Raw genomic sequence first — 115,343 nt, 5'->3', positions numbered from 1 at the left:
GGTGTTATCGAACATAACTTTGGCCGTTTGGGTAAAACTCTGCGCACCGACGGCGAAGACGGTGATCCGATTTCGCTGTATGCCGGTTTTAATGAGCAAGACGAAGCGCGGTTTATTGTTGAGCAGATCAAGCGTTGGGTTGATCAAGGTAATCCTCGCGACAGCGTAGCAATCTTGTATCGCTCCAATGCGCAATCGCGAGTGCTTGAAGAAGTCTTGCTGCGTGAGTCTGTGCCCTACCGCATTTATGGCGGCCAACGGTTCTACGATCGCCTCGAAATTAAAAACGCTCTCGCCTATTTGCGCTTGTTGCTGAATCGTCACGATGATGCGGCATTTGAGCGCGTTATCAATACGCCTACACGCGGTATTGGTGGTAAAACCATCGACGACATCCGCGAGTTTGCTCGCAGCGAAGGTTCATCGCTGTGGCAGGCGGCCGCCAAGATGCTATCGAATAGCGTGTTTACCAACCGTGCCGGAACCTCGGTTAAGAACTTCATGCATTTAATCGACACGCTGGCAGGCTTCGCCGATGACCTGGATTTGGCCGATTTGGCTGAAAAAGTCATCGATATTTCGGGCTTAGTGGCGTTTCACGCCAAAGAAAAAGGCGAGAAGGGTCAGGCACGAAAAGAAAACTTGGAAGAATTTATCAGTGCTTGTCGAGGCTACGAGCCAACCGGTGTTGCCGAAGGCGAAGAAGAGGTCAGTATTTTGGCCGACTTTTTAGCGTCTGCGGCGTTGGATGCCGGTGAAGAACAGGCCGACGAATTCGAAGAAGCCGTGCAGCTGATGACCTTGCACTCGGCCAAGGGTTTAGAATTCCCGCTGGTGTTTATGGCCGGTGTTGAAGAAAACCTCTTCCCGCACAAGATGTCGGTGGAAGATCCAACGCGTTTGGAAGAAGAGCGCCGTCTTGCCTACGTTGGCATCACTCGCGCCATGACCAAGTTGTTTCTCACCTACGCCGAATCGCGGCGCATTCACGGTAAAGAAAGCTTTAACTCGGTGTCGCGCTTTGTAAAAGAAATCCCCAGCGAATGCATTCAAGAGGTTCGTGTTAAATCGAGTGTGCAGCGTCCGGTGCAGTTTGACCGACAACCGGTGGGTCGCAGACGTTACAGTGACTCGCCGGAAGAAATGGGGTTTCATTTGGGGCAGCGCGTAACCCATCCTATTTTTGGCGATGGCGTTATCTTGCATGTAGAAGGCAGTGGGCCGAACAGCCGAGTGCAAATCAACTTTGATGACGCTGGTAACAAGTGGCTGGTGATGCAGTATGCCAAGCTTACGCCGCTGTAGATTGTTATCTCCCTTGAGGAAAAAGAATGTCTAAACCCAGAACGGTGCTGCCCATTGCGGTACTGGTTTTGACTCTGCTATTGGTGCTAGTAAGCACGGCGTTGGTTGCGCAGTACGTAAAACGCGGGTCAACCAAGGTCTACGCCAAATCTGAAACCGCAACCGGTGATCAGTTGGTGTATCACTGGAGCATGGTAACCACTTGGCCCAAGAATTTTCCCGGATTGGGAACTGCCGCTAACGAGTTTGCCGAATCCATTACTGAAATGAGTGGCGGGCGATTACAAATCAAAGTGTATGGTGCTGGCGAGCTTGTACCTGCATTGGGCGTGTTTGATGCGGTCTCTAATGGCACTGCGCAAATGGGCCACGGCGCGTCTTATTATTGGAAAGGCAAAATGCCAGCGTCGGTATTTTTTACGACCGTGCCCTTTGGCATGAATGCTCAAGAGATGAACGCGTGGATTACCGAAGGCGGTGGCTGGGAATTGTGGCGCGAGCTTTATGAACCGTTCAATCTGTTGCCTTTTCCGGCCGGAAATACCGGCGTGCAAATGGCGGGATGGTACAACAAAGAAATCAACACCATCGACGACATTAAAGGTTTGAAGATGCGTATTCCGGGCCTTGGTGGCGAGGTTTGGAATCGCGCCGGTGGTGTTGCGGTGACCATTCCCGGCGGTGAACTGTATACCTCGCTACAAACCGGCGTGATCGACGCGACCGAATGGGTTGGCCCTTACAACGATTTGGTGATGGGTTTTTATCAGGTCGCGAAATATTATTATTATCCGGGTTGGCACGAGCCGGGGCCAACGCTTGAGTTACTTGTCAATCGCGACGCTTACGAGTCTTTGCCCGAAGATCTGCAAAAGATGGTTTATCGAGCAGCCATTGTTTCCAATCAGCTAACCCTTGATCAGTACACCAGTCGCAACAATGCGGCATTAAAAGAATTGGTTGAAAAACACGGCGTGCAACTGCGCGAGCTGCCCAAAGATGTGCTCTTAGCGCTGCGCAAATCGGCGTTTGAGGTGTACGATGAGTTAGCGGCAAAAGATCCGCAGTTTGCCCGAGTGTACAAGGCTTACGAGGAGTTTCGACATCAAGCAGAGGCCTACCACGAAATCTCTGAGCAGGCGTGGTACAAAGCCCGAGAAAGTTTTCCAAAGGCGCAGTAGTCGCCTATTTATTGACGAGGATTAGCATGGAGCACGAAGAACAAGCCATCCAAAATATTTTGCAAGAATGGGCCACCTGTACGCGTTTGAGTATGGATGATCAGATTCTTAGGCATCATCGTGATGACTTGGTTATGTTCGATGTATTACCGCCGCTCAAGTACGAAGGCGTAGAGGCTTACCGTCAAAGTTGGGATGATTGGCATCTCGACAATCCGCAGTCGATGGTGTTTGATTTTATCGAGTTGAGCATCAAGGCGCGTGAACACATAGCCTATGCCTTTGGTATTATTCGTTGCGGTGGCGTTTTAGAAAACGGCCAAAGCTTTGAGAACCTGGTGCGAGCCACTTTCGCGTTGGAGAAAACCGACAACCGCTGGCAGATCGTGCATCAGCACATGTCTATGCCGCTGGTTGGGCAGGGTTAGCTCAGCTCAGCCCTCTAAATCTGCGGTTATAACCAATTACTCAGACACTATTCAGCTGCTACTCTTTAAACTAACAGCAGCAAGTAAAAATCCAAAGAATTAAGATGATCGCCCAAAAGGTTAGTACTCATTTTATGAACGACAGTATACACATGCCGGATGCGAACCTGCCGGTAAAAGTTGAAGACAAGAAAGGTCGCGCGCGCAGTCTCGCCGAAGAGCTGGTCAACGCCATCAGTCATGGCGTTGGTGCCGTGGTAAGTGTATCGGCGGTGACGCTCTTGATTGTAATGGCAAGCATCGAAGCCGACGCTTGGACGATTGTGGCTGTATCTATCTACGGCGCGAGCCTGTTTTTGATGTTTTTGGCGTCCACCATGTACCACAGCATTCCCTTTGCCGGCCCGAAAAAGGTCCTGCGGCTGTTTGATCATAGCGCTATTTATCTGCTGATTGCCGGAACCTACACGCCGTTTTTGGTGGTTAGTCTTGGCGGCGTATTGGGTTGGTCGTTTTTCATCGTGGTTTGGTCATTGGCCATTACTGGCATTACCTTAAAACTGGTGCGCCGTGGTCAGTACCACAAGATTCACGTCATCAATTACGTAGTAATGGGCTGGATTGGTATTATTGCCGCTCCGGTACTAATGGATAAACTTTCGCCAATGACCATTGATCTGGTTTTGGCTGGGGGCATTGTTTATACCGTAGGTGTGATCTTTTATGCGCTCGATAGACTTCCCTTTGCGCATTCCATTTGGCATTTATTTGTGCTGGGCGGCAGTTGCTGCCATTACATAGCCATCTACAACGATATGATTTAAAAAAACGCCCTTCGGGGCGTTTTTTGTGTCTGGCTTATATTTCTCGATTTTCTCGATTTTCTCGATAGGGCGATTTATTTGTCGATGGGACGAGTGCGACCGTTGGCATCTATGGCAACGAAGACAAACTCACCTTCGGTGACTTTCATCAGCTCCAGAGATTGCGGCGCCTTTAACCAGACCTCTACCAATGCCTTAATGGAAGAGCGCCCTACTTCTAAGGTTTCTACGTAGCAGCGAATCTGCGATCCCACCGGTACCGGCCGCAAGAAGGCCATACTGCCTACGGCGACGGTGGTAACTCTTCCGCCAGCAATTTCTTGGGCAACCATGGAGCCGCCAATATCCATTTGCGACAGCAACCAACCAGCGTAGACATCGCCACTGGCGTTGGTGGAACCGGGCATGGCGACGGTTTGTAAAGCTAGCTCACCGTTAGGTAACGGTGTTTCGTCGAGTTCATTATAAGAATGGCTCATGGGTATCTCTAATTATTGTTTATTGATTATTGAAGACGAAACAAGTGTCAGCATAAATACTGCCACATTATCGCCGACTTCCTTGTTGTGATGTTCACTCCTTTGAATACTCAGTGGCTAAGGCTCAATTGCGGTAGAGCCTGTATGGGCCAGGTGACAATGTTAGGCCAAATACTAAGCACCAAAAGCAACAACAATTGGATCACAATGAAGGGTACCACTCCAGAATAGATGTCGGAGGTATTTACAGAATTGGGTGCTACGCCACGTAAATAAAACAGTGCGAAACCAAACGGTGGCGTTAAAAACGAAGTCTGTAAATTGATAGCGATCATAATGCCAAGCCACACTGGATCTGCGCCAAGGGTAATCAACACCGGCGCTACCAGTGGCACCACCACAAAGGTGATCTCAATAAAGTCTAAGATAAAGCCCAATAAGAAAATCACCAGCATTACGATCAAAGTGGCAGCAAATAACCCACCGGGTAGTTGACTAAAGCCGTGATTGATCAGCTCTTCGCCGCCAAATCCACGAAACACCAGTGAGAAAATTGACGCGCCCAGCAAAATCGTAAAAACCATGGTAGTTACGCGCGTGGTCGCAAGGCCGATCTCTTTTACGGTCGCAAGATTCAGTTGGCGCTTGGCAAGGGCCAATATCACCGAGCCCAACGCGCCTATTCCGGCGGCTTCGGTGGGAGTGGCTGCACCAAAAATGATCGAACCAAGCACAATGCTGATTAATAAAATTGGTGGGATTAACGCGAACCACAAACTGATGTCTGGCTCGTCTTCTGAGTTTTTTATTGCCGGTTGCTTAGTTTTGCGGCCAGCCCAAAGTACGTAAATACCGTAGGCGAAAACCAACATAAGTCCGGGGATAACGGCGCCGATAAACAAATCGCCTACCGATACAGGGGTTGGGTTAAATACGCCATTATTAATTTGCGCTTGCTGATTGGCGGTAGAGAGAATATCGCCAAGTAATACTAAGGCAATGGACGGTGGAATGATTTGCCCCAAAGTACCGGTCGCACAGATGGTGCCGGTTGCCAAGCTCTTGCTGTAACCCTGCTTGAGCATCGTCGGTAACGACATCAAACCCATGGTCACTACGGTGGCACCAACGATACCCGTGGATGCCGCCAATAGCGCACCAACGGCGACAACCGATAAACCCAGTCCCGCCGGTAGAAAACCCAATAATCGCGCCATGCTTTTTAGCAAGTCTTCGGCGATGCGGCTTTTTTCAAGCACGATGCCCATAAAGATGAACAGCGGTACCGCGACGAGGGTTGAATTACTCATGGTGCCAAAAAAACGATCGGGAATAGCGGCCAAGAGACTTGGCTCAAAAACGCCGAAAACAATACCAAAACCGGCGAAAATCAGCGAAGCGCCCGCTAAGGTAAAGGCAACAGGATAGCCAAGCATCAGTGCCAAGCAGACGCAAACAAATAGCAAAATGGGAATAAATTCAATCAACGGCGAGCTAACCTAAAATTGCGCAAATGGAAGTTGTGTAAGATTCGTTGTGCTTTGGGCGGCTATTTTCCACGGATGCGCTCGATTGGACGATCAATAATTGTCAGCGCGTTTGCTAAGACCTCGGCCAGGCATTGCAATAACAACAGTGATGCCGACAACACAATCAAGCTCTTTAATAAGAATAAAGCCGGTATTCCGTCGGGTTCGATAGAGGTCTCTTTGATGGCCCAGCTGCGTGCGGCGTAGTCCCAACCGTAAATAATCATCACCAAAACTAATGGCAGTAAAAAGACCAGAGCGCCCAGTGCGTTGATCCAGGCTTGCGTGTTTGGACTAAAGCGGCGGTAAAAGATATCTACTCGAACGTGAGAGTCGGTTTTTAGCGCATAGGCGATAGCCAGCATAAAAAGACTGGCGTGTAGATAAGTTACCGATTCTTGCCAGGCCACCGAGCCGACTCCAAATCCATAGCGCATGACAACGATAGCCACGGTAATAATCACCATAAATGGAATGGCGAAAGAACAAATCAGGCCAGTGAGTTTTGCAATCTGATCAAGCCAGTGGATGGCGTATTTCATGAGTTCTCAAATCTTTTGCGTACGGAGAATAATCGTGGAGAAAGTTCGTTAATTTATTGTAATTATTCTAAGCATTTAATAAGAAAAAGCCGTTGTTCTTAAACCTGAAAAACCGGTTCTGACAAAAAATATACGAATAAACAGATTAATTGCTAGACACCAGTCTTATATTCATTTTTCCCTATACGTGCAAAAATTTTTATAAATAAAATGAAAATATGTCGTCGTTTAAACAAAATTGTCGCATACAGTCGTTAGACTGTGGCGCTAGCTCTATCTTATCAGCAACAAATACTCGAATTTGGTCTAAATTTAGTTTTTTTACACGAAAAATCGACCTAATTTGCCCGCTGTAATATTTCTTACACATTTTTGAAATAAATTTGCCACGGAATTTTATGCGCTGCTGAACTTTCAAAGCGGCTGCTGTGAAGTGTTATCTCTAGGAGTTACCTGTGAAAAAAGTACTGCTTTCAACCCTACTGCTAGCGACATGCTCTGGCGTGGCAAATACTGCGCTAGCAGCGCGTGATTATATTGAGATTGTTGGTTCGTCGACTGTTTATCCGTTTTCGACCGTAGTTGCCGAGCGATTCGGTCGTGCAACCAGCTTTAAAACCCCAAAAATTGAAGCTACTGGTTCCGGCGGCGGCTTAAAATTGTTCTGTCAGGGCGTGGGTGTTAACTACCCAGACATCGCCAATGCTTCGCGCAAAATAAAAGACAGCGAATTCAAGCAATGCCAAGCTAATGGTGTTAAAGACATCGTTGAAGTCTTGATTGGTTATGATGGCATTGTGCTTGGCAATTCTGCCGAAGCCGAGCCGCTAAACATCACTCGCAAGCAATTGTTCTTGGCGTTGGCGAAAAAAACCCCCGACGAAGCCAATCCTGGTAAGTTAATCGATAACCCCTACGTGAACTGGAGCGATATCGACGCTAAGTTGCCTGAGTCTAAAATTGAAGTTTTAGGCCCACCGCCAACTTCGGGTACTCGCGACGCGTTTGTTGAGTTGGTTATGGAAGCCGGTTGTTCAAGCTACAGCTGGATTAAAGATCTTGAGAAAACTCATAAGGATCAATTCAAAGCAATTTGTCACACAGTGCGTGAAGACGGTTCATACATTGAAGCCGGTGAAAACGACAACTTAATTGTTCAAAAATTGGATGCCAACAAAAATGCGTTCGGTATTTTTGGTTTTAGCTTCCTAGATCAAAACGCCGACATTATTCACGGTGCGTTTATCGACGGTTCACAACCCACTTTTGATGCTATTGCTGAAGGTACCTACCCAGTTTCGCGTCCGCTTTATTTCTACGTGAAAAAAGAGCACATCAACTTTATTCCAGGTATTGCTGAGTATTTAAGTGAGTTCACCAGCAGCAAGGCATGGGGTGAAGAAGGTTATTTAGCCGAAAAAGGCATGATTCCTCTCAGCGAAGAAGAGCGTAAATCCATTAAGGCTCGGGTAGAAAATCTAGAAAGCTTGGCGATGTAATCTAAGCTTGGGTATCGGCTAGATAATAGCCGACACTGGTTTAGAACAGATAAAGCCCAGCGCTAAGGCCTGGGCTTTATTTTTGTTTTGCGCCATTTTTCTTTATAGTCGCGCCTGGTTTTTACGGTGCGCCTTTAAACAAGAGTAATTGGCTGAGAAAATCGGTGAAATAAAGCAATTATTTCGCAAAATTAAGCCACTATCGAACACGTTGTTCAGTTTATATCTCAAGGAAGAATGCAACCAATAACACAAGTTGCATCCTAAATTGCCGCTGAATTTTAGGTGATACCGCCACATTTGTGACGATAAGAAAGACGTTGTCTAGTTGAGGACGCATGAGTTTATCCACGCTTATTTTGGTTCTAGCGATTTTGTGCTTTGGGGTGTTTGTAGTATCCCGGCAAAGATCACTGAGCTTAGCCCGAGCTATTGGCGGTCAGGCCCAGCTGAATTCTCTACCGATGTACTACGGAATGATGGCAGCAATTTGGTGTTTATTTCCGGCGTTATTGGTGATTTTTGTTTGGACGATTTTCGACGGTTACTTGATCGAAACCATGGTGATTCAATCACTGCCAGAGTCTGAGCGACAAATTTCAGCGGCCGAACTCGGCCTTTTGATCAACTCCGTTGAGAATCTGGCTTCCAACCCATCGGCCCTTACGGGCAATGAAACACCGGTGATGATTGACGCGGCGAATCGTTTAGCGGATTTAAACCGCATCAGCGATTGGTCAAAGGCCGTTGTGGTGTTGTTGGTTGCCATGATTTTTGGCGCCGGTGCTTGGTTGAAGGTCCACCCCGAGCTGCGCGCCCGTAATTTCGTTGAAAAGATTTTCCGCAGCCTCTTATTGGCGTCTTCAAGTCTCGCAATTTTAGTGACCGTAGGCATTGTGCTGTCGGTGTTATTCGAGAGTTTACGCTTCTTCCAAGTTATTCCTGTCACCGACTTTGTCTTTGGCCTGCACTGGAGCCCACAAACGGCGATCCACGCCGACCAAGTGGGTGGCTCTGGTTCTTTTGGTGCTGTGCCTTTATTTGCCGGTACCTTGTTAATTTCCGCCATTGCTATGTTGGTTGCGGTGCCATCGGGTTTGATGGCAGCAATTTATTTATCGGAATACGCCGACCGCCGCGTGCGCGCCATTATCAAACCCGTTCTTGAGGTTTTAGCCGGTATTCCAACGGTTGTGTACGGCTTTTTTGCCGCCTTAACCGTAGCGCCTGCGCTGCGTGATTTTTTAGAAAGTATCGGTATTGCTGGTGCTTCATCCGAAAGTGCGTTGGCTGCGGGTGCAGTCATGGGGGTGATGATCATTCCGATGGTGTCTTCGTTATCGGACGATGTGATCAACGCGGTACCCAATTCGCTGCGCGATGGTTCCTATGGTCTTGGCGCAACCAAGTCTGAAACCATCAAGAAGGTCGTTATTCCCGCAGCATTGCCCGGCATTGTTGGCGGCATCTTACTGGCGGTGAGCCGCGCCATCGGTGAAACCATGATCGTGGTGATGGCGGCGGGACTTGCGGCAAATCTGACCGCTAACCCGCTAGAGTCGGTTACCACTGTTACCGTGCAAATCGTAACCTTGTTAGTGGGCGATCAAGAGTTTGATAGCCCTAAAACCTTGGCTGCGTTTGCACTGGGTTTGGTGTTGTTCTTGGTGACCTTAACTCTGAACTTTATCGCCTTACACGTTGTGAAAAAATATCGAGAGCAATATGAGTAAGTCTACTTCCAGCACCATCGAGCTGGTCAATAAGAACCTCAAAAAACGTTATCGCGCAGAAAAACGCTTTCGAGCCTACGGCATATTGTCTATTGGCTTTGGTTTGTTGTGCTTAGTGGTTTTGTTTACCGACATCATTGGTAAAGGTCATGGGGCTTTTACCGCGCACTACGTGCAAATTGAAGTAACTCTAAATGCGAGTACTCTCGACATTCGCGATGCTACCGACCCAGAGCAGCTGGCTCTTGCCGATTATCAAGGTGTGGTCAAAGAGGCCTTGAGAACACGTTTCCCTGAGGTTACCGGTCGTTCCGATCGCCGCTCTTTGTACGCTTTGGTTAGTAACAGTGCTGGATTTGCCGTACAAGATATTCTCAAAGCCGATCCGACCAAGCTCGGCAGTACCGTTAGTTTGTGGGTGCTGGTGGATGACGACGTCGATACCTACGCGAAAAGCCGTGATGATGCTGAGCCATTTATTGGTCGCTTGAGTGAGAAACAAATTGAGTGGGTTGAGACCCTTATAGCCTCTGGCGAAATCAAATCGCGCTTCAACCGCATACTGTTTACCAACGGTGATTCACGCGAGCCAGAAATGGCCGGCATTCGCGGTGCTCTGTTGGGTTCACTGTATACCTTATTGGTAACTCTAGTGCTGTCATTCCCCATTGGTGTTGCCGCAGCCATGTATCTTGAAGAGTATGCGCCTAAAAATCGCTTTACCGACTTTATCGAAGTGAACATCAACAACCTGGCGGCTGTACCATCGATTATTTTCGGCTTGCTGGGTTTGGCGATTTTCATCAATTTCTTTGAGATGCCGCGCTCCTTGCCCTTGGTGGGTGGTTTGGTGTTAACGCTGATGACCTTGCCGACCATTATTATTTCCAGCCGAGCTGCCATTAAGTCGGTACCGCCCTCGATTCGCCAAGCGGCCTACGGTCTTGGCGCGTCAAAAATGCAGGTGATTTTGCATCACGTATTGCCCTTGGCTATGCCCGGCATGCTTACCGGCGCCATCATTGGTATGGCGCAAGCCTTGGGTGAAACCGCACCGCTGTTAATGATTGGTATGGTCGCATTTATCGTCGATTTACCAGGCTCAATTACCGATCCGGCAACGGTACTGCCGGTACAAATTTATCTTTGGTCAGACAGCCCAGAGCGCGCCTTTACGGAGCGAACTTCCGGCGCCATTATGGTGTTGTTAGGCTTTTTGATTTTAATGAACACCGTAGCGGTGTTGTTACGACGCAAGCTTGAGCGTCGTTGGTAATACATTCGTCTAAAACCGAGCGCAGCATTGCAGTCTCGGCAATAAGATTTAAAAAGGTTAACGGAACATGACAACAACCTCTGGAATTCAAGACGTACCGGTTAATGGTACCGTGGGTGAACCTTTTGTAGACTCGGCGAAGCTGAGCATGCGCAACGTCAATGTGTTTTACGGCGAAAAACAAGCGATTTTTGACGTCAGCCTCGATATTGGCTCCAACGAAGTTATCGCCATGATTGGTCCCTCGGGTTGTGGCAAGTCGACATTTTTAAGATGTTTAAACCGCATGAACGACACAATCGAAGGTTGTCGAGTTGTAGGCAGTCTAAACTTAGAGGGTGAGGATATTTACGGTGCGAAATTGGATGTGGTACCGTTAAGAGCGCGCGTCGGTATTGTGTTCCAAAAACCCAACCCATTTCCAAAGTCGATCTACGAAAACGTCGCTTACGGAGCTAAGATTCACGGCTTAGTGTCTAAGCGCACCGAGCTCGATGAAATTGTTGAAACCAGTTTACAAAAAGCTGGCCTTTGGAACGAAGTAAAAGATCGACTCGATGCTCCAGGAACAGGACTTTCTGGTGGTCAGCAACAGCGTTTGTGTATCGCGCGAACAATCGCGGTGAGTCCCGAAGTTATTCTTATGGACGAACCCTGCTCTGCGCTTGATCCAATCGCTACGGCAAAAATTGAAGAACTCATTGCGGAACTGAGCGAAAACTACACCATTGCCATCGTAACCCACTCCATGCAGCAAGCGGCGCGGGTTTCGAATCGAACGGCGTACTTTCACCTTGGTAAGCTTATTGAAGTGAATGAGACAGAAAAAGTATTTACTAACCCAGACCATCAGCTGACCGAAGCTTACATTACCGGTCGTTTTGGTTAACTTACGGAGCTACCTCCATGGATAAGCTACATCTCGACCAGCATATTTCTCGTCAGTACAACTCAGATCTTGAGGACCTGCGTACCGAGTTATTGGAAATGGGCGGGATAGTACAAGAGCAGGTTCGCGATGGTATTTCTTCCATCAGCAATGCCGATTCGGATTTGGCGCGTAAGGTTATTACCGTTGAAGACGAAGTTGACGCCCGCGAAATGGCTCTCGACGAACATTGCACACTCGTATTGGCGCGACGTCAGCCCGCCGCTTCTGATTTACGCATGGTTTTGGCGGTTTCCAAAATCACTCGTGACCTTGAACGTATGGGCGATGAAGCCGAAAAAGTTGCCCAAATGGCACTTGCTTTGGTTGAAGAAGGCCAACGTTCTCAAGGTTATGTTGAACTGCGCCATATTGCTCATGGCGTATTGCACATGGTTGATGAAATGCTTAACGCATTTGCGCGTTTTGACGTTGATGCAGCTCTTGCGGTTGTGCGCGAAGACAACGATGTTGATCGCGAGTACAAGTCAGCAATGCGTGAGCTAATGACCTGCATGATGGAAGATCCGCATTCTATCAATCGTATTTTAAACGTTATGTGGGCGTTGCGTTCACTTGAGCGCATTGGCGATCACGCCAGAAATATCGCCGAGCACATTATTTATTTAGTGAAAGGTTTGGATGTTCGACACACCAGCGTTTCTGAGATGGAACGTCAGGTCAGCAGTCGCTCTAAATAAATTCTCAAATCGAGCGCAAAAGCTCTTCTTTGATACCGGCGGGCATTCCCCACGAATACTTGCCGGTAAGCTCTTCACAAAAAAGCTTCCATTGGTCTTTTTGATTCAATTTACCTTTGTACTGCTCTAGCAGACGGTAAATTTCGTCTACATTGTGGTATTGCGGCCACAGTTTGCGCGCTTTATCGAAAGCAGTAATGGCGGAATCTATATCTCTATTTAGTAGGGCGTCAAAGCCACGTTTTTCTTCAATTTGGGCTTGGTTGTGTTGATCGATCTTATCGAATTTCTCAGGCTCGGTAGTCTGGCTGCGCATGGCGGTAAGGTCAGAATTCACATTAACACTGATCTTATCGAGCTCTTGGGTCAGCCAATCGATGTTAGCTTCTTGAAGCTTGGGTTGGCGAACCAACAACTCGCGTTTTAAATCGGAGATTTGTTGTTCGTGCACGTGTGAAAAGTTATTGATCTGCTGGCCAATTTGCACACCAAACACATCAATTTCTCGCGACGACAAGATGCTTAAAACCCTCTCGCCGTACACCAGAAAGAACACCAGCGTCACAATCGGCCAAATTGAGGCTTTCAGAAAATCCAAGATCAGTCGGGCGACTTCCACGCAGCTATTCTCCTCGGTGATTGATTGCATTAATCTGGTCTAGCGGCATTCGATTTATTCTTGATCAGCTGATGGATAAAGTCGAGTTTTTTAAAGACCGATTGGTTTAGTACAAAGGGGTAAACATCCGACTGCCCAAGACTGCGGTTCAAAGAATTTACCGCAAGAGTAATGGGAATGTAGTTGTCATAGAGCTCTTGGAAATTTTCACTGCTATAGGCATCGGCAGAGACGCCGTCACGCAAAGAATAGGTAGTCTTTGGCAATTCTGCATTATTAGGTCGTATCTGTATGCCAAAATGCATAGCCGTGTCTACCGTATCAATCAAATGAAAATAATGGGCCCAGGTTTCTGCCCAATCTTCCCACGGATGCGAAGACGCGTACTCAGAAATAAAATCCAAACGCCAATTTGGATTGGGGTTTTGATAGTGGCTTGTCAAAGCTTGTTGATAGTCTTGTCTGTCATCGCCGAAAAGCTTGCGAAATTCCTGCAACCAATAAGCGTCGTTTGCGACCAAATGATCCCAATAATAGTGACCGATTTCATGGCGAAAGTGGCCCAGCAGCGTACGATACTTTTCACCCAAGTCGATACGAGTTTGCTCTCTCTCACTGGGGTTTGCCTCGTCGGTTGTAATCGTAATTTGGCCTTGGGAGTGGCCGATGGTATTGGTCGCATTTTGGGGAATATTTTGTTGCTGGTTTATAAAGTCAAAGCGTAAGCCCTGTTGTTGGCCGTCTTTTTTAGCCACCACCGGCAGACCAAAGCGAATCAAACTGTACATCAACCGTTTTTTGGCTTGTTCCAATTCGGCCCACTGGATACTGGCGTCAGCGTCACCGGTGTTTGGAACGTATCGATTTAACACGCAGGCCCGGCAATACAAATCTGTGTCTAAACTGGCTTTGGGTAAAAGCCAGTTGCAAACGTGTAACGCGCGGTTTGCACAAGCGCGGTATGGGTTGGATTTTTTATCCAGCAGCGTTTGTGTTTTGTGAACTTGGGTCAGGCTAATCATCTGTAATTGGTCACTGTCAAAACCCAATGCCGCACCACAAGATTCGCATTGGCTATTATCAAAGAAGACGGCTTGGCTACAGTGTTGGCAAATAAACGTATTCATAAAGAAATGAGGTAGTTGATTGTGAGCTGTTTACCTGATGAAGAAATTCTGTGCCCCTATTGCGGCGAGTCACAGACGGTTACCGTCGACTTCAGTGAGGGCAACTGCGATTACATTGAAGATTGTCAGATTTGCTGCCGTCCAATCGATTTTCATTTAATGGTCGACGATGACGGTGGTTATCAGCTGCAAATTAAATCTGAAAATGAAAGCGGTTTCTAAATTAGACAGGCATAAAACCATAAATAATATACTGCTATGATGAATGTGAATATTCATTAATGAAACATTTTTTAACATAAAAATAACTAAAAACACCTAAAAAAAAGATTGTGATTTCCACTAATTAATTTATTATTCGCGCTCTTCTTGATGATAGCCAATCCAAGTACAGCGCTCCTAGAAATAGGACTGATAGCGACAAGGCAGAAGAGCAACTATCCAAGAGTGAATTAATTGTTGTCGGCGTTGCTGATGACACTTTTTTTGCCTTTTTATTTGCTTTTTGCCCTTGCACTTGGTTTGCGCACATCCATATTCTGGTTCCTACCTTAATATTGCGACGTCCTGCCGATAGCATTTCTATTGCAAAAAGCGCTAATGCATTTTGAGGATGGCCATGTCACTTTGTTCTGTTGATTCAAACGTTGAGTATTCAAAAATTCCTGCATTCGCCCAAACTCAAAAAGGCGAAATCAAGGGTTTGTCTGACGCTGATATTCCACAATTAGTTGCCGAGCACGGTTCGCCTTTGTTGGTTTTAGACTGTGACTCAGTTCGTACGCAATACGAAGCATTAAGCAAAGCATTACCAAATGTAACCTTGCACTATGCATTAAAACCATTACCTCACCCAGCAGTTGTTGCGACGCTTCGCGACATCGGTGCTAGCTTTGATTTAGCGACCAACGGTGAAGTTGAATTGGTTGAAGGTTTAGGCATTGATCCAGAAAAATGCATCCACACTCACCCAATTAAACGTGATGGCGACATCCGGCGGGCCTTAGAATATGGCTGCTACGTGTTTGTGGTCGATAATCTAAACGAGCTTGAAAAATTTATCGCTTACCGCGATCAAGCAGAAATTTTAATTCGTTTGAGTTTCAGAAATCCAAATGCTTACTCAGATTTATCGAAAAAATTTGGTTGTTCTCCAACACAAGCGATCGATTTATTAGTAAAAGCGCAAGAGTTTGGTATTCGTGTGAAAGGTTTGTCTTTCCACGTTGGTTCACAAACTCTAGATTCGCAAAAATACGTTGATGCAATTTTAGAAAGCGCGCGCGTAATTCGCAAAGCGGCAAAAATGGGTTTACCAGCGCTTTCTACTTTGGATATTGGCGGAGGTTTCCCAGTACCTTACAACGAATCTGTGCCAGCAATTGATGACTTCTGTGCACCTATTCGCGAAGCTTTAGATGTATTGCCAGACACCGTTCAAGTCATTGCAGAGCCGGGACGTTTTATTGTTGCTGGTGCAATGACTGGTGTTGCCTCTGTAATGGGTAAAGCATTACGCGATGGCAAAATGTGGTACTACTTGGACGATGGTCTTTACGGCTCATTCAGTGGTATTACCTTCGATCACGGTGACTACCCAATTTCAGCACCTTTTAACCAAGGTCAAGAAGAAGTATGTGTATTGGCAGGCCCAACTTGCGACAGCATTGATGTTATTTCTGAAAACATCAGCTTGCCAGAATTGAACAACGGTGACTTTATTGTTAGTCGCATGATGGGTGCTTACACCTCAGCTACGGCAACAGAATTTAACTTCTTCCCGAAAGCAAAAATTCACGTTATGAATGAATTTGCGGTTGCTGAAGAATCTGTAAAAATGACAAAAAGACACCGCGCTTAAGATTTACCGCTAAATAGCAGTTATTAATTTCCAGTCATATAAGTGACGGCTTTTGGGGCTCCTAAATAGGAGCCCTTTTTTATACGCCCTGAAAAGTTAAACTGCCAACCGTTTAGCTCACCTTGTTTAAAAACACCCCTTGTTTAAAAACACCTTCGCAAACCATTTTATTATTGAAAGAGTTTTACGAGAAAATTCCGATGTATTTGAAATATTCGATAAGGCTTAATACGGCTGTCTCTATCGATGATGCACGCTAGAGAAATGGTTAAACAATTCAAAATGGTATTTTTTATAGAAAACTCTGATTAACCTGGAGTTTCTCGCGACACAAGGATGTGTCGCCAATTTCAAGAACGGTAAGTGATTGAAATTGTGAAGAAATTGGAAATCGCATTTTCAATTTCTGTCTTCTGATTAAATCATAGATGAGTTAATCAGAGGTTCCTATATTGTATTCATCGGTGAATTGCAGAGAGCTGTGCAATGGTTCTGAAAGATAATTTTGTACAAATAATTCATTAAACAAATTATTCGATATCGAAAAAAATTAAACATGCGAATGCAGGGTGGAAAATGTTTACGGTTTTTATTGAGAAATATTAACGTGGGAAGTGTTAAAGCCGTAAAACAGACTATTAAGAACTGTTTTACGGTTGATGTTTCATACAAATTGCATGAAGTTACAGGCGGGTGTACTTACCGATGATATTTACCGGCCTAGGCAAATACCTTGCGAATTTCATTCACTAATAATTGGCCAACATTTTGTAAATGAGAAGTGTGGTGATCAACTTCTTCTAAATACATTTCTAGGTGATCAATCGCCTCGTGTTGTTCTTGCTGTTCTAACTGCTCCAGCTTTTGGTTTAATTCCTTTAACGTTGCTTCAAGGTTTTGAATTCTTTCTTGCAGCTCTTGCTTTTGCGATTGTATAGAGTCCATTGCATCGACCTTTATTTTGTTTATCCGCCAACAAGTTTGCTGCCAATAATTAAAATTGCCGGAATAACTATAAATACTGTCAAAATATAAACAGCGATATACAGTCTATTTTTTACGGCCAAGGCAGCAAGCCAGTTAGCACAGTTTAACGGTACTTCGCGCAGCATAGGTATGCCGTAGATCAGAACTACGCCGATTAAATTGTAAAACAAGTGCACAAGCGCGATTTCCATCGCAAAAACAGCATTAGCACCGGTCACGGCGGTAGCCGCTAATAAACCGGTAATACAGGTTCCAATATTTGCCCCAAGAGTAAAAGGATAAATCTGACGTAAAGAAAACACGCCAGAACCGGCCAGAGGGACGATAAGGCTGGTGGTTGTAGATGAAGACTGAACCAACACAGTCATTAATGTGCCCGAAAAAATTCCGGTCACTGGGCCGCGACCAACGGCGGAATGCAACACTTCTTTAGCGCGACCAACCATCAATACTTTCAGTAATTTTCCAATGTAGGTAATTGACGCAAAAATCAAGACCACACCAAGAATAATCGTGATCACACCGGCAAAAGTTGATGATAGAGGTGAAAGAATATCTTTAAGCAGATGAACCGGTGGCCCGACCAGCATTTTCATAAAATTAAGGCCGCTCATTGATACCGATTCGCTACCCACTAACATTTTGGCAAAAAAAGCACCTATGTGATCTAAAAGACCAAACATGATTTCAAGCGGTAAAAAAATCAGTACGCACAAAACATTAAAGAAGTCGTGCACGGTTGCAGCTGCAAAGGCGCGTCGGAACTCTTCACCTTGTTTGATGTGGCCAAGGCTGACAATAGTATTGGTGATAGTTGTGCCGATGTTGGCGCCCATTACCATAGGAATGGCGACGCTGACGGGCATGCCACCGGCAACCAAACCCACAATAATGGATGTTACGGTACTGGACGACTGAATTAACGCGGTGGTGATTGTGCCGATAACCAAGCCAGTGATTGGGTTGCTGGCGAATTCAAATAATTCTTTTGCACTGGTACCGGCTGCTTGCTTAAAACCGCCACCAATTAATGAAACTGCGACTAACAATAAGTAAACGAGAGCTGCCACCAACAACCAGTTTTGCCAGTTACGTTGGGTATACTCAGTTTGGGGTAATGACGTGGCGGAGGTATTGATTGTCATAAAATGAGATCTTTTTGAGAGATTTACGAAGTAAAACGCCTACCTCCGCTATTTTGTGTCGTTTTTGTGACAGATTTATGACGAGACTCAAAAGAAACGGGAGAATCTGTAAATTTTTCTCCAATATCGATCTTTTATTGTTTATGAGTACCAAAGTGGTGCGTTTTCTTTCAAAGTTGAGTTTTCCAGTAAACTTTATTTTACAGAATGAACGGTAAAAACAGCCGTAAAAGTACGGCAGGGTTAGTTTTTGGTTTGCTAAATAACATAAATGATATGTTTTACTGCCCGAAGATTTCAGACCGTAAAAAAAGATTTTGGCGAGGAGTCATCGAATTTCTGTGTTGTACTTTGGTGCAAAAAATCTCGAACTGAGCTGTGCTACCCAGTGCTCGCAATTGTGTTCTTGAGCTCTGAATATATACCGAGGGCGCAACCGAGGTTTAAAAAAGTAACTCCGCCCAAGGTGAGCAGAGTTACCGGTGATCATTAAAAATGAACGTAGAAATTTGCCGAAAAGTAAGACTAATTTCCGAGTTGTTCTAGCTGACGAGTGGCTGCTTGTCCTAACTCTCCGCCAACTTGCTGAACCGCAGTAAAGTTTTGGCGAGCTTCGACAATGTTACCTAAATTGGCGTTGCTCAGACCTAAGTAATAGGTCGCGTAAGCCGTTGGCAACCATTGATTACTTTGTAGCAGGTCAGACCGGGCAGCGGCGTATTCTTTTTGATTAACAGAAATAATGCCTCGGTACAGATAGGGCGCAAAGTATTCGTTGTTTAAGCTAATCGCTTTATTAAACGACGTTTTCGCGGCGGCTTCGTTTTTCAATTCGGTTTGTAACTGGCCTTTGGTCGTCCAGAACAAAGCTTCTTTAGGTTGTTTCGCAATGGCTTGTTCAACTTTTGCTAAAGCGCCTTGATAATCTTTAGCGCCCGCGAGTTTTAATGCCTCGGTGTGCAAATCGTAGGCGGGTTTATCTTTACGAATCTGGGACATAGCGCGATCAAAGGCTGCTTTGTTGCGGGTACCGTCAGACATGCTACGTGCTTTTTCTAGGTTGGCGGCAACGCGTTTTTGTGAAGGTGGATGGCTTTGAAAGAAAGCCTGTAAGGCACTGGTGTTTTGACCTTCTGAGAGCTTCACAAAGGTCTGTTGCAATTCAACCGCACCCATTGGCTCGTATCCAACACGACCCATGTAATCCATGCCATAGCGGTCGGCTTCGAGCTCTTGGCCTTGGCCATATTGGGCCGTAAAAGCCGATGCACCCAAAGCCACGCCTTGCTGAGTTAAGGCGCCATAACCATAGCTCTCACCTACGGCCTGAATTAAAGAACCTAAACCACCGAGAATGGTTGATTGGCTTTGCTGAGTGGCACCGTGTCTGGCTGCGGCGTGAACAATTTCGTGGCCCAAAACTGCTGCGAGTTGCGATTCATCTTCTAATTCGTAAAGCAGGCCCCGGTTGATGGCAATCTTGCCACCCGGCAACGCCCAAGCGTTTGGCACATCGTTATTTAAGACTACGAATTCGTAAGGCAAGTCTGGTCGATCACTAACGCGCGCCAGTTTTTGACCCACCGAAGAAATATACGCGTTGAGATTTGGGTCAACGGTGTATTCGCCACCCTGGCTTTGTTGGCTGGGAACATACTGTTGCTCGCCGATGGCAATCTCATCAGCACGAGACAACAAACTAAATTGGCTTTGTCCTGTGACAGGGTTCGTGGTACAGCCATGCAGTGCTGGCAACACCGCTATCATACCAATAGCAATACGTTTGGATAATTTCACAAGAACTTCCTCTTACTATGAATTTACGCACTGAATAATATATTGAGTAATAAAATCGGCTTAAGCTGCCGTTTAATCCATTCGGGTTGCACCTATCGACTGCAAAATAGGTCGTTTGTGCCCTGCACCCGGAGTGCCGTTATAATAACGCCAAACACCGTCTATAACCCAAGATAACGAAACATTGGCCAAATAAAATGCAAGCTCTGCAAGTAATAGAAATGTACGCCGGAACACGTCCCGACGGCGAAACCGTGGTTGAAAAGCTGCGTGTAACCATTAACGATGACGACAGCTGCCAACTAGTGACATCGCCTGCGTTTGTGCAAGGGCTGGCTAGAGGCGACACCATCAAACGCGATGGCGACTCTTTTGAGCTGGTCAAGCGCTCGGGCAATTTATGCATTCGTGTTTATGCTGAAAATGCCGAACGATTCGCCGAAGAATTAACCTCTGGTATCGAGAAGCTCGGTGGTGAACTGGATATCGAGTCACCACGACTGTTGGTGTACAGCATTCACGTGTCTTGTGGCTTTAATGCCATAGAAGACATACTGAATAAATACATTGGCGAGCATTCCGGTAGTGTTTGGCGTTACGGCAATGTCTACAGTCCAGAAGATGGCACAACGCCACTCAATTGGTGGAATGAAATTTTAAAGCCGGAATAAATCCGCTTTATTTTGCAACAAACAAGACAATGGCTTTGATATGTTAATGGTAATTTCGCCAGCAAAAACGCTGGACTATGAAACCGCACCGGTCACCAAAACCGCAACCCAACCGAGTTTTCTTGATGACAGCGAAGTGTTAATCGAAGACCTCCGTAAACTTGCGCCCCAAGATATTTCAAACCTAATGAGCATTAGCGACAAGTTAGGCGTTTTAAACTTTGATCGCTTTCAAGCGTGGTCGCAACCTTTCGATAAAATCAACGCCAAACAGGCCGTGCTGGCGTTTAAAGGCGATGTATACACAGGCTTAGAAGCCGAAACCTTTGGCAAAGAAGAATTTAGTTTTGCGCAAAAACATCTGCGAATCTTATCGGGCTTATACGGTGTATTGCGCCCACTCGATTTAATGCAAGCCTACCGACTTGAAATGGGCACCAAATTCGAAAACCAACGCGGCAAAAACCTCTACGAATTTTGGGGCGATAAAGTCACCGAGGCGCTTAATGAGCAGCTCAAGACCCTTAAAAGCCAAACGCTGGTTAACCTCGCCTCCAACGAATACTTTAAAGTGGTCAATAAAAAAGTGCTGAATGCCGACATTATTACCCCAACCTTTAAAGACTTAAAAAATGGCGAGTATAAAATTATCAGCTTTTACGCCAAAAAAGCTCGTGGCCTAATGAGCGCCTGGGCCATACGCCACGGCATTACCCAAGCACAAGATCTAAAAGGGTTTGATAGCAATGGCTACGTTTACAACGAAGGCCTAAGCAAAGGCAACACCTGGGTATTTACGCGAGATGTTGCGCAATAACAGGTCTTATTTATTTGATTATAGGAAACTCTAGATTAATCAGAGTTTCCTATAAAAATATGTATATTAATTTTGGGTAAACATCAAAAACCCAATTAAGCGAGGTAATTTGTGTCAACAGAAAAACCAATTTCTAACGCCAGCATTAATAACCGTGAACCGATTTTTAATCATCTTCAACGATTATTAACCGAAACGAAAAACCTCTTAGAAATTGGCTCTGGCACCGGCCAGCACGCGGTTTATTTTGCTGGAGAATTACCGCATCTGCGTTGGCACACCTCAGACCTTGCCGTAAATCACCCCGGCATTAACTTATGGCTGGATGAATACACCGGTAACAATATCGAACGCCCTTTCGAGCTAGACGTAAACGGCGGTTGGCCGGAATTAACAGTAGATGCCATCTACACCGCCAACACCCTTCACATAATGAGCTTTGACTCGGTAAAACAATTCTTTGCAGGCCTGCCCAACGTACTTGGCGACAACGCCCAATTAATCATCTACGGCCCGTTTAAATACAACGGCGAATTCACCACACCCAGTAACGCCAAATTTGATTTATGGCTCAAAGACCAAAACCCCGTTAGCGGCATCCGCGATATAGAAGCTATACAAGAACTCGCTGCAAAAATTGGCCTCACGTTCAAAGAAGATAACGCCATGCCTGCGAATAATCAGTTGCTGGTTTTTACTAAATAATAAATTAACAAAGGAGCCTCTGATTAACTCTGCTATGATTTAATCAGAGGGAAAAAACTGGATTCCAATCACTTCAAGATTTTAATTACATACCGTTCCTAAAATTGGTCACGTATCAATGAATCACAGGAAATTTTAGGTTAATCGGAGTCTTCTGGATTAAAAATAATTCGATGATATTAATTTATTTGTTCATTAATTTGTATTTTTCGTTTTTAATTTTTTATGATCTTGCCGAATTTTTTACAGAACCACTTTACAGCTTCGGGTGAAATATCTATTGCGTTTTCGTTATATTCGCCTGTTTCCTCGTCGTACCAAGTTATGTTATATCTACCCACGGCTTGCATAAATAAATTTTTGTTAAGTAGTCTATTAAAAACTTCTCCTGCATCTGGCGATGAAATTATTGGCAGAAAATCCAGATTGTAAATCGATACGTTTAAGTCTTCCTCAAACCAAATTTGAAGGATGTACCCATCGATATATTCAACTTTCAGTATGCCTTTTTCAATAATTACGTTGTTGGAGCTAAGGTAAGCTTCTAATTCATTCCACATATATTTTCCTCATCCTACTATCCGCACTGGAATTCGTCTCTGAGCATTATTCCATTGAATAAATAGATCAGATTCGTGCACCTCAACCCATGCTTCAATCAATCTTTTCAGTTTGTTAGGGAGTTGCTTTCCCGGTTGAAGCCATTGTCTTGTCTTGATGTCTATTCTGTAACTACTAACATCTTGCTGGTATTTTACATGAATATGCGGCGGGGCGTGATCTACATAATTGATATAGCAAACAAGTCTACCATTCATAAATGGATGAGATACTGGTGGCATAAAAGTGTCTCTAGTTTTTAATTTTTTATTAAAAAATAAATAGCGTGGGGGTCTGGATATTTGGCTTTATGCAAGATATAAGTTTTCAGATCAATCTGCGTGGGTGGGAAATGTGATCACGCAGGAGATTTACTGAAAGTTGTATCAGTAAACTTAAGAATGGATATTTTTGATTGGAATAACACGTTTTCTGGTTAAAATTATTTAACCAGAAAATAGACGGAGGTTATCTTAAGGCTTTTTATCTATATCGGCCGAATTACATTTGTTTTAGAAAGAGTTAATTTGACCATTCTTGGTTAATGTGGCCGTTCTTATAGATTCCCATTTTTTCTAAGAAAAGAATCGCTGGCTGATATTCATGTATTATTGCGGCGCTAGCAAGTGATCTAAATTTTTTTACATTAGTGATTTTTTTTGTGCGTTTATCGACGCCTTGCATACCGTAAAGAAACATGCCATGTGGGTTTCCTGACTCGGCGGAAAGCTTGAACCATTTTTCTGACGCTAATTCAGCTTTGCGACTATTTTCTAATGGATCAGGCGAATCTTGAGCTAAAATAGAGGATAAAATTGCGTAGACTATAGGGGCTTCACCTTTGCCAGTTTCTGCTTCTGGTAATGTCAGTTCAGCAATTTTTTGCATTATTTTAAGATCATCTTCATCAGCCTTATAAACGCCGAATACGTAATAAGCATCGAATTTATATCTAGGTAAGTAGTGCTCTCTAAGTGCTCTGGCGTAAATAAACTTCTCTAAAGAAGTGTTTAATTTACTTTCATCGCATAGCTCTAAAATGGCTTTGGTGTCTATACGGTCAATTGAATCTTTGCAGGTTAGTTCATCTGCTACAGTAATTGCAGATAGCAGCGAAGTAAGTGATGCCAAAACAAATGATTTCATAATATTCTTTGAATGCTTAAATTTCTTAGTGATAGATTATACGAGCTTATGGCTAACTCAACCATGATTTAATCAGTGGTTAGGTATTAAAAATTTGACTTTCAATTTCTTCTAGACTTTATCAATTGCTGCCCCTGATATTGGCGGCACATTATTTTGTCGCTGAAATCTTTAGATTAATAGACATTAATGGAAGCCACGGTTTCTTAGTTAACTTTTTGAGTCAATTGGTTCTTTTATTAAGATAATATTATCAGGGCCATGAATATCACCGATTACACACATTAAATCAGCTCCGCAATAGTCGCATGTAGTTGGCCCCTCTTCAAACTCAACTCTTGACTCACACCATGGGCATATATCGTTCATTTTCGAATTTCCTGTAATTTCTCATAAAAGGATTAGTGACCTTAATCGAAGAGTGCCTAGTGGCTGAGGATTTTTTATTGTTTTTTAATTTCTCTATTGGGTTTTTGTCTTTTCAAGTAGTTCTTTATATTGTTTGTTGTTCATGGATACTTAAAAAATTAGAATTTTAGGGAGGTCACTTTAGCCTGATATAAGAGTTATTGTGATTTGATAAGGTCTTTTGTGGAATCAACAGATGGTTCGATGTAGACAATATCTCGAACAAATAGCCACTGGTGCGAAGCTTCATTGCAAACTCTATAGCCTTTTTTTGACAAATAAACGTCTACAGAAAAATGTGAAAGATGAGGAATTATAAGAGCCAAAACAACTCCTGAAATTGCTGATCTTGATATAAGTTTCCCTTGTTTATCAGAGGCTGGTTTTCCACCCCAAAACTCTATAGCAATACCAACTCCAAGTGATAGCAAACCAATACCGACTCCAAGCATATAATATGAGCCCTTATCGAATACAATTATTGGGCCTGTTATATGCAGAAAAAGAAAAAATATCCGATAAAAAAACCACACTGTCGCGGATATTCCGCCTATTAAAAACAGTGGGGGTCCAATTGTTTTATTAAGTATTGAATATGGTTCTCTATTTTCCATTGTTGTATGGTTTTTACGTATAACATGAAATATTTATATGGATTTTTAATTATTGATATAATGCTTAAAGGGTATGTCTTAGAGTTGGTTTGGATATCTTTTGAAAAATTTTGTAATTTTCTTTAACGCAAGAATATATAAAATAACAATCACGACTACATAAATTGCTATGAAAAAAAACAATTCTATACTGCTTCCGGTGTTTCGTGTGATGAGGAATAAACCATAAAGGGCTGCGGCCCAATATATGAAACCGAGAATTTCATCAAACAAAGTGAATTTTGAAAAATAATAAAGCCATTTTTTAAAAATCATAAAATATTAGTCAGAATTTAGATCAATTCAGCGAGTGTGTTTGTGCATAGTGTTAAGAAATAAAGCTGCTGTATTATTAGCCGATTGTTTGAATGAGCTTCCAGTCAAGGTATCAACACTATAATCTTCAGAAAATATTTCTGTATCTAATAGGGTGAAAATATCTAAACATTCGTTCTTATCGAAGATAAGTTTATTGTGCTTTAACTATGTCTTTCGTGCAATCAACTGAAGGTTCGAGATAGACAATATCTCGAACAAATAGCCACTGGTGTGAAGCTTCATCACAAACTGTGTATCCTTTTCTTGCTAGATATTTATTTGCACAATAATGCATTAGCTGGGGTGTTAGGAAAATTAATACAACGCTTAATATAGCCACTTTAGTCAAAAAAGAAGACTGTTTTTTTGATAGCTTTTTATTTAACCATCCTTCCTGAACGGTAACTATTGCAAGAATTAATAAACCAATACCTACGCCAAGCATGTAAAAAGATCCTTTATCGAATACCTCTACAGGCGATAAAGGGTTAATAAATATCTCAAATGTGCGAAAGAAAAACCAATATAAAGCAGCTAATGAACTCAGTATAAAAAATATAGGTGTAAATATACGAATTCCTAATGGCGGTTTTTCTCTATCTTGCATTGACTAAAAACTCCTATATGGTGACAGGTATTTTTTTATCTTATCTCGTGACCAATTAATAACTATGGCTCGTGCGGAACCTATCGCGTAATCGATAACATTATTTATGGTGTTTGCAGCTGCGTCAGTAGCTTGTTGCTTTTTTCTATTTAGAAAGTCTGTCGCACTTTCTCCAAGTTCATCTAAACCAGCAATTACGCGATTGGTAATTCCTAACTTAGCATCTGTGTATTCTAAAAGCATCGACACACCTATTCCAACAGCAATTACAGACAATATCGGCCCAACTGCAAATGTAAAGAAACCCATTGCAGTAGCAGCACCTATGGATGCAGCGGTAGCTATGCCTACTTTCACAACGTCTGTGGCCAAAGTTCCTACTAGCTGACTTAGGGTTGTTTGGTCGGTCAGTAAATAGTCTATAACTCTGTATGCTGAAAGCAGAACGATGGTAATGATTCCACCTTGTTTGGCGGCGGCGACTGCCCCTGCTTTACCCAGCCCCATGGAAATCACTTTGGGATTCTTGATTCCGTATTTGGTCGCTGTCAATGTTGCTCTAAGTCCAGCATGTCCTTTAAGGATTATATGAGGCTTGCCGCCGTAATTTTTGATATAGACTTTTGCCCCTATACCTCCGAGATCCCCGACAAGCTTAGTCGCAGTTACTACATCATCTGCGGATGCATAATAACTAGCTCCAACACCTGCCGCGTCTTTTACTTTTGCCCAAGCTTCTTTTACTGAGGGTTTATTCCCTTTGTGCGAGGATCTTATAATGGCGTCCATTTCGTCAAATGAAATTACATAGATTTCGTGTTGATTGGACAAAATTTCGCGTTGAAGTACAGTCTTTTCTTTCTCGGTAAGCATGTGGTTGCTCTCCATTTACTGGATTACGATAAGAGTTATAAGCTTCATTTAACTTTAAATACACAAACCTAAGCATACTGAAATTGGTATGTTTATTGTGATTAAGTAGTAAATATTTTAATAAACCTGTAGCCCTAAATTTAGGTTGGTGAGGTTATGCAAAAAAATAAATTGTAAGAAAAGCCATACTAATAAGAAGTGTGATTTCAAAAGGTATTTACTGAGAGTTCTATCAGTAAACTTAAGAATGGATATTTTTTTAAGGAATAAAAAGATATTTAGATGTGTTGGTTTAACCGAATAATTTTTTAATTTTATTTTTTAGAAGTTTTTTAACGAATTGTTTGTGTAAGATTTAAGAGTAAAAACAGTATTTAACCAACATGGTCACGCACATAATAACGATTAATATTCGAATATAGAGTGGGTTTATTTTGAGTAAGGTGTGTGAGCCTATGGATGCGCCAATAATTTGTCCGATAAGCATGGTGATGCCTGCAAGCCACGCGACTTGGCCGAGGCTAATGAATATAATTAATGCGGCTATGTTGGTGACGCAGTTGAGTGGTTTGGCTAATGCGGTTGCGCTGATAAGGTTTTTGCCATTAAGTACGACTGACGATAAGGCAAAAAAAGAGCCTGTCCCAGGGCCAAAAAATCCGTCGTAAAATCCAATGACGGGTATTACGCCATTTTTATATTGGTTTTCGGTAACGCGTTTTTTATTGCTGTCGGTACTGGGTGTTGGTGCAATTAAAAAATACGTGGCGATAATAATTAATACGATAGGTATCACTACCGCAAGCGCATCGCTATTAATAAATTGCACGCCTATGCAACCAAGGCTGGATCCTATAAACGCAGTAATTAATAAGGGTTTTATTTCGGCAATGGTAACGCGACCTTTTTTAATCATTAAATAGGTTGAGGTTGCTGTTCCAATACAGCCTTGCAGTTTATTGGTGCCCAGTGCTTGCAGTGGCGGAATTCCGGCAAGAATAAGTGCAGGAAGTGCAATTAAGCCACCACCGCCTGCGAGTGTATCAATAAATCCCGCTGTGACGGCGGTAATAAATAGTAATACAAGAATATCTAGAGCAAGTGGTAGTGTTTCCAAAAAAATAAACCTTTGGTGAGTGTTGTATAAAACGAGACGATTAAAGAATTGGTTTAAATTTGTGTGGCGGAGAATACAGATTTTAAGTTTGAAAGATTATGGTTCGTCGGTAAATCTAGGTAAAAGAAACTCTAGAGTATAACGCAAGCCAAGCGCTTTTTTAGGAACATCATAAGTTGCCTTATGCCCAGTTTCATATTTGCCGTGGTTTATATTCAGGTTCTTGGTTAGTATTTCACTTAAATCATCTGCGTTAGTTAATAAATCCTCTGCGTTAGTTAATAAATCCTCATATCGCACAGCATCGTAGAACCAGTCATCTTTCATATCCTGTCGAAGATGCTTTAGCGTTTGCTTTATGTTTATTGGAAATGCTATTAGATCGTCACTCATCCTTGTGCATTTCCTGTATCGGCGTGATAACAACGATTATTATTTATCATTAGAAGATGCTTAAACACGGCATCTGTTTTCTCTTCAACCTCTTCCGGCGCAAAACTTTCAGGCAATCCAGTTTTATCATCCCAGAGAAAATCTTTGATTTTTACCTTTATCTCATCACGCGTGCTTTGCTTGGCCGCAAAGTTCTGGATGCGCTTTAATTCAGCATTAATTGCCCTGTAAAGGCCTTCTGCTACCTTCTTAATTCGATTAATTTCCATTTTGGAAAGATCTGGCTTTAACAGCAGGTCAAACAGAGCTAAAGATTCTTCGCTTAGTCCTTCTTTAACTGCTCGTTGCTCTTCTTCGCTCAGCTCATCTACCAGTTTGAGCAAGGCTTCAAACGTAGCTTCTATGGTTACGCGATCCTTCTCGTTGTTGTAGTCATTAACGATTTCTTCGTAGTGCTTTTGAAAATCCGTTCTTGTCGGATTTTGCATGAGCATTTTGAGAAGCTTTTTCTCGATGATTTCTTTTAGGCTTTGTACGGTTGTGTTTTTGGCAGGTGAGCGTTCAAATTCTTTCCTTAGCCGCTCAAAATCGATCTTGCTGATATCGTAAAGCTTGCTTGGCTCTTTTACGCCACTTGTTGGCTCGATGCTCTCTTCAATAACGGCGTGAAGCTCGCGCATGATGTCAGAGATATCTGCTTTCTCAACATCCTCTTGCAGGCTCTTGTAGATGATATTGATTGCATCGTAGGCTGATCGGTAATTGTTTATGGCTTTGATGGTTAAGCAAGCCTTGAACTTTTTGAAGACCTCGCGGCAGATAATCTCAAAGCGCTTGCGGGTTTCGTCATTCTGGTTAACGACTTCTTTTGCATCAATGATGGCTTTATTGCGCTCAAAGCCCGTTTTCTCCAGTACATCTTCCAGTCTGAATTCTTTTGCTGCCAGGAAGGCTCTTATAGCCTCGATTGTCTCCTCAAGGTCTGCCAGTAATTCCTCTTCCGGTCTCACTGGATCAAGCTCAGGAGGTGGTTGCCCATCTCCACCTTCACTGCCAGTATGACCAGCAAAGGTTGCGAGGGCTTTGCGGAGATTTTTCAAAATACCGCAATAATCAACAATAAGTCCGTTATTCTTGCCTTCGGCTACGCGGTTAGCGCGAGCAATGGCCTGCATCAAGGTATGCGCTTTCAGAGGCTTATCGAGATAGAGCGTAGACATGGTTGGCACATCAAAGCCAGTTAGCCACATGGCGCATACGATTGCGACGCGGAATGGGTGCTTTTCTTTCTTGAACGCACTCTCCATATCAATGCGCTTGCCATCCGGCGTTTCAAAGCCTTCCTTGATCAGCTTACGGTGCGGTGTAATATCCAGCTCCCACTTGCGGAACTTATCAACCTCGCCTTGCTCTTCACTGACCACCACAGCCATGATGGTTTCGCGCATCCAGGCAAGTTTGCGCTCCATATCCGTTCTTTGTTCATGGGGAAGGGGTTCATGAGACAGTGCTTGCTCATCTGCAAGCTTGCCCAGTTCTTTTTCAAGCTCTGCTATTTTAGCCTGCCACTTCTCAAGGATAATCTGCTGCATTCGAACGCAAGCAATCTTGTCGATGCAAACTAGCATCGCCTTACCGTTTTGACCGCCTACGCTGTAATGATCAACAAAGTCTTCGGCAATCTGTTCCAAGCGGCTTTGCGCAGTCATGATGTGGTAATCGCGTTTTAGCTCCCGCTCCAGTCTCTCGGACACATCCTGATCTTCAATTTCGATCTCTTCCAGCTTGGCTGCAATCTTTTCATTGAGGTCGTTGGTAGCAATACCAAGCTTTTCGCCCCTCGCATCGTAGTACAAAGGAACGGTGGCTTTATCTTCAACAGCGCGTTGGAAGTCATAGGTGGAGATATAATCCCCGAAGACGCGGCGAGTGATTTCATCATCTTTGAAAAGCGGGGTTCCGGTAAAACCGATATAGCTCGCATTTGGCAGCGCATTTCTGAGGTTCAATGACAAGCGGCCATATTGGGTGCGGTGCGCCTCATCTGTAATAACAATAATGTCGTTTCGGTCAGAATAAGGATCATTAGGATCAACATCCTTATTGAATTTCTGTACCAACGTGAAGACATAGGCTTTATGCTGGTTTAAGAGTTGCTGCAAATGATCACCGGATGCGGCGCGGCATGGGTCTTGATCATTATCGACAAGGCCGCACCCTGCGAAGGTGTTATAGATTTGCCCATCTAAGTCTTCACGGTCGGTACAAATCAGGAAAGTAAAATTACCACCGAGCTTGCGATGAATCTTACGGGCAAAGAAAACGATAGAATAGGATTTACCCGAACCTTGGGTATGCCAGAATACCCCAAGCTTACCTTTACGCTCCTCTCGGTTTTTCACTGCTTCTATAGCGCGGTTGACGCCCAAGAACTGGTGGTTACGAGCAACAATCTTGACCAGTTTCCCTTTGCTCTCGTCAAAGAGAGTGTAGTTCTCAAAGAGATCAATAAAATCGCGCTTGTTACAGATACCTTTGAGCAAGGTCTCCATATCCACCACACCAGGATCATCTTCAGCCAAGCGCTTCCAGTCATTAAAATGTTCGAATTTGCTGGAGATCGAACCAATCTTGGCATCCACACCATTTCCCAATATCACAAAGGCGTTATGGTGGAAGAGATGAGGTACGGTGTCTTTGTAATCAGAAAGATTTTGCTCGTAAGCATGACGGATGTCTTTGTGAATGGTCTTGCACTCGATAAACATCAGAGGAAGGCCATTTACAAAACCAACGATGTCAGCGCGGCGGCGGTAAATATCACCGCGCACCCATAACTCTCGAACGCAAAGGAAGTGATTGTTTTCAGGATTATCAAAGTCGAATACTTTCAGGCGCTTTTTCTCAAGCTCGCCTTTGGCGTTGCGGTATTGCACCTGAACACCACTTTTAATCAGCTCATATTGCTCAAAATTGATTTGCAGAGTGTTTTCGGTAACAGGTGCTTCGGTGATCTGGCGCAGCGCATCTTGATAGGCGGCATCCGGCAAGCCGGGATTAAGCTTAACCAGTGCCTCACCCAAATAGCGGATTAGTACAACCTCTTTATCGGACTCCCTGCCAAGCGTGCCTTCTTTGCCAAAGGTCTCGTTGTTATAGGCGTAGATACTTTCCCAGCCTAACTGCTCCTCCAGATAGTCGGCAGTCGTCGCTTGAACCAGCGTATCTTCATTAAGCGGAGCCATCATACGGCAATCTCTCCGCCAATGAGTTTAGGAAGGAGGAGATTACGGGCTTTTTGTAAATACACAATTTGTCTTTGTAAGTTCTCTATCTGGGAATATATTGCTTCAGTCACCTCTCCAAATTCATCTAAAATCAATTTCGAAGGTACTATGACCTTTTCTTTTCCGAGAGCCTTTGCAGATAGAAAGGGAACTGCGGCTCCACCTGAGATGCTCCCAAAATCAAGGGATTTAAGTTTCATATAAAGATAGAAGCTATTGGCTTTATCTTTATTAGGGATAGCTCCCATCATATTATTATCGATAAGGGTATTCTGAGAAATTAATCTAACTCGATTCTTCTTGAGCGCCTCTCCAATTTTGGCAAAAACAATAGCGCCAGCAGCAAAAGCTTTTCCGCGAAAAGAAGAGCATTCATCTTCCGTTACCCAGTTATCTGCCTCAATAATATATATTTTATTTCCAGGGCTATTCATATCTCTCACCTTGATAAAGGGAATTTCTCCTTCATCACGGCCCTGATACTCAAGTTTAAAAGTTCCTCCGGCTCGAAAATGGCATAATTCACTAAGCTCCTCCAATTTCCATCCCTCCGGTATGCCATCAATGACTTTGATATGTTCATGACCAGGGAAGCGGAAACGCACAAACCATTCCTTGTAAAGCTGTCGCGCAGAATCCTCTAGCAACTCAATCCGCCGCTTGTTGTTTTCGATGAGGTCATCGTAATTATTTAAATGCTTAACTATTTCTTCTTGTGTTGATTCCGGTGGCAATGAAATTTCATATGCTTTTATTTGTTTCCCGCTTATATGCGGTACATTTGTACCGCCCATAATGTTTTTGATGTAGTCCGAAAAATGCTTGGAACTGACTATGTATCGCAGGTAATCAGTTAAAAGCCCATTTTGTCCTCTCATTCTTGCGACTCGCTGTACTAACAAAGCCCTTGGATCATTCGGTTTGATCCAAGAATATTTGAGGCCAGCGGTAACCCAGGGGCGGTCCATCGCTAAAATAACATCCCCTTCTTCAAGCCAGTATTGTGAGTATTTTTCAACATCATTTTGGGGCCAATATTTGGATTTATTCCAATCAATATATCCTTGCGAAATGTTATCCCCTTTAACCAACGGAATATCTACTTCATTTTCAGTGAAATTCGCGCTCTTAAAGGCAGGGCCGCTTATCAAATCGAGATGTTTTTCTAGCGCAACTTTCGCCCAGCTCATATGCCCAACTCCTCAAAGCTCTTCTGGATTTGGGCAGCAAGCAAGGATGCTTCTTCATTCAATCCTTTTAGCTCAATGTGAATATCGCGCAGTGTTTCTTCAAAATCGAAATCTTCATCATCTTCTTCAGGCGCAACTCCAACATATCGCCCTGGTGTTAGACTCCAGTCATTGGCTTTTATTTCTTCGATGTCCACCAGCTTCACCAAGCCCTCAACATCAGCAAGCTCCGCATCAGGAAAACGCTCCTGTAGCCAATGTGCTTGCTTGAAGAAGTAGCGGATCAGCTTTAACTGCTCGACCGCTTCTTTACGCTGTTCATCTAACTCTTTAAGCAGTTTATTCAGGCCTTTTTCACCGCTTTCCTTGGCTTGCTTTTCAACGAATTTATAAAGCTGGTCAATCTGCTTAATCAGGTCTCGGCCGGTTTCTGCCAGTGGTTCAATAAGATCAGAAGCTTTATGAAGCCCTGTATTATCACTCGGCAATCCTTCCCATTTACCGGTGATTTTCTCGTTCTTGGTGGTAAAGTTTTTAACGTCATCACACAGCGTTTCAAACGCGCTCCTGATCGTAGTTATAGCCACGTCATCGACTTCTTTAAACTTGCCAATCACACCATCGACATCACCAATAAACTTTTCAAGCACAGAAACTGAGTTGTCGGTTTCATCGAGCGAACGACGTTGATAGCTCTCGACCAGCTCCAAGAAGCGCTCACTCTGGCCACGATAGAGCCAGACAATAGAGGTCAGATTGGCTAGTTGCTCAGGCGAGAAGTCGTAAATCTTTCGTGTTACTTTGCGGAAGACATAGCGAGCATCAAGCATCAACACCTTGTCTTTCATCCGCTCTGCCTTGTTCTTGTTGAAGAACCAAAGCTCGCAAGGCACCGAGCGGGTATAGAAGAAGTTAGAGCGGATGGAGACCATTGCACCGACATGACCACTCTCAACCAGCTTTCGGCGCACTTCTGCTTCCTGCCCTCCGGCACTGGAAGCCTGCGAAGACATAACAAAACCTGCGCGGCCTTTCTTGCTTAGGTAGCTATAAAAGTAAGAAATCCAGAGGTAGTTACCATTGGAAACCGCGCCTTTCTTATTTACCCCTGGCAGACCAAACGGCAAGCGCGGGTCGTTTTTGATCTTCTCCGCATCCACGTCATCGACGTTGAACGGGGGATTGGCCATGACGAAGTTGGCTTTGCCGAGAAAGTCATGCGGGTCTTCATAGTAGGAAATGGCTTTCTGGATTTTCCCTTCCAGCCCATGCACGGCCAAGTTCATCTTGGCAAGGCGGATGGTGGTCGGATTTTTCTCTGCGCCATAAAAGGTAGCCACATCTTGCGGATTCTTGTGCATCTTCTCGATGAAGTGGGCACTTTGCACGAACATACCACCAGAACCGCAAGCGGGGTCGATAACCGAACCATGATCAGGTTCGATAAAGTTCACAATCATCTGAACAAGCGAAACTGGCGTGAAGAATTCACCGCCATCATGGGCGCTTTGGTTGGCAAACTGCGTTAGGAAATATTCGTAGATACGGCCAAAAATATCGCCAGTTGCCTTTTTAAGGGCAGGATCGTTAAAGGTGCGCAGCAGATTACCAAGCACGTCATTGTCCAGCTCTTGGTATTCGCTCTTGGGCAACACGCCTTTGAGGGTTTCGTAGTCTTCTTCAATGGCCTCCATCGCGTCAATGATGGCCTGGGCGCGATCATCGCCCTCAGTCAGATTGACCAGATGATCGAATTGGGCTTTTTCCTGAAGGAATATAGCGCCCTTACTGGAAAAGTCTTCCTTGGTGAGAGGTCGGGTTACACCGCCTCGGGATGGCAATGAAGCTTCAATTTCCGGCTTTACCACCAGAAAACGGCTATAGGCATGGCGAAGGAAGATTAGCCCCATCACGGGCATGAAGTATTCGTTGCTGGCGTAGTTGCTGTTGGCGCGAAGGTTGTCGGCGCTGCCCCACAGTCGTTTCTCTATTGCTTCTATATTCTCTAGCTGAGCCATTCGGCTGTTACTCCGTTTCTTTCTTCTTCTGTTCTTCAATCCAGCGATCAATATCTTCCCGCTTGAATCGCCAGCTACCACCCACCTTGAAACCAGGCAATTTGCCCTCAGCGGTCAATTTGTAGGCTGTCTTTTCAGCGAGCTTTAAGTACGCCGCGACCTCTTTTAAGGTCAAAATTTGATCATTCATAGCATCTTTCGTCTCCATGCTACAGGAGAGAATGTGGGAAAATCGGGGAATTGTAACCGGAGATATGAACACCAGCGATCTTTTCACCATAGCACCCAAGGGCTTCCCTCGGTCGTCATCCACTGGCGAAACAGGGGTCGGGATTGGCAGATATTTGCTTCTGTAATATCTGCATTCACACCGCTCCTGGGCAAATCGTCTTGCTTGATACTCGTCCTGAGAATTGATCCGTCTGCTCGCCGCTTTCCAGGAAGTCAATCGCGCTTTATGTGCAGGCGGCTTATGTCGTAGAGAGCGGAAGTAAGTCTCTGCTTGGCACGGCTACCCAAATAAGATTCGTGTCGATAATGGTCCCCAATTTACGTCAACAGAATTTATGGAGTGGGCGAACCGCCATCACATAAAAATTGTTTACATAAAGCCAGGCTGTCCCTATCAAAACGCATACATTGAACGTTTTAATCTCACCTATCGTTCTGAAATTCTTGATCTGTATCCGTTTAACAATTTAAACGAAGTGATTGGTGTGACAGAAGACTGGATCAAGCTCTACAACACAGAACGACCTCATGATTCTTTAAACAATATGACGCCAACGGAATACAGATTGTCTGCATAACAATCTACGAATGAGTTGTGTTAGAAGGGGGTATTTACAGTCTCTCGGTAAATGTAGGTAAAAGAAACTCTGGGTTAATCAGAGTTTCTTATGCGCAGAGTTTCCTTTAGTTTTTATAAACCTCACCGCCTTTCATGACGAACTCAACGTGTGCTAGCAGAGATACATCATCCAAAGGGTTGCCGCTAACGGCAATAATGTCGGCGAATTTACCGTTTTCTAGGCTACCCAATTGCGACTCTTTACCCAACAACTTCGCGCCATTAATGGTGGCGGCTTGCAGAGCTTGTAAGGGTGTCATACCAAATTGCACCATGCGCGACAGTTGTTTGGGATTATCACCGTGCGGATAGATAGACGCGTCTGTACCCATAACCATGGGAATGCCCGCTTTTACCGCCTGGGTAAAACTGTCGCGTTGACGTTTGCCAACCACGCGTTCTTTATCAAGACTTTCTTGCAGAATTCCTGCTTTCTCGCCTTCCGATAAAATAAATTCGGTGACGTAAATATCCATACTAAAAACGGTGTGGTGTTTTTTGGCGAGTTTAATGGCTTCGTCATCTAAAAAGCTGGCGTGTTCGACGGAATCCACCCCGGCTTTAATGGCCGATTTAATGCCGTCGGTACCGTGGGCATGAGCTGCGACCGTTAATCCGCGACGATGCGCTTCATCGACAATGGCTTGCATTTCTTCTAGGGTGTATTGCTGAACGCCGACTTTGGTGCCTTTAGAAAGTACACCACCGGTTGCACAAAACTTTATAAGATCCGCGCCGTATTTGATGTTTTCACGAACCTTCTCGCGCACACTCCAAGGGCCATCGGCAACGCCTTCGGCTTTTTGATGGTACTGCTGCGGTAATAAATTGTTGTCGCAGTGGCCGCCGGTAATGCCTAGCGGTGGGCCGGATACAAACAAGCGCGGGCCGGGAATTAATCCCTCGTTAATGGCATTGCGCAGGTCAACATCAATAAAACCTGCTGCACCCACGTTGCGAATGGTGGTAATACCTGCCATCAATGTCGTTTCGGCGTTTTTTACGCCTAAGATTGCCGATTTACCGGGTGTAACCAACAAGCGATTGTAACCGTGGATTTCATGGCTACCGGTGATGTGGGTGTGCATATCCATCAAACCCGGCAAGAGTGTTTTACCGGCTAGGTTAATGTGAGTTGCGTCGGCGGGAATGGCTTGCTGAGCCGTGGTGGTAACGTCGGTAATGGTTTCACCATCGACGATGATCAGTGGCGATTGAATAATTTTGCCGCCGATAACATCAATCATGGCATCGGCTGTGATTGCTGTTTTGGCTAAAGTACTGTGGCTTAATGCTGCAAGAACTGCTGCGCCAGCGAGGTAAAGGCTTTGGCGTAATACCTTAAAGGATTGTCGACATTGAACAGCTAGTTGCATTCGTTCACTCCAAATTCTTTCTATTTTTTAAGATGCATTAACAACGCGGAACGGTTATTAACGTGATTGCTTAAAGAGACGAACAATTTAGCGAACTACACCGAGGATTACTTTGATTAAATCAGCAGTGAGTTAACTAGAGATTTAAAAGCTTAAATAACCTTGGCTAACGGCGTAGCGAATTAACATGGCGGTGCACATAAAAACAATTAAAGCCCGAATATAAACGGCTTTAATGCTGACTAAAAAATGCGAACCCAACCAAGAGCCAATAACTTGCCCAACAATCATTAATGCTCCAATTATCCAAACGACTTTTCCTAAACTGATAAAAATAATTAACGAGGCAAAGTTGCTGGCAAAATTTAAAGGCTTAGCCATCATGCTGGCTTTCACTAAATCTTTTCCGGCACCAAGCACATTGGCAAGCGCAAAAAAAGAACCCGTACCCGGGCCAAAAAATCCGTCGTAAAAACCAATGCTGGGAATAACGCCGTTTTTATAGGATTTTAGAGAAATTTTAGGTTCTGTTGTTTGTTGCGGTGTGGGCGAAATTAAAAAATAAATGGCAATTAAAAATAAAACGATGGGAATAATAAACGAGAGCGATTTTGCATTGATGAATTGAATGGCAATGGCACCAATAAGGGCGCCTAAAAAAGCAGTAATAATAAGTGGTTTTGTCTCGCGCCAATCGAGCTTGCCTTTACGAATTAACAACCACGTTGATGTCGCTAGGCCAACAGTGCCTTGAAGCTTGTTGGTGCCCATGGCAACCAACGGTGGTAAACCAAATAAAAATAACGCCGGTAAGCTGATTAGGCCACCGCCACCTGCAAGAGTGTTGATAAATCCCGAGACTAACGCCGAAACAAACAGCAGTAATACGCCATCAAGAGGAAGGGCCAGTACATCCACGTAAATACATCCAATCAAAAAGTTTGTGGATTATACCGTGGTATAAATGGATTTGATGCCTGAGAGTTTAACGTATTTATTCTCGATTGTTGGCGAGGCGTTAGAGGGTTCCTGAATAACAATTTCCTATAGGAACTTCTGATTAACTCATCCATGATTTAATCAGAAGACAGAAATTGAAAATGCGATTTCCAATTTCTTCACAATTTCAATCACTTACCGTTCTTGAAATTGGCGACACATCCTTGTGTCGCGAGAAACCCTGGTTAATCAGAGTTTCCTATAGAAAATTGCCTGTTAGTAGATTGGTAAATGTAAGCACTTTTTAAAAGCTGGTTTTAAAAGACTCGCATAAAAAATATCAGCAATAAAACATATCAGCAATAAAACATCGCACTATTCTTGTGGAGATACTGTTAGGGAAAAAGTCATGTTGGATAGTGATCAACAATACGCGTTTCGCCAAATTGCGTTTGCAGCGCTTTTGCGCGAGCCGCCTGAGCATCGCCTTCTTTCACGTTCTGTGTTCTTTCAAAGCAGCGTTTAATTAATGCTGCGTCGCGTTGCGTTACTGCGCCGTCGTATTGTTCTAAAAGCACTTGCACAAGGTTGAGGTTTAAGCCCGGATGGTTGGGAAATATCGCCAGCGCCTCTTGGAAGACGCGCGTGGCTTGGCGATAGTCTTTATTTTGATAAGCGCTGATCCCCAATTTGGTCAGCGAGGCAACTTTTTCTTTGGAGCCTTGGGTAACCGGTGTGGCTGCGGCGCGCTCTATTTTTGCCAACACTTTAGACTCACCGGCAAACTCCGCGGCCATGGCATGAAGATGATCTTCGGCCTCTTCGGTTTCACCGGCGTCTTGCAAGGCTTGCACGTAATCAAGATGACAATCGGCGTCGTCGGATGCGTTGTGGCGAAACAGTTGTCGGGCTTCGTGATTGCTTTTCTCAGCCGTTGGTTTGTTCATTGCCTGCTCTAAACTCGATAAAATCAGGCCGCCTTTGAGCTGTACATCAAGATCATCGGGATTGTCTTTGAGTTTACGAGTGAGAATTTTGCGCGCCTTTTCGGCTTGTTCGTAAGACTCCTTTGTGGATGAGTCGCGGGCCCAATGGGCGGCTTTGCGAGCAAAGTTATACACGTCCGATTCGTCTTCGTGAATACTGTTCATGCCCCACTTAATGGCGTGCTGAAAACTTCGTGTGCTGGTTTTGACGTCGCCGTTGGCTTCGGCGATTTCGGCCAATTTACGATGTCGCAACACCGATTTTGGCGACAACTTACAAGCATGTTCGATTTCTTCTTGGGCTTTATCGATATCCGAGCGCGACAAATGTACCCGAGCTAACAGGTCTCGGGCCTCAACGTAGCGTTGATCGTGGGCGAGCACTTTTTGCAGAATAATTTCCGCTTGATCCATGGCGCCAAGCTCAACCAAGGTTTCGGCTAAACCCAGCATGGCCCAAGGCAGCGGTCGCTGTTCAACAATGCTTTCGTAGTGCTCGCGGGATTTATGCAGTTCACCCAGTAAGAATAAAATCCGGCCTTTGATGCGCTCTATTTCAAACGCAAACTTAGCACCGCTGGCGAGCATTTTTTCGCAGACTTCAATGGCTTCGCGGTAGTTTTTTTCGGCGAAGAGTTTTTTGATCGGCAGTAAGGCTTCGTGTTTGATCAAGACTCGATCGAGCCTCAGGCAAAATTGCTTGGGCGTAAAGGGTTTGGCAACGTAGTCATCCGGCTGGCTTTCTATGGCGCCGAGCACCATTTCGCGAGAGGTTTCTGCGGTGATCATGACAAACAGGCCCACGGGAGTGAGCAGCTTTTTAGCGCGCAGCGCTTCAAGCAATTGCTGGCCATCTTGGCTGCGGCCCAGATTGTAGTCGCAGATGATCAAGCTATATGGACGGGATCTACACATCGACATCGCCTCCTGCGCGTTAGCGGCGGTATCGATTCTGGCGATGCCTTGAGTACTGATCATGCGCTTCATGGCGCCGCGCATTTCGGGCATGTCGTCAACAATTAAGCAGTTGTGACGCTCATAGAGCTTAATCAGTTCGAGTTTGGTTATTAGGGTCAAAGCGGTCTCTGGGTCAATTGCGTCTAACTAAAGAAGATTCCCATTAATTAAGAATCTTCTAGAAGTTTAGATGAAATTGATCGCTTAGCTTTTATTCCTGTTTGAAAGGTAGCATTTCTGTGGTTTCTGCCATGTATTGCTCAATGCCTGGCTTTTCGCGTCGTAAAAAATCGCGAATGGCTTCGTCGAATCGACTGTCTGCCAACCAGTGATTTGACCAGGTGGCGGTTGGTGTAAAGCCGCGCTGGATCTTGTGTTCGCCCTGTGCACCGGGATCAAAACATTGAATGCCCTGCTCTATGGCGTATTCGATACCTTGGTAGTAGCAGGCTTCAAAGTGCAGCGAATCGTACTCATCGCGACACCCCCAATAGCGACCAAAAAGATGCGTGCTACTTTTAAAACACAAAGCCGCCGCGACCAGTTTGTCGTTGGTGTAGGCTTGAACCATCATCAGGTTTTCGGGCATGGTTCTACCCAGAGTTTGAAAGAAATCTCCGGTTAGATAGCCATCATGGCCGCTGCGTTTTAGATAGGTAAGGCGGTAGAACTCGTAGAATTTGCGCCATTGCGCTTCGGTAATGTCTCTGCCTTCACAGCGTATCAAGGTGACGTTTTGAGACTCAACCTTCTGGCGCTCTTTTTTAAGGTTTTTACGCTTACGGCTGGCAAATGTCGCTAAAAAGTCGTCAAAATCTCTGAAATCTTGATTATACCAATGAAACTGGCAGCCTTGGCGCAAGGCAAATCCCGACTGCTCTAAATGGCTTGCCGCCTTGATATCACTGAACAAACAATGCCACGACGACGCGCCTATTTTTGCAGCCTGGTCGGTGATCACTTCTGCCATTTGAGTCATTAACGTTTGTTGCTGTTGTTCGTCGAGATGATTGGCAAAGCAAAAACGTGGGCCGGTAGCCGGTGTAAAAGGAATAGCACTTAACAGCTTTGGATAGTAATGCAGGCCGTTGCGGTGGTAGGCGTCGGCCCATGCCCAATCAAATACGTATTCGCCATAGGAATGGCCTTTAACAAACAGTGGCAGCAAAGCGATCAGTTGATCTCCTTGGTAAACCGTTAGGTGAAAAGGTTGCCAGCCGGATTCGGCGGTGGTTGCGCCACTGCTTTCTAAGGCGTGTAAGAATTCATGTCTTAAAAATGGATAATCACCACCGGCGACGCGATTCCAGTCGTTGGCGTCAACATCGGTAACACTGGTTACAAACTTAAAATCCATACAAATTATCCAAGCGCAGGTTCGATGTGATACTGGGTTTAACGCTGCGAGCGTTAATGCCATTTTCGCGAGTTGCGAAAGCTATGCCGTAGGGCTTATCAAACTAGAACTGGGACGAGAGTTCAACCGATAGTTGCAAAACACTGTTTTCGAAATTGTGTTTTCGAAATTGTGTTTTCAAAACTGTGCTTTCTGAAATCCAGAGTCGGTACGACTTCTGAAATTAACGATGTTATTCGCTATCGTTTAACGATGACGGGCGGTGTTCTTGAACGACGCGATCCAGACGGAAGCTACAGGTAAATGTGCTGCCGTGGTTGATTCGACTGGTAATTTCAAGAAGGGCTTGGTGACGTGATAATACGTGCTTAACAATGGCCAGCCCTAAACCGGTGCCGCCGGTGTCTAGGCTGCGGCTGGCGTCAACGCGATAAAAGCGTTCGGTAAGTCTGGGAATGTGGCGCGCTTCAATACCTATGCCGTGGTCTTCAATGGCGATATGACCGCCGCCTTCATCAACGTAAGCGTGCAGAATGATTTGGCTTTTGGCCGGTGAATAACGCACGGCGTTGTACACCAAGTTAGAAATACAACTGCGTAGCTCTTCGATAACGCCAATCAACAAAAAGTCTTCGTCGGCGTCGATTTCAAACTGATGAGCCTTGTCGCCACTGAGGTCTTGGGCGTCGTGGACGATGCTTTGCAGCAAATCGGCGACGTTAATTTTTGTCTCTCGCAGGCTGCTGTCGTCGGTTTCAAGGCGTGTCAAAGTCAGCAGATCTTCAATGATCAAGGTCATGCGTTTCGATTGCTGTTCCATTTGGCTGATGGCTTTTTGCCAAACACCGGGCAGCGAATCGGCATTATCGGCCATGGTTTCTAAGTAACCCCGCACCACTGTCAGCGGTGTACGCAGTTCGTGAGAAACGTTACCGATAAAGTCTTTGCGCATTTGTTCAAGCTTTTGCAGCCGTGAAATATCGCGCACCACCATCAGGTAGTCGCCTTGGCCGTAGCGGTTGATTTGAAAACTTAAGAATTGATCGCTATCGGTGGCCGACGGCATGGTTAGCGGTTCTGAGTAATCTTCGGCTTCGAGGTAGCGCACAAAGCGCGGCGAGCGCAGGTAGTTAACGATGGGTTTGCCGTGATCGCCCGGTTGTAGGCCGATCAGTCGCCGGGCACTTTGGTTCCACCATTGAATGGACGCTTGGTCGTCTAAAATAATCACCGCGTCCTTGAGTGCGGCGGTAGTTTCTTGCACCCGAAGAATCAGTGATTGTAAGCGGTGCTTTTCTTTGTTGTGCCTTTCGCGATTGTTGGAGACCTGGTAATAAACCTCCTCCCAAAAGCCGGTGGCATTGGGCACCTGGCCGATACTGCGAGTGGTTAGCCAACGCTCAAGCTTGCGCATGTTGTACAGCGTCCAAGCGCCGTACAACACATTGGCCAGCAATAAGGTATACAGTGGATAACCAATGACGAGACCAAGTACAGCCGCAACTGCGATAGCGACTAAAAATTGCCGAAATTCAGATACAAAGCCACGATGCACGAGTGATCTCGAGTGATAGGTTTACGACATTAAAGCTCAAGTATAAGCGATTTATCTTAAGCTTTTTCGGTGACTTTGATGGAAAAACGGTAACCGGTGCCACGCACGGTTTGAATAAAGCGGTCGTGGTCGTCTTGAGTTAAGGCTTTACGCAGGCGACGAATGTGAACGTCAACGGTGCGTTCTTCCACATAGACGTTGCCGCCCCAAACGTGGTCAAGCAGTTGGCCGCGAGTGTACACACGTTCTTGGTGGGTTAAGAAGAACTCCAGCAAGCGGTATTCGGTTGGACCCATATCGATGGGTTTCTCGTTGATGGTAACGCGGTGGCTTACCGGGTCGAGTACTAGGCCTTCGACCGAAATTGGGCCACTGGTAGAGGCAGAGTCGGTGCGACGTAAAACTGCTTTTAAGCGAGCGACCAGCTCTCTGGGTGAGAAGGGCTTGGTGATGTAGTCATCAGCGCCGACTTCTAAACCTTGTACCTTGTTGTCTTCCTCGCCTTTAGCGGTAAGCATGATGATTGGAATTTGCGAAGTAACCTCATCGCGCTTGAGGCGACGAGCTAATTCGATACCGCTGGTGCCAGGTAACATCCAATCGAGCAGAATCAAATCTGGCTTTTCATCCACAATCAGGGTGTGTGCCGTCTGCGCATCCATGGCTTCAAGGCATTTATAATCCGCCATTTCAAGTGCTACACGCAGCATATCTCGAATGGAGGATTCATCGTCTACGATCAAAATTGTTTTATCGGCCATGGTTGCACACCGGAATTGTGAATTTAAGGAGGCGTTTTAAGCTGGGTGCATTTAATAAAGGTTTTGTTTCGCTTTTATGACAATCATAGCAATTGGTTGTGATAAATCTGTAATTTGTGTGAAACACACAGGTATATTGGCGAAAACTGTCTAATGAGTTAGTAATTGCCGCAGAATTCATAAGGTTTAGGGCATAAAAATCGTAATGCTTAGATGCCTAAATTTTTAAATGCCTAAATTTTTAAATGCCTAAATTTTTAAATGCTTAAAGCAAATAATCAGCCGCGATCGCCACGAATAAAACCACACCCACCCACTGATTATTCTTAAACGCCTTGAAACATTGCTCCCGCTCGCGATTGCGAATCAAATATTGCTGATACACAAACAAACCCGCGCAAATGGCCACGCCAATGGAATAAATCCAACCCAATTTGGCGTTATCACCGATCAGTATCATGCCGAATAGCGTCAGCACTTGTAGACACCCAGTAATAACCTTGTCCATATCGCCAAACAATACCGCGGTGGATTTCACGCCAATTTTTAAGTCGTCATCGCGATCGACCATGGCGTAGAAGGTATCGTAGGCAATCACCCAGAGCAGATTGGTAAAGTAAATGACCCAAGCGGTTTTTGGCAACGTGTTGGTTTCAGCCGTAAATACCATGGGAATTCCCCAAGAGAATGCAGCACCTAATACGACCTGTGGCATATGCGTGTAGCGCTTGGCAAATGGATAAGCACTGGCGAGTAGTAATGCCGCAAATGACAGCGCAATGGTTTGCCAATTGGTCAGAATCACTAACGCAAAGGCCAAAGCACACAAGGCTATAAAAAGGAACAGTGCATTGCCTTCCGATAGTCTTCCAGCCGCCAGCGGACGTTGGTTGGTACGCTTAACCTTGCCATCAAAGTTGCGGTCGGCGTAATCGTTGATAACGCATCCGGCGGAGCGCATCACAAAGACGCCGAGGGTAAAAATAATTAGGGTGCTGACGCTGGGCTCGCCTTCTGAAGCAATCCAAAGCGCCCAATAAACCGGCCAGAGCAACAATAGACTGCCCACCGGTTTATCCATTCGCATCAATTTTAGGTAGTCGTTCCAGTCGCCGGATTTTGGGGTTACGTATTTCTCAAGATTCATTAATGGCTCGACAAACTTCTTTGGCTATAACTCAAATCGTTAAAATTTGGCTTAAAAACAGGTGGTAAATCAATTTGGCTGCGATCTTACGGCCTTAGCGGCTTGATAAAGCCATAATTTCGACTAAAAAGAAAGCCAGAGGTGTTTAAAGTGCGCGACAAAGCGAGTTATTTAGTTAGGGATTTCTTAACTTGTTTTGAGCGTTGCTGTGGTTTTGAAGAAAGATTTAACAATTACAACAACAGAGAAATCATTCGCCATGCATAAAACTGAATTGGTCAACGCCGTCGCCGAAAGTGCCAACATCACCAAAGAAAAGGCACATGACATCATTTCCACCATTCTCGATGAAATCACCAACGCATTAAGTCGCAACGAGTCGGTTAATATTTTGGGTTTTGGATCGTTTAATCCCAAAACACGAGCCGCTCGCACTGGGCGCAGTCCTGCGACCGGTGAGCCAATCGAAATCACCGCCAGTAACAGCGTGTCTTTTAAGCCCGGAAAACAATTGAAAGATCTAGTCAATCAAGCATCTTCATAGCCGTTCGCGAGTTTTCTTTGCAAAGATCGACGCCACAAAAAAGCCCTCAGATGAGGGCTTTTGGTTATTTGCAAACTGCGATTAATGGCTGAGTTCGTTGGCGATGGTTTCTAGCTCTAGGGCGGATTCAATAATGTTATCGAGGGTTTCGTCTAAATCGGTTTGAGTCAAATGCACGCGGGCGAGCATTTCTGGCGACAGTGGCTGTTTGGGGCCGTCCGCTAAGCCTCTTAAGCACAAGATGCGATGGGAGATGTACAAAAGATTGGCGTAGATGGCGTGCTCACCGTCGTAATCGGGGTTGTCTTGGTGACGTAATGCGGTTACAACCTCCTGCGGCATATTCCACAAATCCATCAACCAAGAGCTTAATTGCTGGCGACTGACGCCAATTTGCTGCTTTTCTACCACCGAGTCATCTACGTGCGGATTGGCATCCCACGATTTGCATAGGCGGTCGAAATACGGTGGAAAGACGTCGGCAATAATCAAATAACCGAAGTTATGAAGTAAGCCAGAAAGATACGCTAGACCAAAACCGGGGCGATGTGGTCGGTCAATGGCCGTGACTAACCCTTCCATGGTGGCGGCCATATAAACCGCGGTGCGCCAGTAGGTTTGTGAGCCGTGTGGGCCTCTGGGAGGAATATCAAGAGTTCGACTCAGAGCAATTCCCAGAGCGAGATTGAGCACCATGTCGAAGCCTAAAACGCGCACTATAGCATCGTGAATTGAGCGAATTTTTCCGGGAGCCGAGTAATAAGGCGATGATGCCCAGCTAACGACTTGCGCGGCGAGGCTGGGGTCGGTTTCAACAATAGACGACAGGTCGCTGATGTCTGCATCCGGGTCTACCCTTAATTTGATGATGCGCTGGGCAGTTTCTGGTAGCGGCGGCATCTCAAGGGTGTCTTCAAGGCGCTGTTTGATGCGAAGTGCGGTGAATTTAGAGACTGACTGCTTAATGTCGGCCACGTCGTTATCGGTGGACATCAAGCCCTGCTCAATTTGAGCAATAGGAATGGCGATATCTAAGCTCGAAGCCTTGTGGGCCATCAACTGATCGAGAGCTTCGTTATCGATCTCAAGCAAATGTGGCGACTTACCGGCGTCCAACAAGATAGGTTCTTGAGCTTTGGTAAGGCGCTCATCAATGACCGTTTCTAAACCACTGATGTTTGGGATCGCTGGAATGCCATCGAGATTCTTCGAGCTGATGTAGTTTTCAACTTCTTTAGCGTCAACTGCGTGCAAATTGCGGCTGGTCAATTGGCAAAGACGCTGTAGATCTAGTAGGCAGTTCGCTGGCACCACCACCAACAACTTACCGCGCTCATCTTCCAATAAAATAGAGCGCGCTGCGTTACTGTCTCGCAGATGGTGGTCGCGGTAATGGTTGGCTGTTGCTGTATCGTTGCTGTATGTGGTCATGGTGTAATTTATCTGCTTGGTGTCCAAGAGTTTTTTAACATTACTTGGGAATTGCACCTCAGTTCCTCGGCTTTATTCTTATAGCTTGAATGTTTACCTATCGATCACGGCTTCAGCTGCCTGCGCAATCTGATTGAGATCAGCGGTGTCCTGCAAATCTAAGTGTAGTTCACTGCTCAGAGATGGCCTTTGAATTTGATGGATTTCTGCCAAATGCTTGTAAAATTGCGTGTGGGTAAAACTTGGCTTACCCAAGTCTTCGCAGTGCTGCAGCGGCGCTTTGCTAATTTCAATAACGGCAAGTGATAGAAATCGTGAAGAAATTGGTAATCGAATTTTCGATTTTGAAGTTCGAGTAAGTCGAAGATGGCTGACGTAAACCGTGACTTCGCTAGACGTCGGCAAACTGCTGACGATGACCCAGCCAACGCTCGATAATGGCGTGGGCCGCGCGAGGATTTTCTTTTTGCAGGGTTTCGCCAATTTCTACTGCTTTGGCGAGCAAGTCTTGGTGGGTATCGAGATTGGCGACGCGAAATTGCACATCACCGGTTTGACGTGTTCCTAACACCTCGCCGGGGCCACGAATTTTTAGGTCTTCTTCGGCGATCACAAAGCCGTCGTTGGTGCTGCGCATAATGTCTAAACGTTTGCGTGCAACCTTGGATAAAGGCTTCTGATACAGCAATACGCAGGAGCTTTCGGCCTCGCCGCGCCCAACTCGACCGCGCAATTGATGCAACTGGGCCAAGCCTAAGCGTTCGGGATTTTCAATCACCATCAGGCTAGCATTTGGCACATCCACGCCAACTTCAATGACCGTTGTCGCCACCAGTAAATCGAGTTGATGCTGCTTGAACGCCTGCATCTGCTCGTCTTTTTCGGCACTGCTTAGGCGGCCGTGAACCAGGCCAATTTTTAGATGGCTAAGCGCTTCGCAGAGCATCTCCCATGTTGCTTGCGCGGCCTGGGCTTGTAGGGTTTCTGAGTCTTCAATCAGTGTGCACACCCAATAGGCCTGACGACCGCTTTCGCAGGCCTGGCCGATTCGCTCAATGACGCTGTCGCGACGATTCTGAGCAATGACGGCGGTAGTAACGGGTTTTCGGCCTGGCGGTAATTCGTCAATGCTGGAAATATCAATATTCGTGTAAAAACTCATTGCCAAGGTTCTTGGAATGGGGGTGGCGGTGAGCGACAGTTGGTGTGCCGAGGTTTTACTTTTCTGTTGTAATGCTAAGCGTTGATGAACGCCAAAACGGTGTTGCTCATCGATGATGGTCAAGGCAAGATCGTGAAATTCCACACCCTCTTGAAACAAGGCCTGAGTGCCAACCACCACCAAAGCTTCGCCGGATGAGATCGCCTCGTTTTGCAGTCGCCTTTCTTTAACACCTTGGCGGCCGACTAACCAGGCACAACGAATACCCAAACCTTCTTCAAACCACCGCGTAAAGTTGCGAAAGTGCTGTTCGGCAAGAATTTCTGTCGGCGCCATCAGCGCGGTCTGCTTGCCTTGAGCCGCGGCTTGAATCGCGGCCATGGCCGCTACCAAGGTTTTACCACTACCTACATCACCTTGCACTAGTCGTCGCATGGGTGTGTGTGTGACGAGATCGGTACAGATTTCGTCAATCACGCGCGCTTGGGCGTTGGTGAGGGTAAAGCCCACAAAATCGAGCAATTTTCGCTCTAGCTGTTTTGCGCGTGGCAGCGCGTAGGCGTCGTGAGTATTCCCACGGAGCTTTTGTTCGCGCAGGCTTAGGTGGTGCGCCAGTAATTCTTCCAGCGCTAGGCGTTTTTGTAATGGGTGCAGACCCAGGCTCAGTTCGTAAAGATTGGCGTCTACGGGCGGTCGATGCAGATACAGGAGCGCTTGAGAGAGTGTTTGTAGCTGGTGCGTTTCTAAAAACTTTGAATCGATCAGTTCGTTGACTTGACCAGATTTTAGTCGTGATACCAGTTGATCGGTGAGTTGTAACCAACGCTTTTGTGTTAAGCCATCGGTACTTGGGTAAATTGGCGTAAGTCGATCTGGAAGCTCGTAATGTTGTTCATGCTCGGGTACTAGAACCTCAACTTCCGGATGGAAAAACTCTACACCGGTGGCGCCTCGTTTTACTTCGCCACAAACACGAACTTGAGTATCGGTTGCCAGACGCTCCTTCTGGGCGGCTGTAAAATGAAAAAATCGCAAACAAACGCTGCCGGTATCGTCTCGCACCTTGCACACAAGGCTGCGTTTTTTACCATAGGCAACATGGGCCGAAACCACGACACCTTCAATTTGTGCGTAGGTACTCGGCCTGAGCTCGGCAACATCGGTAATTTGGGTTTGGTCGATATAACGGATGGGCAGATGAAATAATAAATCTCTAAAGCAAGTAATGCCTAACTTCGCGAGCTTTTCCTCCATTTGCGGCCCGACGCCTTTCAAGTGGGTAATAGGTGTCAGTTCGAAGGTGCTTTCTAGAGGTGAAGCCTGCATGAGCGAAACTTAGTCTCTGTGCGACTTGGCGAAGTAAAACATGAAAAGTACTGTGTTTTTATCCATGAAAATGGATTAAAAACTAATTGTGAGAAAAGGTCAAAAGAGAAATGTCGCTGGCAAAAATTCGAACATAAAAAAGCCCCTTTTGCAGGGGCCAAAAACTTAAACTGTGCGATCGAGCTGGCATTGGTTAATGGCTTGACGCAGCACATCGACGGCTTTATGGCGAGGGAAGCTCGCGCGCCACGCCAGTGCTACGGTTCGCGTTGGCGCTTGGCCGGCAAAAGATCTCACCACGAGGCGGTCGTTGTTATAAAACGGACTGGTCGCGGCGGACGCTGGTAAAATGGTAATGCCAAGGCCCGACGCAACCATGTGACGCAAAGTTTCTAACGAACTGCCTTCGGCTGCGGTGCGAATTTTAGACGTGTTAGTTTCATTATCCGCCGAAGGACGAATATTGGGACATGCCTCAAAGACTTGATCTCTGAAACAGTGACCTTCACCGAGTAGTAAAATATTGTGGCCGTCGAGATCTTGAGTCTCAATGGTTTGTTTATCTTCGAGCGGATGGCCTTTATGAACTAATACGACGAAGGGCTCATCGTACAAAGGTTGGGTTACCACATCGGCTTCGGTAAAAGGTAGAGCTACAATAATGACATCCAGCTCGCCGTTTCGCAGTCTATGGCGTAAGGTCGCCGTAAAACCTTCTTCTACATACAACGGCATTTCGGGAGCGCGACGAATTAATTCGGGAATAAAGTGTGGTAATAGGTAGGGACCAATGGTGAAAATCGCGCCAACCTGTAACGGACTTTTGAGTTGGTCTTTACCAGCGGTAGCCATATCTTTAATGGCAGAAGTTTGTTCCAACACCAACTGTGCTTGGCTAACAATGGTTTCGCCTAATGGCGTTGGCTTTACGCGTGTTTTGGAACGCTCAAATAAGGCAACACCTAACTCTTCTTCTAGTTTTTTTACGGCGATACTTAAAGTCGGCTGGGATACAAAGCATTTTTCCGCTGCTCGGCCAAAATGTTGCTCCTGCGCCAGTGTTACTATGTAACGTAATTCCGTGAGGGTCATTGTTAAAGGCTCTTCGACTTGCTGAATTGATGAATATTATCTATTTAAAACTAGATTACCCCGTATTTTCAATTTTGGCTATCGATTCGGCGGGTTTAATTTATTTTATTAAGATATTGGTTAAATAAATATTTTTTATTAACTTTCTGTAAATATATGACAAGTAATTCACCACCTGAAAAAAACAAACTTTCACTGTTATGGCTGGGTTTTGGTCAAATTGGAAGGCAGTTTTCCACTCTTAGTAGCGCTTCGAGCTTTGACATAACAGCATTGACTAGAAATTGTTCACAGGTAGATTTATCTGCCAACCCAATACACGATAGTCCTAATTTATCGAAATTTAGCTCATCTGTGCACTATTTATGTTCAAGTGTGCAAGAAACCCATAACTACGAGCATTTATTCGACAACCCCAATTTATCGGTGGTTATTTCGTTAACACCAAAAACTCGCAGCGATCAAGGTTACCGCGAAGCCTACGTTGAGCCTATTGTAGAACTTTCTAATTTAATTAAACGTAAAAATATTACACCTAAACGAGTTGTCTTTGTGTCGAGTACTAGCGTTTACGCTCAAGACGACGGCAGCGTTGTGGATGAATCAAGCGCCACAACGCCAGTCGGTTTTGCTGGTGCTCGAATGCTTGAAGCCGAACAAGTCTTGCTAAACGCCTGTTCTACAGCTGTGATTGTTCGATTCTCAGGCATTTATGGGCCGGGGCGCTTCCGCTTGCTCGATTCGGTGCTTCAAGGCCAGTCATCGCCTGGGCCAGGATTTGGCGTAAACGCTTACACTAATCGAATCCATCAATACGATTGTGCACAAGTTATTGCTCATGTACTTACGCTCGAACAGCCAGAATCGATCTATATTGGTAGCGATGATGTCTCGTGCACCGGTGGCGAGATAAAACGGTATTTGGCGTCGGCCATGGGAGTTGAATACGCAGAAGAGCCTATATTGCCAAGTAACGAAAATCAGCTCAGATACACGGGTAAGCGGCTGAGTAATCAGCGTCTTAAGAATTCAGGATATGAATTTCTGTACCCGAGTTTTCGTGAGGGTTATCCAGAAATTTTAGAAGAGTATTTGAGAAGTAAAAAAGCCTAGTTTGGTGAGGCTTATCAAAAAAATAAGCCACACCAAAGTAATCTAGCTGTTAGGTAAATTTGTGACTGACCAACAAATTTTAGTAACTTGTATTTCTACTTTTTGGATAGGGGTATTCGCCTTTATAAAAGTAGGAAATATGTATAATGGCAAACCGTTTAGTGATGGACCGTCTTTAATTCCTATCATACCAATCTTTCCAGTTATAGCATTGCTGATTGGCATTTATATAAATAAGATCCTGCCATATGCGGGTGCGGTATTGTTTGTTATTACGCACTTTGGCTATATTGCATATGTGTTGTATAAAAAAGACTAAATATTCTTGAGCAAGAAATAGAATTTAATTCAGGGAATATCAACAGAGGAAGTGCCGAAGTTGTTCTTTTGCATCTATTTCTTTGCGATGATAGTCAAATCAAAACGTCAGATTATTTTGGTTAAACTAAAGTAATGATAGGTAGGTATAAAGTTTCAAATAGCTTCCCCATACCTAACCATTTCGTGCATGGGAACCATGGGCTGCGGCTTCAAGTTGCGCATGCGCTGCGCGCATTGTTGAACAACTTTCACCTCCACCCATGGTCCCATGACGCCAGGCGTTAGATAACCGCTACTGCATCGGCTTCAATAAGCGCCGCCTTGGGTAATTCACTAACGCCAATTGCCGCTCGCGCTGGGTAAGGCTGGCTAAAGTATGCTGACATAACTTCGTTAACTTGCGCGAAGTTGCTCAGATCGGTTAGGTAAATGTTCAGTTTTACGATGTCTTTAAGGTCACCGCCGGCAGCTTCAATAACCGCAGCCAGATTTTTAAAAACTTGATGAGCCTGTTCGGTAAAGTTCTCAGACACCATTTGCATGGTTTCAGGAACCAAAGGAATTTGGCCCGACATGTAAACGGTATTGTTAACCTTGATGGCTTGAGAATAGGTACCGATCGCCGCTGGCGCATTATCGGTGTGAATGGTCGCTCTGTTTGTCATAGTCGCCCCCTGAGTTGTTAAGTGTTGCGACTAGGCCAAGTTATACGTTGGTATCGCCAGTCTTTGAATCCTGATGTGGTATCAGAATGTTAGCAAAGCCTAGCGGGGCCGCCGCGAAAGAAATCCGGCAGTATATAGTGGTTTTTGGTGCTGGCAAGTCAGTTTTTGTGTCGGCTGACGCGGATTACGGTTTTTAGTAACCGAATTCTGCGCAGAATGTTCGCTAGATGTTTGCGGTTGGTTACATTCAACGTGAGTTTTACAACCATGTTGTGTGCGTCTTTCTCATCAACTTGAATCTTTTCAATGCCCGCGCCCTGCTCCGAGATTCGCGTCGCCATGGTGGCGATAATGCCGCGCTCGTTAATGACTTCGGCGCGCAAAATCACAATAAACTCGCCGCTGACTTTTTTCGCCCACGTCATGTTATTGACTAATTCGGGTTTACTTTGGCGAATTTCGACAAGATTACGACAAGATTCTTGATGCACCACCAAGCCTTTGCCCGCACTGATGTGGCCGGCAATGGTGTCGCCCGGAATTGGACAGCAACAACGTGCGAAGCTGATAACAGCAGCATCTGCGGCAGAAATAACCAACGGTTGAGCTTTAGATTTAACATCGGCGGGGTGATCGGTGGCGAGCAGTTCGGCAATGGATGATGCGGTACGGCGGCCTAAGCCAATTTCTTCAAGAAGCTGATCTTTGCTGCTGATTCCCAGCAAATCGAGTAATTTTTGCAGATGATCTTGATCGAGTTTATCGACCGACAATTGATAAACCTGCAACGCCTGCTGAAGCATTTTGCTGCCAAGTTCAATGGATTCATTGTGTTGCTGGCGTTTTAAATAGTGACGGATGGCGGCTTTTGCCTTGCCCGATACTGCGAAATTTAACCAAGATGGATTAGGGTGAGCGACTTCAGAGGTAATAATCTGAATTTTTTCGCCGCTTTGCAGCTGACGAGATAGCGGCGCCATTCGATCATTCACCCGACAAGCGATGCAGTGATCACCAATGTCGGTGTGAACGGCGTAGGCAAAATCTACCGAGGTCGCGCCAGCGGGCAATTCGACAATCTTGCCCTTAGGTGTGAAGACATAGACTTCATCGGGGAACAGGTCAATCTTGGCGTTTTCAATGAATTCTAAAGAGTCGCCCGCTTGTTGCTGAATTTCCAACAAACCTTTGATCCACTTTCTTGCTCGGGTATGACCAATGGAATCCGAATCGCTCTCATTGTCAGATTTGTAGAGCCAATGCGCCGCGATACCCTGGTTGGCCATGGCGTCCATTTCGGCGGTACGTATTTGTACTTCAATGGGAATGCCGCTTAAACCTACCAAAATGGTGTGCAGTGATTGATAGCCGTTGGCTTTAGGAATGGCGATGTAATCTTTAAATTCACCCGGAACCGGTTTATACAAATTGTGCAGCGAGCCCAAAGCGCGGTAGCAGTCTTCAACGCTGTTAACCACAACTCTGAAGGCATAGACGTCCATAATTTCTTTGAACGACTTGTTTTTGCTGCGCATCTTCAAATAGATGCTGTACAGATGCTTTTCTCTACCGGTTACTGTAGCACTGACTATGTCGCGATCGAGTCTGTTTGAAATCGCGGTTTGGATGGTATCAACGACTTCCTTGCGATTACCGCGCACGGATTTTAACGCCGCGGCAAGTCGTCGAGATCGCATGGGATGAATGGCTTGAAAACACAGGTCTTCAAGCTCAATACGGATGTCATTCATACCTAAACGTGCGGCGATTGGTGCGTAGATTTCCAGTGTTTGACGGGCAATGCGGCGTTTTTTTTCGGGCCGCAGCGCGCCCAGTGTGCGCATGTTATGAAGACGATCGGAGAGCTTAACTAATATGACGCGAATATCCTTAGCCATAGCCAAGGTCATTTTGCGAAAGTTTTCGGCTTCTTTTTCGGCTTGAGAATCGAATTCGATTTGAGTGAGTTTGCTGACGCCATCAACGAGATCGGCAACGGTTTCACCAAACTGCTGGCTAAGGGCCGCTTTGTTGATTGCAGTATCTTCTATCACGTCGTGTAACATCGCCGCCATCAGGCTTTGATGATCCATACGCATCTCAGACAAGATTGTAGCGACACTCAGCGGATGAGTAACATAGGGCTCGCCACTGCTTCTGCGCTGACCCTCGTGGGCCTGCTCGGCATAGTAATAGGAGCGCTTAACCAGATTGACCTGATAAGGCTCTAGGTAGGTGGAAAGATGTTGACTGAGTTTTTCTATGTTGCCCACGTGGGTGAATTCTGCTCGATCTAATAACCTGGTGAAATATCAGTTAATATTCCGATTTGGAAATAAACTAAAGAATGCTCCAAGAATGCGCTAACACTTGGCGATAATCAATACCACTTGATTAGTTTTAGAGCCTTAAAATTTAGCTTAGCTCAAAAGTTCGACCAATCATTCAATAGTTGCTCTTTAATAGCTGAGACTATCTCAGAAACCGAACTTCCTTTACAGATCAACGAACAAAAGCCGTGCACCATCCTATTTTTAGGAAAAAAATAGGGCAGTCGGTCAAAGTTCGGCACAAATTGCTGAGTGATCTGAGTGGTAAAACAGATGTAAATTTAAGTGGCGCAGATCAATGCTGATCTCAGTGAATACAAGGAATAACGGCTACGTAAAGAATACGTAAAAAGGCGGGTAAGTTACAAAAGGATGCGCCGAGCTCAGTGGCTCGGCGCAGAACATAGCAATCAGTCTTGCTCTGGTTCTTCTATTGGGTATTCGTCGTCGTGATCTTCTTTCTGGTTCAAGATGCTCGCATCGATTAAACCTTCTTCGATTTCACGCAAAGCGATTACGGTTGGCTTGTCGTTTTCTTCAGGAACCAATGGGTCTTTACCACCAACTGCCAGTTGGCGTGCGCGCTTGCTGCCGACAAGTACTAATTCAAAACGGTTGTCTACGTGGTTAAGGCAATCTTCTACGGTGATACGGGCCATGAATTCTTACTCGGTAATTGGATCAGCTTGGTTTAGCTGAATACTGGAAACGAAAAGGCGGCGATTGTAAAAAATTTGATCGTCTAGGACAACAGTTTCTGCAATTGCTCGCCGTGTTTCGCTTGCTGGTTATCTAAAGTGAGCCTTTGTGCGGTAATAATGGACTTAAGTTCGCTTAAAGCAAGATCAAATTGTTCATTAATGACAACATAGTCGGCTTCTATATAGTGACTCATTTCAGCAACTGCTTCGTTCATTCTTTTAGCAATGATGTCATCGCCATCCTGCCCGCGTGCACGCAGGCGAGATTCTAATTCTTCAATAGAAGGCGGAACGATAAAAATACCCACCGTATCTGGAAAAATCTGTCTGACTTGATCAGCGCCTTGCCAGTCGATTTCTAAGATAACATCCAAGCCTGCATTTAACGCATCTTCGACGGAAGCTTTTGCCGTACCGTAACAGTTGCCAAAAACTTGGGCGTGCTCTAAAAATTCGTCGCGCTCGACCATTTCTTGAAACCGTGATGCATCAACAAAATGATAATTGATACCATCGATTTCGCCGGGGCGTTTTGCTCGGGTGGTGTGTGACACACTTACAGTAACGTCGGCGGTAGATTCGATCAGGGCTTTAACCAAACTGGTCTTGCCTGCTCCAGAAGGAGCCGATACCGTGTAGAGTGTGCCTCGGGTAGTCATTAAGACCTCTTATTCGTTCGTTGCTTGTGTCGATAGTGGTTTTACGCCATGAGCATAAAAACGCAAAGATGCTATTGCAAAAAAGCCTCTGTGCGTAAAAAAAGAGCGCATCCTACCCTTGTCACCAAGAAATACAACCTTTCGATGCGGTAAGAGTCTCGGTGTCTATTTACTTACAGCTTAGAGTGGAAACCGACACTTGACGATGGTTTGCTGAAAATACCGGTTGGGATCAGGTTGTGGGTAAAAATCAACCCAATGACGGCTCACCTTCTATTGACAACGGTTTTATTAACAACGGTTTTATTAACAACGGTTTTATTAACAACGGTTTTATTAACAAAGGTTTGGATATGAAATTACTGATGCCTTTGGCGAAGAACCAAGCGCGCCAACATAAATCGCTCAATCGCCTTTGGCAAAAAGTAAAAACACAAGCGCGGTTAATCGAACACATTGAAACCACGCTGGCGGCTATTCATTCGCGTTATTTCGCAGAAATTTACGAAATCGAGTGCCAAGTGTTAATACCGGCAAGAGAAAAGCTGGTCCTTCGTCTCACCGAGTTTATGGGACGCAAGTCTTTGTCCCATTGGCATCGTCAAGAACTGGCCGATTGGATCAGCCTAGAAATTGATACCATCGCGTTACTGAGCGAACAGAAAGCGTACGAATTAACGACATCGTATAACCGAGCTGTCGCGCAGCTGTTTCCCGATTTAAAAGACGATCCCATTGATGACCCATTTGTTGAAACTGAAAGTGGTATTGATCGAAATAAAGCCTCTTTGGAAGATCTTATAGATACCTATCGAGAGTTTATTCCTGAGTCTGTGTTAGAAGAAATTCTGAATGAACTCAACGAAAAATTTTTTGATGCAGCATCGCACGACGGTAACGAACCCTTTGATGTTCTGGAACATTCATCCTCGACAGACCTAGACGACCTTTGGCTGAAAAAAATATTCCGTAGAGTTGCCAATACACTTCATCCCGATAAAGAAAAAGATCCGAAATTGCGCCAACAAAAGCAACATTTGATGGTTAAGCTAACTAATGCCCGAGATAACAACGATGTTGCCACTATCATCGATTTATTTATGGAGCACATTGGCGAGTTGGATACCGAAAAATACGGCCTTTCGGTAACCGATTTAATGCAAAAATTACAAGAACAGTTGCACGACTTAGCGCTGAAAAAAGACGCCTTAATTCATCGCAGCGCAATGCAGCATTATTTATACAGCAGTTTTTACGATAAAACCGACGCGAAGATCGATAAAAAATTCACTCTGTACAAAGACGGTATCGAAAGTATTGAATATGCGTTACATGACCTGTTGGATTATTTAAAAAACTTAGATCGCTTGAAAGAAATTTTGGCGAAAAGAGAAAAACAAAAAGCGTTGATGTTGGTCGATGATTTCTTCCCCGGATTTCATGGCAAGGATATTGATGGTATTTTCAATTAAACGCCATAAAAGAGGGTTTAATTAAAAGTACGTTTTAGAAATCTTTAATCAAAATACAAGAACATTGAGTGATAGGCGTTATTATACGATGCAAAAATTATTGACCTACGTTGTACAAGGATTAATTACGGTATTGCCGTTAGCGCTCACGCTCTACGCAATTTATTGGGTGATTGTTACTCTTGAAGTGTTAATTCGAAAACTATTAATCAACATTATGCCTGAGCAATGGTACTTTCCAGGAATTGGTGTAACCACAGGTATCGTGCTGATTTTTATTGTCGGGTTGGTAATGAATATGTACGGCGCTCGCTATTTGGTGAGTGTTGGTGACAGAGTGATACAAAAAATCCCTCTGGTAAAATCTATTTATGCGTCAATCAGTGACATTATTACGGTATTTAATATTGGTAAAAACAGCGATTTAAGTGCGGTTGTTAGTGTGGATATGGGCAATGGTTTTCATCAAATTGGCTTTGTCACCGGTGAGAATACCGGCAAGCGCTTGTATCCTAATGAAGACAGAATTGGTGTGTATCTGCCAATGAGTTATCAGATCGGCGGCTTTACCATGTATATGAGTCGAGACAAGCTGACGCCACTGAATATATCCATTGAAGAAGCAATGCGCATTACTCTAACCGGAGGCGCCCAAGCGAAAGAAATAGAAGCCTTTCATTTAACACCAGAAGCTGCTAAACCTAAATAACAGCGCTAGATGCTTTCATGAATTATTGAGTTTAATTTGATTTATTAGAAGCGTTGATTAATTACTTTATGATTGAATCAGAGGGCAAAAATTAACAATGCGAATTGCCATTGTTCACAATTATAATCATTACTGTTCATGCAATTGGCGAGACATCTTTTTTGTTGCCAGAAGCTCTAGATAAAAAACTTTAGGTAAAGAAACTCTAAGATAAACGTACGCTCGGTAAATAAGAGTTTTCAATGCATTGATAAAGAGAAACCCAGCTCACTTCTAGATAAATAAATCAGATATACAGGTCATGCGAAATTACTGATATTCATAAATATCGATTTTTATTTAAACCGTTGTAGCGTTTATTTGTAAAAATAGTTTTTAATAGCAAGACTTGCTGTTTACATCGGTTAATTGAATTAATTCTTATAAAAATAGCGTTTATTCTGCGTTAGCAAGCCATTTGCTCGCCTATACTTTTTATCGTAATCGATAAACCTTGTATCTGAGCGCATCATGGCATTTTTGCGACTAGTTTCACCTGAGGAGCTTCAGGGCACCCTATTTGTCGGGCATCACGAGTATGCATTGTGCGCAGTGGGCGTTCTTCTGGCAATTTTTGCCTCCGCAGTTTTGCTTCCCGCTACCCATAGATACCGCAATACCAGCGGTGTTTGGCGCCATTTTTGGCTGATATTTGGCGCTGTAGCCATGGGCACCGGAATCTGGGCGATGCATTTTACCTCAATGCTCGCCTACAACATGCCAATGCCGGTAACCTACGATCCAGTCATTACCGCTATCTCAGTTTTTCCAGCTATCTTTGCCAGCGGCGTGTGCATCTGGCTCTATAACCCGCGACAACTCAGTGTAGAAGTGATTAACACCTCTGCTCTGGTGCTAGCGGCGGGTATTGGAGCTATGCATTTTATTGGTATGGAAGGCCTAGTTGTAAATGCGGAGATGTACTACAAACCACTTCTGCTGGTGATGTCGATATTTTCTGCTTATCTATTGGCCTTAATTGGCTTATTAACCTACTGCGACAGCAACAACTTGAAAACCATGCACGGCAAAATACGGCTGCTTGGCAGTAGCATAATATTAGGACTTGCTGTCAGTGGCATGCACACCATTGCTATGAGCGCGACCTATTTTCGAGTCGATGCTCATATGCCATTAAATGAAATCATCAGTGCGCCCTACCCTTTAGTAATTGCTGTTGTGGGCGGCTCGTTGATTGTATTGGTTCTGTTGGTGGTGAGTATTTTAATCAATAAACGGATGGACGAACTTACGCAATCGCTTATGAAAAGTGAATTGCGATTTGCTCGGCTTGCCGAAAGTACTCAAATGGCGATTTTTATTTACAATGAAAAACAGATTTTATACGCAAATAACGCGTTAACCACTATTACAGGCCTTAGTGAAGAGAAATTAAAACACAGTTCTATTGAGTCGGTATTTGGGAAATCTTTCGCTACCTTCTCTGCCGATGTACTGAAATCACCAAAAAAAGTCGGCCGAATTTTTCGACAGCAATTTAAAATTGAACGCCAAGACGACTCCATTTGTTGGGTTTATTTCAGTATTACCCTTGAGAAAGAAGATCAAGACTGGGTTGGTTTAGCCAGTGGTTGTGATATTACCGAGCAAAAAATTGCCGAATACAATTTCCGAGATCTTGCCTATCACGATTCATTGACCCAACTTGCCAATCGCACCATGTTTATCGATCGCTTAGATCACCATCTGCAATTAATTAAGCGTGGCAATTTACAGATCAATTCCTGTGTTTTACTCATCGATCTTGATAATTTTAAAGTAATTAATGATACCTTGGGCCACGGTGTTGGCGATAAATTATTAGTTGCGGTTGCGAAGCGACTGAAAAAAGTCGTGCGTTCTAGCGATACCGTTGCCAGGCTCGGTGGTGATGAATTTGTCATGTTGTACGAAGGCATGACGCACGGATTAGACGTGCAAGTTGTGGTTGAAAAAGTGGTCGCGCAGTTTAAATCACCAATAGATTTGGGCGATCGCGCGATGGAGATCTCGTTGAGCGTCGGCGTTTTACCCATTGTGCCTGTAGCCTATCAACACTCCGACGACGTATTACGTGATGCCGATATCGCGCTCTATCGAGCAAAAAATATAACCGGATCTTACTGGGTTATTTTCGACGAAGTGCTTGATGCAACATCGCGAAGAATGCGCCAGTTACAGATAGAACTCAAAGATGCCGTTAAAAATGGTGATTTACAATTCTATTTGCAGCCTATTATCGATGCCAAATTCAGAAAAATCGCCGGTTTTGAATCCTTAGCTCGTTGGCAACGTCGCAATGGTGAATGGATTTCTCCGGCGGAATTTATTCCGCTTGCCGAGCGTTCGGCTTGTGTTTCAGGAATTAGCATTTTAGCAGTACGTCGTGCAGCAGTGCAGCTTGAACAATGGAATAAAATTCGTGGCAAAAAAGACATTTATATCAGTGTTAATATTGCTGCTATATCCATCGACGATGAAGAGTTTTTTAACGAAGTTTCTTATGTTTACAAAAAATACCATTTAGCGCGCGGTCAAATTCGATTGGAATTGACCGAGCACATGATTATGTCCAACGCCGAAAGAATGGTGTCAAAGCTGCACGAGCTTATCGAAATCGGCTGCCAAATTATGTTGGATGATTTTGGTACCGGTTATTCTTCGTTAGCCTATTTGCATCGACTGCCTATTCAAACCGTTAAAATTGATCGCAGTTTTATTGCTAACCTGAGTGAAGATAAGCACAAAATGGCCATAGTAAAATCAATTATTGCGCTGGCAGAAAATCTAAAAATGCAGGTTATTTCTGAGGGTGTAGAAACAGAATTTCAATCCAATCAATTACTTGCATTGGGCTGCCCAGTCATGCAAGGTTTTTTATACGCGCGGCCAATGCCGGCACTGGATGCGAGTAATTTTTTAACCAAAGAACATTTCAATTAAGAATAAATAAAGAAATGATTTTGGTGGTTATTTAAAGAAACCACCGATTAACTCATCCATGATTTAATTGGTGAGAAGAAACTGACAACACAATTTCCTATCTCATCACAATCACTTACCACTCTTGAAATTGCCGATACTTCTTTGTATTGCTGGACGCTCTAGTGAAATCCGGGTATCTTAAAATCTTTAATAATCGTTCTTCAATTTATTACGCAGTTTTAATGAACATATAATCGTCCCTGAAATTCTCTGTAATGGAATTGCCTCTTCCGCTGGTTTATACTGAACTCGCCTTCACAAGCTTCCCGCTTAAGATTCACGAAAATTAAGTCATTTTTATTTCTGTCTGATATAAAGAGGATAGGTTCGTGAGCGAGTTTATTGATAAATTACTGCATTCATTTCACAGTCCGCTTTCTGCCATTTTATTGGTTATTGGCATCGCGTTAATTTTTATGGGATTAACCGACGGTATTCCCGTAAATGGTGAGATAACCTTGTCGACACAAGAAAACTTTGAGTACGCCTCTTTAGCGATTGGCATTTTAGCGGTAGGTCTGTCGATAGTGGTGTATTACAAGCCGCCGATAATTATGTCGCACGGCGGTTCTCATGATCGAAATACAGCTTCTCAAGCCAGTGAAACAACTCAGCCATTATTTTCGCAAATTGACGCAATGGTACCAGAGCTAACTATGTCTTGGTTGCAAAAAAGAGACTTTATTAGTGGTTCGCAGAAAAAATTACTGAGCTTTGTTGAAACAAGAAACTCGGTAAATTATATTTCTCTAGCGCAAGAGTTTTCGGATATAGCCAACAGTGAACTGTATTATCGGCTTGAGCAATTACGACTTTTAGGCTTTATTGTTTGCCACCGTATGGGTAATGATGCTAACGACGTAGCCTCGATATTTTTCAGGCCCAGTGAAGAATATCAAAAAGAATTAAATCAATGGGTCAATGCATCCAACACTCTGTACGTTAATTCTTAAGTGCTGTTTAAAATGCGATTGAAAATTTTGATTAAATTTTAGGAGGTTTATTTAGCGTTTTTAAAGTTCTTATCAAGTTTATTTAGGTTTTATTTAAAGTAGACACACATTCTGTATTTCCGCACAACTAAATTGTTGGTGGCTTTAATAATAAATACCAATGAATCGTTTGAGATGGTGTATTCTATGGCTTGATTATAAAGATTAATAAATTGAGTTCCCGTTTTGTCAATCGATCCCACTTTTTTAAATTCAACCATTCACCATTGGTTGGCCTTGCCTTGTAAGACTTTTTCCCGCGAAGAATCTGTAACTCAAGATGCTATTCATTGCGACTGTGGCGGTTTTGTGCGGTTATTGTTTCAAGCGCTTCAGCTAAAATATCCATTCTGCGTGTTGCGTCCTAAGGCTGTGCATTATTTTTCAGTGCTGCAAGAAATCGGCAGCAATAAAATAACGCAATTAAAACCCGGACACCTTTTGGCCTGGCGGAAGCAAATGCTTCCCAAAAGTGGCGATACCGGCCATATCGTTTTAATAACTGCAGAACCGACTCTTGTGGGTAATAATCACTTTCGCGTCGAAATTGTTGATGCCACCCAAAAACAACAAGGGTTATCGCAACGATTTTTGGAATTATTCACCGACGAAGATTCTGTCATTATTGGTGTTCGCCTTCATAGCGAAGAGACAAAAATTAAACGCGCGCCTATCTATCATTGCGACCTATTACAGACCCGATACTGTTGGGGATGCGCTCTGCCCAAGAGCGTTTGCTCATGCGGCGTTATAGAGCCGCGATCACCTGCCCCAAACTTTGTGATCTTACGCCATCCCAAAGAACGCAAACGAACACTTTCGACGGTTTCACTGATTAAACAACGCTATCCAACCACCTTGGTACTTGATGGCGAACAGTTTTCGCCGCTGCGCATGAATAATTTATTGCTGTTGTTTCCAAGCCAGCAATCTTTAGAGTGGCAACCCAATAGTGAAAGTGGTGAAAGTAGTAATCATGTCGAGAAGTCATCCGAACCCACTTTGATTCTGCTCGATGCAACTTGGAAAAAAGCCAAGAAAATGCTGCATCTTAACTCTTGGCTACAAACGCTTGAACATGTTGCGTTGAGCCCAGATTTTATGTCTCGCTATCTGTTGCGCAAAATACCCAACGTTCAAGGTTTATCGACCCTTGAAGCCTACGCCGTTGCCGCAAAAGACCCCGAACTCGCTCAAACCTTGGAGCCATTTATGGCCAAGCACATTGAGCTGATGGGTGTCGAAAGGTATCAACAAAACTATCAATCGCACCTTAATTACGAAAACTCTTAACGAAACTTATTTCGTAAGCCTATATTGGTAAGTCTCTGAAATCACAGAAGAAATAAAAATTGCGTCTATTATCAAATCCGTTCAAATTGGAATCACTAACTGTGAATCGCCCCTCAAAACGTCAAATCCTGTTTTAATAGATCACATTGATCTTAAATCAAGGGTAGGTTCATTATTCTTCCGAATAATGAATTACTCTATAATCACGGGTGTGCAAGCCTGCGCTTTAAGCGCAATAACTGCTTTGGAACGATCATTTTCATCGTGGCGGTGAGTGAAATTTGAAACTTTCTTGAAGGTTTTATGTGAACCCTTGGGGTTAAGGTTCTTCCAAGTGAAAGCCTATGGGGCAACCCCAACATCTACGGACGGCGTGGATTTACTGTTTTTTCGTGAGAGTTTATGTCTGCATTTATTACCGAACACAAAACATTGTTAATGATCCTGTTGCCGATTTTTTTGGTGGGTTATTTCTTACCAACCATCATCAGCTTTGTTTTAAAAGGCGAACAAAAATCCAAAATCTTCTTCGCCAACCTAATCTCTGGAATCTCATGGTTCGCTTGGTTTAGCGTACTGTTTTGGGCGATTCGAGGATCAAAATCCGTATCGAACAACAACGACGAAAAAACCATCGCCGAATAACCGCCTTAAAAGACAAGCAGTTGCATAAACACAACTGCTTACCTCTCCCAAGTTTCTAGTTTAGTAGCTCCCGTCTTACAGAACGATCCACAGAAGCCTCCTGCAAGCCAGCCCCAAGTAAACCTGAATGTTGGAAGGTTGACCTCGATATTACAGGCAAAGTATTTTTACCACCGCTGTGGTAAATACTGTGTGAAATACAAAGGCATAACGATATTGGTTTGCTCTAACATTGATGAGCCTTGTGTGCCAGTTAGCTTAAACGTTTTATTTGGCGAACATTTCTCAATGTAGGATGCTAGCGATTTTGCTCTTGTGCGTTTACCACTTTTTACTTCAATAGGGACGATATCACCTTCATCGGTCGCCAAAATAAATTCGATTTCGGCGCGGGCGTCATTCCATGAATAACTTGGTTCAACGCCAATCGCAGTGAGCTCTTGCTGCACAAAGTTTTCTGCCACATAGCCTTTGTATTCATAGTTTTGTTGCTTAATCTCTTTATAACTGCTGCCTAGCATATGATTGAGCAGGCCCACATCAAACATAAACAACTTAACCATATTCTCTTTTTTATAGGCTGCCAGTGGAGATTTCGGCAATCCTTCAACAGGGTAGTTTGGTAAAGATAAGCGGCAGCAGTTAAGCCAATGGATCGCAGTTTCAAAGTCGCTATAACGAGATTTGCGCTCATGCACATGTTTAAATTTAAAGCGTTTAACGGATTCATCGCTCACAAGAGAGAGTTGTGCAGGAATACTATTAAAAACCGCCTCAATGAGTGTGGCATCGACCTTGCCCGCGTACTTACCAAAATCGCGGCGATAACCTTCAACTAAATCAGCATGAATTTTGGAGATTTTTTCGACGCGCTCTAAAATGCTTGAATCTTTAAACTGATACCAGGCAGAAACCGCTTCCGGCATACCACCGGTAAAAAAGTAGTCTGTTAGTTTATCCATCAATTTAGTGTGCGCTGCCGGTTTGCTGGCTTGACTATCAAACGCTTTGATCAGAGCCTGCTCATTTGATGCGTAAATAAATTCTTGGAAGGTTAATGGTCGTAAATTGTATTGCTCTACCTTGCCCACAGGAAATGTGTTGAGCAAACCAATGTTCGAACCACTAGCCGCGATGAAATAGGACGGTGCTTTTTCGGCAAAATACTTGAGTGAGGTAACGGCTCTTTCACATTCGCCAATTTCATCCAATACCAACAGGTCGGTTTTTGAGTTAAACGCCTGGTTGGTCAATAGCTCAATGTTCATGAGTAGCTCGTCAGGCGACAGTGAGCCATCGAACGCTTCTTTGTAGGCAGGATTTTCAAGAAAGTCGATACGAAGAATGTTGGCAAAAGTCTTACCGAACAGATCTTGTAGCAGATAGGTTTTACCTGTTTGCCTTGCACCATCAATCAACAATGGCTTACGCGCAGGTTGGTTTTTCCATGCAATTAGGGCATTAAGTAGGTTGCGGTGCATTACTATTTCCTGCCAATTAAGATTCCTAACAGTCTATATCTTAATCTAATACACACATTAATGCGCGTAAAAGTGTGTAAAAATACATTTTAATGCGCATAAAAATGTATTTGTGTGCTGACCGAATATAAAGCAGCCGACCACAGCACAAGGCTAGCTCGCCCCAAAACGCCCGCAGACCTGTGCGCTGTGCTCAGGGGAATAATCATAATCGTGGTAGGTTAAGTAACAGTGATAAAATCCCAAGTTTACAGTTAAAAAACAACGTGAAGAGCACGATTGGTTCTTACATAGCCTGTTCAACAGAAGAGAAAAATACGCACTAGCGACGTGATGCGAGAAACCGGCTTAAGCCGTACCGCCGTCACGCTACTGTACAAAGAAACCGCGCTTAGGGTAGACATAGAGTGGATATAGAAGCGCTCGATAGAGAGTGCGAATTATTGACTACCCTTTAAGAGATTTGCTTGAGCAGGCTCCCAATTAAAACGATTACAAGGAATGTTATGGCTTTCAGTACCAGTAAACGCGTACTAGTAAGCGATATGAACATTGCTAACATCGTCTGCTGTATTGATTGAAGTTTAGTAACATTAAATAACAAGATTGGCTCGGATGGTTTTTCGTCTTACATGATGAAATATTTCAAACAAATTTTGGTCGCCGAAATTCAGAAGGTACAACCTTCGGCTCTACAACCAAAAAATGATTTTCACTCACTAACACTGATATATCCAGCACCAGATCTATTCAAGAAGCATGATGTTGTAGTCACGAATTACAATAAAATGATCTTTGAACTAAGGCTTGAGAATAGACCGCTTGTTGGTCTTCGCGACGGGTTTTTCTATATGTTAATGGATAGACAAGTGACCGTGGGGAGACGAACTAGATGGTAAACTTTTCGTCACACCGCTTAACAAGGAGGCAACATGAAATTTAACTTTGCACACTTAGGCGGTATCGATAAAGGCACCGTTGAGCTGGGTGATTTAACCGTGATTTGCGGCCCTAACAATATGGGCAAAACCTATATCAGCTATGCCATTTATGGCTTGTTGCGTCATTTTAAACAGTGGATTGATTTATCGGTCTCCCGTGAGAGCCTAGCGCAACTGCGCGACGAAGGCACCTTGTTGATTGAGTTGACCGACTATCAAGCGAAATTAGCAGATTATCTTAAAAATGCTTCTTCAGAATTTTCTGAAAACTTGCCACGTTACTTCAATGTGCCGGAAGATTTTTTTAACGGTGCTAAAGCCGAGTTTAGCCATGACCAGCTAGTGTTTGACTTTACTAATGAGTTTAAACAAGCCGTGAATTTTGGGCAGTCAGAGCAGTTAAGCTTTTTAAAGGCCGAAAATGATTCTGTGCTATCGGTCACTTTCCAAACCAAAAGCGGCAGTCGTGTTCCCGACAGGGTGCTTGATGATGTTATCAGTGATCATATTACCGATTGTCTATTTACTAATTTGTTGCCTCGCCCCTTCGTGGTCACGTCAGAACGCACAGGCATTGCCCTGTTCTACAAAGAGCTGGATATCAGTAAAAACGCCATCATTGAACATATTGCCAGCGGCGACAAGGTTAATCCATTTGAGCTGCTAAAGAGTATGCGTTCGCGGTATGCCCAGCCAATACAAGACAATATAAATGTGGTACGTGACTACGAAAATCTGTGTAAGCGCAAGAGTTTTATCCGTGAAGAAAGCGACTGCAAACCAATTCGTGATGCACTGCAAGACTTAATGGGCGGTTCTTACAAGGCGGTCGATAAACAAGTGATGTACATGCCGAAGAAGGAGCGCGGTCGTGACAAAGTTGCGGTGCCTGTCTATGTAGCTTCTTCTTCGATTAAGTCGTTGTTTTTGATCGACCTCTACATCAACTCGCTAGCCGAGAAAAATGGCATGTTGATCATCGACGAGCCAGAGCTTAACTTGCACCCAGATAATCAGCGTAAAATGGCAGGACTGTTAGCACGTTTAGTCAATTCTGGCGTGAAAGTGCTGGTGACGACTCATAGCGATTATTTGATCCGTGAGCTCAACAACCGTGTGATGCTTAACTTGGATTTGGAAGACAAAGAGCAGATTATGAAGTCGGCCAAAGTGACCGATTTAGACTTGCTGAAACCTTCACAAATCAAAGCCTACAGCTTAAAAGATGATCACCAGATACATGCTGTGGAAGTAGATAAGTACGGTATCAATATGGAAGTGTTTGATAATTTAATCGCCGATGCCAACGAGCTGGCTGATAAAATTTACTACGGTATCAAGGAGTGATGAATGCTGGCAGTGATGAGGGAAATCATCAATCCTGACGTGGTTATCAATTACGATACCGAAAAGAAACAGTTAACACTGAAAGAAGACGGCGCTGACAGTAAGGTAGCAGAGTTGTATATCAAGCAAATGCCCGAAAATGCACTCGCCTTTACTTTGGATTATCAACCTAAAAAAGAGAAGCAGAAATATAAACAGCTTTCACTATATGTAAACTCGACTAACGATGTAGGCGTGAATAAACGCTGTGATCTGATTATTTTATGGCAAGATGCCGAACAAAAGCGGGCTTTAGTGCTTGATCTTAAATCTGATAGGCTCAAGCCTAAGGATAATCAGAAGCAACTGGATAATTCGGAGTTGTTCTTAAAATACCTACTGAGTATGGCCGAAGTCCATTACGGAATAGATGCCAACGGTATTGAAGTTGATAAAGCCATCGTGACCACCAATGCTAGAAACGTACGCAAAAGAGCCACATATCAGCCAAATAATGAGACAGCGCTGTTAGGTAATTACAAAGTTGAAAGTGTGGTGACTAATGCCTCAAGAACAGCCAGTATTTCTTTTCGCCAATTGACCAGATGAGCTGAAAATGGCTCGAGGCCTAACAACAAATCGCAAGACTGCCAAAATGTCCTCAATGACCTGCACGCCCTGCATAAGTCGATCGGTACTTAGGCGCAGGTATGGAAGAAGAATGTGTTCGGTGAGTCATTGGTTGTTTTTCCAAAAAATTTTTGTTGATAGTGTGATAACTTTCATAAAGCGGATCGTGGTCTCTCTTTAGGGTTAATGCAAGCTTGATGATTCGGAGTTGTTACCACTACTCCGGTTGACTCAATCATTCCTACGTGCTAGCGGCAAAAATAAAAAAGCCCTGTATTTATAAGCAAATAACAGGGCTTTTAAGGCATTTTTGGAGAGGTGAAAAAACTACTCAATATTCTGCACTTGTTCGCGCATTTGTTCGATTAAGACTTTAAGTTCCACCGCCGTTTGGGTGGTGTCGCTAACGGTGGCTTTTGATGAGAGTGTGTTGGCTTCGCGATTGAGTTCTTGCATTAAGAAGTCGAGTCGGCGACCAACGGGTTTTTTCTGTTTTAGGCAGTTTTGCACTTCTTTAACGTGGGTTTCTAGTCGGTCGAGTTCTTCGTCGACGTCGGATTTTTGCGCGAGATACACTAATTCTTGTTCGAGGCGATCTTGGTCGATTTCAACTTGCAGTGCTGCAAGTTTATCGAGCAATTTTTGACGCTGATTTTCTTTGATTAACGGCAATGCTTCGCGGGTTTGGGCGACTAATTCCGATATTTTTACCAAACGCTGGGAAATGTGTTTTTGTAATTCGTCGCCTTCGCGCGCACGTTGTTGAATTAAATCATCGACGGCTTTATCGAAACTTTTTAGAGCGTCGTTTTTGACTGCTTCAAAGTCGGTTTCAGATTCAATAATAACGCCCGGCCACTGCATAATTTGCATGGGATTTACGGAGGCGGTTTTACCCATTAATTGATTGATTTCTTCGCAGGCATTGATGACCTGTTGGGCAAGTTCACGGTCGATGTGAATGGATTGTTGCTGACTGATTTTTTGCAGTTGCAGGCTGACTTCTATTTTGCCGCGGGCAATTTTTTCTCTTAATACTTCGCGTAATTGTGGTTCTAAGACGCGTAGTGTGTCTGGTAACCGAAAATGCGCTTCGAGATAACGATGATTAATGCTGCGTATTTCCCAAGTTAGGCTGGCCCATTCAAAGGTATTTTGTTGGCGAGCGAAGCCGGTCATGCTGTGGGTCATTGTCAGTCCTTCTGTTGGGCTCAATGAGCGAGTGTTATCCAAAATGAATATGCCGAGGGTTTTTATAGTGCGCGATAAAATAGGCGCAAGCTTCTAGTCGGCTGGATTACGAATTAATATTTCATGGTATCACAAGGTGGGTTAGTTATAATCCGGGCCAGAAGAATTTGTGCGTACAGTTTTGATTCAATTTAAATAAAACAATTATTTAGCCGCAAATTTATACTTGTTACCGGTGCACAGGAGAGAATTTTCAATGCAGAGACCCAGTGGTCGTTTGGCCGATCAATTAAGAGATATCACATTTACACGTAATTATACCAAGCACGCAGAAGGTTCTGTGCTAGTTGAGTTTGGCGATACCAAGGTGCTTTGTACCGCGACCGTTGAAGAAGGTGTGCCTCGTTTTATGCGCGGTGAAGGCCGTGGCTGGATTACCGCAGAATACGGCATGTTGCCGCGCTCTACCGGAACGCGCATGGACCGAGAGGCCGCACGTGGTAAGCAAGGTGGTAGAACGGTGGAGATTCAGCGTTTAATTGGTCGATCACTGCGTGCAGCAGCCAATTTAGAGGCGTTGGGCGAAAACACTATTTTGGTTGATTGCGATGTTATTCAAGCCGATGGCGGTACTCGAACCGCTTCTATCACCGGCGCTTGTGTTGCAATCATGGATGCGCTTGCCGTGCTTGAGAGCCGTGGTTTATTAAAAGGTGTTGTACTCGATAAATTAGTAGCAGCGGTTTCGGTTGGTATTTACGAAGGCGAAGTGGTGCTTGATTTGGATTACCCTGAAGACAGTAACGCCCAAGCCGATATGAACATTGTTATGTGTGAAGGCGGCGGCTTAATTGAGGTTCAAGGAACCGCCGAAGAAAATCCATTCACGGGTGATGAATTTGCGCAGATGCTAGCAATCGCAAAAAGTGGTATTGAGTCCCTGCACGGATTACAGCGAGCAGCATTGGCCGAATCTATTTAGCGAAATCTATTTAAGAGTTGGTGTTGGTAATAAAAAAGCCCGAAGAGCTGAATAAGTTCTTCGGGCTTTTTTTATTCATTTATTCAGCCATTATTTTGTTTATTCAAGAATGACTTGTTAAATTTTTGAGTAATACAGCTTTTATGAAAGCATAATTTTGTTAAGAACTCAGAAATTAAAACTTGAATCAACGACCATCACGGTAATTATTTGGTTGAATACACGAAACTGAGATTTGTTTTTGAGTGTTTGTTTGAAAATTTCGATGCCTTTAAGCTGTTACAATTCGATATCGTAATCAATAATTACAGGTAGGTGTGATGAGAACGTACGGTTTTTATAAATAACGCCGTATTCAACACGTGAGCGTAGTTCGTCGGAAACCACCTGTAGGTCGGTTCTCCAGCCGTCGCCTTTACCTACTTCACCCTGCGGCCACCAGGTGTATTCATCGGGATCGCGGTTGGCGCAACGGAAGGCATCGGTATAGCCAATTTGTGTGAACAATTGGTCCATCCAAAGGCGTTCATGGTCCAAAAAGCCTGCGTTATTTTCGTTGGCTCGTGCGTTTTCAACGTCTGCTGTTTTGTGAGCCATTTGCCAATTGCCGCAAAAAATAAAAGCGCGGCGCTTACGCGTGATTTTGTGCAGATGGGCTTGCAGGTCGTCGAAGAATTTGATTTTTACTTCAAGCGATTCAAGTTCGGTGTTGGCGCTAGGAGCTAATAATGAGCCAATGGATATGTGTTCAAAATCCGCCTGCAAATAGCGACCTTCCATATCAACACCGCTGCTAAAACCTAAGCCATAAATTAAGGCTTTAGGCTGATGGCGCGAGTAGATGGCAACGCCGTTGTAGTGTTTGATTCCAGAATCAAAAAAATACGCGTTATAGCCCTTTGGGTGGAAAATGTCGTGGTCGAGTTCGTGCTCCAGCGCTCGCAAGTCTTGTAGGCATACGATATCCGCGTCTTGCTCGGACAACCACTCGTATAGACCGCGTTGGGCGGCTTGGTGAATGCCGTCCACGCTCAAACTGATTATTCGCATATTCGCCCCTTGATGATGGACTGTGTATGATAACGACGTTTAGACAATTTTGTTAGTTAGTTGCCGTTTATTCCTGATTTAATTAGGTATTCTTTACATGCTTCAGTACCAAAAAGATTTCATTGAGTTAGCCATCAAACATAAAGCCTTAAGTTTTGGGGAATTTACCCTAAAATCTGGCCGTAAAAGCCCCTACTTTTTTAATGCCGGGCAATTTAAAACCGGTTCTGCTTTGGCAAGTTTAGGGCGATTTTACGCTCAAGCGTTGGTTAACTCAGGAGTTGAAATAGATTTAGTGTTTGGCCCTGCTTACAAAGGTATTCCTTTGGCTGCGGTAACCGCGGGTGCTTTATACGATCAGCATCAACTCGATCTACCTTATAGCTTCAACCGTAAAGAAGCCAAAGATCACGGTGAAGGCGGCACTATTGTTGGTTCTGAGCTCAAAGGTCGGGTATTAATTGTCGATGATGTGATTACCGCCGGAACGGCAGTGCGCGAAGTGATGTCTATGATTTCATCAGCCGGTGCAACACCCGGTGCAGTCTTGATTGGTTTAAATCGTCAAGAACGAGGTCAAGGTACACTCAGTGCCATTGAAGAAATCGAACAGGAATATAAGATTCCGGTCATAAGTATTGTTAATTTAGATTCAATTGTTGAGTATTTAAGTCAATCATCAGAGCAAGAGTCGCAGTTACTTGAGCGAGTAAAAGCCTACAGAGCAGAATTTGGAGTGAGTTAATTTATATGGAACGCGTCATCAACACATTTGATCAAGTCTTGAAGTTTATGCTTCGAGCAGGCGGTCGAAGTCTGTGGCTGGTGACTTGGATGTCTTTTGGGCTCATTGGATTATCAGCCTCTGCACAGCAACAACAACCGTTGTTTTACCGCTATGTTAATGACGATGGTATTAAAGTATTAGAGCAATCAATACCGCCCGAATACGCACAACGCGGTTATGAAGTAGTCAACGTCAATGGCGATGTCGTTAGAATTGTCAAAGCAAGTTTAACGGAAGAAGAACTGGCGGCGCGTGATCGTCAACGTAAACTGGAAGAGTGGGATAAAGCATTGCTCACTCGCTACAGTACGGTTTCAGATGTGCGAGCGGCAAAAAAGCGTCGTTTAGGGGAAATTAATACCTATATCGCGATTTTACGAGGCAATATTCTCAACCTTGATTCACAAATCGCGCGCGAACAAAGCAAAGCCGCCGACAGCGAACGCGCAGGCTTAGATGTACCCGAAGTGATCTTGATTAACATTCAGAACTTCCGCAACGAAAAACGCTCTGCTGAAGAGCAGATTGATCTTCGACGTGAAGAATATGAGAGTGTTGCCGAGCAGTTTGATCGAGATATTGCCCGCTTTGAGGACATTTTGCAGCGTCGTGAGCAGGCACAGCGCAATTAATTTTCTGTTGCGAACTGTGCCGTCAATTTTTTACCATTACGCTGGTTGGTCGATAAATGGCTAATCGATTAGCGGCTAGTTAACACCAGCAAGCGCTTCTCTAAAAAATCCGTTCATCAGTAAGGTCCACTGCTCGTTCCAATGTTCAGTTGGGCGACGCTTGAAATTACTGCGCACATACTGGGCAATTCTGCCTTCGGCGGCTGCGACAAGCATATTCGCTGACGCGTTTAAGCCGATTTGTGGGCGTATACCTTCACGCAGTTCAGCTTCACGAATGATTTGCTTAATTTGCGTTTCGAGTCGGTCGTAGAACTGGACAACGCGCGCATGCAGCCGCTCGTTTTCTCCCGCTAAAGCATCACCGGTTAGTATCCGAGTAATACCCGGATTGCGTTCGGTAAAGGTTAATAGCAAGGTGAGAATCTTCTCGCAGCGACCCATGGCGTTAGGTTCTTCGTTTAAAATCAAATTGACCCGTGTAAACACGGTATCTTCGATAAATTCAATCAGACCTTCAAACATTTTTGACTTGCTCGGAAAGTGCCGATACAGCGCTGCCTCCGAAAAGCCCACTTGCTTGGCCAGTGCCGCGGTGGTGATGCGTGAGCCCGGTGAAATCTCAAGCATATGAGCTAAAGCTTGCAAAATTTCTTGTCGGCGAGAAAGTTTGTTTTCTGATTTTGTCATATCTACTTACATTTGATTTTTTTAATAAACGTACAGTGCGGTTAGGCCCTGAACGTAAGGCTTAGAGCATTTTGTGTTAATCACCCACAAATTCGATGATTCTTTGCATATTGCAGAAAATTTCATCAAAACGCTTAAGCAAAAGTTTTGCGCTTATTGGTAATCAAGGTGCCCACGCCGACATCAGTGAAGATTTCCAGCAATACAGCGTGATCCACACGACCATCAATAATGTGAGCAGAAGTTACGCCACCTTTAACCGCATCAAGAGCGCATTGAATTTTTGGCAGCATGCCGCCGTAGATAGTACCGTCTTCAATCAGTCCGTCTACCTGTTCGGTACTCAAGCCGGTAAGTACTTGACCCTGTTTATCTTGCAATCCGGCCACGTTCGTTAACAGCACGAGCTTCTCGGCTTTTAGAACTTCGGCGATTTTTCCGGCGACAAGATCGGCATTAATGTTGTAGGTGGAGCCATCTTTGCCGACGCCAATTGGTGCAATGACGGGAATAAAATGGCTGTTGATCAGCATGTCGATAACGCCAACGTTGATCGAGCTAACCTCACCTACATGACCGATATCGATGATTTCTGGGGCGTTCATTCCCGGCGTTTTACGTTTAACTTCCAGTTTGCGTGCATTGATTAACTGGCCATCTTTACCCGTGATACCAATCGCTTGGCCGCCGTTATTGTTGATGAGCGAGACGATTTGCTTGTTAACACTCGCGCCCAACACCATTTCCACGACGTCCATGGTAGCGCTGTCGGTTACTCGCATGCCATCGACAAATTCGCTCTTGATTTGCAGCTTTTCGAGCAGTTCGCCAATTTGAGGGCCACCACCGTGCACAACGATGGGGTTAATGCCAACAAGTTTCATCAACACAATGTCGCGAGCGAAGCTGTTTTGCAACTCTTCATCAACCATTGCGTTACCACCAAATTTTACGACGATGGTTTTGCCGGTAAATCGTTGGATGTACGGCAATGCTTCGGTAAGAACTTCGGCAATGTTCATAGCTGCGGTGCGGTCAAGTGACATGATGAGTCTGGTGCTCCTTGGTAATGTACGGGCAAGGGATATTTGCGTGATAGAAGTTTATCTTCTGTCACGCGAAAGTCGCAATTGTAAAAAGACGATCTGAGTAAAAGTCTGTGTTAAAACGACAGATCCAGTTTAGGGGCGACCTTAGAAAGCTCACGTTTGAACAGTATTTTGAGTTGCTCGATAACTTCTTCGGTCTCGCCTTCAAAGCGCAGGGTCAGTTCCGAGGCGGTGTTCGACGCTCTGACCAGTCCCCAGCCCTTACCAAAATCGATGCGCAAGCCGTCAACGGTAGTTGTCGTGCCGTTTTGGAAATTACCGACTTCGATAAGGCGTTTAATGATCTCGAATTTATCGCTTTCTGCAACAGCGATACGAATTTCGGGTGTTGCAGGCAGTACCGGGAATGCTGAGAAAATTTCGTCGAGTCCCTGCTCTCGCAGTGACATGATTTCCAGCAGGCGCGCTGCGACCAGTATGCCGTCGTCAAAGCCATACCAGCGATCTTTTAGGAAAATGTGGCCGGAGTACTCGCCGCCAAGCAAGGCTCCGGTTTCGATGATTTTTGCTTTCATATGCGCGTGGCCGGTCTTCCACATAATGGGGCGGCCGCCGTAGCTGCTGATGAGACTGCCCAGCTGACGAGTACATTTCACATCGTAAACCACGTCGGCGCCGGGGTTGCGAGATACTATGTCTTTGGCGAACAACATCAAAAGTCGGTCTGCGGAAATAATCTGACCGCTTTCGGTGACCACAAAAACACGGTCTCCGTCGCCATCAAAGGCAACCCCAAGATCGGCACCTTCTTCTTTGACTTTAGCAACCAAGTCAGCCAAGTTCTCTGGTTTGCTTGGATCTGGCTCGTGATTAGGAAAAGAGCCGTCGATATCGCAATGCAGGCTGACAACATCGCAGCCCATTTCGGAAAAGAGTCTTGGTGCTATTTCACCACAGGCTCCGTTGCCAGCATCGATCACGATTTTGGCATCGCCCATGAGTGCAACGTCGGAAAGAATTTCATCGATGTACTCAATAGAAATATCGCGGATGCTGGTTTCGCCGCTGCCGCGTTTGAAGTTTCCAAACTCCATTTCTTTATGGATTTGCGCGATCTCGTTTTTAGCCAGAGTAGCGCCACTGAGCATCATCTTAAATCCGTTATGATCAGCACCGTTATGGCTGGCGGTAACGATAACACCGTGTTTGATGGTTTCGTCGGTAGCAACGGCGTAATACAGCAACGGTGAGGGAACCAAACCGATATCAACAACGTTACAACCAGTACTCAGAATACCTTGCGTCAAAGCTTTGGTTAGTGATGGGCTTGAGATGCGGCCATCGCGGCCTACAAACATATCGTGGCCGCCACTTGCTATCACACGCGAGCCCAAAGCCTTACCTAGAGCGTTGGCGAACTCTTCGGTGATTTCTTGGTTGGCTATGCCGCGAATATCGTAGGCCCGAAATACGTGATCTGGGAATTGTTCAGTATCTGGCTCAAGAGTTTCTGTGTTATTGATCCGGCCGGTGGTTTCACCGCTCATCAGTGATTTGTCAGCCTCAGAAATTTCTACGTCCGCAAGAGCCGACATAGGGTTGGTGCCAACACTGATTCGTTGCTGTTCCATGGCGAGTTTTTTGGCTTCTTGCTGATGCTTGATCCTTATTCCTAAGAAATAAGCGCCACCGGCAGTCAGCAGTAACACTATTGAGTGAGCGATAATCAGCAGCCACGGTTGAACGCTTGCTTGATCTGCCAGTTTGGGTGAAGGATAAAATTCCAAAAGCCATAGCTCGCTCATATCGACGGTAACTTTGGGGCCGTTACCCGAGCCGACGCTGGCGATCAATTGATTGCGATTTTTAAAGATTTGCAGGAGTTTAGATGCGCCAAGAGAGATGTCCGTTTGTGCCATGGCTTCGGTTAAATTGCTCATCGGAACCCGGATCATAATGACTCCTGGAGCAATTTCAGCAGAGCTGAGTTTAGTATCTTCTTGGTCATACACGGCAGCCACGAGTGTGAAGTACCACGCGTTATCAACCAGTCCCGCTTCAGGCAGTGTTGGTACACCGCGCAGGGATTGATTGATCAAATCTAATTCAGCAAAGCGAAATTGCGTCTCTGGATACTGAATTTCAGGTGCATTGCTGGAGCCAATTAGCAGGGCTTTAGAGTCCGGTGGCAGTAGTCTTTCGATGGAGTTTTGCCACTGTTGGCGGCTTTGTGTCGATAAGGGTTGTCCCTCGGCAAGAATGTCTTCGAGTTCTGAATCTGATTGGGTTATCAAGGTTTTTCGCTGAGTTAACTTGAAGTATTCCAGTAAGCCTTGGCGTTTTGAAAACTGATCAAGGGTTGATTGCAGAGCGTTGAGCCGAAATTGAATTTGGCGAGCCACGCCTTGGGCATGCTGCTCACTGAGTTTTTCAAGTCGTTGCGCTTCCACCTTGGTGATGAAGTGGTCATAGCTAAAATAGGCCACCACTGCGTTGATGATTACTGCGACAATGATCGCCAGTACCGGCAGTGGAATTTGTTTAAGGGTGTTCGGTGTAGGGGAGCCTCGCTTGGACTTATCGTTGTTTTTTTTATCGGTGCTTTTGTTCAAGAAAGTAAACACATCGAATCCTTAACAATTGAGCGACTGTTTTAGCTTAAGAACCGCAGAGTTATCGTTAGAAAGATAATCTGAGGTTCCAACAGTAACAAAGAATTAATCGGCAAAAACCGTGAAAGCCCCGCGCGCATCAGTTAGATAAGAGGCACAAGCGTTGGTTATACGATCTAGCTTGAGTGATTTAAATATCGAGCGCCAACGAGTTGCATAAGCTCAATGGCCAGTACCGACTTGTCCAAGTTGGGCATGGGTTTTTCACCCTCCTTCCAGTAGACGGTAACCTCGTTTTGATCAGCATTAAATCCTATATCACTGCGCGATACGTCGTTGGCAATGATCATATCTAAGTTTTTACGAGCCAGCTTGCCGCGAGCGTAGTTGGCAACATCATTGGTTTCGGCGGCAAAACCCACGGTAAAGGGTTTTGGATTGCTGGCTGCAACTCCGGCAATAATGTCAGGATTTTTGACTAATTCGATGGTCATGTCGTCGCGATCTTGGGTCTTTTTGATCTTTTGCTCTGCAACACTGGCTGGGCGATAGTCTGCGACGGCGGCCGAACCGATGAAGATATCCGTTTCTGAGATCTTTGCCATCACTGCAGCCTGCATCTCTAACGCGGTACTGACTCGAATACACTCAACGCCTTGAGGCGCACTGAGACTGGTTGGGCCAGAGACCAGAATCACCTTAGCGCCAAGTTCGGCGGCAGCACTGGCGAGCGCATAACCCATTTTTCCAGAGCTGTGATTGGAAATATAACGAACGGGATCAATAGCTTCTCGGGTTGGGCCAGCGGTCAACAACACGGTTTTTCCGGCCAGTAATTGGGCGCTTTTGTTATCAGCGGTTGATTGGGAGGGTTTAAAGTGTTCCAGAACGCTTTTAACAATATCCGGTACTTCCATCAGTCGGCCTTGACCGACATCGCCACAGGCTTGGACACCATCGCCAGGCCCAAACTGCAAAATGCCGAGTTCTCTCGCCTTAATAATGTTGTTTTGCGTTGCTGGATTCGCCCACATGGCCTGATTCATCGCCGGCGCAATGGCGAGAGGAGCGCGTCTAGCTAAACATAATGTGGTAAGCAGATCATCGCCAAAGCCGTGAACAACCTTGGCAATAAAGTTAGCGCTGGCAGGCACCACCAAAAGCAAATCTGCCCAGCGAGCGAGTTCGATATGACCCATTCCCGCTTCGGCCTGTGGATCGAGCAGCTCGGTATGTACCGGATTGCCCGATAGCGCCTGAAACGTCAACGGTGTAATAAATGTCTGTGCGCCTCTGGTCATGACTACACGTACTTCTGCGCCGTGGTCTTGTAGCCGTCGAGTTAGCTCGGCAGCCTTGTAGGCTGCGATTCCGCCGGTGACGCCTAAGAGAATTTTTTTATCGGCTAACGCTTGTGTATCAGTCATATTTAAACCAGTTTTTCTTAATCTTTGCTTTGAATATTGTGTGTGAGTTGTTGAGTAAAAACTTTAGGGCGAGATTCTATTGAGTAATGGACGCAATTTCACCTGCGAGGGGTAAAAGTTTGATTTTATTGATGGTTGTGAGACTTTGATACTCATAACTTAAGTTGCAAAAGTATCCATGCCTAAGAATTGAGCGATCTCATACTTGAAAAAGTATCTATTTCTTAAAACTAAGATTATGGCGTTCGATACCAAATCTGCACGGATATGAGCATTGATTTGCCAGCCATTTGCAGATACTCAATTGGTACTTTCATCAGTTGAGTAGAAGACTTATGGCAATTTCCGATTGGCCAGCTGCGGAGCGTCCACGAGAAAAATTGCTAGCCAAGGGAGCTAGTGCATTATCGGACGCAGAGTTGTTGGCCATTTTCTTAAGAACAGGTTGTGCAGGTAAGAGTGCTGTCGATCTCGCTCGTGAGCTGTTATCCGAGTTTGGAAGTCTGAGACATTTGTTGCAGGCACCTCGAACCCAGTTTTGTAGTGCTCACGGTTTGGGTGACGCCAAATACGCGCAGTTGCAAGCCGTTTTAGAAATGGCTAAGCGCCATCTCGAAGAAACTCTGTCGCGAGAACAAGCGCTTACCAATCCAAAATCGGTAAAAGACTATCTTACCGCTCAGTTACGCCACCTCGATCACGAAGTCTTTGCCGTGCTGTACCTCGATACTCAACATCGTTTGTTAGCATTTGAGAATCTATTTAACGGCACTATCGACGGCGCAGCTGTATATAGTCGAGAAGTGGTACGCAAATGCTTGAACCAGAATGCAGCGGCGGTCATTTTTGCTCATAACCATCCCTCTGGTATCGCCGAACCCAGTCGAGCAGATCGCGACATAACCCAACGACTTGTCGATGCGCTTGGGTTGGTTGATGTTCGAGTGCTTGACCATATGGTGGTTGGCGAAGGCGAGATTGTGTCCTTTGCTGAGCGTGGTTGGCTCTAATTGGGCCGTATTTTTACTCGTTTTTAGCTTTTCAGTTGATATTGATAAGGTGTTCTGGTATAAAACGCGGCTCTTCGCGACCGGGTCGGTTAGGCTTTGAGCAACAAAGCTTCAGATCGCTCGTTGGAATGTAAGTAAATTAATCAGTTTCTTGCCGAACGCCTGTCTGTGTCAGTCAGGCACAGTTTAATGGCGCAAAACGCAAACGAGGCGACACAATGTCTAAGGTATGTATGGTTACTGGTAAGCGTCCAGTTACCGGCAACAATGTTTCTCACGCAAAGAACCACACTAAGCGTCGTTTTTTGCCAAACTTGCAAACTCACCGCTTTTGGGTTGAGTCTGAAAAGAAATTCGTTAAATTGCGCATCTCTACCAAAGGTATGCGCATTATCGATAAAAAAGGAATCGACCAAGTATTGGCCGAAGTTCGTGCACGCGGCGAAAAAATTTAATTTCGCCCAATACGCTGAATCTTAGGAGCATCCATCATGCGAGAGAAAATCCGTTTAAATTCCAGCGCTGGCACTGGTCATTTCTACACTACGACTAAAAACAAGCGCACTATGCCTGAAAAAATGGAAATCAAAAAATTTGATCCAGTAGCTCGCAAACACGTGATCTACAAAGAAGGCAAAATTAAGTAAGTTATATCGTATGTTTTTTGAGGCGTAGGTTTTAGCCTCAAATTAGATAAGTGAAACTTATTTGATTATAAAAAAAGACCTGAGTGATCAGGTCTTTTTTTATTAGTTTTGCTTCGTCTCTGAACCAGTGGTTTGCGTATCTGCTGCCTGCTAGGTTACTTCTAAGACTGGCCATTGTTTTAATTACGATCATTTTGTTTGGCAAGTCCTCTTCTTGTGCAATTCTTCTGTTGTGAATAAGTAGCTGGTTCATTAACCTGTTTTCGATAGGTTATTACCAGATTTATCCACAGGTTTCTCTTTTATTTACCGCTGCTTTATTTTTGTGAATAAGTTTCGAGTAATTCTTAGTTTCGATATAAGTTGTGTCAGTAAACTTAAAGTAGCATCGGATTTTGGTGCGTTTTTCGTTAAAAATTAACGACTTATATGTATTTGTAACAATCAGCTAAGTTTTTTCTGCCAACACAATGTCAGCCAAATAGTTCTTTAAAACTTCAATATGATGAGTTTCTCATCATAAACTTCGGTTGTTGCGCAAGTCCTTGATTTTGTTATTCACATGCAGGGTTAATGAGTTTTTCAGATTGATCGATTAATACTCATAAAAATCAATAATATTGAATAAAATCTTGGTAGACGTTCTATGCAACAGAGTAAGTAAGTGATTGCTTTAATATTGTCAGCAAGGTTACCCACTAAGTTATGCACAGATTCTGTTGATATGTTTGCATGTCTTGATTAATCGCGCCAAAGCCACGATAACCTAACGCGTTCGACGCAATTTAGCTCAGCGTTACAAAAGCCAAAATGAATCTATTCGCCAGCGTTATTTTTGGTGTGCTAGGAATTTAATACTAATAATTATTGCTAACTTATTGATTTGAAAATATTTAAATGATTTTCTATTGACTGGTTCGTAGATTTTTGATTTGAATAAGTCTTGTTATTTCTTTTGAATACAATTAGTACCTTGCTCTTATACTAGGCGAGTTCATTGGTGTAGCACCTTTGTGTTTCTTGAATAATTGCAAGTATTTTTTCGTTAAAAAACGTCTTTTTTCTCGCTTGCAATAAAAGTTATGCACAGATATTGACTGCGTCGATTTGAGCTTTTTATCTCATAAAAATATACGAACAAACATCCGTTTTTTTAACAACTGATGCTTTGGGTATTTCCCTATCGATTGCGGAGAGAATTTTCTTGAGGTTTGATTCAGAAGTCCGAATTCGCGTAACAGAGTTAGCGTAACAAGAGAGTCAATTGATCATGAGACAACTTACGCCATTGCTTTGCGCTCGATTTGTGTTGGCGTTTATGTGGATATATCAAGGCTTGGTCCCCAAATTGATACGTGTCGCACCGGTAGAACTCGAAATCACGGCCCAGCTGGGATTTAGTGTCAACACGACTTACCTGCTCATTAAATTGGTGGGGTTACTAGAGGTGCTTTTTGGTGTGTTGGTATTTTTTGCGTATCGCAATATTGTGGTGTTGATTGTAAATCTTGTCGCGCTTTTATCGTTAGTGGTGATGGCGCTAGTTCTAACACCGCATATTATGCTGGCAGCCTTTAACCCTATAATCACCAACTTGCCTTATCTGGTGCTTGGGTGTTGGTTATTACAATCCGCAAAACGTGCTTGTTAATGATGATCGTGGTTTAAGCACCGGAACATCTAAGATCTTGCTCTGCGATTAATGCCTGAGAAGTTTTGATATCCCTAAAACCGCCCTTGTTTATAGAAGGAAGTTTTCTTGCCTGAGTTACCCGAAGTAGAAACCACAAAGCGTGGTATTGCGCCGCATTTGGTTGGAAAAAAAGTACGGGAATTAACCGTTCGTAATGGCAAGTTGCGCTGGCCGGTTCCAGATATTATGCCTCGTGAGATAAAGGGCCATAAACTGCTCGATATTTCTCGTCGAGGTAAATATCTATTGTTTGAATTCGAACGCGGAGTAGCACTGTGGCATCTGGGTATGTCGGGTTCTTTGAGAATTTTATTACCGGGCGAGGTACCCGAGCCGAAAATTCACGAGCATGTTGATTTACGTATGGCCGATGGCACCACCTTAAGGTTTAACGACCCCAGGCGCTTCGGTGCACTGCTCTGGTCAGAGCATCCGGTGCAAGAGCATGAGCTTCTTGCGCATCTTGGGCCAGAGCCTCTGACGGACGAATTTAACTGGGAATATCTTTTCCAAAAATCTCGCGGCCGCAAGGTTCCAATTAAAACCTTTGTTATGGACAGCAAAGTTGTTGTCGGTGTTGGCAACATCTATGCGAACGAAGCGCTTTGGGCGAGCGGAATAAAACCGGATAAGGCTTCGGGAAAGGTTACTAAACCTCAGTATCAGCTTCTGGTGGATGAGATCAAAGCAGTTTTATCACGTGCTATTACCCAAGGTGGAACAACCTTACGCGATTTTACGGGTGGGGATGGCAAGCCAGGATATTTCGCGCAAAAACTCAATGTGTATGGGCGTGGCGATCAACCTTGTCGTCGATGTGCGAAACCATTAAAAGAAATTCGTATCGCCAATCGCTCAACGGTGTACTGCAACATCTGTCAAAAGTAGTGTTAGCTCTGATGGTTGCGCCTCAGAGCTAACGCGGAGATTTAACTCTCCGAAAATTTATCTTTTAAGCACTGAGCAATAATAGGTGGCACAAATTTGCTGACGTCGCCGCCTAATGAAGCAATTTCGCGAACCAAAGACGATGAAATATAGCTGAGATGCTCGGCGGGTGTTAAAAATAAACTCTCCATTTTGGGAGACAGAGCGCGATTCATATTGGCAAGCTGAAATTCGTATTCAAAGTCACTCACGGCGCGCAGCCCGCGCATAACCGCTTGCGCGTTTTGCTCTTCGACCATTTTCGCCAATAATACATCGAAACCGATAACCTCAACGTTATCAAGATGCGCCAGAACCAATCGCGCTTGTTCAACCCGTTCTTCCATGGTGAACAGGGGATTTTTTCTGCGGTTTGCAGCAACCGCGACTACAACATGATCAAACAGTCGGCAGGCCCGCTCAACGAGATCGATATGACCGTTGGTAATTGGGTCAAAAGTGCCCGGATAGACAACTTTTTTCATGCTGGGGCTCCTTTATTATTCACTTTTACACCCAGTTTTTCGGGGCGAGAATAGTACCAATTTAAGTAATTGGTACAAGTTCACTTTTCGTCTTAATGTGCGGCGGCACTCAGTAAGTAAAACTCAACCTGACCCGCAGACTTCTGGCGATGTATTTGCCAGTGATTGCTGAGAACTAGGTTGTGATTTTTGGGTGCTTCTAAATAAAGAAAGCCTTCTTCTTTGAGCAGCTGTTTTTGCTCAATGATTTCTAATGTACGCTGCCAGAGATCTTTCGCAAACGGGGGATCGCAAAAAATAATATCGAATGTTCCTGTTTGCGCGATATCGACAGCGTCGAGCCAAGCTAGCGTATCGGTGGCGATAATTTTCCCGTTACTGCAACCAAGCTCCTGCAAATGTGCACCGAGTTTACGACACACCTGATTATCCAGCTCTAACATGACGACTTGATTGGCGCCCCTTGAAAGCGCTTCAAATCCAAGCGCTCCAGAGCCGGAATATAAATCGAGGACATTGGCACCAGGAACTTCAAATTGCAGCCAATTGAACAGGGTCTCTCTGACTCGGTCACCAGTTGGCCGCAGCCCATTGACCTCCATGAAATCCAATTTTCGACCGCGCCACTTGCCGCCGATAATGCGCAGGCTAGAGGCGGATTGGCTCGGCGGAGAGTGTTTCGTGGGATTTTGAGTTTTGGGCTTGCCAACAGAGCGACGCGTCACGGCTTTTTTGCCCCGAAATTGTCTAAGCGTGAAAGCCACTTTATATTGCCGAGGCGGCGATTGATGTCGGTCACTTGGTAACGCGTGCCGGTTAAAGTGACAGAAATTGATTTAGCCATGAAAAATTCTGAGATTAGCCTGTTCAGTGGTAGCATATGCCCTTAGCGTGGGCGCAGAAGTTCGTATTAAAATGCCCGACATTTGCTGCAAATTTCCACTAACTATCAAGAAGGTAAACCAGTTGCGTAACCTTCATCTTGCAGAGATTATCCATAAAACTCATGTTTTTTAAACGTAAATCGAAAAAGAATACTCCTGAAGAAACCCCCGTTGATGCTCAGCTTGAATCATCGGCGGTGGTTGAATCTGTTACGGCTCCTGCGCCGGTTGAAGAAAAACCCGCGAAAAAGAGCTTTTTCCAACGCATTAAATCTGGCTTAACACGCACCAGTAACACGCTCAGCAATGGTCTTGCAAATCTGTTGCTTGGTAAAAAAGAAATCGATGACGAGCTGCTTGAAGAAATCGAAACGCTGTTATTGAGCGCCGATATCGGTATCGAGGCAACGTCAGAAATTATCGATGGTTTAACCGCAAGTATTGAACGTAAGCAGCTCACAGACGGTGATGCGGTTTATCAAGCGTTACAAGCTCACCTTACACAAGTTCTGGACGGAGCCGATAAGCCACTGGTTATCGACACCACTAAGCAGCCTTTCGTGTTGTTGGTTGTTGGCGTAAATGGCGTGGGTAAAACCACGACCATTGGCAAGTTGGCCAAACGTTTTATCAATGAAGGTAAATCGGTTGCCTTGGCCGCTGGCGATACTTTTCGTGCGGCTGCGGTTGAGCAGTTACAGGTTTGGGGTGAGCGCAATAATGTGCCAGTGATTGCACAGCACACCGGTGCCGATAGCGCCTCGGTGATCTTTGATGCGATTCAGTCGGCCAAGTCGAGAAATATCGACGTGGTTATTGCCGATACCGCCGGACGACTGCACAACAAAAGCAATTTGATGGATGAGCTATCAAAAGTGAAACGCGTGATGGCCAAGCTTGATGTCAGCGCGCCGCACGAAGTTTTGCTGGTGCTCGATGCGGGTACCGGACAGAACGCACTAAACCAAGCTCAGCAATTTCACGAAGCCGTGGGCGTTACCGGTTTTGCGTTAACCAAACTGGATGGTACAGCTAAGGGCGGGGTTATTTACGCGCTTTGTAAGCGTTTTGATATTCCTGTGCGATTTGTAGGTGTGGGTGAAGGGGTTGATGACTTGCAACCATTTTCTGCAAAAGACTTTACTGCGGCTTTGTTTTCCAGAGAACCAAGCTAGTCCATTATGATTGTATTTGACCGCGTCAGTAAAAAGTACGGTAGCCGCGATGCATTAAGTGAACTCAGTTTTGAATTAAAAACGGGGGAATTTGCCTTTCTAACCGGTCACTCTGGCGCCGGTAAAAGTACGCTTCTTAAATTGGTCATGCTGATTGAGCGAGCTACACGCGGCCAAGTTTGGGTTAAGGGACAAAACTTAACCCAGCTTGGAGACCGACAAATCCCGTATCTGCGTCGTGATATTGGCGTAGTCTTTCAGAATCACCAATTGCTCGCCGATCGCAATGTTTTCGATAACGTCGCACTACCTTTGCAGATTGCCGGTTTACGCGGTCGAGAAATTGGTCGTCGAGTACGCGCGGCCTTAGATAAGGTTGATCTGCTCGACAGAGAAAAACAATTCCCTATTTCTCTATCCGGTGGTGAACAACAGCGCGTTGGTATTGCCAGAGCTGTGGTTAATAAACCGTCTTTGGTGCTGGCGGACGAACCAACGGGTAATCTTGATCCTGAACTTTCGGCAGAAGTAATGAAACTATTTCTGCAATTTAACCAAGTTGGAGTAACGGTTCTTATCGCCAGCCATGATATTGCTTTGATTCGTGCCATGGGTCGGCGGGTACTGGGCCTATCGGAGGGTAAGCTGGTGCACGATGACATCTTGTCTGTCTCAAGACCCGCGGCCTCAAATCCGGCGGCTTTTCAAGATTAATTTGGCCATATTGTAAAGAATGGATGTGCGCACATGTTAGGGCCGAAAACTGACCGAGCTAAAAACCAAGGCTCAGCAAATTCACGATCGCAAAAGACGGAAAGTTTTTTGTCTCGCCACGCCAATAAACCGGCTTCTCGCGATTCTAAATCTACAAGAAGTCAACGCACCAATGAACCCAAAAAAGCGTCTCGTGCTAGCTCAGCGGGAGCCACTCAAAGCAGAACCCGATGGCAAGAACAGCTAAATGCTTACGGACTGCATCACGTTGATAGTGCGCGCAGTTCTCTGGAGCGTTTATTGTCGGTTCCTGCCCAGAGCCTGCTAACTTGCCTTGTCATTGCCATCGCTCTTGCCCTTCCGGCCATCTTGTACGTGGGTTTAATAAATGTGCAGAGTCAGGCTGAAAACTGGGATCGTCCCGCAAAAATGACCGTGTATCTCAATAAAAAAGCATCGGATACCGCGATCGAGCAGCTCATCAAAACACTTAGAAGCCGCGAAAATATCGATGAACTAGAGTATATCGACGCACAGCAAGGGCTTATCGAATTTCAAAAGGTGTCGGGTTTTGGCGATATCTTAAATTCGCTCGATGAAAATCCGCTACCAAGCGTCATAGTCATCAGTCCAAAAGAAACACGGGTTGATCTTTTAGAGCCGTTAAAAGACGAGCTTAGTAATAACCCCATCGTTGATTCCATTCAATTGGATTTACAATGGGTAGCGAGGCTCCAGCAGTTCGCGCTTTTGGCACAACGAATCGTGTTTGCAATGACCGCTATATTGGGCTTATCGGTCATCTTGGTGATTGGTAATATCATCCGTTTAGCGATCGCCAGTCGTAAAGACGAGATTGTGGTCGTGAAGCTCGTCGGGGCTACTAACGCTTTTGTGCGTAGACCGTTTCTTTATACCGGATTTTGGTACGGTTTAGGCGGTGGATTCCTAGCGTTGTTGATTGTTATCGCCGCGCAAATTTGGTTGGATGGCCCAATCACTCGGTTGACCGAGCTTTATGGCTCGTCTTATCAAGTGCATGGTTTGAGTGCTACCGATAGTGCCATCTTGGTATTTGGCGCATGTGTGCTAGGCTCTTTAGGTGCTTGGGTCGCGGTATCGCGCCACTTGGCGGCAATTAAGCCCAGTTGAAAGCACATATTTATAAAAAAATTGCCAAAAGACCTTGAAATTTAAAGAATCGTCCCAAGACTTGATCCAAAGCATATTTGTTAGGTATTTCAAGTTCTTAGGTGAACTACCAAAATTTTGGCGTTCTAACTAACTAGTGTTACGATTCTTCCCTCATTACTTTGGAGGTATTCATGGGAAATAACTTACAGCCTTTACACGTTCTTGCTCCAGGGCAAAATCTGAACGCGTATATTCAGGCCGTAAACAACTTCTCAATTCTCTCTGCCGAGGAAGAAAAGCAGCTGGCAGAGCAGTTATACTATGAAGAAAATTTAGAAGCGGCGCGTCGATTAGTCTTAGCGCATCTTCGCTTTGTGGTTCACATCGCCAAGTCATACAGCGGTTACGGTCTGAACCAATCTGATCTTGTGCAAGAAGGCAACGTTGGCTTAATGAAAGCCGTTAAGCGCTTCAACCCTGAAAAAGGCGTGCGCTTAGTATCGTTTGCGGTTCACTGGATCAAAGCAGAAATACACGAATACATCTTGCGCAATTGGCGCATTGTTAAAGTCGCCACTACCAAGGCTCAGCGCAAGTTGTTCTTTAACCTTCGCGGCGCCAAAAAACGCCTAGCTTGGTTAACCAATGACGAAGCTGAAGCCGTAGCAAAAGATCTGAACGTCGAAGTGAAACACGTTCGCGAGATGGAAGGCCGTCTTGCCAGTACCGATATGGGCTTTGACGCCGGTGTTGATGACGACGATGAAGTTGCATTTCAAGCTCCGTCTAATTATCTAGAAGATAACCGCTACGATCCGGCCACTCAACTAGAAGACGCAGATTGGGAAGAAAGCAGCACTAACAGCCTAGAGTCTGCCATTGAGCAACTCGACGAGCGTAGCCGCGACATTTTGCAGCAACGTTGGTTGAGTGACGAGAAGTCCACCTTGCATGATCTTGCGGCTCAATACGGTGTTTCTGCCGAGCGTATTCGACAGCTCGAAAAGAACGCTATGAAAAAGGTGCGTACCATAATCGAAGCCTAATCTTGATGTGTGGTAAATACTGAAAAAGCCGTGCTTGCACGGCTTTTTTATGTCTGTACACCGAGTAATTGCTCAATAATGACCTATTCGGTCGTAAACTAGAGTATTATCCCGCCCCAAATCGAACAGTCCATTTGCTCGAACAGTTTCGTCAGTGACAGATGTTCGTCTAGATGCATATTCACAGTGTTCTAAATAATGACTAAATTTTTCGCTTTATTTGCCGCTTTCAACGGTCTTGTCGCGGTCATTCTGGGTGCCTTTGGTGCTCACGGCTTAAAAGGCAAGATTCCTGAAGTGCTGCTTAGCGCTTATCAAACCGGTGTTCAGTACCATTTTTATCACATTCTTGCGCTGCTATTCATTGTTGCGTTGGCAGTATTGAAGCCGGTAAGTCGTTGGTCGCAATTAAGCGGATGCTTTTTTATTGCCGGAATTATTTTGTTTTCGGGAAGTTTATACGCGATTGCCTTGGGTGCGCCTCGTTGGATCGGCCCGGTTACACCACTCGGCGGTCTATCGTTTATGTTAGGTTGGGTGATGTTATTCATTCACCTAATTAAAACTGATCTTACTTTTATCGACTAATTTTTTACTGAATTACGTTTCATGTCAGATATTTCATACCCCACTAAACCGGAATTTAAAGAAAAATCCATTCGCAGTTTTGTCATTCGCGCAGGCAGAATGACAGACAGTCAAAAACGCGGCTTTGAATCCGCGTGGCCCGAGTTTGGCTTGAGCTTGTTTTCGGGTCGAATAGATTTGGAAAAAACCTTTCCCAATGTTGGCCCGTTGGTTGTAGAAATCGGATTCGGTATGGGCGACTCACTGCTTGATATGTGTATTAATGAGCCTGAGAAAAATTTTATCGGAATTGAAGTTCATCCTCCTGGTGTAGGACGATTAATTAACAGTGCGCAAAAAGCCGGTGTTAAAAATTTAAAAGTATTTATGGCTGATGCTAATGATGTGATAGAGGATTGCATTCCTGATGATAGCATCAGTCGATTACAGGTGTATTTTCCTGATCCATGGCATAAAAAGAAGCACAATAAACGACGAATTATTCAGCCCAATTTTATTAATGCAACCCTGCCGAAATTAATTACCGGTGGCTGCTATCATTTTGCAACCGACTGGCAAGAATACGCTGAGCAAATGCTTGAAGTGTTAACAGAAGAAACTCGTATCGTTAATACCAGCTTAACTCAGGATTATTGCGAGCGGCCAGAGCACCGGCCAAAAACCAAGTTTGAACAACGTGGCGAAAATTTAGGACATGGTGTTTGGGATTTAATTTTCACCAAGCGTTAAACGTATAGGAGTTTTTGATTTATCCTGAATTATTAATCGCGCGAATTCGTACATCAATCTCACTAACAATAAGTTATTGAAATTGTAGAGAAATTAAAAATTCTATTGTAAACGATTAGCTTTGATTAAATGGTAAATACGTTAATCAAAGACTCCTATAGATTACTCGCAACCTTTCGAGCAGCACCCGGTAAATACATGTGTTATTCAATCGACACATCACCGGGTGTATATCTCACCGACATACCTACACAACGTAGACCTTCAGTCGGTTCGTACGGATCTTAATATTTCGATAATTTTTTGCTAACTAATTGGCGAGAAATAAACGTGAAATCTGAATCTCTAAATGTAATCTTCTTCGTTGCGATGATTTTTACGCTGGGAATGAGATGGTGTTGGATTAAGATATTGACTAACCAAAATATAAAGTAATAGCGACCGCATTGGTAACCTCCATGGTATAAGTGATAATTAAGATGTCCTGATGAAATAATAACACACAGTGCCAGCTTGAATGAATGTATAAAAATAAATTTTCTGAAATTAAAAAATTTTAGACAAGTTACGAAGTATTAACCGGATTAATTTTCAGGGATTAATTCAATTATTTTAAAAAATGGAAAAATAGTACGTTAATCACTGATTAACTATTTCACGAATCCCTTTCAAGAATCTATTTAAACTAGCGAAGTGATGATTATATTCATCACTCTTAAATTATATTAAAAAATAATTTCCCGTAAAAAATACATCGAAATATCGTTTTCCACATTCATTCCATCAACACTTAAAATTTTGAATTTTTGTACAAGTAGGTTTGTGGTAGGCGTCGTAAATACAACGACGTATCTTGAACAAACGATAAATAAAGGAAGCTCTGATTAACCTAGAGTTTCCAGCGACACAAGGATGTGTCGCCAATTTCAAGAACCGTAAGTGATTGAAATTGTGAAGAAATTGGAAATCGTATTTTCAATTTCTGTGCTCTGATTAAATCATGGATGAGTTAATCAGAGCTTCCTAAAGGTTCCTTGGTAAAAATTCTTTAGTAAAAGCTCTTTAATAAAAGTCCTTTAATAATAGGCGCTGTTTTAGGAAGCCATTAACTAGCATTTTAATATATTAAAATTTTCTACAAGTGGTAGTTTCTATTAAGTCAAAAAAATGGCTACAGTGTTTAAAAGAACCTTCCTAAAAAAATGTTTCGTCTGAAACCCCGCCGTTTATTTTTTTAATTCTTATACCAAGCCGACCATAAGTTAAATAAAACTATATTTTTTTTTCACAAGCTGGGCTCTATTGGATCTGTGATCTATACCTAAAAGACTTCCCAAACAGTTGGGTAATTCACACCTATATCTCGAGTTATTTTGGTGCCTGTTTTGGGGCCAGGGAAATCTCGTAATTACTCTAGGAGAAAATAGATGGTTGGAATGTTGAGAAAAATAATAAATAAAAAATCGCTGTTGGCGTGTTCAATTTCGGTGGCGGCACTGACACTAGGTGCATGCAGTAGCGGTGGTGGCGGTGGCAACTCCGGCAGTTCTACACCGGTGTCTGTGTTTGGCGAAGCAGCCAAAGGCATCGTGATTAACGGTGTAGTAACCGTTTATCCCATTACCGGTGGCGATATTGATACCAACACGGTTTTAGGAACCGGTGTAACCGATAGCACGGGTAGCTACGATAGTATTGAGCTTACGAATTATTCGGGTGGTCCCGTCGCCGTTCGTATTACAGCCGCAAGTGACGGCAGCACCATGATGCGTTGCGACTTATCCGCCGGTTGCGGAACAGGTATCGCATTTGGTGATGATTTTCCTCTTGAAGATTTTGAATTAGACGCCGTATTACCAGAAGTTACCGCTAATACTGTTTCTGTTGCGGTTACACCGCTAACAACAGTGGCCAGCCAGCTTGCATTAGCTAATTTTGCCATGGGTACCGAAACCGATATTTTAGCGGCGATTAATAACGCCAACACCAGCGTCGCCAATCGCTTTGGTCTATCTGGCAGTGTTACCGAATTTGATGTGGTTGATGTCACCAACCCGGCCGATGTCGCCTCCGCCGAACAAAGTTCGTTGCAGTACAACTTGTACAACGCGGCAATTGTACAAGCGATACTGAGTGACAACAGTGGGGTTTCTATTGCGCAAGCGGTACAAGCTTTTGCTAATCAATATGTTGACAATGGCGGCCTTGCCGATACCGAAATCGACGGTGCGCCTGGTATCACGTTAGAAGACGTTTTATTGGGAGCTTCCGTTGTTATCGATAGCGTGCAAATGCTGCTTGCCGATGCTGGATTAAATGTTGATTTGGGTTCTCTTGAAACCGCAATCGATACGCAAGCAATGATCGCTGGCAACGGCAGTACAGACCCCACCGATGGTACACCGGACGACAGCGTGGATGCAACTGAATTGCAGCTTGCGAAAGACGCGGTATCGGATGTTCGTACCTTGGTAACTAGCTTTGACGTAACTAGCTTTAATACGTTTGCGGATGAGTTGAGCCTTGCCGGTGACGCAATCAGCGACGGTACTCTTCAATCTCTTGAGGCTTTATCTCTCGCGTCTCAAGCAATTGCACGTGCCGTTGAGTTTATCGAACTTCAACAATCCACTGATTCGCAATACGTTGATTTAATCACCGGTATTACGGTTGCTATCAGCGAAGATACCTACACGGTTGATGAAGACGTTGTTGTCTTGGTGGACGACTTCACCGAAGTGAGCGTACCCGTATCGCTTGAAGCTGTGGCGAGTAATATCACATTGACCGAAACCATTGGCCAAACCACTAACGACGGCGGCGCCATTGATTCAATGGATACGGTAGACCCATCTGTTAGCACATCCGACTCAATCACCACCGAAGTTGATGTGACCTTAGATGTAAGCGGCAGCGCTGGAGTCGCAGGTGTTGTTTCTGTCTCCATCACCGGCGGCACGGCAAATGTTGCGCTAACAATTACCGATACCGACGCTGGTTTGGTCTCGGAAGATTTAGGCGATGGCACAACATTGTCTGGTGCAGGCTTAGAGTCACAATATGAAGCCACCAACGTCGGTTTGTCTTTGGATGTGGAAATTGCGCAATTAACGCTTGATAATCCAGTCACCTTCGAAGGATCAATATCATTCGATAGCAACGAAATTACCGGTAGCGATAGCGAGTTTTTGGGTGCGATCGTCGATAGCTCCGACAGTACAGGACTTGCCTTTATTACCGAGTTCAGCGAAAGCCTTGCGGTAGGTCAGGTCACACTGGCTTTATCTGGAGAGTTCGCAAACGCGTCTGGCGAAAGTTTAACGGCTTCTTTAACCGTTAATGGTGATGCAACGGGCCTATTATTTAGTTGTGTAGAAACCGAAAGCGTTGATCTAGCGACAGGCGTGTTAACCTTGTCTGAAGACTGCTTAGGTGAAACCGAAGACAGCTTTGTTGATGTTACCTTTGGCCTTGGTTTTGTGCTTGATCTAGACGGCGTGTTGAGCGATGTCTCCGTATTACTTGTTGGCGAACGTACAGGGTTAGATACCGCAACAACAACCGCGGCTATTTCATACGATGAAGTGCAATTGCAATTCGGGTTAGATTTAACAACGCTCACGACTGCACCCAGCGAAATTACCATCGTTAACCAAGACGACGTCGAAATTACTTTGGCGGAAGATTTAGACGGCGTTATTTCGGGTTCGATCAGTCTCAACGGAACTGTGTACGGTTTAATTGAAGAAAACGATAATGGCTTGGTAACAATCAATTATATTGATGGCGTCTTCGAGTCACTGTAGAAATCTCTGATTAATTCATCACGATTTAATCAGAAGACAGCAATTGACAATGCAGTTTCGAATCTACTCCCAACTTCAAGAACTTACCGTTCTTGAAGTTGGCGACAGATTCTTGTGTTGCTGGAAATTCTAAGTTAATCAGTGTTTTCTATTCATTGTTCAATTAATAAATTTACTACCCCTCTAAAAAGGACGTGCAAGCGTCCTTTTTTATCTCTGCTCATTTTTATATTTAACCTATTAAATTCAAAACAGCTGCGAAGATTATTTTTTAATTTAAACGGCAGAATAAGGCACGTCGGCTAAAGTTAAAGAAAAGCCTCTGGGAACCTCTGATCGACTCATCGATGATTTATTCAGAAGACGGACATTTCAAGCTCTTACCGCTCTTGAAATTGACGGCATATCCATGCGTCGTCAGAAACGATGGGTTAATCGGCGTTTTCATTAATAATAATTAACGTAATTGTTGGTACATTTTCTATGAAGAAGAGTTGTTTCTCTTGCCAAATTTTAATGCTGGTGTTGTTGACGGTTGTTCAGCCAGTAAATGCCAAAGATCATATCGTAAAAAAAGACAGTGGAATCTTTATTGAGGTCGAAAGTTTTTCTTATAGCGAACCCGCAGCCATTAAACAATTAATCGACAGTTTTGAAGGCCCAGAGCCAGATTCTGGTGAAGTGGCTTTTACCTTTAACAAAGCAGCGATTGGTGGCCGTTTTGGCAGTTGGGAAGTAGCGGTTTTTACACGTTACGATTATTTGCTCGAATTTAATTCCGACACCGTAGAATTGGTGTATCGCGAAGAAAACGATTTACCCTTCCCTATCGATCGCACCTACCACATTAATCTTGAACCAAATCATATTCAAGCCAATGGTATTTCGTTGGCCAAAAGTTTTCAGGTTCATAAAAATGTAATCCTAACGCCAACCATAAATTATCTCGATGCTGATTCTGTTACGCGTGGTTATTTACGAGGAGAGGTGAGTGTTGATGAACAAGGTGATTACGAGGGTGAGTTATTACTGAATTACATTTACGAAGAAGATATTTTGTTGGATCGCGAACAAGAAACCATTTCTGGAAAAGGTTATAGCATTGATTTTTCAGCCTATTGGCAAATTAATGATAAATTATATGCCGCACTCGACTTTGTAGATTTATATTCCGAAATTCAATGGAACGACGTAACCTTTACGCAAGCCAGAGCCAATACTAATAACGTTATTTTTGACGATGAAGGTCGTCTGCAAGCAGTTCCACTGTTGTCTGGAATTGAGAGTTTTCGCGACTTTACGCAAACCTTGCCTTTTCGCGGCAGGTACGAGATCACTTATAATTTTTATAAAAACCTCTCGCTTACTGGCGAAGTTAAACAGGTTGAAGAATATTTATACCCACGGCTTGCATTGGGGGCCGATTGGGGGCGCTGGGGTATTGCCGGTGGCTACCAATTTGAGACAGAGGCAATCGACTTGCGTTTAATAACACCTTATCTCGATTTGTTTCTGGCGGCCGATTCCAGTGATTACGAGGATGCGCGCAGTATCACCGTTGGTTTGAGCATTCGATTACCCATTTTTTAAGAAGTACTGATTAACCTAGAGGTTCCAGCAACACAAGGATGTGCCGGCAATTTCAAAAACAGCAAGTATTTGAAATCATGAAAAATTGAAAATCGTATTTTAAATTCTGACCTTTGAATAAATTGCGGAAGAATGCATCACATTTTTTGTCACAGCAATAACCTCTATTTTAAAAACCTGCTATTAAAGGAAACTCCGATTAACCTAGAGTTTCTCGCGACACAAGGATGTGTCGCCAATTTCAAGAATGGTAAGTGATTGAAATTGTGAAGAAATTGGAAATCGCATTTTCAATTTCTGTCCTCTGATTAAATCATGGATGAGTTAATCAGAGGTTCCTAAAGTAGGAAAAAATCGAGAGTCTTCACATAAATCGCAACTCTCCGATTAACCCTCCTTAATGTGTGCAGCGAACGGTAACTGATCCGGCGATTTTTATTCGAGTTAAAGCGTCAATTACTGTTTGTGTATAACATTAACAAAACCTACTGTGCCGTCAGAAGCGTTAGGTTAAGCCGCGTTATGTATTGTAAACAAGACTGATCTTGGTCTGATACAGCGCGGCCTTCTGGGCGTAGTCACATTTACGTTTTCTAACCGTAACGATTAGATACAAGACGTGCTTGTATCCTCCATTGATGCAGTTACACTAGCGCCTGCATTGCCTCGTTTTAAATGTTGGTCTTGTTTTAATTGATGGTATTAAAACCGTAAGTGTTCAGGGTTAAAAATATGTCTCGGTGGTTTGTGTTGTTGTGCGTAGCTTGCTTAAGTGGTTGCGAGACTGGTTATATCTGGTCTTTAGAATCGCTAGGTTTTCAACGTCAAGAAATTTACATTAACAGCCTCGGCAATTACCAAGATGAGTTAACCGCAGCCGAGCGAATTGTTGTGCAGTGCAGTGATGCCTCGGCACAGGCCGATACATGCACAAAAGAGTTAAAATCCGCGGCCACAGCTTTACAAAAACAGACCGATTCCTTTAAGCGTGCCGGAAAATTATGGTTTCGATCGGAGTCGAAGTCTCAAGAGTTTGATGAAACCGGTAGCCTTAAGCAACAAATGGCTGACATTAATAACGCTGCCGACTCAGTTATTGAAAAAGCCGTGGCAATTCGCAAACAACTCAAACGCGATAAATCAGAACAAAACACAGTCACCGATACATTAAATGAAGAGTTCGGTTTATTGCACACTCAAATGATCGAATTAAATCAAAAAGTTGATGATTTAACGTTTTGGATTGAAGCCGGATCATTGCTTCAGCCAGAATAATTCCCTTTCCGTAAAAGCAAATTGCGTTACTTGTAGAAGATGTCTACAAGAACGGCGCCGCTTGCCTGCTAATAATGGGCGATAGATGTTAATAGGAAATCTATTAGAACATCTATTCTTTGAGTGCTTTTCGTCCGTTTAAGTACCTAATTATCTTTCAAATTATCGTCATTCCTGAATTTGGAGAAGCAACACATGAGTAAAAAAGTAGCGGTAGTATTGTCCGGTTGCGGAGTCTTTGACGGCGCCGAGATATACGAGTCGGTATTTACATTGCTGCGTTTAAACGAAGCTGGCGCACGTATCGAGGCTTTCGCGCCGGATATCAAGCAATTGCACGTTGTAAATCATCTCAGTGGTGAAGTTGCCAAGGGTGAAACTCGAAATGTCTTGGTTGAGGCAGCACGAATTATGCGTGGTGATATTCAGCCTTTGTCTGAGGCCAAGGTCGAAGATTTTGATGCGCTAATCGTTCCCGGTGGTTTTGGCGCGGCAAAAAATCTGTGTGATTTTGCGGTAAACGGTGTTGGTTTACAGGTCAATGAAGAGTTTTTAGCCTTCGCCAAGCGTTTTCATGAAGCTGGTAAACCCATTGGTTTGATATGCATCTCCCCGGTAATGGCCGCCGCAATTTGTGGCGCGGGCGTAAAATGTACCATTGGCCGTGATCTAGACACCGCCAAGGCAATCGCTGAATTGGGCGGTGATCACCAAGACTGTGGCGCGCGCGAGTTTACATATGATGAAAACAACAAGCTCGCGACCACACCGGCTTATATGCTGGCCGAAAACATGATTGAAGCCAAAGAAGGTATCGATAAGTTGGTCGATAAAATATTAGAGGTCGCCTAAGCACTACTGTCGGAGTTCGTGCAGGTATCCATTGGAGGCAACCGCGTAAAAAACGCCCTTTTGCTTAGCGAAGCTAACCGCTAACACCGATGCGGAGGTGGGTCGCCACGCATCGCGTTTTGGCAGTTTCCAGGTTTCCAGCAACTTGCCGGTTTCGGCCGACCATAACTGCACGATCTGGTCGGGACGACCGGTAAGCAGGAGTCGATCATCGTCACTGAAGGCGGCCGTGGTGAAGCGGCTGCCGCGTGCTAAACGCTGGGCACTCAAAGGTAAGGTCGTTAAGGTCTTGCCGTTGGCGGTGTTCCAAATCTCGGCCTTGTCGTATTGAGCAACCACAAAAGCCGTTCTACCGCTGGGACTCAAGGCAACATCAACCACGTCGTCTTCGTAGCGCTTCTCCAGGACTTTTTTTCCCGTCGACAAATCCCACAATATTGCAAAGTCATCCTCTGAGCCGGTCAATACCAATTGGCCGTCATCGCTAATATCGATAGTCAATACTGTATCTTGATGGCGCAGAGTACGCACTAAAGAGTTTTTTTTGGCCGCATAGACAACCGCGGTATTATTGTTGAGAGCCGCCGCGACTAAATCAGCCTGATTTGAGGCCGCCAAATCCATCGGTTCCGCAGGAAGTTGTAAATAAGCACTTGCTTTCCCTGAGGTGGTTGACCAGAGCACAAAGTTTGACTCTTCTGCGGTTACTGCCCAGGCACCTTCCGGGGAAAACGCCGTAGCAACAATTTCTGAATAGTTGCCCTGAGTGTGGTTCCAATTAAAAATCCGCTCACCTTTACTCTCCCACAGGCTGGCACCGTGATAGATCGAACCAACTACCGCATGAGAACCGTCACGACTCAAAGAGGCGCTATACAGGCCCTGTTTGGCAACCTCAACCGAGCGTTTAGGTGACGCTTCAAAACAGCCGCTTAAGCAAAAGCTGAGCGACGCTAGCCAAACTATGTGTGCAGAAACTCGAACAGACATCCGAACCACTCTCATAACAATAATCAGAGTTATCGGCAAAAGCACAAGATTATTCAGAGTGTCCAGTAAAAATATATCATTTAGAAAATGGGCAACAATTCAAGCGATGAGCTCGGGCGAGAAAAGAAAAACAATAGGTCGGGTAGGCAGGCAATAAGGGAGAAAATTCGAGCGCCACAATAACGCTCGATGAAATATCAAGAAGACTTTTCGGTTGATAAGGCTTCGTGCTTATGGGCATTGTGCAAGACATCAATCATTTGATCTTCGGCCTCAAAGCGATGGGCAAGCGTTTCGCCCATAATCGATAAATCTCCAACTAGAGTGCTTAAATCGTCGATTTCGGCGTATTTATCGTTAAAATCGAGCAGGCTTTCGGTGGTTTTATCGATGGTTTGATAATAATCGGCGGCCTTTTTTAGACCTTCTGTATCCTCAAAGTGACGGCCTTCTTCGATTAAGTTCTCGTAAACTTCAAAATGACCGGCCGAAACGTAATCTACCAACAGCTGACACAGCTTTAATATCTTAGGGCCGTACTCAGGATCGCTGTCTTGGAAAGATTTAACACCACTTAAGCTGCAAAACAGAACCAAAAGCTCCTGACGCTCTGCCAGCCAACGATCAATAATTTCATTTACTCCGCCCCAGCGTTCTTGTGCGGTGCGACAGCCTTCCAACATGGTAATTCCTTAGTGTTTTTGTATTGTATAAAATGAATTCAAGATGCATGAATTTCATAACCACTGTATGAAGAAGATAGAATAACTCACGCCTGTGGGCAAGTAGAATCGAAACCCATGGTGAACTGAGTGATAAATCGTTACTTATGGAAAAACATTAAGACGATAAGAAGTAAACGCTATATTGCTTTGACGTTTTAAAGACGCAAAAAAGGCATAATCAAATTCGATAGCGATAATTTTTTGGAAATTGTCAAGAATGCCGTAAATCGTAAAGTTGGCATATGTCAACAGAAAAATCGGTGGCAAGCTAATCGACGCCATCACAAGTGATTCTACCTAACTACAACTAGATCGCACAATAAAAGTAGAATTTAATAACGAAACAGTATGTATATAACCACAGTTATTGTTGACGCTTGTTTAAAATGTTAGATAGTATTTATTCACTTACTCAGATGTACTCATGAACGCACAACGTTAATAAAATCTCCTCAAAAAATAGACCGAACAAAATGCATTTACCAAATGTAAGTTATTTCAGTAATTTGGTAATGGTTTTTTTACGCAAAAGATGGCATCCGTAAAAGTATAATTTGTAAAAGATGCAGTCGTTAAAAATACAGTTTGTAAAAAGGTGCCGTCTGTAAAATGTTATGTTTATAGGAAACTCTGATTAACCTAGAGTTTCTCGCGACACAAGGATGTGTCGCCAATTTCAAGAACGGTAAGTGATTCTTGGCAAGCACTTTTTCAAGTTTTTTTCGTCGCTCTTTTTATCTTAAAAATCACTTCGAAATTTGCCAGAACCTTGTCTTTAGAAAGCTTAATTCTTAGAACTAAAACCTTCTATTTAGGAAGCTTTGAAAACCCTTTTAATAAATGGCTTTCTTTTTCTTCCTGGACAAGAGGGCGCGCATTATACGCAACCTTTTGTTCTTGGCAAGCACTTTATTCAAGTTCTTTTCGATGGGCTTTTTTACTCAAAAATCACATCGAAAACTGCCAGAACCTTGCTTGAAAAAACTCAATCTTTATAGATGAATCTTTTCTTCAAGGAGCCTTTGAAAACCCTTCTACAGCAGGCTTTCTCTGTACCCCTTGGCAAGAGGGCGCGAACTATACGGAATATATTTTTAGCTGACAACTCTTTTTTAGAATTATTTTTACCAAAAGAAATAGAGCAATATTTGAACAATTATAAGCAGCGCAACTAACGGCATGGCCCAACGGGAAATTTTGGAAACTTCCTCTGGACTGTAGCTTTTCCCGTAACGTTCAAGTACAGGAATTAAAATAAACAACGCAATAAACAATATTCCCAATATAAGCAATAGATTCACTGTGTTTTACTCCTCTCTGGTTTTTACCTTTCTACTAGTTCAGAGTGTGTTATCACACAATTTCTCCCAGCATCTTTTGCTTTATACAGCGCTTTGTCTGCGTTTTCGAATACTTCAGCTATCGTACTTTCACCTTTAAAGGCACAAATCCCGAATGATGCGGTAACGGTTATGGGTTCTTTTTTAAATCTGAAAGCGGTAGTGGCAATTTTTTGCCTTGCATTATCAATTGCTTTTTCTGCCAAAGATATTTCGATATTAACCATAATTAATACGAACTCTTCACCTCCATACCTACAAACTAACCCCAAATTTCCTAATGCTTTTTTCAAGATTGTCGCAACAACTTTTAAAACACGATCACCAGTTTGATGGCCGTACGAATCGTTAAATTTTTTAAAATGATCGATATCGCACACACATATCATTAATGGCTGTTTGGTAGATTTCCATCGCTCGTATTCTAAATATATTTTTTGATTATAACTTTCACGATTGGGTAAGCCTGTCAATGGATCGTGTAATGACCTGTACTTATGCAACTCCAACTCTTGCTTTATCTTATTATTCTCTTCTGCCAGCAACTCTAATTGTTTTAAGAGCTCTCCTTCATAATTTTCGTCCACTTGGCTTTCAACAAAGACATCGAAGGTATTAAATTGCTGCGCAAGCTCATCCAACCCTTCATTCACTGAGTTTTTTAACAACTCTAACGTATCAATTTCATTAATGTCACTTTTTAACTTGTTTAAACCGTCGTTTAAATTATTTTTGCAATGTTGCAAATCTTTTATCTGCTCAGCTTTTATCTTATTTTTTTGACTGTATAAATCCGCTAATTTTTTTAATTCTACGTCAACCCAATTTAGATATTCTTCGAATTCTTTATTCGTCGTAGCTAATGCTTGTAAAAACAAATCTCGAACATCTTCCAAAACTACCACTACTTCAAACCAATTCAACCCATGATCTAAACGTTGTTTGGTTGCAATGAATTTTTCGCGCACACAATCTTCAATTTCAACACTGGTTATCATCTCATCGAGGATTTTTACAACCTTTTGCTCAATACTGGTAAATTCTTTTGAAGCAGGAGAATTATTATCTTCAATTTTTTTTTCGATCTTACGATATTTTTCCTCTACAAAATCGTCTGTTTCTTTTCGCTTAAGATCACTGATCTCTTCATCCGTATCAACTATCTCATCATGCTGCGGGTTTATTTTAGGTTCTTCTATTACACTAAATTCACCTTCAATTATTTCCGACTCTGATTCTTTTGGCGTTTCGTTGGGTGATTTTTTATCGAGAGGAGCTTCAGTTGGTTTTTCTTGGTTGTTATTCTGAGGTGTAACTTCTTCCTTTATTTTTGCTTTTGTGCCTAGAATTTTTTGCCACCAGGTTGGCCGCGATTCAATGATATCGCTAAGTGTGTTCGAATGAAGTTCCGATATCTCGCGCAGTAATTGGGGGTAAGCGTGAATATTTTTTGCTCTTTGGTTCAGTTGCTTGCCAAACTTCTGAATCTTTTGTTTTGTAGATGACTCTGGATTCAGCGATATTAATGACGAGACAAGGTTATCGAACGCCTCTTTGGTTACCGATTCGCGAGTCGCACGCCGACTGATCACCTTTTGTGCAACCGTTGCTAGGCTGTCGGCCTTAATCGGGCCCGAACTTCGGCTGATGATTTTTTTAAAAATCTCATCAAGATCAGGATCAACGGTCTCACAGGCGCGAGCAAGTACAGAAATGTTTTCTTGAAGCTTGTTGATCTGATTTTGGTATCGTCGCTGTTGTGTTTCTTGCTCATCTAACGCCGATAGATATTTGTCACGCCAGTTGGTGCTCATCATACCTCCTAACTTGAAATTACAATTCAGTATAGATGGCACTGGACGATGTTGATTTGACAAATTGAGGGTAAAAAAAAGCCCGGTTATAAACCGGGCTTAACAACGTAAATTCTGTTAGCTGTGTATATTTTAACTTTGCTTTTCAGCTCTGATTTTATCAACCAAGAACTTGGCAACCTTTAACATACCTTCTTGACCGCCAGCCAAACCTGAAGCTACTCGATACTTACCATCAACAATAATTTCTGGAGTGCCTTGAATACCGTAGCTACGTGCACGTGAATTGGCCTGATTTACTTGGCTAACCACACCGAAAGAGTTGTAGGTCTTCTTGAAGGTTTCTGCATCTACGCCAAAGTCGGCGAAAAATTCACCAAGCGTTTTCTCGTTGGCAAGTCGTTTACGATCTATATTAAGGGCATTGAAAAGCGGTTGATGAAGCTGATCGTGAATGCCTAAAGCTTTAGAAACATAGAAAGCACGGGCATGAACTTCCATAGGTGCATTCCAGATAGCTGGAGACTGTACGAACAATACGTCTTCAGGAAGTGTTTTTTCCCATTGCTGGACCATAGGCTCAAACGCAAAGCAGTGGCCGCAGCCATACCAGAACACTTCCGTCACTTCTATTTTGTTGGGATCTTGAGTTTGAACCGGTTGCTTGATCACCTGATAATGAACACCTTCTTGGTATTCTTCTTGAGCCTGAACGCCAAAAGCCATCGCTAATAGCATCATGAAAGTGCTCAAAGTGATTCCTATCAATCGCATTATCTTGTTCTCCAGTAAAAATTTTCTTGGCCCTTAGACATAAATATAGAGATCAGTTCCAAGAATATATGTGTATTTTCTTATGAGGTTTAGGATCACGGTATTGGTTATTAGTTTCTAGCGACCTGTAAAAACTGTACAAACATCCAAAAAGCTGAACCCTATTTAGAACGAATATTTCGGCATATCTTTCAGGTATAAGTTTCAGACATAAAAAAAGCGGCCTAAGCCGCTTTTCTATTGATGCTAGATCAGTTAAGGCCAGCAATGAAGTTTGCTAATCCCACTAACTCCGCATCACTTAGGTTAGCAGCAACTTTGCGCATAATTGCTTGCTCGCCATCATTGGTTCGCTCACCAGCGCGGAAGGCACGTAGCTGTTTTTCAACATACTGTGCGTGCTGGCCACTCAAACGTGGAAAGCCTGCTGGTGAATTACCTTGCGCGGTTGGAGAATGGCAACCCATACACGCTGCAACACCGGTCTCTTTATTACCGGCGCGGAAAATTTCGCGACCAAGCTCTAGGCCATCAACCTTAACACCGGCATTGGTAAGTACTTCAACAGGTTTAGCACCGCTCAACTGCATGGTTTGGCTGTCGAAATAAGCTGCGATGTCTTTTAGGTCTTGATCGCTCATATTAGTAAGTAGGCCAGTCATCTCAAGGACTTGACGACGACCTTCTTTAATATCAGTTAATTGCTTGTACAAATATTTATCACCCAAACCTGCTAGTTTAGGAAAGTTTGGTGCTGGCGAATTACCATCGACACCATGACAGGCAGCACACACGAGAGTTTTTGCTTTACCTGCTTCAGCGTTGCCTTCGGCGAGAGCTGTTTGCGCGCCGATTAAACAAACTGCGACCATGAATACTTGCTTAACTGTCTTGTACATTGGCTAATCCGTAAGGTTTGTCAGTTCAAATTCTCTCAGGTGTTGGCGGCATTGCGCCTATTTTTTTAGATATCCAACACTACTTCAGCGGGCAGCACCGGCAAAAATACACCGTTATTGCTAACCCCTAAACTCAAAAGCCCGATATTATATACAAAGCCTTGCTTAAGGCACTAATTTTTATGAAGACCTGCCCAATTGCCGATCTATGTCAAAACTTGATTTTACCCAAGCCGCTTTCTTTCAAAGCGCACCAACTCTCGCTACTTGTCCGCCTGAACAAGGGTCTGAAGTAGCATTTGCCGGCCGCTCCAACGCCGGAAAGTCCAGTGCCATCAATTGCCTAACAGGAAACGGCAAACTCGCACGCACCAGTAAAACCCCAGGTCGCACTCAGCTGATCAACTTTTTTAACATTACGGACGAACAGCGTTTAGTGGATCTTCCCGGTTACGGCTTTGCCAAGGTTCCATTAGCAGTAAAGAAAGAGTGGGACAAAAATTTATCGCAATATTTGCGTGAAAGGAGAAGTTTAAAAGGATTAGTACTGCTAATGGATGTGCGTCAACCGATGAAAGAGTTCGACACCATGATGATCAATTGGGCGGTAGAAGTTGACATGCCTGTCCATATTTTGCTCACCAAAGCGGACAAACTCAAAAAAGGCCCCGCGAAAACAACACTATTAGATGTGCGCAAACACTTAAAAGAAGCCGATGTCGATGATTTAATCTCAGCCCAACTTTTTTCTTCTCTGAAAAAAGAAGGCGTTGAGGAATTGAAAAGTGTTTTATCGAAATGGTTGACGATACCAACCAAAGATATCGAGACCTCGCCGGATACAGAAAGCCCTGAGTAATTCAGGGCATTTTATTCTGTTGGTTTAAAGTAATTTTTTAGAGCAATTTTTTTATTCGGGCGCTGTTGCCGTAACAACGGGTTCACTGGCGAAGCGATCACGAACGCTCAACAAGGTTGGGTATTTGTCGAAGGAGTATAACTTTCTGAATTCGGCCCAGTCGATGAGTGTAATCAAACACAATGTTGCGTAGTTGAGCTCTTCAAATGCACCGGCTTTTGCTTGTGTTTCTAACCATGCCAAGCTATCTGGAATACGCTCATGCTGAAGCTTAAACATCAACACGTCTTTGCTGGTTTCCAATTTTGAGTTGTTACCCAAAAATAAAATAATCAGCGCGTCGGTTACCGAGTCGACTGCGCTTATTAAATTGTGTTGATCCAGCGTTGGTTTTGGTAAATCCAGTTTTTCTAACAAGTAATTAGCAATTACGTGCGAATCAAAAATCGTTTTATCACCATCAATTAAAATTGGCAGTTTGCGAATAGGTGTTAATTTTGCAAATTCGGCCCGCGTTTTATCGTCGTAAACATTGACAACTTCAAATTTAAAATCAGTGCCTTGCAACAGCATTCTGATACGACGCACGTATGGAGAAGGCTTCGATCCGTAAACTGTGATGCTCATAAATCTCTCCTAAATTGATCTTGTTATTTAATTAATGGGCTTCGTCCCAATTATTTCCAAATCCTGCTTCTACCAATAACGGCACGCTTAATTCAGTCGCCGACGACATAATTGCGCACACTTTTTCTTGCACGAATTCCAGTTGACTCTCGGCAACTTCTAGAACCAATTCATCGTGAACCTGCATAATAATGCGTGCATCGGTAGCGCTATCTTGCAGCCAGCCATCCACTAAAATCATGGCCTTTTTGATGATGTCGGCGGCGCTGCCTTGCATAGGCGCGTTGATCGCTGTGCGCTCGGCGGCTTGGCGACGCATACCATTGGTAGAATTAATTTCGGGTAAATACAGCCGACGTCCCATGATGGTTTCAACATAACCGCGTTCTTTGGCGCTGGCTCGAATCTCATCCATATATTCGGCAACGCCGGGATATTTTTCGAAGTAGCGATCGATATAACCTTGGGCATCGTTGCGACCAATATTCAGCTGTTTTGCCAAACCAAACGCCGACATACCATAAATTAAGCCGAAATTAATGGCTTTGGCACTGCGACGCTGATCATTAGTAACGGCATCAACTGAGGTTGAGAACACTTCCGCTGCGGTTGCCTTATGCACATCCAAATCATTTTGGAAGGCATGCAGCAAACCTTTATCGCCGGATAAATGCGCCATTATTCGCAATTCAATTTGAGAATAATCCGCTGCTAGAATTTTATAATTTTCGGGCGCAATAAACGCTTGGCGAATACGTCGGCCTTCGGCATTACGAATTGGAATGTTTTGTAAGTTTGGATCGGACGACGATAATCTACCGGTTGCGGTAACCGCTTGGTGATAAGAGGTATGCACCCGGCCGGTTTTTTCGTTGCGCATTAATGGCAATTTATCGGTGTAGGTCGATTTAAGTTTTGCCAATCCGCGATATTCCAGCAGTAATTTTGGCAACGGATAATCCAATGCTAATTCTTGTAAAACATCTTCAGCGGTAGATGGCGTTCCGGTCTTGGTTTTTTTAATAGCCGGAATGTTTAGTTTTTCAAATAAAATCGTACCCAACTGTTTGGGCGACGCCAGATTAAATTCTTCGCCTGCCATATCATAGGCGTCTTTTTCTAGGGTTTTTAACCGAACTTCTAATTCTTGGGAATGTTTTTGCAATAAATCAGTATCAATTAACGCACCGGTTCTTTCTATTTTTGATAAAACCGGTAACAGCGGCATTTCGATATTTTTCAAAACGCTCTCAAGTGATTTTTCGTCACTTAATTCTTGCGATAATTTTTGGTGCAGTTGCAGCGTAATATCGGCGTCTTCGGCAGCGTATGGGCCTGCTTTTTCGATTTCAATTTGATTAAAGGTCAGCTGCTTAGCGCCTTTGCCAGCAATATCTTCAAAATGAATGGTTTGCTTACCCAAATAAAATTCCGCAAGGCTATCCATGTCGTGACGTGTCGCGACGGAATTTAAAACGTAGGATTCGAGCATGGTATCAAACTCGATACCTTGTAAATCGATATCGTGATTCAATAATACGCTGCGATCGTATTTAAGGTTTTGCCCAACTTTTTTAAGTGCTGGGTTTTCTAACAATGGCTTAAGTTTGGTGAGCAATACGTCTCTGGAGATTTGCTCGGGCGCCCCCACATAATCGTGGCTGCACGGCACATAGACCGCTTCACCGGCATTAATGGCAAAAGAAACACCAACGATTTGTGCTTCCATATAATTTAGGCTGGTGGTTTCGGTATCAAACGCAAAGATGTCGGCCGCACTCAGTTTTTTAAGCCATTCATCCAATTCAGATTCTTCAAATACCACATGGTAATTTGCGGCGCTTGTCTCCGATTCGTTGTTGTTTTGTGTTTCAGCAAGTTGTGGATTGGCAATAATGTTCTCTTGCTCGCGAATCCAACTTTTAAATTCCAGATCGGTAAATAGCTCAAGCAGTTTTTGATGATCTTCTGGTTCGGGTTTTAAGTCACCCAAGGTGATGTCTAAATCAACATCGGTTTTGATGGTCGCTAACTGATAAGAAAGGTAGGCGTTCTCTTTATGCTCTTCGAGCTTTTGGGCCATGGTTTTGGCACCGCGGAAGGAAAGCTCTTTGATTTTTTCCAGGTTGTTGTAGATGTCATCTAAACCGCCCAAACCTTGCAGCAGAGCCAACGCGGTTTTTTCGCCAACACCGGCAACGCCCGGAATGTTATCAACTTTGTCACCCATTAATGCGAGGTAATCAATGATTAACTCCGGTGGAATACCAAACTTAGCTTCAACACCCGCGATATCCATGGTTGTATCAGTCATGGTGTTAACCAAGGTGACGTGACTGTTCACCAGTTGCGCCATGTCCTTATCACCGGTGGAAACCACCACCTCTAAACCGTGCTCAATAGCTTGGGACGTTAGGGTTCCAATGACATCGTCGGCTTCTACGCCATCAATAATAAGCAGCGGAATGCCCATGGCTCGAATAATATTGTGCAGCGGCTCTATTTGGCTGCGCAAATCATCGGGCATTGGCGGACGATGAGCTTTGTACTCGGAGTACATATCGTTACGAAAGGTTTTGCCTTTGGCATCAAACACGGCCGCGACGGGACTGTTTGGATAGTCTTTCTCCATACGCCGCAGCATATTAACCACACCCTTGATGGCGCCCGTTGGCTGGCCCTTACTGTTGGTCAGTGGTGGAAGCGCATGGAAAGCACGGAATAAATAAGATGAGCCATCAATGAGAATTAACGGTGGGGTCTTGTCTGCCATAATATTTTTTAAAACTTAAATGTAGATCGGATAAAAAAGCGTATTTGGATCGCGCTGTAAACTAGGGTTTAGCACTTAAACATTGCTGAAATTGGTGTCCCAATGTTTTTATTAAATCACTATAGCTAGTCGCGTTTTGCCCTAGGATATCAATTTCAACCATGGTTAACGCGAATTCATCGCGCAATCTTAACGCTTGGGATTGTCGGTAATAGGGTTCAACCAGCAAACACTGTGCATGAGTGAGTGTTTTACGCAGCTCTGCGAGATGCTTTGCGCCAGGTCTCTGCTCCGGTGTTTTGGTAATGACTTGGTACTGTTGCAAACCAAATCGCTGCTGAAAATGCCCGAGTGCGTCGTGAAACACCACAAAAGGCACGTCGTGAACAGGCTGTAATTGCTGGCTAAGTTCATTGTTGAGCTGATGAATGGACGCTTCGAAGCTCAGATATTGTTCGTTTAACGCTTTTTTGTCTGAGGCTGTCAGCAACTCATTGTCGTTAAGATGTTCAATCACCGCCTTGGCAATAACCAGACTGTTATCGGGGTTTAACCACAGGTGAGGGTCATAGGCGCCGTGATCGTGATCATCATGGCCTTCATGAACATGACTCTCTGCATAACCTACCGGCCATACGATACCCGTTAGCTGACTGGTATTAATGTTGTCTTTAGTGCTCAACACACCTGACAAAAACGGCTCCAAACTCGCACCGACCCAAACCACCGTATCGGCTTTGGCAACCGAGTTGCGTTGTGAAAAACTCATTTGAAAACCGTGCGGACTTACACCCAACGGCATTAGTCGAGTGACGACGGCGCGATCTTGTAAAAGCTCTTGCAGCAACAAATATAAAGGCTGGTTGCTGGCTAAAACAACGGGCTTAGCTTCCCCAGCATTTACCTTTGCACAAAATAGTGCAATTAAAGTGACGCTCAATAACACACGAAAAGCGTGGTTAAACATTTTGGATAACAAACTCAAAGGTGAATATTCCCTGTTACTTTCTTTTCGTTAATCTAATTAAACACTGGTTGTGGAAATGGTCTAAGATACGCCACCTGTCGCGGCGAAGTCACTCTCACCGCCAAGTTTTTAGGAGTTTTAATTGCAATCTTCCAATGTTGCGCTCGATCAGCCACTGATCAAGGCTAGAGACATTTGTTTCTCACGCGCCAACAAAATCATTCTCGATAAAGTCGATATCGAAATTCTTCCGGCGCAAATTCTAACTCTGATTGGCCCAAACGGTGCCGGTAAAACCACTCTTGTCAGAATTTTGCTGAACCTAGTCAATGCTGACTCAGGCAGTATTGTTACTAAACCGAATTTATCGGTGGGTTACATGCCGCAAAAACTTAGCCTTGATAGTAGTATGCCATTGAATGTACGACGCTTTTTAGCATTAACCGGCGCCAATAAAGCAGAGGTGTCTGAGGCTCTAGAGCGAGTAAAGGTTCCCGATATTGGCAAACACGTTATGGCGCAGTTATCGGGCGGTGAATTACAGCGCGTGATGCTGGCTCGCGCTATTTTAAGAAAGCCCGACCTTTTGGTTTTGGACGAGCCCGTGCAAGGCGTTGATATTGCCGGGCAATCAACACTCTATCGATTGATTGGCGATTTACGCGGCGAGCTTGGTTGCGCCGTACTGATGATCTCTCATGACTTGCATTTGGTCATGGCGCAGACCGATACCGTTGTCTGCTTAAACCATCATGTATGTTGCCAGGGTCATCCTGAAAATGTCAGTGATGATCCTGCGTTTTTAGAGTTATTTGGCCGCCAAACCGACGCCGGCGTTGCGATTTACACACATCATCACGATCACAGTCATGATAATGGTATTTGTGATCACCCCCACGAGAGCGAAACCTAATCCATGCCTGACTTTTTAATCCTGGCGATCTTAACCGGAATTTCCGTTGCCTTGGTTGCAGGCCCTTTAGGTTGCTTCATTGTTTGGCGCAAGATGGCTTACTTTGGCGATATGCTTGCTCATTCGGCGCTGTTGGGTGTGAGCTTTGGTTGGTTACTCTCGATTAATCTAAACCTTGCCGTAACCTGCGGGTGTTTGTTGCTGGCGTTAATCCTAGTCATGCTGCAACAAAAACGAGTGCTGGCTACCGACACACTTCTGGGTATTCTTTCGCATTCAACCCTTGCTCTCGGACTGGTTATCGCAAACTTGCAGTCGAGCATTCGTATCGATTTAAGTGCGTATTTGTTTGGCGATTTGTTGGCGGTAAATTTAACCGACCTACTCACCATTTCTGCGGTAAGTGCTTTTGTGATTACCGCGTTGTGCTTTTTATGGCGCAAACTATTGGCGCTCACCGTCGATGAAGATCTAGCCAAAGTTGAAGGCGTGAATGTGTTTCAGGTTCGAACGTTTTTAATGTTGTTAATGGCGCTGGTGATTGCCATAGCCATGAAGGTGGTGGGCGTTTTATTGATAACGGCCCTACTGATTATTCCCGCTGCGGCCAGTCGTCGCCTGAGTAAAACCCCTGAACAGATGGCGGTTTTGGCAAGCCTTGTAGGTATCGTGGCTGTAGCAGGCGGGCTGACTGCTTCTTACTGGTGGGACTCACCAGCTGGCCCTTCAATCGTGTTAAGTGCAGCAGTGCTTTTTGGCTTGAGCTTGTTTTTCCGTCAAAAGGTTTAACGCTTCCAAAACATGGGCGAGAAGAGTACCAACAAGGTGAACACTTCCAAACGACCCAGCAACATGGCAAAACACAGCACCCATTTCGCGGTATCGGGAATATCGCGATAATGGGTAGCCACCTCACCCAGCCCCGGCCCTAGGTTGTTAATGCTAGCGCCAACTGCCGAAAACGATGTCAGAAAATCCAAACCCGTTGCCAACAACAGCAAAAACATAAACATAAACGAAATAACGTACACCGCGAAGAATCCCCAAACCGCATCGACGATTCGATCGGGAACAGCTTTGTTGCCAAACTTTACGCTGATGACGGCATTGGGATGAATCAGTCGGTTCAGTTCACGCATTCCCTGCTTTAACACCAGCAGCACACGCACTACCTTCATGCCGCCACCGGTGGAACCTGCGCATCCGCCCATAAACGACATGTAGAACAAGAAAAACGGTAGGAATGCTGGCCAAATACTGAAATCGGCTACACCGAATCCGGTGGTTGTCAGTAATGAAACCAGCTCAAAACTGCCCTGCCAGAAAGCTACGGTGGGTGAATAGGTATTAGTGATCACCAAGTAAAACACCGTCACCGCCATGCCAAAAACAATCACTTTTAAATAGAAGCGGCATTCGGGATCACTCAAATAATGCTTAAGCTGGCGTTCACGCCAAGCAAAAAAGTGCAGCGCAAAGTTAATGCCCGACAGCACCATAAACACCATGCAAATCGCCATGATTAAATGGCTATCAAAGTAGCCGATGCTGGCGTCGTGAGTGGAGAATCCACCAATGGCCACCGTTGCATAGGCGTGGCCAATGGCATCAAACAACGTCATGCCAGCGGCCCAGTAACTCAAAGCACACAGCAGCGTCAGATTAAAATACATCACAAACAGCGCCTTAGCGGTTTCGGTGATGCGCGGTGTTAATTTTGAGTCTTTAACCGGTCCGGGCGCTTCGGTGCGATAAAGTTGCATACCTCCAACACCTAACATCGGCAAAATGGCAACGGCAATCACGATAATCCCGATACCACCCAACCATTGCAGCTGCTGGCGGTAATACAAAATAGCCCTAGGTAGATCATCCAAACCTGTAATCACCGTTGCACCGGTGGTGGTTAATCCTGATAGGGATTCGAACAATGCATCGGTAAACGACAGGTTTGGACTGTGCGAGAATAAAAAAGGTAGCGATCCGAACAACCCCAGTACAAACCAAAACAGTGCCGTGATGATAAAACCATCGCGAGTGTGGAGGTCTTGCTTGAGGTTATAAAACGGTAACCAGAATAAAAATCCGGTAAAAAAGGTGATAAGAAAGGCGAGCAAAAAAGCCGGGTAACTCTGGTCGTTAAACCATAAAGACACACCCACAGGCGGCATTAGCGTTAAGCTAAACAGCATCAAAAGCACGCCTAAAACCCGAGAAATTACGCCAAAATGCATGAGTTACTGTTTTTGCCTTTGCAGATGAACGCTAAAAGAAACTGAATCCAACCTGGAACAGTTTTTCTACGTCGCGGGTGAATTTTTTATCAACTAAGAAAACAATCACGTGATCACCGCTTTCTACCACGGTGTCGTCGTGAGCGATAATCACCTTGGGAACGCCCTCTTCTTCACGCACGATAGCGCCAATGGTCGCGCCCTGCGGTAGATCGATGGTATCCAGTGTTTTTCCAACCACTTTCGATGATTTTTCATCGCCATGAGCGATAACCTCGATGGCTTCTGCCGCGCCACGGCGAAGGGAATGCACATTAACCATATCGCCACGGCGAACATGGGTGAGCAAACTGCCGATGGTGGTAACCTGTGGAGAGAAGGCAATGTCAATTTCACCGCCCTGCACTAAATCAACATAGGCTGGATTGTTAATCAACGCCATCACCTTACGTGCCCCCAAACGTTTGGCGAGCATCGACGACATGATGTTGGCCTCGTCGTCGTTGGTGAGCGCTAAAAACACATCGGTATCTTCGATGTTTTCTTGCACCAGCAAATCTTGATCGGAAGCGCTGCCGTGTAAAACAATGGTATGGGTTAACTGTTCGGCCAAATGCTGGCTGCGCTCACGGCTGTATTCGATAATTTTTACGCCGTAGGATTTTTCTAACTGTTGCGCAAGACCAGCACCGATATTACCGCCGCCAGCAATGAGTATGCGTCGGTACGGACGTTCTAACTTGCGCAGTTCACTCATTACTGCGCGAATATCGCTGCGTGCGGCAATAAAGAACACTTCGTCGTCGGCTTCGATAACCGTGGAGCCTTCCGGCATGATGGCGCGATTGCGTCGGTAAATCGCCGCCACTCGCGTATCAACCGCAGGCATATGCTGACGTAAATAACGTAACTCTTGCCCAACCAGCGGCCCGCCGTAATAGGCTTTTACCGCCACTAGCTGCGCCGCACCGTCGGCAAAATCCAAAACCTGTAGCGCGCCGGGCTGCTGAATTAAACGATAGATATTGTCCGAGACCAGTTTCTCTGGGCTGATTAAAACATCAATGGGAATTCGGTCGTTTTTGAAGAGTTCAGGCTTATCGAGGTAGGCGCGTTGGCGAATGCGAGCAATTTTGGTGGGGGTATTAAATAGACTGTGCGCCACTTGGCAGGCGATCATGTTGATTTCGTCGTTACTGGTAACGGCAATCAACATTTCGGCATCTTCAATACCGGCTTGAATCAAGGTTCGCGGATGCGAAGCTTCGCCGGTAACAACACCAATATCGATACGATCTCGCAACTCACGCAGCCGAGCTTCATCGGTATCGACAATGACAATGTCGTTGGATTCGTTCGTTAGGTTTTCAGCAAGAGTGCCGCCAACCTGACCAGCTCCAAGAATAATAATTTTCATAATGAAATAACAAAACGCTAATCCTGATCATTGTCGCATAAATTCTACAATTTGTGACTCACACAACCAGTATCAGCAAAGATCAACCACCCAAGTAGCGAATGCCCAAAACGTATAACGCACCAAAAATCAAAATCATTGTGCCCAAACGATAGGGTTTAAAATAACTGATTAGCTCGGTTTTTTCGGTATTATTAAAGAACTTCGCCGAAAATCCGTATAAAAATGCTGTGCCAGCGATGCAAATTATCCCTGTGATATTGGTGGCAAGCGAATGCCACTGAGCTGAGCCTTTCGCCGTTATTAATAGGATGATAAACGCTAAAGTATTCGCCCAACCTAAAACACGAATCACGGTAAGAGCTTTAATGTGCGCTTGCGGATTATCTGATTCCGTCTCGGGTGACATTTTGGGAAGGTTATTATCCGTCATGGTGATTATTAACTGTTGTTTTTGAACCCATGTTTTTGAGCCTAATAGGCTTAAGGAACCTCTGATTAACTCATCCTTGATTTAATCAGAGGGCAGAAATTGAAAATGTGATTTCCAATTTCTTCACAATTTCAATCACTTACAGTTCTTGAAATTGGCGACACATCCTTGTGTCGCGAGAAACTCTAGGTTAATCAGAGTTTCCTTAATTAAAAATCCAGCAGATGAAAGCAAGCTAGCACTGGGCTTTTTCTAACACGCAATAATAAAAGCCGTCGTGACCGTTGGTTTTTGCCAAAAGTTGTTTGCCGTGAATCTGCTCTATTCCCCAAGGCGCATCGATTTTTATCTCAACAGCATCGGTTTGTTCTGTTAAAAAGCGTGCGATGTTTTCGGCATTCTCTTCGGGAAAAATAGAACAGGTCGCATACACCAAGCGTCCGCCAGGCTTAAGTTTTGTCCACAGTGATCGCAGGATTTCTAACTGCAAATTTGCCAGCGTTTCTATTTGGTTTGCCAAACGCAGCAACTTGATGTCGGGATGGCGACGAATAACTCCTGTTGCCGAGCAAGGCGCGTCCAACAAAATACGATCAAACAACACCGACTCATCACACCATTGCTCCGTCACCAAGGCATCGCCGGCCACCAAACTCACCGACTTACTGGAATCTTCTGCGTCTTGATGAACCAAAACCGTGTCATATTGAAACTCAACACCGGCACGGACCAGATTTTCTTCCACACGTCGTAAGCGCTTGTTAGAAATATCCAAACACGCCAAACGGGCAAGTTCAGGCTCGGCTTCTAAAATATGCAATGTCTTACCGCCGGGAGCGGCGCAAGCATCCAATAGGGTTTGTCCGGGTTGTAAATCCAATAAGGTTGCCGCGAATTGCGCAGCTTCGTCTTGTACGCTGCAAGCCGCTTGCTCGAATCCGGGTAGGTTTTGCACCGCCGTTGGTTGGTCTAGGCGAATTCCCACATCTGAAAATTCACAAGCCGTCGCGCCAATGCCTGCATCACTCAACAAACTTAAATAGTGATCGCGCGT

105 protein-coding genes (2 of these 105 cut by a window edge) are annotated in these 115,343 nt (G+C 44.4%); 48 read left to right on the top strand and 57 right to left on the bottom strand.

All coding sequences use genetic code 11. The features are described 5' to 3' along the window. From uvrD to trhA, 4 genes are all read left to right on the top strand, one after another. Positions 1 to 1,305, top strand: partial view of a DNA helicase II gene (gene uvrD / locus ACYQ28_RS07255; RefSeq protein WP_460049139.1) — the 3' portion only. Its footprint begins 882 nt before the window's first position; the window shows 1,305 of its 2,187 coding nt (coding positions 883–2,187); the start codon falls outside the window, past its left edge; it ends in the stop codon at positions 1,303 to 1,305. 26 nt (positions 1,306 to 1,331) lie between these two features. Then, positions 1,332 to 2,486, top strand: coding sequence for a TRAP transporter substrate-binding protein (locus ACYQ28_RS07250; protein WP_460049138.1), 1,155 nt, complete (start codon positions 1,332 to 1,334; stop codon positions 2,484 to 2,486). A gap of 26 nt (positions 2,487 to 2,512) precedes the next feature. Next, positions 2,513 to 2,914 carry a YybH family protein gene (locus ACYQ28_RS07245; protein ID WP_460049137.1) on the top strand — a complete coding sequence of 134 codons (402 nt, stop codon included), beginning with the start codon at positions 2,513 to 2,515 and terminating at the stop codon, positions 2,912 to 2,914. Between the two features lie 134 nt (positions 2,915 to 3,048). Beyond that, positions 3,049 to 3,738 (top strand): PAQR family membrane homeostasis protein TrhA, encoded by a 690-nt coding sequence (trhA, locus tag ACYQ28_RS07240; RefSeq protein WP_460049136.1) that lies wholly within the window; start codon positions 3,049 to 3,051, stop codon positions 3,736 to 3,738. A gap of 74 nt (positions 3,739 to 3,812) precedes the next feature. Here the strand turns inward: trhA and ACYQ28_RS07235 are convergent, their stop codons facing one another. From ACYQ28_RS07235 to ACYQ28_RS07225, 3 genes are all read right to left on the bottom strand, one after another. Further along, positions 3,813 to 4,217 (bottom strand): acyl-CoA thioesterase, encoded by a 405-nt coding sequence (locus ACYQ28_RS07235; RefSeq protein WP_460049135.1) that lies wholly within the window; start codon positions 4,215 to 4,217, stop codon positions 3,813 to 3,815. Between the two features lie 110 nt (positions 4,218 to 4,327). Then, on the bottom strand, positions 4,328 to 5,704 hold the full coding sequence (locus ACYQ28_RS07230) for a TRAP transporter large permease (protein ID WP_460049134.1): 1,377 nt from the start codon (positions 5,702 to 5,704) through the stop codon (positions 4,328 to 4,330). 62 nt (positions 5,705 to 5,766) lie between these two features. Next, entirely contained in the window at positions 5,767 to 6,288 is a 522-nt protein-coding gene (locus tag ACYQ28_RS07225; protein ID WP_460049133.1) for a TRAP transporter small permease subunit, read from the bottom strand. 455 nt (positions 6,289 to 6,743) lie between these two features. Between ACYQ28_RS07225 and ACYQ28_RS07220 the strand changes: the two genes are divergently transcribed. The 5 genes from ACYQ28_RS07220 to phoU all read left to right on the top strand — a co-directional run bounded on the left by ACYQ28_RS07220 (position 6,744) and on the right by phoU (position 12,425). Continuing rightward, positions 6,744 to 7,787 carry a PstS family phosphate ABC transporter substrate-binding protein gene (locus ACYQ28_RS07220; RefSeq protein WP_460049132.1) on the top strand — a complete coding sequence of 348 codons (1,044 nt, stop codon included), beginning with the start codon at positions 6,744 to 6,746 and terminating at the stop codon, positions 7,785 to 7,787. A gap of 338 nt (positions 7,788 to 8,125) precedes the next feature. Then, positions 8,126 to 9,520: a phosphate ABC transporter permease subunit PstC gene (pstC, locus tag ACYQ28_RS07215; RefSeq protein WP_460049131.1), complete on the top strand. Its 1,395-nt coding sequence runs from the start codon at positions 8,126 to 8,128 to the stop codon at positions 9,518 to 9,520. After that, complete coding sequence (gene pstA / locus ACYQ28_RS07210) at positions 9,513 to 10,796, top strand: phosphate ABC transporter permease PstA (protein WP_460049130.1); 1,284 nt, start codon at positions 9,513 to 9,515, stop codon at positions 10,794 to 10,796. The genes pstC and pstA overlap by 8 nt, the downstream gene beginning before the upstream one ends. Positions 10,797 to 10,863: 67 nt before the next feature. Further along, positions 10,864 to 11,685, top strand: a complete 822-nt coding sequence (gene pstB, locus ACYQ28_RS07205; RefSeq protein WP_460049129.1) for a phosphate ABC transporter ATP-binding protein PstB — start codon at positions 10,864 to 10,866, stop codon at positions 11,683 to 11,685. 17 nt (positions 11,686 to 11,702) lie between these two features. Then, complete coding sequence (phoU, locus tag ACYQ28_RS07200) at positions 11,703 to 12,425, top strand: phosphate signaling complex protein PhoU (protein WP_460049128.1); 723 nt, start codon at positions 11,703 to 11,705, stop codon at positions 12,423 to 12,425. 4 nt (positions 12,426 to 12,429) lie between these two features. Here phoU and ACYQ28_RS07195 read toward each other — a convergent pair whose 3' ends face one another. Together ACYQ28_RS07195 and ACYQ28_RS07190 are read right to left on the bottom strand one after the other, a co-directional pair. Continuing rightward, complete coding sequence (locus tag ACYQ28_RS07195) at positions 12,430 to 13,044, bottom strand: hypothetical protein (RefSeq protein WP_460049127.1); 615 nt, start codon at positions 13,042 to 13,044, stop codon at positions 12,430 to 12,432. A gap of 29 nt (positions 13,045 to 13,073) precedes the next feature. Beyond that, the gene (locus ACYQ28_RS07190; protein WP_460049126.1) at positions 13,074 to 14,171 is read right to left on the bottom strand and encodes a zinc-binding metallopeptidase family protein; all 1,098 of its coding nucleotides are present in this window, start codon (positions 14,169 to 14,171) and stop codon (positions 13,074 to 13,076) included. Positions 14,172 to 14,192: 21 nt separating this feature from the next. On the opposite strand from ACYQ28_RS07190, the gene ACYQ28_RS07185 reads away from it, so the two are divergent. Continuing rightward, entirely contained in the window at positions 14,193 to 14,393 is a 201-nt protein-coding gene (locus tag ACYQ28_RS07185; protein ID WP_460049125.1) for a CPXCG motif-containing cysteine-rich protein, read from the top strand. Between the two features lie 397 nt (positions 14,394 to 14,790). Beyond that, positions 14,791 to 16,032, top strand: a complete 1,242-nt coding sequence (locus tag ACYQ28_RS07180) for a type III PLP-dependent enzyme (RefSeq protein ID WP_460049124.1) — start codon at positions 14,791 to 14,793, stop codon at positions 16,030 to 16,032. Positions 16,033 to 16,752: 720 nt separating this feature from the next. Here the strand turns inward: ACYQ28_RS07180 and ACYQ28_RS07175 are convergent. The 3 genes from ACYQ28_RS07175 to ACYQ28_RS07165 form a co-directional block, all read right to left on the bottom strand. Next, positions 16,753 to 16,977: a hypothetical protein gene (locus tag ACYQ28_RS07175; protein ID WP_460049122.1), complete on the bottom strand. Its 225-nt coding sequence runs from the start codon at positions 16,975 to 16,977 to the stop codon at positions 16,753 to 16,755. A gap of 20 nt (positions 16,978 to 16,997) precedes the next feature. After that, entirely contained in the window at positions 16,998 to 18,164 is a 1,167-nt protein-coding gene (locus tag ACYQ28_RS07170; RefSeq protein ID WP_460049121.1) for a Na/Pi symporter, read from the bottom strand. 525 nt (positions 18,165 to 18,689) lie between these two features. After that, on the bottom strand, positions 18,690 to 19,961 hold the full coding sequence (locus tag ACYQ28_RS07165; RefSeq protein WP_460049119.1) for a M48 family metalloprotease: 1,272 nt from the start codon (positions 19,959 to 19,961) through the stop codon (positions 18,690 to 18,692). A gap of 197 nt (positions 19,962 to 20,158) precedes the next feature. Here ACYQ28_RS07165 and ACYQ28_RS07160 point away from each other — a divergent pair, with 197 nt between their 5' ends. The 3 genes from ACYQ28_RS07160 to ACYQ28_RS07150 all read left to right on the top strand — a co-directional run bounded on the left by ACYQ28_RS07160 (position 20,159) and on the right by ACYQ28_RS07150 (position 22,154). Beyond that, the gene (locus ACYQ28_RS07160; protein ID WP_460049117.1) at positions 20,159 to 20,632 is read left to right on the top strand and encodes a DUF4265 domain-containing protein; all 474 of its coding nucleotides are present in this window, start codon (positions 20,159 to 20,161) and stop codon (positions 20,630 to 20,632) included. Between the two features lie 40 nt (positions 20,633 to 20,672). Beyond that, positions 20,673 to 21,449 carry a peroxide stress protein YaaA gene (gene yaaA / locus ACYQ28_RS07155; RefSeq protein ID WP_460049116.1) on the top strand — a complete coding sequence of 259 codons (777 nt, stop codon included), beginning with the start codon at positions 20,673 to 20,675 and terminating at the stop codon, positions 21,447 to 21,449. Positions 21,450 to 21,560: 111 nt separating this feature from the next. Then, positions 21,561 to 22,154: a DUF938 domain-containing protein gene (locus tag ACYQ28_RS07150; RefSeq protein WP_460049114.1), complete on the top strand. Its 594-nt coding sequence runs from the start codon at positions 21,561 to 21,563 to the stop codon at positions 22,152 to 22,154. Positions 22,155 to 22,369: 215 nt separating this feature from the next. On the opposite strand, the gene ACYQ28_RS07145 is transcribed toward ACYQ28_RS07150, so the two are convergent. The 12 genes from ACYQ28_RS07145 to mads1 form a co-directional block, all read right to left on the bottom strand. After that, positions 22,370 to 22,714 carry a hypothetical protein gene (locus tag ACYQ28_RS07145; RefSeq protein ID WP_460049113.1) on the bottom strand — a complete coding sequence of 115 codons (345 nt, stop codon included), beginning with the start codon at positions 22,712 to 22,714 and terminating at the stop codon, positions 22,370 to 22,372. Between the two features lie 9 nt (positions 22,715 to 22,723). Further along, positions 22,724 to 22,972, bottom strand: coding sequence for a DUF4160 domain-containing protein (locus ACYQ28_RS07140; protein WP_460049265.1), 249 nt, complete (start codon positions 22,970 to 22,972; stop codon positions 22,724 to 22,726). Positions 22,973 to 23,276: 304 nt separating this feature from the next. Then, positions 23,277 to 23,900 (bottom strand): hypothetical protein, encoded by a 624-nt coding sequence (locus ACYQ28_RS07135; RefSeq protein ID WP_460049111.1) that lies wholly within the window; start codon positions 23,898 to 23,900, stop codon positions 23,277 to 23,279. Positions 23,901 to 24,466: 566 nt separating this feature from the next. Beyond that, entirely contained in the window at positions 24,467 to 24,922 is a 456-nt protein-coding gene (locus ACYQ28_RS07130; protein WP_460049109.1) for a hypothetical protein, read from the bottom strand. 508 nt (positions 24,923 to 25,430) lie between these two features. Then, the gene (locus tag ACYQ28_RS07125) at positions 25,431 to 25,886 is read right to left on the bottom strand and encodes a hypothetical protein (RefSeq protein ID WP_460049108.1); all 456 of its coding nucleotides are present in this window, start codon (positions 25,884 to 25,886) and stop codon (positions 25,431 to 25,433) included. A 3-nt stretch (positions 25,887 to 25,889) separates the two neighbouring features. Beyond that, complete coding sequence (locus ACYQ28_RS07120; protein WP_460049107.1) at positions 25,890 to 26,759, bottom strand: hypothetical protein; 870 nt, start codon at positions 26,757 to 26,759, stop codon at positions 25,890 to 25,892. 355 nt (positions 26,760 to 27,114) lie between these two features. Next, on the bottom strand, positions 27,115 to 27,876 hold the full coding sequence (locus ACYQ28_RS07115) for a TSUP family transporter (RefSeq protein WP_460049105.1): 762 nt from the start codon (positions 27,874 to 27,876) through the stop codon (positions 27,115 to 27,117). Positions 27,877 to 27,972: 96 nt separating this feature from the next. After that, positions 27,973 to 28,269: a hypothetical protein gene (locus tag ACYQ28_RS07110; RefSeq protein ID WP_460049104.1), complete on the bottom strand. Its 297-nt coding sequence runs from the start codon at positions 28,267 to 28,269 to the stop codon at positions 27,973 to 27,975. After that, positions 28,266 to 31,517: a type I restriction endonuclease subunit R gene (locus ACYQ28_RS07105; protein WP_460049102.1), complete on the bottom strand. Its 3,252-nt coding sequence runs from the start codon at positions 31,515 to 31,517 to the stop codon at positions 28,266 to 28,268. The genes ACYQ28_RS07110 and ACYQ28_RS07105 overlap by 4 nt, the downstream gene beginning before the upstream one ends. Further along, a complete protein-coding gene (locus ACYQ28_RS07100) occupies positions 31,514 to 32,746 on the bottom strand; it encodes a restriction endonuclease subunit S (protein ID WP_460049100.1) in 1,233 nt (410 codons plus the stop codon). The genes ACYQ28_RS07105 and ACYQ28_RS07100 overlap by 4 nt, the downstream gene beginning before the upstream one ends. Further along, complete coding sequence (locus ACYQ28_RS07095) at positions 32,743 to 34,764, bottom strand: type I restriction-modification system subunit M (protein ID WP_460049098.1); 2,022 nt, start codon at positions 34,762 to 34,764, stop codon at positions 32,743 to 32,745. Before ACYQ28_RS07095 ends, ACYQ28_RS07100 begins: the two co-directional genes overlap by 4 nt. Before the next feature lie 7 nt (positions 34,765 to 34,771). Next, on the bottom strand, positions 34,772 to 34,954 hold the full coding sequence (mads1, locus tag ACYQ28_RS07090; protein WP_460049097.1) for a methylation-associated defense system helix-turn-helix domain-containing protein MAD1: 183 nt from the start codon (positions 34,952 to 34,954) through the stop codon (positions 34,772 to 34,774). A 376-nt stretch (positions 34,955 to 35,330) separates the two neighbouring features. Between mads1 and ACYQ28_RS07085 the strand changes: the two genes are divergently transcribed. After that, entirely contained in the window at positions 35,331 to 35,573 is a 243-nt protein-coding gene (locus tag ACYQ28_RS07085) for an integrase core domain-containing protein (protein ID WP_460049095.1), read from the top strand. A 106-nt stretch (positions 35,574 to 35,679) separates the two neighbouring features. Here the strand turns inward: ACYQ28_RS07085 and ACYQ28_RS07080 are convergent, their stop codons facing one another. The 7 genes from ACYQ28_RS07080 to ubiA form a co-directional block, all read right to left on the bottom strand. After that, positions 35,680 to 36,990, bottom strand: coding sequence for a Xaa-Pro dipeptidase (locus ACYQ28_RS07080; protein WP_460049093.1), 1,311 nt, complete (start codon positions 36,988 to 36,990; stop codon positions 35,680 to 35,682). A 144-nt stretch (positions 36,991 to 37,134) separates the two neighbouring features. Then, positions 37,135 to 37,908 (bottom strand): TSUP family transporter, encoded by a 774-nt coding sequence (locus tag ACYQ28_RS07075; protein ID WP_460049092.1) that lies wholly within the window; start codon positions 37,906 to 37,908, stop codon positions 37,135 to 37,137. 428 nt (positions 37,909 to 38,336) lie between these two features. After that, the gene (locus ACYQ28_RS07070; protein ID WP_460049090.1) at positions 38,337 to 39,992 is read right to left on the bottom strand and encodes a tetratricopeptide repeat protein; all 1,656 of its coding nucleotides are present in this window, start codon (positions 39,990 to 39,992) and stop codon (positions 38,337 to 38,339) included. Positions 39,993 to 40,083: 91 nt separating this feature from the next. Further along, the gene (locus ACYQ28_RS07065) at positions 40,084 to 41,229 is read right to left on the bottom strand and encodes a GNAT family N-acetyltransferase (RefSeq protein ID WP_460049089.1); all 1,146 of its coding nucleotides are present in this window, start codon (positions 41,227 to 41,229) and stop codon (positions 40,084 to 40,086) included. Between the two features lie 232 nt (positions 41,230 to 41,461). Then, on the bottom strand, positions 41,462 to 42,784 hold the full coding sequence (gene phoR / locus ACYQ28_RS07060; protein WP_460049087.1) for a phosphate regulon sensor histidine kinase PhoR: 1,323 nt from the start codon (positions 42,782 to 42,784) through the stop codon (positions 41,462 to 41,464). 56 nt (positions 42,785 to 42,840) lie between these two features. Further along, positions 42,841 to 43,545, bottom strand: coding sequence for a phosphate regulon transcriptional regulator PhoB (gene phoB / locus ACYQ28_RS07055; RefSeq protein ID WP_460049086.1), 705 nt, complete (start codon positions 43,543 to 43,545; stop codon positions 42,841 to 42,843). A 265-nt stretch (positions 43,546 to 43,810) separates the two neighbouring features. Beyond that, a complete protein-coding gene (gene ubiA / locus ACYQ28_RS07050; RefSeq protein WP_460049084.1) occupies positions 43,811 to 44,692 on the bottom strand; it encodes a 4-hydroxybenzoate octaprenyltransferase in 882 nt (293 codons plus the stop codon). Between the two features lie 259 nt (positions 44,693 to 44,951). On the opposite strand from ubiA, the gene ACYQ28_RS07045 reads away from it, so the two are divergent. Further along, positions 44,952 to 45,236, top strand: coding sequence for an HU family DNA-binding protein (locus ACYQ28_RS07045; RefSeq protein ID WP_460049083.1), 285 nt, complete (start codon positions 44,952 to 44,954; stop codon positions 45,234 to 45,236). An 81-nt stretch (positions 45,237 to 45,317) separates the two neighbouring features. Here ACYQ28_RS07045 and ACYQ28_RS07040 read toward each other — a convergent pair whose 3' ends face one another. The 4 genes from ACYQ28_RS07040 to ACYQ28_RS07025 form a co-directional block, all read right to left on the bottom strand. Then, a complete protein-coding gene (locus ACYQ28_RS07040) occupies positions 45,318 to 46,667 on the bottom strand; it encodes an HDOD domain-containing protein (RefSeq protein ID WP_460164700.1) in 1,350 nt (449 codons plus the stop codon). 93 nt (positions 46,668 to 46,760) lie between these two features. Beyond that, positions 46,761 to 47,072: a hypothetical protein gene (locus ACYQ28_RS07035; protein WP_460049081.1), complete on the bottom strand. Its 312-nt coding sequence runs from the start codon at positions 47,070 to 47,072 to the stop codon at positions 46,761 to 46,763. Beyond that, the gene (gene recG, locus ACYQ28_RS07030) at positions 47,059 to 49,155 is read right to left on the bottom strand and encodes an ATP-dependent DNA helicase RecG (RefSeq protein ID WP_460049080.1); all 2,097 of its coding nucleotides are present in this window, start codon (positions 49,153 to 49,155) and stop codon (positions 47,059 to 47,061) included. Before recG ends, ACYQ28_RS07035 begins: the two co-directional genes overlap by 14 nt. 165 nt (positions 49,156 to 49,320) lie before the next feature. Further along, entirely contained in the window at positions 49,321 to 50,247 is a 927-nt protein-coding gene (locus ACYQ28_RS07025; protein ID WP_460049078.1) for a hydrogen peroxide-inducible genes activator, read from the bottom strand. 156 nt (positions 50,248 to 50,403) lie between these two features. On the opposite strand from ACYQ28_RS07025, the gene ACYQ28_RS07020 reads away from it, so the two are divergent. Further along, a complete protein-coding gene (locus ACYQ28_RS07020) occupies positions 50,404 to 51,360 on the top strand; it encodes a sugar nucleotide-binding protein (protein ID WP_460049077.1) in 957 nt (318 codons plus the stop codon). A gap of 61 nt (positions 51,361 to 51,421) precedes the next feature. After that, positions 51,422 to 51,679, top strand: a complete 258-nt coding sequence (locus ACYQ28_RS07015) for a hypothetical protein (RefSeq protein WP_460049075.1) — start codon at positions 51,422 to 51,424, stop codon at positions 51,677 to 51,679. A gap of 283 nt (positions 51,680 to 51,962) precedes the next feature. Here ACYQ28_RS07015 and ACYQ28_RS07010 read toward each other — a convergent pair whose 3' ends face one another. The 4 genes from ACYQ28_RS07010 to gmk all read right to left on the bottom strand — a co-directional run bounded on the left by ACYQ28_RS07010 (position 51,963) and on the right by gmk (position 56,036). Next, positions 51,963 to 52,346, bottom strand: coding sequence for a RidA family protein (locus tag ACYQ28_RS07010; RefSeq protein WP_460049074.1), 384 nt, complete (start codon positions 52,344 to 52,346; stop codon positions 51,963 to 51,965). Between the two features lie 158 nt (positions 52,347 to 52,504). Continuing rightward, entirely contained in the window at positions 52,505 to 54,619 is a 2,115-nt protein-coding gene (locus ACYQ28_RS07005; RefSeq protein ID WP_460049073.1) for a RelA/SpoT family protein, read from the bottom strand. A 467-nt stretch (positions 54,620 to 55,086) separates the two neighbouring features. Continuing rightward, positions 55,087 to 55,335, bottom strand: a complete 249-nt coding sequence (gene rpoZ / locus ACYQ28_RS07000) for a DNA-directed RNA polymerase subunit omega (protein WP_460049072.1) — start codon at positions 55,333 to 55,335, stop codon at positions 55,087 to 55,089. Between the two features lie 83 nt (positions 55,336 to 55,418). Beyond that, complete coding sequence (gmk, locus tag ACYQ28_RS06995) at positions 55,419 to 56,036, bottom strand: guanylate kinase (RefSeq protein WP_460049070.1); 618 nt, start codon at positions 56,034 to 56,036, stop codon at positions 55,419 to 55,421. Between the two features lie 239 nt (positions 56,037 to 56,275). On the opposite strand from gmk, the gene ACYQ28_RS06990 reads away from it, so the two are divergent. The 6 genes from ACYQ28_RS06990 to ACYQ28_RS06965 all read left to right on the top strand — a co-directional run bounded on the left by ACYQ28_RS06990 (position 56,276) and on the right by ACYQ28_RS06965 (position 64,171). Then, positions 56,276 to 57,508, top strand: coding sequence for a hypothetical protein (locus ACYQ28_RS06990; RefSeq protein ID WP_460049069.1), 1,233 nt, complete (start codon positions 56,276 to 56,278; stop codon positions 57,506 to 57,508). An 88-nt stretch (positions 57,509 to 57,596) separates the two neighbouring features. Further along, positions 57,597 to 58,217: a DUF502 domain-containing protein gene (locus ACYQ28_RS06985; RefSeq protein WP_460049067.1), complete on the top strand. Its 621-nt coding sequence runs from the start codon at positions 57,597 to 57,599 to the stop codon at positions 58,215 to 58,217. A gap of 510 nt (positions 58,218 to 58,727) precedes the next feature. Further along, positions 58,728 to 61,199, top strand: a complete 2,472-nt coding sequence (locus ACYQ28_RS06980) for a bifunctional diguanylate cyclase/phosphodiesterase (protein ID WP_460049065.1) — start codon at positions 58,728 to 58,730, stop codon at positions 61,197 to 61,199. 371 nt (positions 61,200 to 61,570) lie between these two features. After that, the gene (locus tag ACYQ28_RS06975; protein ID WP_460049063.1) at positions 61,571 to 62,194 is read left to right on the top strand and encodes a hypothetical protein; all 624 of its coding nucleotides are present in this window, start codon (positions 61,571 to 61,573) and stop codon (positions 62,192 to 62,194) included. 225 nt (positions 62,195 to 62,419) lie between these two features. Then, positions 62,420 to 63,526 (top strand): tRNA-uridine aminocarboxypropyltransferase, encoded by a 1,107-nt coding sequence (locus tag ACYQ28_RS06970; RefSeq protein ID WP_460049062.1) that lies wholly within the window; start codon positions 62,420 to 62,422, stop codon positions 63,524 to 63,526. 402 nt (positions 63,527 to 63,928) lie between these two features. Next, a complete protein-coding gene (locus ACYQ28_RS06965) occupies positions 63,929 to 64,171 on the top strand; it encodes a superinfection immunity protein (RefSeq protein WP_460049060.1) in 243 nt (80 codons plus the stop codon). Between the two features lie 167 nt (positions 64,172 to 64,338). Here ACYQ28_RS06965 and ACYQ28_RS06960 read toward each other — a convergent pair whose 3' ends face one another. After that, complete coding sequence (locus ACYQ28_RS06960) at positions 64,339 to 65,652, bottom strand: ATP-binding protein (protein ID WP_460049058.1); 1,314 nt, start codon at positions 65,650 to 65,652, stop codon at positions 64,339 to 64,341. 315 nt (positions 65,653 to 65,967) lie between these two features. Between ACYQ28_RS06960 and ACYQ28_RS06955 the strand changes: the two genes are divergently transcribed. The 3 genes from ACYQ28_RS06955 to ACYQ28_RS06945 all read left to right on the top strand — a co-directional run bounded on the left by ACYQ28_RS06955 (position 65,968) and on the right by ACYQ28_RS06945 (position 68,528). Then, positions 65,968 to 66,069 (top strand): helix-turn-helix domain-containing protein, encoded by a 102-nt coding sequence (locus ACYQ28_RS06955; RefSeq protein ID WP_460049264.1) that lies wholly within the window; start codon positions 65,968 to 65,970, stop codon positions 66,067 to 66,069. Between the two features lie 515 nt (positions 66,070 to 66,584). Then, positions 66,585 to 67,940: an AAA family ATPase gene (locus ACYQ28_RS06950; RefSeq protein ID WP_460049057.1), complete on the top strand. Its 1,356-nt coding sequence runs from the start codon at positions 66,585 to 66,587 to the stop codon at positions 67,938 to 67,940. Positions 67,941 to 67,943: 3 nt separating this feature from the next. Further along, a complete protein-coding gene (locus tag ACYQ28_RS06945) occupies positions 67,944 to 68,528 on the top strand; it encodes a hypothetical protein (protein ID WP_460049056.1) in 585 nt (194 codons plus the stop codon). 348 nt (positions 68,529 to 68,876) lie between these two features. Here ACYQ28_RS06945 and ACYQ28_RS06940 read toward each other — a convergent pair whose 3' ends face one another. Next, on the bottom strand, positions 68,877 to 69,740 hold the full coding sequence (locus ACYQ28_RS06940; RefSeq protein ID WP_460049054.1) for a YicC/YloC family endoribonuclease: 864 nt from the start codon (positions 69,738 to 69,740) through the stop codon (positions 68,877 to 68,879). Between the two features lie 256 nt (positions 69,741 to 69,996). Between ACYQ28_RS06940 and rph the strand changes: the two genes are divergently transcribed. Continuing rightward, a complete protein-coding gene (gene rph, locus ACYQ28_RS06935) occupies positions 69,997 to 70,722 on the top strand; it encodes a ribonuclease PH (RefSeq protein ID WP_460049052.1) in 726 nt (241 codons plus the stop codon). A 279-nt stretch (positions 70,723 to 71,001) separates the two neighbouring features. Here the strand turns inward: rph and ACYQ28_RS06930 are convergent, their stop codons facing one another. Continuing rightward, entirely contained in the window at positions 71,002 to 71,772 is a 771-nt protein-coding gene (locus ACYQ28_RS06930) for an exodeoxyribonuclease III (protein WP_460049050.1), read from the bottom strand. A gap of 97 nt (positions 71,773 to 71,869) precedes the next feature. Between ACYQ28_RS06930 and pyrE the strand changes: the two genes are divergently transcribed. Beyond that, positions 71,870 to 72,517 (top strand): orotate phosphoribosyltransferase, encoded by a 648-nt coding sequence (pyrE, locus tag ACYQ28_RS06925; RefSeq protein WP_460049049.1) that lies wholly within the window; start codon positions 71,870 to 71,872, stop codon positions 72,515 to 72,517. Between the two features lie 5 nt (positions 72,518 to 72,522). After that, complete coding sequence (locus ACYQ28_RS06920) at positions 72,523 to 73,191, top strand: hypothetical protein (protein WP_460049048.1); 669 nt, start codon at positions 72,523 to 72,525, stop codon at positions 73,189 to 73,191. A gap of 75 nt (positions 73,192 to 73,266) precedes the next feature. On the opposite strand, the gene slmA is transcribed toward ACYQ28_RS06920, so the two are convergent. From slmA to coaBC, 4 genes are all read right to left on the bottom strand, one after another. Continuing rightward, positions 73,267 to 73,881 carry a nucleoid occlusion factor SlmA gene (gene slmA / locus ACYQ28_RS06915; RefSeq protein WP_460049046.1) on the bottom strand — a complete coding sequence of 205 codons (615 nt, stop codon included), beginning with the start codon at positions 73,879 to 73,881 and terminating at the stop codon, positions 73,267 to 73,269. Positions 73,882 to 74,015: 134 nt separating this feature from the next. Then, positions 74,016 to 74,927, bottom strand: coding sequence for an acetylglutamate kinase (gene argB, locus ACYQ28_RS06910; RefSeq protein ID WP_460049045.1), 912 nt, complete (start codon positions 74,925 to 74,927; stop codon positions 74,016 to 74,018). Positions 74,928 to 75,043: 116 nt separating this feature from the next. Continuing rightward, positions 75,044 to 77,554: a phosphomannomutase/phosphoglucomutase gene (locus ACYQ28_RS06905; RefSeq protein ID WP_460164699.1), complete on the bottom strand. Its 2,511-nt coding sequence runs from the start codon at positions 77,552 to 77,554 to the stop codon at positions 75,044 to 75,046. A 164-nt stretch (positions 77,555 to 77,718) separates the two neighbouring features. After that, positions 77,719 to 78,969, bottom strand: a complete 1,251-nt coding sequence (coaBC, locus tag ACYQ28_RS06900) for a bifunctional phosphopantothenoylcysteine decarboxylase/phosphopantothenate--cysteine ligase CoaBC (protein ID WP_460049042.1) — start codon at positions 78,967 to 78,969, stop codon at positions 77,719 to 77,721. Positions 78,970 to 79,304: 335 nt separating this feature from the next. Here coaBC and radC point away from each other — a divergent pair, with 335 nt between their 5' ends. The 5 genes from radC to mutM all read left to right on the top strand — a co-directional run bounded on the left by radC (position 79,305) and on the right by mutM (position 83,207). Beyond that, entirely contained in the window at positions 79,305 to 79,979 is a 675-nt protein-coding gene (radC, locus tag ACYQ28_RS06895) for a RadC family protein (protein WP_460049041.1), read from the top strand. A gap of 218 nt (positions 79,980 to 80,197) precedes the next feature. Further along, positions 80,198 to 80,434, top strand: coding sequence for a 50S ribosomal protein L28 (gene rpmB, locus ACYQ28_RS06890; protein ID WP_460049039.1), 237 nt, complete (start codon positions 80,198 to 80,200; stop codon positions 80,432 to 80,434). Between the two features lie 36 nt (positions 80,435 to 80,470). Then, positions 80,471 to 80,626: a 50S ribosomal protein L33 gene (gene rpmG, locus ACYQ28_RS06885; protein WP_460049038.1), complete on the top strand. Its 156-nt coding sequence runs from the start codon at positions 80,471 to 80,473 to the stop codon at positions 80,624 to 80,626. A gap of 1,270 nt (positions 80,627 to 81,896) precedes the next feature. After that, positions 81,897 to 82,277, top strand: coding sequence for a DoxX-like family protein (locus ACYQ28_RS06880; protein WP_460049036.1), 381 nt, complete (start codon positions 81,897 to 81,899; stop codon positions 82,275 to 82,277). A gap of 108 nt (positions 82,278 to 82,385) precedes the next feature. After that, positions 82,386 to 83,207 carry a bifunctional DNA-formamidopyrimidine glycosylase/DNA-(apurinic or apyrimidinic site) lyase gene (mutM, locus tag ACYQ28_RS06875; protein WP_460049035.1) on the top strand — a complete coding sequence of 274 codons (822 nt, stop codon included), beginning with the start codon at positions 82,386 to 82,388 and terminating at the stop codon, positions 83,205 to 83,207. A 41-nt stretch (positions 83,208 to 83,248) separates the two neighbouring features. On the opposite strand, the gene coaD is transcribed toward mutM, so the two are convergent. Together coaD and rsmD are read right to left on the bottom strand one after the other, a co-directional pair. Beyond that, positions 83,249 to 83,731 carry a pantetheine-phosphate adenylyltransferase gene (gene coaD / locus ACYQ28_RS06870; RefSeq protein ID WP_460049033.1) on the bottom strand — a complete coding sequence of 161 codons (483 nt, stop codon included), beginning with the start codon at positions 83,729 to 83,731 and terminating at the stop codon, positions 83,249 to 83,251. 92 nt (positions 83,732 to 83,823) lie between these two features. Continuing rightward, complete coding sequence (rsmD, locus tag ACYQ28_RS06865; RefSeq protein WP_460049031.1) at positions 83,824 to 84,495, bottom strand: 16S rRNA (guanine(966)-N(2))-methyltransferase RsmD; 672 nt, start codon at positions 84,493 to 84,495, stop codon at positions 83,824 to 83,826. Between the two features lie 242 nt (positions 84,496 to 84,737). Here rsmD and ftsY point away from each other — a divergent pair, with 242 nt between their 5' ends. From ftsY to elbB, 10 genes are all read left to right on the top strand, one after another. After that, on the top strand, positions 84,738 to 85,790 hold the full coding sequence (gene ftsY / locus ACYQ28_RS06860) for a signal recognition particle-docking protein FtsY (RefSeq protein ID WP_460049030.1): 1,053 nt from the start codon (positions 84,738 to 84,740) through the stop codon (positions 85,788 to 85,790). Between the two features lie 6 nt (positions 85,791 to 85,796). Further along, positions 85,797 to 86,504: a cell division ATP-binding protein FtsE gene (ftsE, locus tag ACYQ28_RS06855; protein ID WP_460049028.1), complete on the top strand. Its 708-nt coding sequence runs from the start codon at positions 85,797 to 85,799 to the stop codon at positions 86,502 to 86,504. A 33-nt stretch (positions 86,505 to 86,537) separates the two neighbouring features. Further along, a complete protein-coding gene (gene ftsX / locus ACYQ28_RS06850) occupies positions 86,538 to 87,656 on the top strand; it encodes a permease-like cell division protein FtsX (protein ID WP_460049027.1) in 1,119 nt (372 codons plus the stop codon). Between the two features lie 173 nt (positions 87,657 to 87,829). Beyond that, positions 87,830 to 88,684 (top strand): RNA polymerase sigma factor RpoH, encoded by an 855-nt coding sequence (gene rpoH, locus ACYQ28_RS06845; RefSeq protein ID WP_460049026.1) that lies wholly within the window; start codon positions 87,830 to 87,832, stop codon positions 88,682 to 88,684. A 198-nt stretch (positions 88,685 to 88,882) separates the two neighbouring features. Then, complete coding sequence (locus tag ACYQ28_RS06840; protein ID WP_460049025.1) at positions 88,883 to 89,272, top strand: DUF423 domain-containing protein; 390 nt, start codon at positions 88,883 to 88,885, stop codon at positions 89,270 to 89,272. Between the two features lie 21 nt (positions 89,273 to 89,293). Beyond that, a complete protein-coding gene (gene trmB / locus ACYQ28_RS06835; protein ID WP_460049024.1) occupies positions 89,294 to 90,001 on the top strand; it encodes a tRNA (guanosine(46)-N7)-methyltransferase TrmB in 708 nt (235 codons plus the stop codon). 1,427 nt (positions 90,002 to 91,428) lie between these two features. After that, entirely contained in the window at positions 91,429 to 93,807 is a 2,379-nt protein-coding gene (locus tag ACYQ28_RS06830; protein ID WP_460049023.1) for a hypothetical protein, read from the top strand. 483 nt (positions 93,808 to 94,290) lie between these two features. Continuing rightward, positions 94,291 to 95,397 carry a hypothetical protein gene (locus ACYQ28_RS06825; protein ID WP_460049022.1) on the top strand — a complete coding sequence of 369 codons (1,107 nt, stop codon included), beginning with the start codon at positions 94,291 to 94,293 and terminating at the stop codon, positions 95,395 to 95,397. 732 nt (positions 95,398 to 96,129) lie between these two features. Next, on the top strand, positions 96,130 to 96,672 hold the full coding sequence (locus ACYQ28_RS06820) for a hypothetical protein (protein ID WP_460049020.1): 543 nt from the start codon (positions 96,130 to 96,132) through the stop codon (positions 96,670 to 96,672). A 195-nt stretch (positions 96,673 to 96,867) separates the two neighbouring features. Further along, positions 96,868 to 97,524 carry an isoprenoid biosynthesis glyoxalase ElbB gene (elbB, locus tag ACYQ28_RS06815; protein ID WP_460049019.1) on the top strand — a complete coding sequence of 219 codons (657 nt, stop codon included), beginning with the start codon at positions 96,868 to 96,870 and terminating at the stop codon, positions 97,522 to 97,524. Positions 97,525 to 97,527: 3 nt separating this feature from the next. Here the strand turns inward: elbB and ACYQ28_RS06810 are convergent, their stop codons facing one another. The 6 genes from ACYQ28_RS06810 to ACYQ28_RS06785 all read right to left on the bottom strand — a co-directional run bounded on the left by ACYQ28_RS06810 (position 97,528) and on the right by ACYQ28_RS06785 (position 104,066). Next, positions 97,528 to 98,514, bottom strand: a complete 987-nt coding sequence (locus ACYQ28_RS06810; protein WP_460049018.1) for a WD40 repeat domain-containing protein — start codon at positions 98,512 to 98,514, stop codon at positions 97,528 to 97,530. Between the two features lie 197 nt (positions 98,515 to 98,711). Further along, a complete protein-coding gene (gene rsd / locus ACYQ28_RS06805) occupies positions 98,712 to 99,197 on the bottom strand; it encodes a sigma D regulator (protein ID WP_460049017.1) in 486 nt (161 codons plus the stop codon). A 1,166-nt stretch (positions 99,198 to 100,363) separates the two neighbouring features. Then, positions 100,364 to 100,540: a hypothetical protein gene (locus ACYQ28_RS06800; protein ID WP_460049016.1), complete on the bottom strand. Its 177-nt coding sequence runs from the start codon at positions 100,538 to 100,540 to the stop codon at positions 100,364 to 100,366. Between the two features lie 23 nt (positions 100,541 to 100,563). Next, positions 100,564 to 102,393: a GGDEF domain-containing protein gene (locus tag ACYQ28_RS06795; protein WP_460049015.1), complete on the bottom strand. Its 1,830-nt coding sequence runs from the start codon at positions 102,391 to 102,393 to the stop codon at positions 100,564 to 100,566. 132 nt (positions 102,394 to 102,525) lie between these two features. Further along, a complete protein-coding gene (locus ACYQ28_RS06790) occupies positions 102,526 to 103,134 on the bottom strand; it encodes a thiol:disulfide interchange protein DsbA/DsbL (RefSeq protein ID WP_460164698.1) in 609 nt (202 codons plus the stop codon). Positions 103,135 to 103,418: 284 nt separating this feature from the next. Then, positions 103,419 to 104,066, bottom strand: coding sequence for a c-type cytochrome (locus ACYQ28_RS06785; protein ID WP_460049013.1), 648 nt, complete (start codon positions 104,064 to 104,066; stop codon positions 103,419 to 103,421). A 208-nt stretch (positions 104,067 to 104,274) separates the two neighbouring features. Between ACYQ28_RS06785 and yihA the strand changes: the two genes are divergently transcribed. Then, positions 104,275 to 104,925: a ribosome biogenesis GTP-binding protein YihA/YsxC gene (yihA, locus tag ACYQ28_RS06780; RefSeq protein ID WP_460049011.1), complete on the top strand. Its 651-nt coding sequence runs from the start codon at positions 104,275 to 104,277 to the stop codon at positions 104,923 to 104,925. A gap of 51 nt (positions 104,926 to 104,976) precedes the next feature. Here yihA and ACYQ28_RS06775 read toward each other — a convergent pair whose 3' ends face one another. From ACYQ28_RS06775 to ACYQ28_RS06765, 3 genes are all read right to left on the bottom strand, one after another. After that, the gene (locus tag ACYQ28_RS06775; RefSeq protein ID WP_460049010.1) at positions 104,977 to 105,552 is read right to left on the bottom strand and encodes a glutathione S-transferase family protein; all 576 of its coding nucleotides are present in this window, start codon (positions 105,550 to 105,552) and stop codon (positions 104,977 to 104,979) included. Positions 105,553 to 105,583: 31 nt separating this feature from the next. Continuing rightward, the gene (gene polA / locus ACYQ28_RS06770) at positions 105,584 to 108,325 is read right to left on the bottom strand and encodes a DNA polymerase I (protein WP_460049008.1); all 2,742 of its coding nucleotides are present in this window, start codon (positions 108,323 to 108,325) and stop codon (positions 105,584 to 105,586) included. Positions 108,326 to 108,386: 61 nt separating this feature from the next. Next, positions 108,387 to 109,265, bottom strand: coding sequence for a metal ABC transporter solute-binding protein, Zn/Mn family (locus ACYQ28_RS06765; protein ID WP_460164697.1), 879 nt, complete (start codon positions 109,263 to 109,265; stop codon positions 108,387 to 108,389). Between the two features lie 202 nt (positions 109,266 to 109,467). Between ACYQ28_RS06765 and ACYQ28_RS06760 the strand changes: the two genes are divergently transcribed. Further along, the gene (locus tag ACYQ28_RS06760) at positions 109,468 to 110,205 is read left to right on the top strand and encodes an ATP-binding cassette domain-containing protein (RefSeq protein WP_460049263.1); all 738 of its coding nucleotides are present in this window, start codon (positions 109,468 to 109,470) and stop codon (positions 110,203 to 110,205) included. Positions 110,206 to 110,208: 3 nt separating this feature from the next. Then, entirely contained in the window at positions 110,209 to 110,994 is a 786-nt protein-coding gene (znuB, locus tag ACYQ28_RS06755) for a zinc ABC transporter permease subunit ZnuB (protein WP_460049006.1), read from the top strand. Here znuB and ACYQ28_RS06750 read toward each other — a convergent pair. The 4 genes from ACYQ28_RS06750 to rsmB all read right to left on the bottom strand — a co-directional run. Continuing rightward, positions 110,991 to 112,439, bottom strand: coding sequence for a TrkH family potassium uptake protein (locus ACYQ28_RS06750; RefSeq protein ID WP_460049005.1), 1,449 nt, complete (start codon positions 112,437 to 112,439; stop codon positions 110,991 to 110,993). The two genes, znuB and ACYQ28_RS06750, sit on opposite strands and share 4 nt — an antisense overlap. A 31-nt stretch (positions 112,440 to 112,470) precedes the next feature. After that, on the bottom strand, positions 112,471 to 113,856 hold the full coding sequence (trkA, locus tag ACYQ28_RS06745; RefSeq protein WP_460049004.1) for a Trk system potassium transporter TrkA: 1,386 nt from the start codon (positions 113,854 to 113,856) through the stop codon (positions 112,471 to 112,473). Positions 113,857 to 113,938: 82 nt separating this feature from the next. Further along, complete coding sequence (locus ACYQ28_RS06740; RefSeq protein WP_460049003.1) at positions 113,939 to 114,289, bottom strand: hypothetical protein; 351 nt, start codon at positions 114,287 to 114,289, stop codon at positions 113,939 to 113,941. 235 nt (positions 114,290 to 114,524) lie between these two features. Continuing rightward, positions 114,525 to 115,343, bottom strand: partial view of a 16S rRNA (cytosine(967)-C(5))-methyltransferase RsmB gene (gene rsmB / locus ACYQ28_RS06735; protein WP_460049001.1) — the 3' portion only. 546 nt of this gene lie beyond the right edge of the window; 819 of the gene's 1,365 nt are visible here — the last part of the coding sequence; the start codon falls outside the window, past its right edge; the stop codon is at positions 114,525 to 114,527.

The sequence above is a fragment of the Sessilibacter sp. MAH1 genome (assembly GCF_054658315.1).
The sequence above is the reverse complement of the archived record's forward strand: the minus strand, read 5'-3'. Positions and strand labels throughout refer to the sequence as shown.

Coding starts and splice junctions, on each gene's coding strand:
- ACYQ28_RS07250 (WP_460049138.1), top strand. CDS start 1,332: ATGTCTAAACCCAGAACGGTGCTGCCCATTGCGGTACTGGTTTTGACT.
- ACYQ28_RS07245 (WP_460049137.1), top strand. CDS start 2,513: ATGGAGCACGAAGAACAAGCCATCCAAAATATTTTGCAAGAATGGGCC.
- trhA (WP_460049136.1), top strand. CDS start 3,049: ATGAACGACAGTATACACATGCCGGATGCGAACCTGCCGGTAAAAGTT.
- ACYQ28_RS07235 (WP_460049135.1), bottom strand. CDS start 4,217: ATGAGCCATTCTTATAATGAACTCGACGAAACACCGTTACCTAACGGT.
- ACYQ28_RS07225 (WP_460049133.1), bottom strand. CDS start 6,288: ATGAAATACGCCATCCACTGGCTTGATCAGATTGCAAAACTCACTGGC.
- pstC (WP_460049131.1), top strand. CDS start 8,126: ATGAGTTTATCCACGCTTATTTTGGTTCTAGCGATTTTGTGCTTTGGG.
- pstA (WP_460049130.1), top strand. CDS start 9,513: ATGAGTAAGTCTACTTCCAGCACCATCGAGCTGGTCAATAAGAACCTC.
- pstB (WP_460049129.1), top strand. CDS start 10,864: ATGACAACAACCTCTGGAATTCAAGACGTACCGGTTAATGGTACCGTG.
- phoU (WP_460049128.1), top strand. CDS start 11,703: ATGGATAAGCTACATCTCGACCAGCATATTTCTCGTCAGTACAACTCA.
- ACYQ28_RS07190 (WP_460049126.1), bottom strand. CDS start 14,171: ATGAATACGTTTATTTGCCAACACTGTAGCCAAGCCGTCTTCTTTGAT.
- ACYQ28_RS07180 (WP_460049124.1), top strand. CDS start 14,791: ATGTCACTTTGTTCTGTTGATTCAAACGTTGAGTATTCAAAAATTCCT.
- ACYQ28_RS07175 (WP_460049122.1), bottom strand. CDS start 16,977: ATGGACTCTATACAATCGCAAAAGCAAGAGCTGCAAGAAAGAATTCAA.
- ACYQ28_RS07170 (WP_460049121.1), bottom strand. CDS start 18,164: ATGACAATCAATACCTCCGCCACGTCATTACCCCAAACTGAGTATACC.
- ACYQ28_RS07160 (WP_460049117.1), top strand. CDS start 20,159: ATGCAAGCTCTGCAAGTAATAGAAATGTACGCCGGAACACGTCCCGAC.
- yaaA (WP_460049116.1), top strand. CDS start 20,673: ATGTTAATGGTAATTTCGCCAGCAAAAACGCTGGACTATGAAACCGCA.
- ACYQ28_RS07145 (WP_460049113.1), bottom strand. CDS start 22,714: ATGTGGAATGAATTAGAAGCTTACCTTAGCTCCAACAACGTAATTATT.
- ACYQ28_RS07140 (WP_460049265.1), bottom strand. CDS start 22,972: ATGAATGGTAGACTTGTTTGCTATATCAATTATGTAGATCACGCCCCG.
- ACYQ28_RS07135 (WP_460049111.1), bottom strand. CDS start 23,900: ATGAAATCATTTGTTTTGGCATCACTTACTTCGCTGCTATCTGCAATT.
- ACYQ28_RS07130 (WP_460049109.1), bottom strand. CDS start 24,922: ATGGAAAATAGAGAACCATATTCAATACTTAATAAAACAATTGGACCC.
- ACYQ28_RS07125 (WP_460049108.1), bottom strand. CDS start 25,886: ATGCAAGATAGAGAAAAACCGCCATTAGGAATTCGTATATTTACACCT.
- ACYQ28_RS07120 (WP_460049107.1), bottom strand. CDS start 26,759: ATGCTTACCGAGAAAGAAAAGACTGTACTTCAACGCGAAATTTTGTCC.
- ACYQ28_RS07110 (WP_460049104.1), bottom strand. CDS start 28,269: ATGAGTGACGATCTAATAGCATTTCCAATAAACATAAAGCAAACGCTA.
- ACYQ28_RS07105 (WP_460049102.1), bottom strand. CDS start 31,517: ATGATGGCTCCGCTTAATGAAGATACGCTGGTTCAAGCGACGACTGCC.
- ACYQ28_RS07100 (WP_460049100.1), bottom strand. CDS start 32,746: ATGAGCTGGGCGAAAGTTGCGCTAGAAAAACATCTCGATTTGATAAGC.
- ACYQ28_RS07095 (WP_460049098.1), bottom strand. CDS start 34,764: ATGGCTCAGCTAGAGAATATAGAAGCAATAGAGAAACGACTGTGGGGC.
- mads1 (WP_460049097.1), bottom strand. CDS start 34,954: ATGAATGATCAAATTTTGACCTTAAAAGAGGTCGCGGCGTACTTAAAG.
- ACYQ28_RS07085 (WP_460049095.1), top strand. CDS start 35,331: ATGGAGTGGGCGAACCGCCATCACATAAAAATTGTTTACATAAAGCCA.
- ACYQ28_RS07080 (WP_460049093.1), bottom strand. CDS start 36,990: ATGCAACTAGCTGTTCAATGTCGACAATCCTTTAAGGTATTACGCCAA.
- ACYQ28_RS07065 (WP_460049089.1), bottom strand. CDS start 41,229: ATGGATTTTAAGTTTGTAACCAGTGTTACCGATGTTGACGCCAACGAC.
- phoB (WP_460049086.1), bottom strand. CDS start 43,545: ATGGCCGATAAAACAATTTTGATCGTAGACGATGAATCCTCCATTCGA.
- ubiA (WP_460049084.1), bottom strand. CDS start 44,692: ATGAATCTTGAGAAATACGTAACCCCAAAATCCGGCGACTGGAACGAC.
- ACYQ28_RS07045 (WP_460049083.1), top strand. CDS start 44,952: ATGCATAAAACTGAATTGGTCAACGCCGTCGCCGAAAGTGCCAACATC.
- ACYQ28_RS07040 (WP_460164700.1), bottom strand. CDS start 46,667: ATGACCACATACAGCAACGATACAGCAACAGCCAACCATTACCGCGAC.
- recG (WP_460049080.1), bottom strand. CDS start 49,155: ATGCAGGCTTCACCTCTAGAAAGCACCTTCGAACTGACACCTATTACC.
- ACYQ28_RS07025 (WP_460049078.1), bottom strand. CDS start 50,247: ATGACCCTCACGGAATTACGTTACATAGTAACACTGGCGCAGGAGCAA.
- ACYQ28_RS07020 (WP_460049077.1), top strand. CDS start 50,404: ATGACAAGTAATTCACCACCTGAAAAAAACAAACTTTCACTGTTATGG.
- ACYQ28_RS07010 (WP_460049074.1), bottom strand. CDS start 52,346: ATGACAAACAGAGCGACCATTCACACCGATAATGCGCCAGCGGCGATC.
- rpoZ (WP_460049072.1), bottom strand. CDS start 55,335: ATGGCCCGTATCACCGTAGAAGATTGCCTTAACCACGTAGACAACCGT.
- gmk (WP_460049070.1), bottom strand. CDS start 56,036: ATGACTACCCGAGGCACACTCTACACGGTATCGGCTCCTTCTGGAGCA.
- ACYQ28_RS06985 (WP_460049067.1), top strand. CDS start 57,597: ATGCAAAAATTATTGACCTACGTTGTACAAGGATTAATTACGGTATTG.
- ACYQ28_RS06980 (WP_460049065.1), top strand. CDS start 58,728: ATGGCATTTTTGCGACTAGTTTCACCTGAGGAGCTTCAGGGCACCCTA.
- ACYQ28_RS06965 (WP_460049060.1), top strand. CDS start 63,929: ATGTCTGCATTTATTACCGAACACAAAACATTGTTAATGATCCTGTTG.
- ACYQ28_RS06960 (WP_460049058.1), bottom strand. CDS start 65,652: ATGCACCGCAACCTACTTAATGCCCTAATTGCATGGAAAAACCAACCT.
- ACYQ28_RS06950 (WP_460049057.1), top strand. CDS start 66,585: ATGAAATTTAACTTTGCACACTTAGGCGGTATCGATAAAGGCACCGTT.
- ACYQ28_RS06945 (WP_460049056.1), top strand. CDS start 67,944: ATGCTGGCAGTGATGAGGGAAATCATCAATCCTGACGTGGTTATCAAT.
- ACYQ28_RS06940 (WP_460049054.1), bottom strand. CDS start 69,740: ATGACCCACAGCATGACCGGCTTCGCTCGCCAACAAAATACCTTTGAA.
- rph (WP_460049052.1), top strand. CDS start 69,997: ATGCAGAGACCCAGTGGTCGTTTGGCCGATCAATTAAGAGATATCACA.
- ACYQ28_RS06930 (WP_460049050.1), bottom strand. CDS start 71,772: ATGCGAATAATCAGTTTGAGCGTGGACGGCATTCACCAAGCCGCCCAA.
- pyrE (WP_460049049.1), top strand. CDS start 71,870: ATGCTTCAGTACCAAAAAGATTTCATTGAGTTAGCCATCAAACATAAA.
- ACYQ28_RS06920 (WP_460049048.1), top strand. CDS start 72,523: ATGGAACGCGTCATCAACACATTTGATCAAGTCTTGAAGTTTATGCTT.
- slmA (WP_460049046.1), bottom strand. CDS start 73,881: ATGACAAAATCAGAAAACAAACTTTCTCGCCGACAAGAAATTTTGCAA.
- argB (WP_460049045.1), bottom strand. CDS start 74,927: ATGTCACTTGACCGCACCGCAGCTATGAACATTGCCGAAGTTCTTACC.
- coaBC (WP_460049042.1), bottom strand. CDS start 78,969: ATGACTGATACACAAGCGTTAGCCGATAAAAAAATTCTCTTAGGCGTC.
- radC (WP_460049041.1), top strand. CDS start 79,305: ATGGCAATTTCCGATTGGCCAGCTGCGGAGCGTCCACGAGAAAAATTG.
- rpmB (WP_460049039.1), top strand. CDS start 80,198: ATGTCTAAGGTATGTATGGTTACTGGTAAGCGTCCAGTTACCGGCAAC.
- rpmG (WP_460049038.1), top strand. CDS start 80,471: ATGCGAGAGAAAATCCGTTTAAATTCCAGCGCTGGCACTGGTCATTTC.
- ACYQ28_RS06880 (WP_460049036.1), top strand. CDS start 81,897: ATGAGACAACTTACGCCATTGCTTTGCGCTCGATTTGTGTTGGCGTTT.
- coaD (WP_460049033.1), bottom strand. CDS start 83,731: ATGAAAAAAGTTGTCTATCCGGGCACTTTTGACCCAATTACCAACGGT.
- ftsY (WP_460049030.1), top strand. CDS start 84,738: ATGTTTTTTAAACGTAAATCGAAAAAGAATACTCCTGAAGAAACCCCC.
- ftsE (WP_460049028.1), top strand. CDS start 85,797: ATGATTGTATTTGACCGCGTCAGTAAAAAGTACGGTAGCCGCGATGCA.
- ftsX (WP_460049027.1), top strand. CDS start 86,538: ATGTTAGGGCCGAAAACTGACCGAGCTAAAAACCAAGGCTCAGCAAAT.
- rpoH (WP_460049026.1), top strand. CDS start 87,830: ATGGGAAATAACTTACAGCCTTTACACGTTCTTGCTCCAGGGCAAAAT.
- ACYQ28_RS06840 (WP_460049025.1), top strand. CDS start 88,883: ATGACTAAATTTTTCGCTTTATTTGCCGCTTTCAACGGTCTTGTCGCG.
- trmB (WP_460049024.1), top strand. CDS start 89,294: ATGTCAGATATTTCATACCCCACTAAACCGGAATTTAAAGAAAAATCC.
- ACYQ28_RS06830 (WP_460049023.1), top strand. CDS start 91,429: ATGGTTGGAATGTTGAGAAAAATAATAAATAAAAAATCGCTGTTGGCG.
- ACYQ28_RS06825 (WP_460049022.1), top strand. CDS start 94,291: ATGAAGAAGAGTTGTTTCTCTTGCCAAATTTTAATGCTGGTGTTGTTG.
- ACYQ28_RS06820 (WP_460049020.1), top strand. CDS start 96,130: ATGTCTCGGTGGTTTGTGTTGTTGTGCGTAGCTTGCTTAAGTGGTTGC.
- elbB (WP_460049019.1), top strand. CDS start 96,868: ATGAGTAAAAAAGTAGCGGTAGTATTGTCCGGTTGCGGAGTCTTTGAC.
- ACYQ28_RS06810 (WP_460049018.1), bottom strand. CDS start 98,514: ATGTCTGTTCGAGTTTCTGCACACATAGTTTGGCTAGCGTCGCTCAGC.
- rsd (WP_460049017.1), bottom strand. CDS start 99,197: ATGTTGGAAGGCTGTCGCACCGCACAAGAACGCTGGGGCGGAGTAAAT.
- ACYQ28_RS06795 (WP_460049015.1), bottom strand. CDS start 102,393: ATGAGCACCAACTGGCGTGACAAATATCTATCGGCGTTAGATGAGCAA.
- ACYQ28_RS06790 (WP_460164698.1), bottom strand. CDS start 103,134: ATGATGCTATTAGCGATGGCTTTTGGCGTTCAGGCTCAAGAAGAATAC.
- ACYQ28_RS06785 (WP_460049013.1), bottom strand. CDS start 104,066: ATGTACAAGACAGTTAAGCAAGTATTCATGGTCGCAGTTTGTTTAATC.
- yihA (WP_460049011.1), top strand. CDS start 104,275: ATGTCAAAACTTGATTTTACCCAAGCCGCTTTCTTTCAAAGCGCACCA.
- ACYQ28_RS06775 (WP_460049010.1), bottom strand. CDS start 105,552: ATGAGCATCACAGTTTACGGATCGAAGCCTTCTCCATACGTGCGTCGT.
- polA (WP_460049008.1), bottom strand. CDS start 108,325: ATGGCAGACAAGACCCCACCGTTAATTCTCATTGATGGCTCATCTTAT.
- znuB (WP_460049006.1), top strand. CDS start 110,209: ATGCCTGACTTTTTAATCCTGGCGATCTTAACCGGAATTTCCGTTGCC.
- ACYQ28_RS06750 (WP_460049005.1), bottom strand. CDS start 112,439: ATGCATTTTGGCGTAATTTCTCGGGTTTTAGGCGTGCTTTTGATGCTG.
- trkA (WP_460049004.1), bottom strand. CDS start 113,856: ATGAAAATTATTATTCTTGGAGCTGGTCAGGTTGGCGGCACTCTTGCT.
- ACYQ28_RS06740 (WP_460049003.1), bottom strand. CDS start 114,289: ATGACGGATAATAACCTTCCCAAAATGTCACCCGAGACGGAATCAGAT.